At 36.0% G+C, this 115,343-nt stretch carries 110 protein-coding genes (2 of these 110 cut by a window edge); 49 read left to right on the top strand and 61 right to left on the bottom strand.

Features of this window, described 5'->3' with window-relative positions:
* The 3 genes from BBI01_RS22655 to BBI01_RS22645 all read left to right on the top strand — a co-directional run.
* Positions 1-64 carry the final stretch of a bacteriocin-like protein gene (locus BBI01_RS22655; RefSeq protein ID WP_165602203.1) on the top strand. 89 nt of this gene lie to the left of the window's left edge, so the window shows 64 of its 153 coding nt (coding positions 90-153); its start codon lies beyond the left edge, outside the window; its stop codon occupies positions 62-64.
* Between the two features lie 61 nt (positions 65-125).
* Positions 126-287: a bacteriocin-like protein gene (locus tag BBI01_RS22650; RefSeq protein WP_165602202.1), complete on the top strand. Its 162-nt coding sequence runs from the start codon at positions 126-128 to the stop codon at positions 285-287.
* A gap of 47 nt (positions 288-334) precedes the next feature.
* Positions 335-496, top strand: a complete 162-nt coding sequence (locus BBI01_RS22645; protein WP_165602201.1) for a bacteriocin-like protein — start codon at positions 335-337, stop codon at positions 494-496.
* A 189-nt stretch (positions 497-685) separates the two neighbouring features.
* Here BBI01_RS22645 and BBI01_RS01720 read toward each other — a convergent pair whose 3' ends face one another.
* Complete coding sequence (locus tag BBI01_RS01720) at positions 686-1,747, bottom strand: NADH:flavin oxidoreductase (protein ID WP_065392962.1); 1,062 nt, start codon at positions 1,745-1,747, stop codon at positions 686-688.
* A 168-nt stretch (positions 1,748-1,915) separates the two neighbouring features.
* Here BBI01_RS01720 and BBI01_RS01715 point away from each other — a divergent pair, with 168 nt between their 5' ends.
* A complete protein-coding gene (locus tag BBI01_RS01715; RefSeq protein WP_065392961.1) occupies positions 1,916-2,299 on the top strand; it encodes a winged helix-turn-helix transcriptional regulator in 384 nt (127 codons plus the stop codon).
* 100 nt (positions 2,300-2,399) lie between these two features.
* Here the strand turns inward: BBI01_RS01715 and BBI01_RS01710 are convergent, their stop codons facing one another.
* Entirely contained in the window at positions 2,400-3,143 is a 744-nt protein-coding gene (locus BBI01_RS01710) for a methyltransferase domain-containing protein (RefSeq protein WP_065392960.1), read from the bottom strand.
* Between the two features lie 150 nt (positions 3,144-3,293).
* On the opposite strand from BBI01_RS01710, the gene BBI01_RS01705 reads away from it, so the two are divergent.
* Complete coding sequence (locus BBI01_RS01705; RefSeq protein WP_065392959.1) at positions 3,294-3,710, top strand: carboxymuconolactone decarboxylase family protein; 417 nt, start codon at positions 3,294-3,296, stop codon at positions 3,708-3,710.
* A gap of 99 nt (positions 3,711-3,809) precedes the next feature.
* Here the strand turns inward: BBI01_RS01705 and BBI01_RS01700 are convergent, their stop codons facing one another.
* Positions 3,810-6,242 carry an alpha-ketoacid dehydrogenase subunit alpha/beta gene (locus BBI01_RS01700; RefSeq protein WP_065392958.1) on the bottom strand — a complete coding sequence of 811 codons (2,433 nt, stop codon included), beginning with the start codon at positions 6,240-6,242 and terminating at the stop codon, positions 3,810-3,812.
* A 137-nt stretch (positions 6,243-6,379) separates the two neighbouring features.
* On the opposite strand from BBI01_RS01700, the gene BBI01_RS01695 reads away from it, so the two are divergent.
* Entirely contained in the window at positions 6,380-6,673 is a 294-nt protein-coding gene (locus BBI01_RS01695) for a hypothetical protein (RefSeq protein ID WP_065392957.1), read from the top strand.
* A gap of 1 nt (position 6,674) precedes the next feature.
* On the opposite strand, the gene BBI01_RS01690 is transcribed toward BBI01_RS01695, so the two are convergent.
* The 6 genes from BBI01_RS01690 to queA all read right to left on the bottom strand — a co-directional run bounded on the left by BBI01_RS01690 (position 6,675) and on the right by queA (position 13,148).
* The gene (locus BBI01_RS01690; protein ID WP_065392956.1) at positions 6,675-7,652 is read right to left on the bottom strand and encodes a polyprenyl synthetase family protein; all 978 of its coding nucleotides are present in this window, start codon (positions 7,650-7,652) and stop codon (positions 6,675-6,677) included.
* A gap of 73 nt (positions 7,653-7,725) precedes the next feature.
* Complete coding sequence (locus BBI01_RS01685; protein ID WP_065392955.1) at positions 7,726-8,604, bottom strand: hypothetical protein; 879 nt, start codon at positions 8,602-8,604, stop codon at positions 7,726-7,728.
* A 157-nt stretch (positions 8,605-8,761) separates the two neighbouring features.
* Complete coding sequence (locus BBI01_RS01680) at positions 8,762-9,700, bottom strand: phage tail-like protein (RefSeq protein ID WP_065392954.1); 939 nt, start codon at positions 9,698-9,700, stop codon at positions 8,762-8,764.
* Between the two features lie 265 nt (positions 9,701-9,965).
* Positions 9,966-10,916 carry a sterol desaturase family protein gene (locus BBI01_RS01675; protein WP_065392953.1) on the bottom strand — a complete coding sequence of 317 codons (951 nt, stop codon included), beginning with the start codon at positions 10,914-10,916 and terminating at the stop codon, positions 9,966-9,968.
* Positions 10,917-10,991: 75 nt separating this feature from the next.
* A complete protein-coding gene (rlmN, locus tag BBI01_RS01670) occupies positions 10,992-12,026 on the bottom strand; it encodes a dual-specificity RNA methyltransferase RlmN (protein ID WP_065392952.1) in 1,035 nt (344 codons plus the stop codon).
* A 72-nt stretch (positions 12,027-12,098) separates the two neighbouring features.
* On the bottom strand, positions 12,099-13,148 hold the full coding sequence (queA, locus tag BBI01_RS01665) for a tRNA preQ1(34) S-adenosylmethionine ribosyltransferase-isomerase QueA (protein WP_065392951.1): 1,050 nt from the start codon (positions 13,146-13,148) through the stop codon (positions 12,099-12,101).
* 175 nt (positions 13,149-13,323) lie between these two features.
* On the opposite strand from queA, the gene BBI01_RS01660 reads away from it, so the two are divergent.
* The 6 genes from BBI01_RS01660 (at position 13,324) to BBI01_RS01635 (ending at position 19,544) form a co-directional block, all read left to right on the top strand.
* Positions 13,324-14,016: a hypothetical protein gene (locus BBI01_RS01660; protein ID WP_065393328.1), complete on the top strand. Its 693-nt coding sequence runs from the start codon at positions 13,324-13,326 to the stop codon at positions 14,014-14,016.
* Positions 14,017-14,053: 37 nt separating this feature from the next.
* The gene (locus BBI01_RS01655) at positions 14,054-14,746 is read left to right on the top strand and encodes an AIM24 family protein (RefSeq protein ID WP_065392950.1); all 693 of its coding nucleotides are present in this window, start codon (positions 14,054-14,056) and stop codon (positions 14,744-14,746) included.
* 60 nt (positions 14,747-14,806) lie between these two features.
* Positions 14,807-15,880 (top strand): serine hydrolase domain-containing protein, encoded by a 1,074-nt coding sequence (locus BBI01_RS01650; RefSeq protein ID WP_185114337.1) that lies wholly within the window; start codon positions 14,807-14,809, stop codon positions 15,878-15,880.
* A gap of 343 nt (positions 15,881-16,223) precedes the next feature.
* Positions 16,224-17,621: a Gfo/Idh/MocA family protein gene (locus BBI01_RS01645; protein WP_065392949.1), complete on the top strand. Its 1,398-nt coding sequence runs from the start codon at positions 16,224-16,226 to the stop codon at positions 17,619-17,621.
* Entirely contained in the window at positions 17,611-18,519 is a 909-nt protein-coding gene (locus BBI01_RS01640; protein ID WP_065392948.1) for a sugar phosphate nucleotidyltransferase, read from the top strand. Before BBI01_RS01645 ends, BBI01_RS01640 begins: the two co-directional genes overlap by 11 nt.
* Complete coding sequence (locus tag BBI01_RS01635; RefSeq protein WP_065392947.1) at positions 18,510-19,544, top strand: phosphotransferase enzyme family protein; 1,035 nt, start codon at positions 18,510-18,512, stop codon at positions 19,542-19,544. The genes BBI01_RS01640 and BBI01_RS01635 overlap by 10 nt, the downstream gene beginning before the upstream one ends.
* A gap of 172 nt (positions 19,545-19,716) precedes the next feature.
* On the opposite strand, the gene BBI01_RS01630 is transcribed toward BBI01_RS01635, so the two are convergent.
* The 4 genes from BBI01_RS01630 to BBI01_RS01615 all read right to left on the bottom strand — a co-directional run bounded on the left by BBI01_RS01630 (position 19,717) and on the right by BBI01_RS01615 (position 23,636).
* Positions 19,717-20,217: a DNA-deoxyinosine glycosylase gene (locus tag BBI01_RS01630; RefSeq protein WP_065392946.1), complete on the bottom strand. Its 501-nt coding sequence runs from the start codon at positions 20,215-20,217 to the stop codon at positions 19,717-19,719.
* Between the two features lie 242 nt (positions 20,218-20,459).
* Positions 20,460-22,454 (bottom strand): S9 family peptidase, encoded by a 1,995-nt coding sequence (locus BBI01_RS01625; protein ID WP_065392945.1) that lies wholly within the window; start codon positions 22,452-22,454, stop codon positions 20,460-20,462.
* A gap of 306 nt (positions 22,455-22,760) precedes the next feature.
* Positions 22,761-23,105, bottom strand: a complete 345-nt coding sequence (locus tag BBI01_RS01620) for a phage holin family protein (RefSeq protein ID WP_065392944.1) — start codon at positions 23,103-23,105, stop codon at positions 22,761-22,763.
* Positions 23,106-23,213: 108 nt separating this feature from the next.
* Complete coding sequence (locus BBI01_RS01615) at positions 23,214-23,636, bottom strand: PaaI family thioesterase (protein ID WP_065392943.1); 423 nt, start codon at positions 23,634-23,636, stop codon at positions 23,214-23,216.
* A 396-nt stretch (positions 23,637-24,032) separates the two neighbouring features.
* Between BBI01_RS01615 and BBI01_RS01610 the strand changes: the two genes are divergently transcribed.
* On the top strand, positions 24,033-26,642 hold the full coding sequence (locus BBI01_RS01610; RefSeq protein ID WP_065392942.1) for a TonB-dependent receptor: 2,610 nt from the start codon (positions 24,033-24,035) through the stop codon (positions 26,640-26,642).
* Between the two features lie 95 nt (positions 26,643-26,737).
* Here the strand turns inward: BBI01_RS01610 and BBI01_RS01605 are convergent, their stop codons facing one another.
* The 11 genes from BBI01_RS01605 to BBI01_RS01555 all read right to left on the bottom strand — a co-directional run bounded on the left by BBI01_RS01605 (position 26,738) and on the right by BBI01_RS01555 (position 37,199).
* Complete coding sequence (locus BBI01_RS01605) at positions 26,738-28,864, bottom strand: type IA DNA topoisomerase (protein WP_065392941.1); 2,127 nt, start codon at positions 28,862-28,864, stop codon at positions 26,738-26,740.
* Positions 28,865-29,070: 206 nt separating this feature from the next.
* On the bottom strand, positions 29,071-29,775 hold the full coding sequence (locus BBI01_RS01600) for a M17 family peptidase N-terminal domain-containing protein (protein WP_065392940.1): 705 nt from the start codon (positions 29,773-29,775) through the stop codon (positions 29,071-29,073).
* A 12-nt stretch (positions 29,776-29,787) separates the two neighbouring features.
* Positions 29,788-30,663 carry a pirin family protein gene (locus tag BBI01_RS01595; protein WP_065392939.1) on the bottom strand — a complete coding sequence of 292 codons (876 nt, stop codon included), beginning with the start codon at positions 30,661-30,663 and terminating at the stop codon, positions 29,788-29,790.
* A gap of 408 nt (positions 30,664-31,071) precedes the next feature.
* Positions 31,072-31,656 carry a Crp/Fnr family transcriptional regulator gene (locus BBI01_RS01590; RefSeq protein WP_065392938.1) on the bottom strand — a complete coding sequence of 195 codons (585 nt, stop codon included), beginning with the start codon at positions 31,654-31,656 and terminating at the stop codon, positions 31,072-31,074.
* A gap of 10 nt (positions 31,657-31,666) precedes the next feature.
* Positions 31,667-31,978, bottom strand: a complete 312-nt coding sequence (locus BBI01_RS01585; RefSeq protein ID WP_065392937.1) for a hypothetical protein — start codon at positions 31,976-31,978, stop codon at positions 31,667-31,669.
* A 104-nt stretch (positions 31,979-32,082) separates the two neighbouring features.
* On the bottom strand, positions 32,083-33,693 hold the full coding sequence (locus BBI01_RS01580) for a Na+/H+ antiporter (RefSeq protein WP_065392936.1): 1,611 nt from the start codon (positions 33,691-33,693) through the stop codon (positions 32,083-32,085).
* A gap of 50 nt (positions 33,694-33,743) precedes the next feature.
* Positions 33,744-34,097 (bottom strand): cupin domain-containing protein, encoded by a 354-nt coding sequence (locus tag BBI01_RS01575; RefSeq protein WP_065392935.1) that lies wholly within the window; start codon positions 34,095-34,097, stop codon positions 33,744-33,746.
* A gap of 134 nt (positions 34,098-34,231) precedes the next feature.
* Positions 34,232-34,852 (bottom strand): alpha/beta hydrolase, encoded by a 621-nt coding sequence (locus BBI01_RS01570; protein ID WP_065392934.1) that lies wholly within the window; start codon positions 34,850-34,852, stop codon positions 34,232-34,234.
* A 3-nt stretch (positions 34,853-34,855) separates the two neighbouring features.
* Positions 34,856-35,809, bottom strand: a complete 954-nt coding sequence (locus BBI01_RS01565) for a VOC family protein (protein WP_065392933.1) — start codon at positions 35,807-35,809, stop codon at positions 34,856-34,858.
* 118 nt (positions 35,810-35,927) lie between these two features.
* Complete coding sequence (locus BBI01_RS01560; RefSeq protein ID WP_065392932.1) at positions 35,928-36,218, bottom strand: GNAT family N-acetyltransferase; 291 nt, start codon at positions 36,216-36,218, stop codon at positions 35,928-35,930.
* Positions 36,219-36,266: 48 nt separating this feature from the next.
* Complete coding sequence (locus BBI01_RS01555; protein ID WP_065392931.1) at positions 36,267-37,199, bottom strand: ring-cleaving dioxygenase; 933 nt, start codon at positions 37,197-37,199, stop codon at positions 36,267-36,269.
* A gap of 700 nt (positions 37,200-37,899) precedes the next feature.
* Here BBI01_RS01555 and BBI01_RS01550 point away from each other — a divergent pair.
* The 5 genes from BBI01_RS01550 to BBI01_RS01530 all read left to right on the top strand — a co-directional run bounded on the left by BBI01_RS01550 (position 37,900) and on the right by BBI01_RS01530 (position 43,999).
* Entirely contained in the window at positions 37,900-38,898 is a 999-nt protein-coding gene (locus BBI01_RS01550) for an EamA family transporter (protein ID WP_065392930.1), read from the top strand.
* 18 nt (positions 38,899-38,916) lie between these two features.
* A complete protein-coding gene (locus BBI01_RS01545; RefSeq protein WP_065392929.1) occupies positions 38,917-39,945 on the top strand; it encodes a methionine ABC transporter ATP-binding protein in 1,029 nt (342 codons plus the stop codon).
* Entirely contained in the window at positions 39,938-40,594 is a 657-nt protein-coding gene (gene metI, locus BBI01_RS01540) for a methionine ABC transporter permease MetI (protein WP_065392928.1), read from the top strand. The genes BBI01_RS01545 and metI overlap by 8 nt, the downstream gene beginning before the upstream one ends.
* Before the next feature lie 69 nt (positions 40,595-40,663).
* Positions 40,664-41,473 carry a methionine ABC transporter substrate-binding lipoprotein MetQ gene (metQ, locus tag BBI01_RS01535; protein WP_065392927.1) on the top strand — a complete coding sequence of 270 codons (810 nt, stop codon included), beginning with the start codon at positions 40,664-40,666 and terminating at the stop codon, positions 41,471-41,473.
* A gap of 267 nt (positions 41,474-41,740) precedes the next feature.
* Positions 41,741-43,999 (top strand): glycoside hydrolase family 3 C-terminal domain-containing protein, encoded by a 2,259-nt coding sequence (locus BBI01_RS01530; protein ID WP_065392926.1) that lies wholly within the window; start codon positions 41,741-41,743, stop codon positions 43,997-43,999.
* Positions 44,000-44,239: 240 nt separating this feature from the next.
* Here the strand turns inward: BBI01_RS01530 and BBI01_RS01525 are convergent, their stop codons facing one another.
* From BBI01_RS01525 to BBI01_RS01495, 7 genes are all read right to left on the bottom strand, one after another.
* Positions 44,240-46,411, bottom strand: coding sequence for an outer membrane beta-barrel family protein (locus tag BBI01_RS01525; protein ID WP_065392925.1), 2,172 nt, complete (start codon positions 46,409-46,411; stop codon positions 44,240-44,242).
* A gap of 324 nt (positions 46,412-46,735) precedes the next feature.
* Positions 46,736-47,290, bottom strand: a complete 555-nt coding sequence (locus BBI01_RS01520; protein ID WP_065392924.1) for a DUF2652 domain-containing protein — start codon at positions 47,288-47,290, stop codon at positions 46,736-46,738.
* 57 nt (positions 47,291-47,347) lie between these two features.
* Positions 47,348-48,760, bottom strand: coding sequence for an efflux transporter outer membrane subunit (locus BBI01_RS01515; RefSeq protein WP_065392923.1), 1,413 nt, complete (start codon positions 48,758-48,760; stop codon positions 47,348-47,350).
* A 17-nt stretch (positions 48,761-48,777) separates the two neighbouring features.
* The gene (locus BBI01_RS01510; protein WP_065392922.1) at positions 48,778-51,918 is read right to left on the bottom strand and encodes an efflux RND transporter permease subunit; all 3,141 of its coding nucleotides are present in this window, start codon (positions 51,916-51,918) and stop codon (positions 48,778-48,780) included.
* Positions 51,919-51,927: 9 nt separating this feature from the next.
* Complete coding sequence (locus BBI01_RS01505; RefSeq protein ID WP_065392921.1) at positions 51,928-53,073, bottom strand: efflux RND transporter periplasmic adaptor subunit; 1,146 nt, start codon at positions 53,071-53,073, stop codon at positions 51,928-51,930.
* Between the two features lie 216 nt (positions 53,074-53,289).
* The gene (locus BBI01_RS01500) at positions 53,290-54,216 is read right to left on the bottom strand and encodes a helix-turn-helix domain-containing protein (protein ID WP_065392920.1); all 927 of its coding nucleotides are present in this window, start codon (positions 54,214-54,216) and stop codon (positions 53,290-53,292) included.
* Positions 54,217-54,335: 119 nt separating this feature from the next.
* Positions 54,336-55,727 carry an MFS transporter gene (locus tag BBI01_RS01495; protein WP_065392919.1) on the bottom strand — a complete coding sequence of 464 codons (1,392 nt, stop codon included), beginning with the start codon at positions 55,725-55,727 and terminating at the stop codon, positions 54,336-54,338.
* Positions 55,728-55,869: 142 nt separating this feature from the next.
* On the opposite strand from BBI01_RS01495, the gene BBI01_RS01490 reads away from it, so the two are divergent.
* Positions 55,870-56,340: an Lrp/AsnC family transcriptional regulator gene (locus tag BBI01_RS01490; RefSeq protein WP_065392918.1), complete on the top strand. Its 471-nt coding sequence runs from the start codon at positions 55,870-55,872 to the stop codon at positions 56,338-56,340.
* Between the two features lie 639 nt (positions 56,341-56,979).
* Here the strand turns inward: BBI01_RS01490 and BBI01_RS01485 are convergent.
* Entirely contained in the window at positions 56,980-57,495 is a 516-nt protein-coding gene (locus BBI01_RS01485; protein WP_065392917.1) for a phage tail-like protein, read from the bottom strand.
* An 18-nt stretch (positions 57,496-57,513) separates the two neighbouring features.
* Entirely contained in the window at positions 57,514-58,530 is a 1,017-nt protein-coding gene (locus BBI01_RS01480) for a phage tail-like protein (RefSeq protein WP_123862045.1), read from the bottom strand.
* 547 nt (positions 58,531-59,077) lie between these two features.
* Here BBI01_RS01480 and mnmE point away from each other — a divergent pair.
* The 4 genes from mnmE to BBI01_RS01460 all read left to right on the top strand — a co-directional run bounded on the left by mnmE (position 59,078) and on the right by BBI01_RS01460 (position 63,052).
* A complete protein-coding gene (gene mnmE, locus BBI01_RS01475) occupies positions 59,078-60,463 on the top strand; it encodes a tRNA uridine-5-carboxymethylaminomethyl(34) synthesis GTPase MnmE (RefSeq protein WP_065392915.1) in 1,386 nt (461 codons plus the stop codon).
* A gap of 261 nt (positions 60,464-60,724) precedes the next feature.
* Positions 60,725-61,342 (top strand): helix-turn-helix domain-containing protein, encoded by a 618-nt coding sequence (locus tag BBI01_RS01470; RefSeq protein WP_065392914.1) that lies wholly within the window; start codon positions 60,725-60,727, stop codon positions 61,340-61,342.
* A gap of 108 nt (positions 61,343-61,450) precedes the next feature.
* Positions 61,451-62,668, top strand: a complete 1,218-nt coding sequence (locus tag BBI01_RS01465) for a site-specific integrase (RefSeq protein ID WP_083189983.1) — start codon at positions 61,451-61,453, stop codon at positions 62,666-62,668.
* A gap of 42 nt (positions 62,669-62,710) precedes the next feature.
* The gene (locus tag BBI01_RS01460) at positions 62,711-63,052 is read left to right on the top strand and encodes a helix-turn-helix domain-containing protein (protein WP_065392912.1); all 342 of its coding nucleotides are present in this window, start codon (positions 62,711-62,713) and stop codon (positions 63,050-63,052) included.
* 207 nt (positions 63,053-63,259) lie between these two features.
* Here the strand turns inward: BBI01_RS01460 and BBI01_RS01455 are convergent, their stop codons facing one another.
* Positions 63,260-63,940 (bottom strand): hypothetical protein, encoded by a 681-nt coding sequence (locus BBI01_RS01455; protein WP_065392911.1) that lies wholly within the window; start codon positions 63,938-63,940, stop codon positions 63,260-63,262.
* Positions 63,941-64,299: 359 nt separating this feature from the next.
* On the opposite strand from BBI01_RS01455, the gene BBI01_RS01450 reads away from it, so the two are divergent.
* Positions 64,300-64,713: a VOC family protein gene (locus BBI01_RS01450; RefSeq protein ID WP_065392910.1), complete on the top strand. Its 414-nt coding sequence runs from the start codon at positions 64,300-64,302 to the stop codon at positions 64,711-64,713.
* A gap of 729 nt (positions 64,714-65,442) precedes the next feature.
* Here BBI01_RS01450 and BBI01_RS01440 read toward each other — a convergent pair.
* Both BBI01_RS01440 and BBI01_RS01435 read right to left on the bottom strand, forming a co-directional pair.
* Entirely contained in the window at positions 65,443-66,327 is an 885-nt protein-coding gene (locus BBI01_RS01440; protein ID WP_065392908.1) for a hypothetical protein, read from the bottom strand.
* 143 nt (positions 66,328-66,470) lie between these two features.
* Positions 66,471-67,418, bottom strand: a complete 948-nt coding sequence (locus BBI01_RS01435; protein ID WP_065392907.1) for a hypothetical protein — start codon at positions 67,416-67,418, stop codon at positions 66,471-66,473.
* 243 nt (positions 67,419-67,661) lie between these two features.
* Here BBI01_RS01435 and BBI01_RS01430 point away from each other — a divergent pair, with 243 nt between their 5' ends.
* Together BBI01_RS01430 and BBI01_RS01425 are read left to right on the top strand one after the other, a co-directional pair.
* Entirely contained in the window at positions 67,662-68,111 is a 450-nt protein-coding gene (locus tag BBI01_RS01430; RefSeq protein ID WP_065392906.1) for a hypothetical protein, read from the top strand.
* A gap of 621 nt (positions 68,112-68,732) precedes the next feature.
* On the top strand, positions 68,733-69,104 hold the full coding sequence (locus BBI01_RS01425; RefSeq protein ID WP_065392905.1) for a hypothetical protein: 372 nt from the start codon (positions 68,733-68,735) through the stop codon (positions 69,102-69,104).
* A gap of 493 nt (positions 69,105-69,597) precedes the next feature.
* Here the strand turns inward: BBI01_RS01425 and BBI01_RS01420 are convergent, their stop codons facing one another.
* The 6 genes from BBI01_RS01420 to BBI01_RS01395 form a co-directional block, all read right to left on the bottom strand.
* On the bottom strand, positions 69,598-69,795 hold the full coding sequence (locus tag BBI01_RS01420) for a hypothetical protein (RefSeq protein ID WP_065392904.1): 198 nt from the start codon (positions 69,793-69,795) through the stop codon (positions 69,598-69,600).
* A gap of 63 nt (positions 69,796-69,858) precedes the next feature.
* Positions 69,859-70,476, bottom strand: a complete 618-nt coding sequence (locus tag BBI01_RS01415; RefSeq protein WP_065392903.1) for a hypothetical protein — start codon at positions 70,474-70,476, stop codon at positions 69,859-69,861.
* Between the two features lie 13 nt (positions 70,477-70,489).
* A complete protein-coding gene (locus BBI01_RS01410) occupies positions 70,490-71,080 on the bottom strand; it encodes a hypothetical protein (RefSeq protein WP_065392902.1) in 591 nt (196 codons plus the stop codon).
* A 271-nt stretch (positions 71,081-71,351) separates the two neighbouring features.
* Positions 71,352-71,828 (bottom strand): hypothetical protein, encoded by a 477-nt coding sequence (locus tag BBI01_RS01405; protein WP_123862044.1) that lies wholly within the window; start codon positions 71,826-71,828, stop codon positions 71,352-71,354.
* 592 nt (positions 71,829-72,420) lie between these two features.
* The gene (locus BBI01_RS01400; protein ID WP_065392900.1) at positions 72,421-72,900 is read right to left on the bottom strand and encodes a hypothetical protein; all 480 of its coding nucleotides are present in this window, start codon (positions 72,898-72,900) and stop codon (positions 72,421-72,423) included.
* A gap of 5 nt (positions 72,901-72,905) precedes the next feature.
* Positions 72,906-74,414, bottom strand: a complete 1,509-nt coding sequence (locus BBI01_RS01395; RefSeq protein WP_065392899.1) for a hypothetical protein — start codon at positions 74,412-74,414, stop codon at positions 72,906-72,908.
* A 679-nt stretch (positions 74,415-75,093) separates the two neighbouring features.
* On the opposite strand from BBI01_RS01395, the gene BBI01_RS01390 reads away from it, so the two are divergent.
* The 15 genes from BBI01_RS01390 (at position 75,094) to BBI01_RS22635 (ending at position 82,589) form a co-directional block, all read left to right on the top strand.
* The gene (locus BBI01_RS01390) at positions 75,094-75,495 is read left to right on the top strand and encodes a single-stranded DNA-binding protein (protein ID WP_317040715.1); all 402 of its coding nucleotides are present in this window, start codon (positions 75,094-75,096) and stop codon (positions 75,493-75,495) included.
* 33 nt (positions 75,496-75,528) lie between these two features.
* Positions 75,529-76,602: a DUF932 domain-containing protein gene (locus tag BBI01_RS01385; RefSeq protein WP_065392898.1), complete on the top strand. Its 1,074-nt coding sequence runs from the start codon at positions 75,529-75,531 to the stop codon at positions 76,600-76,602.
* Between the two features lie 63 nt (positions 76,603-76,665).
* Complete coding sequence (locus BBI01_RS01380) at positions 76,666-77,121, top strand: hypothetical protein (protein ID WP_065392897.1); 456 nt, start codon at positions 76,666-76,668, stop codon at positions 77,119-77,121.
* A gap of 6 nt (positions 77,122-77,127) precedes the next feature.
* Positions 77,128-77,538, top strand: a complete 411-nt coding sequence (locus BBI01_RS01375; RefSeq protein ID WP_065392896.1) for a hypothetical protein — start codon at positions 77,128-77,130, stop codon at positions 77,536-77,538.
* On the top strand, positions 77,535-77,984 hold the full coding sequence (locus BBI01_RS01370; protein ID WP_065392895.1) for a hypothetical protein: 450 nt from the start codon (positions 77,535-77,537) through the stop codon (positions 77,982-77,984). Before BBI01_RS01375 ends, BBI01_RS01370 begins: the two co-directional genes overlap by 4 nt.
* A 167-nt stretch (positions 77,985-78,151) precedes the next feature.
* Complete coding sequence (locus BBI01_RS23030) at positions 78,152-78,337, top strand: hypothetical protein (protein ID WP_228393916.1); 186 nt, start codon at positions 78,152-78,154, stop codon at positions 78,335-78,337.
* A complete protein-coding gene (locus BBI01_RS01360; protein ID WP_065392893.1) occupies positions 78,318-78,530 on the top strand; it encodes a hypothetical protein in 213 nt (70 codons plus the stop codon). Before BBI01_RS23030 ends, BBI01_RS01360 begins: the two co-directional genes overlap by 20 nt.
* A gap of 3 nt (positions 78,531-78,533) precedes the next feature.
* Positions 78,534-78,899, top strand: a complete 366-nt coding sequence (locus BBI01_RS01355; RefSeq protein WP_065392892.1) for a hypothetical protein — start codon at positions 78,534-78,536, stop codon at positions 78,897-78,899.
* Positions 78,889-79,479: a PRTRC system protein E gene (locus BBI01_RS01350; protein WP_065392891.1), complete on the top strand. Its 591-nt coding sequence runs from the start codon at positions 78,889-78,891 to the stop codon at positions 79,477-79,479. Before BBI01_RS01355 ends, BBI01_RS01350 begins: the two co-directional genes overlap by 11 nt.
* 20 nt (positions 79,480-79,499) lie before the next feature.
* A complete protein-coding gene (locus BBI01_RS01345) occupies positions 79,500-79,715 on the top strand; it encodes a PRTRC system protein C (protein ID WP_065392890.1) in 216 nt (71 codons plus the stop codon).
* Between the two features lie 24 nt (positions 79,716-79,739).
* A complete protein-coding gene (locus tag BBI01_RS22640; protein WP_165602200.1) occupies positions 79,740-79,913 on the top strand; it encodes a hypothetical protein in 174 nt (57 codons plus the stop codon).
* A 224-nt stretch (positions 79,914-80,137) separates the two neighbouring features.
* Complete coding sequence (locus BBI01_RS22435) at positions 80,138-80,878, top strand: hypothetical protein (RefSeq protein WP_123862043.1); 741 nt, start codon at positions 80,138-80,140, stop codon at positions 80,876-80,878.
* Positions 80,879-80,997: 119 nt separating this feature from the next.
* Positions 80,998-81,600: a PRTRC system protein B gene (locus tag BBI01_RS01335; RefSeq protein WP_317040713.1), complete on the top strand. Its 603-nt coding sequence runs from the start codon at positions 80,998-81,000 to the stop codon at positions 81,598-81,600.
* The gene (locus BBI01_RS01330) at positions 81,597-82,409 is read left to right on the top strand and encodes a PRTRC system ThiF family protein (protein WP_065392887.1); all 813 of its coding nucleotides are present in this window, start codon (positions 81,597-81,599) and stop codon (positions 82,407-82,409) included. Before BBI01_RS01335 ends, BBI01_RS01330 begins: the two co-directional genes overlap by 4 nt.
* A gap of 30 nt (positions 82,410-82,439) precedes the next feature.
* Positions 82,440-82,589, top strand: coding sequence for a hypothetical protein (locus tag BBI01_RS22635; RefSeq protein WP_165602199.1), 150 nt, complete (start codon positions 82,440-82,442; stop codon positions 82,587-82,589).
* A gap of 22 nt (positions 82,590-82,611) precedes the next feature.
* On the opposite strand, the gene BBI01_RS01325 is transcribed toward BBI01_RS22635, so the two are convergent.
* The 7 genes from BBI01_RS01325 to BBI01_RS01290 form a co-directional block, all read right to left on the bottom strand.
* A complete protein-coding gene (locus tag BBI01_RS01325; RefSeq protein WP_065392886.1) occupies positions 82,612-82,968 on the bottom strand; it encodes a hypothetical protein in 357 nt (118 codons plus the stop codon).
* A 154-nt stretch (positions 82,969-83,122) separates the two neighbouring features.
* Positions 83,123-83,956 (bottom strand): hypothetical protein, encoded by an 834-nt coding sequence (locus BBI01_RS01320; protein WP_065392885.1) that lies wholly within the window; start codon positions 83,954-83,956, stop codon positions 83,123-83,125.
* Positions 83,957-84,329: 373 nt separating this feature from the next.
* Positions 84,330-84,680: a hypothetical protein gene (locus BBI01_RS01315; protein WP_065392884.1), complete on the bottom strand. Its 351-nt coding sequence runs from the start codon at positions 84,678-84,680 to the stop codon at positions 84,330-84,332.
* Between the two features lie 18 nt (positions 84,681-84,698).
* Complete coding sequence (locus tag BBI01_RS22985) at positions 84,699-86,258, bottom strand: hypothetical protein (RefSeq protein ID WP_065392883.1); 1,560 nt, start codon at positions 86,256-86,258, stop codon at positions 84,699-84,701.
* Positions 86,259-86,482: 224 nt separating this feature from the next.
* On the bottom strand, positions 86,483-87,391 hold the full coding sequence (locus tag BBI01_RS01300; RefSeq protein ID WP_065392881.1) for a hypothetical protein: 909 nt from the start codon (positions 87,389-87,391) through the stop codon (positions 86,483-86,485).
* Between the two features lie 14 nt (positions 87,392-87,405).
* Entirely contained in the window at positions 87,406-89,445 is a 2,040-nt protein-coding gene (locus BBI01_RS01295) for a type VI secretion system Vgr family protein (RefSeq protein ID WP_083189982.1), read from the bottom strand.
* A gap of 547 nt (positions 89,446-89,992) precedes the next feature.
* The gene (locus BBI01_RS01290; RefSeq protein ID WP_228393915.1) at positions 89,993-91,633 is read right to left on the bottom strand and encodes a helix-turn-helix domain-containing protein; all 1,641 of its coding nucleotides are present in this window, start codon (positions 91,631-91,633) and stop codon (positions 89,993-89,995) included.
* Between the two features lie 526 nt (positions 91,634-92,159).
* On the opposite strand from BBI01_RS01290, the gene BBI01_RS22630 reads away from it, so the two are divergent.
* From BBI01_RS22630 to BBI01_RS01275, 3 genes are all read left to right on the top strand, one after another.
* Positions 92,160-92,315, top strand: a complete 156-nt coding sequence (locus tag BBI01_RS22630; RefSeq protein ID WP_165602198.1) for a hypothetical protein — start codon at positions 92,160-92,162, stop codon at positions 92,313-92,315.
* Between the two features lie 164 nt (positions 92,316-92,479).
* Positions 92,480-92,929, top strand: a complete 450-nt coding sequence (locus BBI01_RS01280; protein WP_065392878.1) for a MauE/DoxX family redox-associated membrane protein — start codon at positions 92,480-92,482, stop codon at positions 92,927-92,929.
* A gap of 100 nt (positions 92,930-93,029) precedes the next feature.
* A complete protein-coding gene (locus BBI01_RS01275; RefSeq protein ID WP_065392877.1) occupies positions 93,030-93,293 on the top strand; it encodes a hypothetical protein in 264 nt (87 codons plus the stop codon).
* Positions 93,294-93,345: 52 nt separating this feature from the next.
* On the opposite strand, the gene BBI01_RS01270 is transcribed toward BBI01_RS01275, so the two are convergent.
* The 5 genes from BBI01_RS01270 to BBI01_RS01250 all read right to left on the bottom strand — a co-directional run bounded on the left by BBI01_RS01270 (position 93,346) and on the right by BBI01_RS01250 (position 101,682).
* Positions 93,346-94,785 (bottom strand): peroxiredoxin family protein, encoded by a 1,440-nt coding sequence (locus BBI01_RS01270; protein ID WP_065392876.1) that lies wholly within the window; start codon positions 94,783-94,785, stop codon positions 93,346-93,348.
* A 27-nt stretch (positions 94,786-94,812) separates the two neighbouring features.
* On the bottom strand, positions 94,813-96,168 hold the full coding sequence (locus BBI01_RS01265; RefSeq protein ID WP_165602197.1) for a RagB/SusD family nutrient uptake outer membrane protein: 1,356 nt from the start codon (positions 96,166-96,168) through the stop codon (positions 94,813-94,815).
* 11 nt (positions 96,169-96,179) lie between these two features.
* Positions 96,180-99,626, bottom strand: coding sequence for a SusC/RagA family TonB-linked outer membrane protein (locus tag BBI01_RS01260; RefSeq protein ID WP_165602196.1), 3,447 nt, complete (start codon positions 99,624-99,626; stop codon positions 96,180-96,182).
* 229 nt (positions 99,627-99,855) lie between these two features.
* On the bottom strand, positions 99,856-101,028 hold the full coding sequence (locus tag BBI01_RS01255) for a FecR family protein (RefSeq protein ID WP_065392873.1): 1,173 nt from the start codon (positions 101,026-101,028) through the stop codon (positions 99,856-99,858).
* A gap of 72 nt (positions 101,029-101,100) precedes the next feature.
* Entirely contained in the window at positions 101,101-101,682 is a 582-nt protein-coding gene (locus BBI01_RS01250; RefSeq protein WP_065392872.1) for an RNA polymerase sigma factor, read from the bottom strand.
* A gap of 209 nt (positions 101,683-101,891) precedes the next feature.
* Between BBI01_RS01250 and BBI01_RS01245 the strand changes: the two genes are divergently transcribed.
* The 4 genes from BBI01_RS01245 to BBI01_RS01230 are packed head-to-tail and all read left to right on the top strand — an operon-like array spanning position 101,892 to position 106,467.
* Complete coding sequence (locus tag BBI01_RS01245; protein WP_065392871.1) at positions 101,892-102,989, top strand: ComEC/Rec2 family competence protein; 1,098 nt, start codon at positions 101,892-101,894, stop codon at positions 102,987-102,989.
* Positions 102,982-104,082, top strand: a complete 1,101-nt coding sequence (locus tag BBI01_RS01240) for a trypsin-like serine protease (RefSeq protein ID WP_065392870.1) — start codon at positions 102,982-102,984, stop codon at positions 104,080-104,082. The genes BBI01_RS01245 and BBI01_RS01240 overlap by 8 nt, the downstream gene beginning before the upstream one ends.
* A complete protein-coding gene (locus BBI01_RS01235) occupies positions 104,072-104,575 on the top strand; it encodes a hypothetical protein (protein WP_065392869.1) in 504 nt (167 codons plus the stop codon). Before BBI01_RS01240 ends, BBI01_RS01235 begins: the two co-directional genes overlap by 11 nt.
* Positions 104,563-106,467 (top strand): AAA family ATPase, encoded by a 1,905-nt coding sequence (locus BBI01_RS01230; RefSeq protein ID WP_065392868.1) that lies wholly within the window; start codon positions 104,563-104,565, stop codon positions 106,465-106,467. The genes BBI01_RS01235 and BBI01_RS01230 overlap by 13 nt, the downstream gene beginning before the upstream one ends.
* 57 nt (positions 106,468-106,524) lie before the next feature.
* Here the strand turns inward: BBI01_RS01230 and BBI01_RS01225 are convergent, their stop codons facing one another.
* Positions 106,525-109,572 (bottom strand): DNA polymerase III subunit alpha, encoded by a 3,048-nt coding sequence (locus BBI01_RS01225; RefSeq protein WP_065392867.1) that lies wholly within the window; start codon positions 109,570-109,572, stop codon positions 106,525-106,527.
* 11 nt (positions 109,573-109,583) lie between these two features.
* Entirely contained in the window at positions 109,584-110,732 is a 1,149-nt protein-coding gene (gene dinB / locus BBI01_RS01220) for a DNA polymerase IV (RefSeq protein ID WP_065392866.1), read from the bottom strand.
* A 77-nt stretch (positions 110,733-110,809) separates the two neighbouring features.
* Between dinB and BBI01_RS01215 the strand changes: the two genes are divergently transcribed.
* A complete protein-coding gene (locus BBI01_RS01215) occupies positions 110,810-111,568 on the top strand; it encodes an XRE family transcriptional regulator (protein ID WP_065392865.1) in 759 nt (252 codons plus the stop codon).
* 5 nt (positions 111,569-111,573) lie between these two features.
* Here BBI01_RS01215 and BBI01_RS01210 read toward each other — a convergent pair whose 3' ends face one another.
* The 5 genes from BBI01_RS01210 to BBI01_RS01190 form a co-directional block, all read right to left on the bottom strand.
* Positions 111,574-112,266 (bottom strand): GNAT family N-acetyltransferase, encoded by a 693-nt coding sequence (locus tag BBI01_RS01210; RefSeq protein WP_065392864.1) that lies wholly within the window; start codon positions 112,264-112,266, stop codon positions 111,574-111,576.
* A 9-nt stretch (positions 112,267-112,275) separates the two neighbouring features.
* Positions 112,276-113,289 carry a hypothetical protein gene (locus tag BBI01_RS01205; protein ID WP_123862042.1) on the bottom strand — a complete coding sequence of 338 codons (1,014 nt, stop codon included), beginning with the start codon at positions 113,287-113,289 and terminating at the stop codon, positions 112,276-112,278.
* Positions 113,290-113,337: 48 nt separating this feature from the next.
* Entirely contained in the window at positions 113,338-113,961 is a 624-nt protein-coding gene (locus BBI01_RS01200) for a hypothetical protein (RefSeq protein WP_065392862.1), read from the bottom strand.
* A gap of 250 nt (positions 113,962-114,211) precedes the next feature.
* Positions 114,212-115,189, bottom strand: a complete 978-nt coding sequence (locus BBI01_RS01195) for a hypothetical protein (RefSeq protein ID WP_065392861.1) — start codon at positions 115,187-115,189, stop codon at positions 114,212-114,214.
* Positions 115,190-115,272: 83 nt separating this feature from the next.
* Positions 115,273-115,343, bottom strand: the end of a protein-coding gene (locus BBI01_RS01190) for a hypothetical protein (protein ID WP_123862041.1). 472 nt of this gene lie beyond the right edge of the window; only the last 71 of its 543 coding nucleotides appear in the window; its start codon lies beyond the right edge, outside the window — the gene reads right to left on this strand; its stop codon occupies positions 115,273-115,275.

Here is a 115,343-nt window from a genome sequence, read left to right as displayed (position 1 = left end):
TTTATATTTTTCTGGCGGACGCGCTCGTTGGAGATGTATTCTAACTACTGAAGAATGTTTTTAATGCACTCTGTCATTTCTTAACGACACATTCTTAAAAACAATCAACATTAAAATTCTTCGCTATGAAAAATTTAAAAAAATTAGTAAGAATTGAACTAAAAAAAGTTCATGGAGGAAATGCTCCTGTCTGTGAATATGGAGAAATAGCATGCCGCTATCCTCCTGCAGATGGCAATCCTGCTTACTGGGTATGTGAACCGGTAGAATACGGATGCAGATCTTAAGTTTTAAAAAAACATTTGATTTTAAACCTACAACAAATTATTAAAACATGAAAAATCTAAAAAAATTAGCTAAATCAGAATTAAAGAAAATCAATGGCGGGAATGCTCCACAATGTGGGGAAGGACAAATTGCCTGCCATCATAAAGGTGAAAACGGAGGACCGAGCTACTGGACCTGTGAAATGGCAGAAACCTATTGTAGATTTTAAAAACATAAAACCCGCCTTCAGAAATTCTGAAAGCGGGTTTCTTTAATAAATAGGTGAAAATTAAATATAAAATAAAGTGAATTATGATGATTAATATGAATAGTGAGTCGTAAAACTTTGCCTCGCTAGTGAATAAAATATACTGTTAAAAAATTCACTACAAAACAGATTTGCTTCTCTTTATTCAAATTAAAATAAAACGCTCATACTTTCTGCCGTAAAGTCCGAAATATCTGCTGTATTTCCGTCTTTGATCTTCTTTACCCACTCATAATCCTGCAAAATAGCACGTCCTACCGCTACAAGATCAAATTCTTCATTATCCAGTCTTTTGATCAATTCAGTTAAATCTGTTTTCTCTGTTCCCTGTCCCGCAAAAGCATTCAGAAAATCTCCGTTTAATCCTACAGATCCTACAGTAATGGTTGGCTGCCCTGTAATTTTCTTTGCCCACCCTGCAAAGTTTAAGCTTGAACCTTCAAATTCAGCCTCCCAGAAACGACGTTGTGAACAGTGAAAAATATCTACTCCGGCTTCTTTTAAAGGCAACAGCCAGTCTTCCATTTCGTTTGGGGTAAGAGCCAGTTTTGTTTTATAATCCTGTTGTTTCCATTGTGACAGACGAAGAATTATCGTAAAGTCCTCTCCTACTGCTTCTCTGATTGCTTTTACTACTTCAACGGCAAATCGGCTTCTTTCTTTTAGAGTTTTTCCTCCATATTCATCCGTTCTTGTATTGGTTACTTCCCAGAAAAACTGATCGATGAGATAACCATGAGCTCCATGAATTTCCAGACAGTCGAAACCAAGATCTTTTGCTGATTTTGCAGAAGCGGCAAACTGAGCAATCGTATCCTGAATATCTTCAATAGTCATCGTAGAAGCCTTTTCCATTGCAACCAAAGGATAATCTTCAGACATTCTTGTATCACCAACGTGCCAGATTTGGGGTCCCATTTTACCCCCGTTTTTATGTACAGTATCGATTACATTTTTCCAGCCATTCAAAGCTTCCTTTCCATAAAAATCCGGAATATTCTGTAAGTTTTTTGATCCTGGTCTATTGATAACAGTTCCCTCTGAAAGAATCAATCCTACTTCTGAAGCAGCTCTTCTTCCATAATAGTCTGCGATGTTCTGCGTTGGAACTCCATTATCAGATTGAGCTCTGGTCATAGGAGCCATTACGACTCTATTTTTAAGCTGAAGATTCTTATATTCAAACGGTTTAAATAATGATAATGTACTCATATTTAAATAGGTATTTTATAATTGTTACACAAAGTAACTAATAATAGTTCGTTTTTGTATCTTTTATTAAAAAAATAGTGGTAACTTCGCAGTAACTTACATTAGTAACATCAAAGTAACGTTTGTCATTTCAAATCTACATCACGTTACAAAAACCAGTGTATCTCTATGAAAAAGAATGAATTAATGCAATACAGCTGCCCGCTAGGTAAAGCAATGGCTGCTTTGGGAAGCAAATGGAAGCCAATCATTGTATTGGTAATCAAAGACCGAAAATTACGTTTTGGGGAGCTTGCAGTGCGTATTAATGTGATCTCCAGAAAGGTATTGACGGATCAGCTACGGGAAATGGAAACTGACGGTTTAGTGATTCGTGAGGAATTTAAAGAGCTGCCTCCGAGAGTTGAATATTCGCTTACGGAAAAAGGATTGGCGCTGTTGCCTATTTTATATCTGTTGGAAGAATGGGAGGCGAAATATCAGGTGAAAGGAACCTATTCGGAAGATTGTATTGAATCGATCAAAGAAAAGAAAAAAGCAGTGAATGTATAATGTTTCATAAAACCATGTCCATGTAAATATTTTTACCTCTTATAAAGCTTACTGTTATTATGCCACGAATGCACGGATTTTGAGTATTTTATTTTTAAAATTAATCTGAATGATTTTTTATAATCAAGGTATTTGCAAATAATGTAACCTTTTTATTTTCGATAATTTTCAATCCGGATGGAGCAATAGAACTTTTCCACTGCTTCCAACTTAAAAAATGGAATGCTCCGATATTAAAAAAAATAAAATTGGTAGTATCTCTGAACTGCTCGGAGATAATAATTAGACCTCCTTTCTTTAGAACTCTTTTTGCTTCTTTAAAAAATAAAACTCTTTTATCGTGATCTAAAACTTCATGAAGAGCAGTAACGGCAAGAATAATATCTTGAGAACCATCATCAAAAGGAAGTTTGTCAGGCGATATTCTGATTTCTTTCGGGTTTGGTGGAAACATTTTTTTTGACACCTCAATTCCACTCTCATGTTCATGCCTATTTCCATAAATATCACAAACTGTTAAATTTAATTGAGGATATTTTTCTTCTAAACGTTGAGATAAAGGATCAAAACTTGCGTGAATAAGTACTGCATTTTCAATCTTATCCCAATCAATAATTCCTTTTAAGTCATTCAATTCATAAAGGTCAGATTTATCATACAATATATAAGATGCTACCAATGACGCTATTATATTTAAAATAATAAGAACTGAAAACCCTCTCAAGAAAAACTTCAAATTATCTGAATCAATTTGAAAAGAAAGTATCAAAAGAAGAATGGCAACGACACATCCCAAAAGGATTTTTTTATAATTGAAAAGAAGAACTAACTTGGTAATTTTCATAGCTGTTTCAGGATATTCGTTTTTTCAAATGTACGAATTTCAATACGACTATTTTCATCAACTACTTTCAAAAAGGTAAGTATAACACGAAAAAGTAAGTATATAGTATTACAACTATTTCAGGTTCAAATTTGCAGAAAAATTTTCATTATGAATTACAAAGAAATTGCAAAGGAGACTATTGGTCATCTGTATAAAGCACATTCCAGCATCAGAAAATCCGGGATCGATGAAAAACTGATTGCATTGGCTGAACTTCGAGTGTCTCAAGTCAACGGCTGTGCCTATTGTTGCAGCTATCATGCTAAGGAACTTCTTAATTTTGGTATTGAACAAGATGTCATAAACAGGCTTCCAGGCTGGAAACACACAAATTCTTTCAATGATCAGCAGAAGCTTGTTTTAGACTGGGCAGAAGCTGTCACGTACAATAATACTGATAGTTCTGAAATCAAACAGAAACTGTCCTTATATTTTACAGAAAGAGAAATTGTTGAACTGACTGCCAGTATCACCCTTATGAGTGCTTTAAATAGACTTAGAATTACTTTGGCTGAAGAAGATTAAATAAGTATAGTCTTTTTCTTTTATCTCAGCTTACAATACATACCATAACAAAAAACCGCTTCCTATAAGAAAGCGGTTTGTATATATCTTTAATCCCAATTAGAATATCGCAGGATATTTCTGAGGATTTGTTTCATTAAATAGAGCGTAGATCTTTTCTACCATATCGTCTGTAGACGGCTTACTGAAGTAATCTCCATCACTTGCATAAGCTGGTCTGTGATCATTAGCAGAAATCGTTAACGGATCTGAATCTAAGTATCTGAAAGCTTTTTGTTTCTCTAAGATCTGCTGTAAGATGAATCCTGTTGTTCCTCCTTCCACATCTTCATCAATCACTACTAATCTGTTTGTTTTCTTAACACTTTCAGCAATTTCGTGAGATAAATCGAAAGGAATTAATGACTGGATATCAATCACTTCTGCAGAGATTCCAAGTTTTTCTAACTCGTTAGCTGCTTCCGTAACAATTCTCCATGTAGAACCATAAGTGACTAAAGTAACGTCTTTCCCTTCTTTTGTCACCTCAATTTTACCTACAGGAACAGTAAACTCACCTAAGTTATCAGGTTGTTTTTCTTTTAATCTGTATCCGTTCAGACATTCAACGATAATCGCTGGTTCGTCAGCCTGAAGCATTGTGTTGTAGAATCCTGCCGCCTTTGTAAGGTTTCTAGGTACTAATACCAGGATTCCTTTTGAAAGGTTAAGAATTCCCGCCATTGGAGAACCTGAATGCCAGATTCCTTCTAATCTATGACCTCTTGTTCTGATGATCAATGGAGCTTTCTGACCTCCTTTAGTTCTGTAATGTACAGTTGCTAAATCATCACTCATCCCTTGAAGACAGTAAAGAACATAATCTAAATACTGGATTTCAGCGATTGGTCTAAGACCTCTCATTGCCATACCAATACCCTGCCCAAGAATCGTAGCTTCACGAATTCCTGTATCAGCAATACGTAATGCCCCATATTTTTCCTGCATTCCTTCCAATCCTTGGTTTACGTCACCGATATTTCCGGTATCTTCTCCAAAGATTAATGTTTCAGGATATTTTTCAAAGATTTTATCAAAGTTATTTCTGATCACTACTCTTCCGTCCACATCTTCAGAGCTGTCTGAGTAAACAGGCTTGATCTCTTGAATGTTTTCTGCTTTCCATTCTGATTGAGAATATAAGTGTGATGAGTAATTGTCTTTTTCAATTTCAGCTACTTCATTGTATTTCTGCATCAATTGGCTTCTTTCAGCAGAATTTGTACCTCTTGTTGCCAATAATGTTTTTCTAGTTAAATGGAATACATCCTTCTTAGCTTTTGTAACTAATTTATTGAAATGAGTAAGAGCCGTTTCTACTTCAGTATTCTGACCTTTAAGGTTTTCTACTAAAGGAACAATAGTCTGAATCAATTCTTTAATTGCAGTCTGGTAATTATCCCAAGCTGTCTTTTGTCCTGCTTTAGCTGCTTTTTTCGCATCTTCGTCAATGGCATCCAATTCTTCAGCAGTAGCGATTACCTCTTCTTTACCATCGATTTCGATAGAATAATTAAGAATCCACTCTTTGAATTTTACCAATCCATCGAACTCCGCTTCCCAAGCTAAACGAGCTTCATTTTTATATCTTTCGTGAGACCCTGAAGTAGAGTGTCCCTGAGGCTGTGTAACATCTACTACGTGAACTACTACCGGAACACTCTCTGTTCTTGCAAAGTGTTCTGCCTTAGCATATGCGTCCAATAATGCTGCGTAATCCCAAGCTTTTACCTGGATAATCTCACATCCTTGGTTTTCACCATCCTTTCTTTGGAATCCACTTAACATTTCGCTGATATCAGCCTTTGCTCTTTGGTTTTTAGTAGGAACTGAAATTCCGTATCCATCATCCCAAATTGACACGATCATAGGAACCTGAAGTGCACATGCTGCATTCAATGTTTCCCAGAAGTGACCTTCAGCGGTAGAAGCATCACCAATTGTTCCGAAAGCAATCTCATTTCCTTCTCTTGAAAACTTCTCAGAACCATCAAATTTTACGTTCTTATATATTGTAGATGCTTGAGCCAATCCTAATAATCTTGGCATCTGTCCTGCTGTAGGGGAAATATCAGAAGAAATATTCTTTTGTGCTGTTAAATCTTTCCAGCTTCCATCTTCATTTAAACTTCTTGTTGCAAAGTGTCCGTTCATCTGTCTTCCAGCTGAAGCCGGCTCTCTTTCCACACTTGTATCAGCATACATCTGTGCAAAGAAACTTTCAACTGTTAAAGCATTAATTGCCAATGCAAAAGTCTGGTCTCTATAATACCCGGAACGGAAGTCTCCATTTCTGAAAACCTTCGCCATAGCAAGCTGAGGAAGTTCCTTACCATCCCCAAAAATTCCGAATTTAGCTTTTCCGGTAAGTACTTCTCTCCTTCCGAGATAAGACATTTCACGAGAGATCCTTCCTAACTTGTAATCTTCAAGTATCTGATTTTTAAAATCTTGAAAGGATATTTGCTGTGTTTCAATATAAGTTGTTTGCATAGCTAAGTAAAAATGTTTTTGTTCTTCAAGTATTTTGCTAATATACACTTTTTAAATTAATTTTAATTTTTAATAATCTTTTTTAAAAATTTGATAATAAAAAAAATTGTGCTTTATTTTGAAAAAATTTGTAAAAGATGGAGAAAAAGTCACCTCATATCCTGAATGCATCGAGCAATCTTTTAGGATTTTCATTGATTATTATAACCTCTTTGAAAATCGCCAAAATCAGCCACAACACATATTTGGATGAATTTGCAGGGGTTGCAAGCATTTTATTTGCATGCAGTTGTTTCTTTTCATTTCTGGCTATCAGAACGAAAAGTAAAAGACGGGAATATACGTTTGAAGGTATTGCGGATTATTTATTTTTAATCGCTTTATTTTGTATAGTTCTTGCTGTTGTAATTGTAACTCTGAAAATAATTTAATTTAAAATTTTCGCTCTATTACATAATCCAGCATAATATGTAACGATTTTCTTGCTTCAGAATCCGGGAATTCATTCAGAATATCCTTTGCTTTCTGTTGGAAGTCTTTCATTACTGTAATTGCATATTCTAATCCTCCTGAGCTTTTAACGAATTCTATTAATTCCTTTACTCGTTTTGGATTATTATTATAACGTTTGATGGTATCGAAATAGTATTTTCTCTGTTTTTCGTCAGCTATTTTCAAGGTATGAATCAAAGGTAAGGTCATTTTCTTTTCTTTGATATCAATACCCACCGGTTTACCAATCACATTAGAACTTAAGTAGTCGAAAAGGTCATCTTTGATCTGAAAAGCCATCCCGGTATAAGTACCAAAGTCCTGCATTTTCTTAGCAAGTACTTCATCTGTACTATTAGATAATACCCCAATTTCACAACAAGCTGCAATTAAAGTGGCTGTTTTCTGACGGATAATCTCATAATAAACATCTTCGGTAATATCCAGTTTTCTTGCTTTCTCTAATTGAAGTAGCTCACCTTCGGACATTTCACGGATTGTTCTTGAGATTACTCCTAGTAAGTCATAATCTTTATGATCAGTAGATAATAAAACTGATTTTGACAACAGATAATCTCCTACCAAAACAGCGATTTTATTCTTCCATAAAGCATTTATAGAGAAAAAATTACGGCGTTTAAAACTTTCATCCACTACATCATCATGTACAAGAGTCGCAGTATGGATCAGTTCTATCATGGAAGCTCCACGGTATGTCTTTTCTGTAACATTTCCTACCAGCTTGGCACAAAGAAATACAAACATCGGACGCATCTGTTTCCCTTTGGTGGTAACAATAAAGCGGGTTACTTTATCTAATAAAGCTACTTTACTCTGCATCGATTCATAAAACTTCTGCTCGAAAAGTTTCATTTCCTCATTGATCGGTCGTTTAATCTCTTCTACTGTATTTGCCACAATATGCGAATGCTGGGTGAATAATTATTAATTCTCACAAAGATAATTTTTTTCGCTCAATTTTAAAGGATAATTAATCCTTGAATTGTTCTTTAGGGATAAAATAAAGTGAGGGTTTTGTAGTTCCCAACGGAGATTTAAATTTTTCTCCTGAGATGGAAATTCCAGATTCGTCCACTGCAATTCCTTCAATCTGACCAATTGACAAAGCACTTCCTAAGTAATAATGCCTCGGTTTTTCTTTAAAAAAGATACCTGGTTCTGTTTCTGTAAAGACATCCATAAAAACCTCTGTTTTCTTGCTATATCCTACCAAATAAAGCTTTTTATCAAAATATGCGGCATCTGTTACCATGAAATTTGTTTTATAAACTTCAGCTTTTACAGCATCCTGTTTATCATTTTTTTCCGGATCAATGATATAATGTACTGTAGATTTCGAGACCCATTCTTTGGTAAAAAGATGAATTTTCCCATGAGCAAATACCATTGCCTCGGCATCGAAATCTGTATTAAAATAGCTTGACTTATAATCTGTCTGTTCAGGATAATGAAATTTAATTTCTTTTATATGACTATTTTGTAAACTGTCTCCCTGAAATGGCACTTTATAAATCGTAAGGTGTCTTCTGCTTCCGTCATTGTTTCCGAAATCACCAATATAAAAATGTTCTCCATCATTTGTAAGTGCTTCCCAATCGGTATTTTTAGCATTTACTTTTAATGTCTTTATCACTTCTCCGGTTGCTTTATTGATTTCAAAAAGCTCAGGTGTATTTCCGCTGTCATTGAATGTGTACAGTTTTCCGTTAAAGAAATTCAGCCCAGAAGTTTCCTGTACCTGGTCATTCAAATGACTGACTCTGTATTTTTTGATTTTCAGGAAATCTGTTTGTTGAGAAAATGCAGTTTGAAAGGCAAGAAAAGCCAATAACAGAAATGTTCTTTTCATAAGGCAAAAATAGGACTTTCTATCAAAACAGTAATATTTAGAATAATTCTTTTCTAACAGACTACCTATTTAAACCTTATATAAAATTATTGAACATATTTTCTATTAAGAAGTAATTTTAATAACCTTCAACTTCAGACTTAGATAAAATAAGGGTTTATAATGTAGTTTTTGTAAACACTTGTACAGACATATAACCTTTTCCCCAGTTGAAATTAGGATCAGTAGTAGACCACATATTAAATCGAATGGTGTCTGATCCCACTGTAGGCTCAACATATCCATTTAAAGCGTAGGTAACACTTACAGGGGCAGAAGTATTATTAACAACAGTATCACCTACAGTTGCACTTATAGAAAACATTCTGGAACTAGGGCTAGCTGCAGAAGAACTAGCAAATAAAGTAGACTTTCTTGATCCTATTGGAAGTTCAGTACCATTTTTTAGAAATCGAATTCCATAATATCCACTAAGATTATTGTTGGAAGAAGTTGTTCCCATTGGAACGCTATAAGTAGTTACTAGTTTTGCTTGAGTAAAAGCCGGTACTGTTACAGTAATGCTTAATCCTAAGTTAATATTATTGATTGTTGTTCCTGAGGTTACTGCCTGATCTACAGGGGCAGAAGCAACACTATCGTAAAAATTTTCAAATTTCCATATTGTTTTATCATATTGTTGATAAGTAACCCATAGAGGGGCTGCGGGAGTACCTATATTCGTGTAAAAGCCTTCTACCATACTTGTTGTAGCATTCATATTGTAGACAATAAGTCCTTTTGCAGGAGAAGGAATTGTAGTTCCATCATTAGGAGAGGTAATCATTACCCTGGGAATAAGTAATCCTTTGTTAGTCGTATTGATTTGAAGTTTTGCTGAAGAATCTACTGTAGTTGTACCTATGCTAACATCACCAGCACTTGTCACTACAACATCGTTAGCTTGTTGTGCTACTGTAGGAGAAACTGCATTGTCTTTAGCTCCATCAATATGAAATGCGCCTAACGGGTTAGCTGTATTAACCCCAATCCCAATCTGAGCATTTGCAAAATGAAAAAGTCCTAACAACATTACAGGTAACAATTTAATTTTCATGATTCTATATTTTTAAATTATGTTGAAACAAATATATCACTTTAAAAGGATAAATTTCATGCATTTTGGATTTATTTAAACATTTGTAAAGCAATTTTTCAAAAATGAATAATTTAAAGTTGTAAAAAGAACAAAAATAAGCTGGAAGCTTTTTTAGTGAGATTTAATATAGGGGAAAAACTGAAAGTTTTATAAAATTCATATAATAGAAAAAACGGGCTAAAAACCCGTTTTTTCTTTAAACTTCTATTGATTTAATCAAATATTAAGCTGATTTTTGCTTTGTCTGATTTTGTTGTTGCTCTTTCTTTTTAGCCTGTTTAGCAAAGTATTCTTTCTGATATTGTCTTACTGTTTTTCCGGTTCCGTCATGTCTCCATCCCGGCGAATTGAAAATATAATTGATTCTGTCAGTAAACTTTAATCCAGGTTGCTTCAGATCTTTCCATATTTTCCTCCATTCATAGAAAAGAACGGTATCAGGTCTGTTATCCGGCATTTTTGGATAGATTCCATATTTTACGGGAATATTCGGGTCTTCTTTTTGGAAAGTTCCAAATATTTTGTCCCAAATAATGAGACACATTCCCATGTTTTTATCCAAGTACTTGATGTTACAAGCATGATGTACACGATGGTGAGATGGAGTTACCAGAATATACTCAAGGAATCCCATACTTTTCACAGTCTGTGTATGTACCCATGTTCCATATACTTGTCCAATAGCATAGGCAACCATAATATGCCAAGGATTAAATCCTAAGAAAGCTAATGGTGAAAAGTATAAGTATCTGTAAAGCGGCTGTAATACAGGACTTCTAAATCCTGTAGTAAGGTTAAAGTATTCTGAGCTATGGTGTGTAATATGTACAGCCCAGAAAGCTCTGGAACGATGATCTACGTAATGCAGCACATAGTAAGCAAAATCTGTAATTACAAAACAAGCCAGTAAATACCAGATGCTAAAATCCCATGAAAAAAGTTTGTGGTTGTAAAAGAAAAACATGACCCCCATTGCAAACGCCTTCATGATAAGGTCAAGACCAAAGTTCATCAAAGCAAGATAAACATTCGTTACAAGATCTTTTCCACTATATAACTTCGCCTCGGAAACGTGGCTGTAAATCATTTCAGCTAAAATAACAGTAGCATGCAACGGAATAGACCACGCATAAACATTTTCTAACCCGTCCTCACTCATAAAAAAATCCATCATCACAAAATAATTTTGTGCAAAGGTAGGGCTTTAGGCTATGTCTTAAGAGAATTTTAAGTTTTTTTTAAGGAAATTTTAATCCGTAGATTTGTTTGCCAGCTGTCCGCAAGCAGCGTCTATATCTCCTCCACGGCTTCTTCTTACCATTACTGTAATTCCTGCATTCTCAAGCTGTCTGATATAATTTTCTTCAGCCTGTTTGTTGCACTGATCATACTTTCCGTCCCCGATTGGGTTGTATTGAATAAGATTTACCTTTGAAGGAACCTGTTTGCAGTATTTAATCAAAGCTTTAATATCTTCGTCTCCATCGTTGATTCCTTTCCATACACAGTATTCAAAAGTAATTACTGAACCTGTCTTCTGATACCAATATTGAAGAGACTCCATAATATCTGTTAACGGGAATTTATCTGAAAAAGGCATGATCTCATTACGTTTTGCTTCGATAGCTGAGTGAAGAGAAAGTGCAAGTTTCACACGCAATTCATCATCAGCAAGCATTTTGATCATTTTGGGAATTCCTGAAGTAGAGACAGTAATTCTTCTTGGAGACATTCCTAATCCTTCCGGTTGGGTGATTTTTCTGATAGCTTCCACTACATTTTTGTAGTTCATCATCGGTTCTCCCATTCCCATGAATACGATATTGGAAAGAGGTCTGTCAAAATACATTCTGCTCTGGCTGTCGATAAGAGCAACCTGGTCTACGATCTCAGCTACTTCAAGGTTTCTCATCCTTTTTAGTTTTGCTGTAGCGCAGAATTCGCAGTTCAATGAGCAGCCTACCTGTGAGGATACACAAGCTGTGGTTCTTGTTTCTGTTGGAATAAGAACAGATTCCACCAGCAATCCGTCGTGAAGTTTCACACCGTTTTTAATGGTTCCGTCAGTACTTTTTTGAAGAAGGTCTACGGAAACAGGATTTATAGTATATTCTTCGGAAATTCTTTCACGAAGAGGCTTCGAAAGATTCGTCATTTCATCGATCGAATGGAGATTTTTACTCCATAGCCAGTCATAGACCTGTTTCGCACGAAACGGCTTTTCTCCTAAAGAAACAAAGTATTCTTTAAGCTGATCTAGTGATAATGTACGGATATCTTTCATTGTAAGGTGGTAGATTTTAGGATGCAGGCTGCAGATAACTATTACCTGCAACCTATTACCTAATATCTTTTTTTATAGAATTAACATTGCGTCACCGTAAGAATAGAATTTATACTTTTCTTTTACGGCTTCTTCATAAGCATGCATTACAAAATCTCTTCCTGCAAATGCAGCAATCATCATGATCAATGTAGACTTCGGTGTGTGGAAGTTTGTGATCATAGAGTTCGCAACTCCGAAATCGTGAGGTGGATAAATGAATTTGTTTGTCCATCCATTGAAAGCAGAGATTTTTTTGTTTGAAGAAACAGAAGTTTCCAATGCTCTCATTGTAGTTGTTCCAACTGCACAAACTCTTCTGTGAGATTCTACTGCTTTGTTGATAATAGCTGCATTTCTCTCATCAATAATGATTTCTTCAGATTCCATTTTGTGCTTAGAAAGATCTTCTACCTCAATTGGGTTGAAAGTTCCTAATCCTACGTGAAGTGTTACTTCAGCAAAATTGATTCCTTTGATCTCTAATCTCTTCATCAAATGCTTAGAGAAGTGAAGACCTGCTGTAGGTGCTGCTACCGCTCCTTCTACTTTAGCATAGATGGTCTGGTATCTTTCAGCATCTTCTGGTTCTACTGCTCTTTTGATATATTTAGGAAGTGGAGTTTCTCCTAATTCCTTAAGTTTCGTTCTGAATTCGTCGTAAGAACCGTCGAATAAGAATCTTAGTGTTCTTCCTCTTGAAGTTGTGTTATCGATAACTTCAGCTACCAAAGATTCATCTTCAGTGAAGAATAATTTGTTACCAATTCTGATTTTTCTTGCCGGATCTACCAATACATCCCAAACTCTTGTTTCTTTATCAAGCTCTCTTAATAAGAAAACTTCAATTTTAGCACCTGTTTTCTCTTTATTTCCATAAAGACGTGCAGGGAAAACTTTAGTATTGTTGAAGATGAACAAGTCCTCCTCATCAAAATAATCAACTACATCTTTGAATAATTTGTGCTCGATAGTTTGTGTTTTTCTATCAAGTACCATTAATCTAGCTTCGTCTCTGTGCTCTGATGGGTGTTCTGCCAATAATTCCGCAGGAAGATCAAAATTAAAATCTGATGTTTTCATTTTTTAAATTACGGTTTAAAAATTATTGAAATTACATGGTGTAATTTTCGGAGTGCAAATATACGACATTGAATACCCCTTTGTCAAGTATTATTTTTCAATCAAATATAAAACCGTGATTTTACGGGAATTTTTAAAGGTTAAAAAGAGTATTTTTGGAAAATTGAAATTAAGTATGGAATCTACAAGTAAAATATATTTCATTGATAATCCGTATCCTAACGGTCATAAAATTGAATCGTTCATATGGAGCGGACGGATTGATGAGTATGGATTTATATGGTTTGATTTTCATTTAAAAACTGAAAATTATTATGCAAATGATGATGAAAATGGTGAAGAAGAGGAAGAAGACCTGTCTGATTGGACCTCTAAAATAGTATGGGAAAACTATCACGCCTGCACTTTATCATCAAATTATTGGGGCGAGCACAGAGGAATAAGAATTAATAAACCGGATGAAAAGCTAGATTTTGATGAGGTTATTAAAAATGATTTCTTCAGCAATGATCTTCCTTCTGAACAACATTTTGATGATGATGATCTTGCCTTTAATATTTATTTGCTGGGACATGACAGCTGTGCAGACCATCATATTCGATTTTCAAAAAAAGATAATCACCTCTATGATATTACCTGGACGGGTAAAATAGCGTTGAGCTATTCCGGTGACGATGAGTTTTCACATGAATTCAAAGCACAAATTTTCAATGCTGAATTCGATGGTTTTCATTATCCTAAAGACTGGACAGTAGAAAAAGCAACGGAAATGTTCAAAGCTCAACTTGCCCATTTTGAAGATTATGAATTTGTAGATCTGAATCCTAAAAGTAACAAACGAGAGTATAAACTCGACAAACGAAAGTAATAACAATATAAAAACAACAAATTAAAAAATTATAATTATGAGTAAATATTCAATTGAAGCGTTTATCAACGAGACAAAGGAGAATCCACAACAGAGAGATTATTTTGAGCTGGAAACAAAACACCTTCTGGAAATCAATCTTAATAATCAGGCGGTATGGACAAAGAGAGGGAGTATGGTAAGCTACGTTGGAAACATTAACTTTGAAAGACAGGGAATGTTATCCGGCGGTCTCGGAAACCTTTTGAAGAAGGCTATCAGTGGTGAAGGGAGTAAGCTGATGAAGGCTGAAGGAACGGGGAAATTATATGTTGCTGATTCCGGAAAGAAAGTTCGTATCCTTTACCTGAATAATGAATCTGTCTGTGTGAATGGAAATGATGTTTTAGCTCATGAACAAAGTGTAAAAAGTGATATCACGATGCTTAAAAGTATTGCAGGAATGATGTCCGGCGGTCTTTTTCAGGTAAAGCTTTCAGGAACAGGACATATTGCAATTACTACTCATGGAGATCCTTTAACTTTACTGGTAACACCTGATACTCCGGTTTTCACAGATCCGAATGCTACGGTTGCATGGTCCGGAAATCTAAGTCCAGAACTGAAGACAAATGTTTCTTTTAAAAGTCTTATCGGAAGAGGAAGCGGTGAAGAGTTTCAGATGAAGTTTTCAGGACACGGATGGGTACTTATCCAACCTTATGAAGAGGTATATTATATGGAAAAGTAATTCATAAATAGCTATCTTTGAAGTAAGTATTTCAGTTCATTACACTTACATTACGAACCTATGAAAAATATCCTATCAGGGCTATTCTTGATGATCATCAATACAGCCTACCCACAGATAAAGAAAGTGGAGCAAGTCATCGATTCCTGTGTAAAAAAAGATAATTTCAATGGTTCTGTTTTATTAGCCAAAAATGGAAAAACTGAACTACTTACTTACAAAGGGCTATCCAACAAGCACTATAATATTCCTTTTTCGGATGATACAAGGTTTCATATTTTCTCACTTACAAAGACCTTCACCGCTGCCTTGATCATGCAGCTTTATGAAAAAGGAAAAATTGATTTAGACGCCACCATCGCCACCTATTATCCTGAATACAAAGGAGAGGCAGCCAAAAAAGCAACGATCAGAAATCTGCTTACTTACAGCAGTGGCAGGGAAAATAAAGATATCAGCTCACCGGAACTCATCCATCAGGCTTACGACAATACAATCTGGAATCTTGATGATTTCATCACTACTTATCTTTCCGAGAAATTAATAGATCCACCCGGAACAAAATTCAGTTATAATAATGGAGATTTTATTCTGCTGGGAAAAATTATTGAAAAGATATACAAAAAGTCCTTTGAAGAGGTTCTCAAAGAGCAAATATTAATTCCTCTCAAAATGGAAAATACCGGCTTTCTCCATCACAATGATATTATCAAGAATATAGATGAAGGATATTCAGCAGAACCATCCTATCCGTTTACTCTCTATATGCCGACCAATACTTATATTGATAATTTTTATTCTGCCGGAGCAATGTATTCCACTCCCAAGGATATGTTAATTTTCGATCAGGCAATATTTAATTCTCTGTTATTTAATAAAAAGACTTTGGAAATTATGCTCACTGCTGACAAAAAATTAGAAGATACAGCATTAGGTTTCTGGGTATATCCTAAAAAATTTGGCACCATCAATACAATATTTGCAGAACGACAGGGAGAAGGCTATGGACATAGTGCTAATTGGGTCCATTTGGTAGATAAAAACCTTAGTTTAATCATTCTTTCCAATACAAAAGACATTAAATACCTGAACAAAATGAGGGAAAGGCTGATCAAGGCTTATTATGGGCAGTGATTAATTTTTGATTTAGAGATCAATAGTCAATTTTGCTCCGCAAGTGAATGGTGAATTTTATATAAGTTTAATCCTTTATTAACCACCCCGTCAAAAATTCTTTGAATTTTTGCCACCTCTCCAAAGGATGGGAATGGTCATATAATGAGATGTTTATCTTTTTATAAGTATAATAAGTCATTCAGTAGGTTTCCTTCCTTATTCAAAACATTAATTTTTTCAATCTCAGATTTCATATTTCGTATCTACTGCTCCAAATCTCTCCTACCCTCATAGTCTCAAACTCCCATCTCCCACCTTATCGTGATTTACAAAAGATTTAATATATTTAGAAAAAAAATAGATGGAGAATAACACTTCCCGCAGAAGTTTCATTAAAACAGCTGCACTGGCAAGCTTTGGGGCTTTGGTATTACCCAATTCCATGTTTGCATATTCTAATGATTTTAAAGCAGATAAAAAAGTACGTGTAGGATTTATCGGTGTTGGACTTCGTGGTCAGGAACACGTAAAATTACTGGCAAAACGTAGTGATGTAGAAGTGGTAGCGTTTGCTGATCCGGATAAAAGAATGCTGGCTGCCTCTCAAAAAATACTTAAGGACAATAATAAATCGGCAGCTCAGGAATTCTCTAACGGTGAATATGATTATCGAAATCTTTTAAAATTAAAAACAATAGATGCTGTTGTAATTGCAACTCCATGGGAATGGCACCTTACGCAGGGTGTAGAGGCTATGCGAGCTAAAAAGATTGTGGGAATGGAAGTTTCCGGAGCTATAAAGCTTGAGGATTGCTGGGAATTTGTGAAAGTATATGAGGAAACGAAAGTTCCTATTTTCATGATGGAAAATGTATGCTACCGAAGAGATATTATGGCAATTCTGAATATGGTTCGTAAAGGGATGTTCGGAGAATTGGTACATGGAAGAGGTGGTTATCAGCATGATCTGAGAGGTGTTCTTTTCAATGACGGAGTTACTCCTTACAACTCGGGAGCTGAATTTGGAGAAAAAGGATTCAGTGAAGCAAAATGGAGAACAGAACATTATGTAAAACGTAACGGAGAACTTTATCCTACGCATGGCTTAGGTCCGATTGCTATGATGATGGACATTAACCGTGGAAACCGTTTAACAAGACTTTCTTCTTTCTCCTCAAAGTCTGTAGGATTGCATAAATATATTGTAGAACATGCTAAAGGAGGAGAAAACCATCCGAATGCTAAGGTAAAATTCAATCAGGGAGACATTGTTACTACCCAAATTGCCTGTGCAAACGGAGAAACGATACTTTTAACTCATGATACCAGCTTACAGAGACCTTATGATCTTGGATTCCGTGTTCAGGGAACTGATGGATTGTGGCAGGATTTCGGATGGGGAGATTTTAATCAGGGACATATTTATTTTGAAAAAACAATGAATCACAGCCATCGTTGGGATAATACGGAAAAATGGATGAAAGAATATGATCACCCGATGTGGAAGAAGTTTGAAAACGTAGCTGCAGGAGCCGGACATGGCGGGATGGACTTCTTTGTGATGAATACTTTCATTGAATGTATCAAACGAAATATAGAATTCCCGATGGATGTTTATGATCTTGCCTTATGGTATTCCATTACTCCATTGAGTGAAGAGTCTATTGCTAAGGGAGGTCAAGTAGTTGAAATACCTGACTTTACCAACGGAAAATGGAAAACCCGTAAACCTGTATTCGGAATGACGGATGAGTTCTAAGAAGACATTACTCATATTAGCAGGCGGATTAGGCAGCCGCTATAAAGGATTGAAGCAAGTGGATGGAATACTCGAAAACGGTTCGCCAATTCTGGAGTATTCTATCTATGATGCTTTGGAAGCAGGTTTCTCAAAAGTGGTTATCATTGTCAATACATTAATTCCTCAAAGTTATATTGAAAGACTGAATGTTATTTCACAAGCAAGAAATTTTGAACTGCACTGGGTATATCAGGAAATGAACAGTATTCCTTTGCAGGGTTTTGATTATCCTGAACGTGAAAAACCATGGGGAACTGCGCATGCTGTTTTATGTGCAAAATATGCTATACAAGAGCCTTTCATCATGATCAATGCTGATGATTTTTATGGGAAAGAAGCTTATTTGCTTGCTGCTAATGAAATTGATCACCATCATATTTCCGATTCTGAATTCGGTATGATTGCTTATCCCATAAGCACAACATTAAGTGGTCATGGAACTGTAGCACGAGGAATATGTACTTTAGATGCTGAAAATTATCTGGTTCGGGTAGAGGAACAAACTTCTATTCAAAAACTTAATGGCTCTATTATTTATACAGAAAACGGTCAAAATATAAAACTGGATCCTGATACTTTGGTTTCCATGAATTTCTTCATTTTCAATCCTCATATTTTCTGTTCTTTGGAGGCTTATTTCTATGATTTTATAGAGTCTGATCCCACATCCAAGCAGGAATTTTATATTCCGAGTGTTGTACAGAGAATGATTGATGAAAATAAAGTAAAAGTAAAGGTTAAAGCCTCTCCTTCTCAATGGATGGGAGTAACATATGCTGATGACAAAAAGAATATTAAAGATTTTCTGATCTCAGAAATTAAAAATAACAGATACCCGGAAGATCTATGGAGCTAAATACTATTGTACTTGAATTTATCGGGACGGATCATTACGACCTCACTCCTATTACAGATGGTTTGATCAATACCACCTATCTTTTAGAAGATAGAGATCATGGGAAAAAGTTTATTCTTCAAAAAATCAATACTCATGTTTTCAGACAGCCAGAGGTGATTGTCAAAAATCATTTAATGATTAATGAAATTCTTCAATCCAATAATTATCAGTTTCAAATTATAGAACCCGTTCTTTCTCTAACGAATAAGTTTTTGGTAAAGGATGCCAATGGCGATTCATGGCGTATGTTAAGTTTTATAGAAAACAGCACTACCTTTCTTACGGCTCCATCGTTACAAACGGCTTTTGAAGCGGCTAAAGCCTTCAGTTATTTTCTGAACACCGTAAATACAGAACAGCTGCCAGCAATTGAAGATTCTCTTCCTAATTTCCTTAATTTTGAGAAAAGAGTTTCGGATTATAAAAATGCACTTGAAAACGCCATCCCTTCGTTAAAAGAAAAAGCAAAAACAGAAATAGAGATCACCAACCAGCTTCTGTCCTTGCCAGATCAATGGATCGAAATGGAGAGAAACAATCAGATTCCTAAAAGAATTATCCATGCAGATGTAAAGATCAGCAATATTCTTTTCGATCAACATCATAAACCGTTAGCCGTTATTGATCTGGATACGATGATGATTTCTACTGTTTTATATGATTTTGGAACAATGATTCAATCCTATACGAATACTACTCTGGAAGATGATGGAAGTGCTAAAAACAACTTTAATCCTGAAATGTATAAGGTTGTAAAAGAAGGATTTTTATTCCATTTAAAAGAAAAGCTTACTCCTCTGGAAATTTCGAGTCTTGATTATGCTGCTCAGGTCGCTATTTATATTCAGGAAATCCGTTTTCTAACGGACTATCTGAACGGAAGCACCTATTATTCTACCCAATATCCTGAACATAATCTGGATAGAACAAAAAATCAATTAGAGCTACTGAAAGGTTTAAGGGAATTCTTGGAAAGTGAATGATTTCTGATCTTTATTTACCTTAAGTAAAAAGAAATACAATATTAAGATTCTTACGGAATGACAAGCAGAACGTTTAGAATATTCTCACACTTTGTCATTCCGTAGGAATCTATCTTTTATTAATCATAGTACTATTGAAAAACTAAAGCCCTACTCTAATATTCTACAACACTCAAACTTCTTCACCTAAAAACTCCAAAATCACTTTCCATTCCTCAAACTTTTTCTCAAAAGAAACTGTATGAAGCGGACTTGTAGACGGTAATTGATAAATTGGTAATCTGTAATTTTTTCCTAATAGTTTTTGTAAACTTTTATAGGATTTTCCACCATTGCAAAAGATAGCTTTCACACTCGCATGTTCTTCCAATAACTCAGCAATCTGGTTGGTTTCTTCATTTTTAATTTCGGAATCCAGGCTTCCTTTTCTTTCGCAGGTATCAATAACATCCCAAAGAGCAATGTGATGCTTCTTTAATATCTCCAACCTTTTCATATAATCTTCAGTAAATTCTTCATTCAGGAGTTCAAAGATGATTTTCCAGAATTTGTTTTGCGGATGTGCGTAATACTGTTGCTTTTCCAAAGATTTCACTCCCGGAATTGAACCTAGAATCAGAATTTCAGATTGATCATCAATGAGTGGAGAAAATGAAGAAATACGGTTTTGCATATTCAAATATAGAGATTTTGGTCATTTTAATTTCCGTTGATTAAGAAGATTGAAGCATTTATTTTTGTAGGTTTTGGCTAAAGCCAATGGAATTGTTTATTATAAGTAAAGTGGGCTAAAGCCCACTCCTATTGAATTTCCTGCTATGAATACTATAAAAATCAAAAAATCACCTCACTTGGTGAAATCATTAAACTTTTCCATATAAAAAAAGCGGGCTAAAGCCCGCTTTCATTGATATATTATAATGTTTCTTTTAACCAGTCAAAGAATTCTCTCTGCCATACCAATCCGTTTTGTGGATGAAGTACCCAGTGATTTTCATTCGGGAAGTAAACCAATTTAGATTTTAATCCTCTTAATTTTGCAGCCTGGAAAGCTTCCTGTCCTTGTTCGTAAGGTACACGGAAATCAATTCCACCCTGAACAATCATGATAGGCTTGTTCCATTTTTCTACAAAATTGCTTGGATTAAACTCTGTATAAGCTTTTGGCTGTGGTTTTTCCCATGGAGAACCGATATCCCAGTTTGCAAACCAAAGTTCTTCTGTTGTAAGATACCATGATTTCATATCAAATAATCCATCGTGAGCGATAAATGTTTTGAATCTGTTTTCATGAATTCCCGCTAACATAAATACGCTGTATCCTCCGTAGCTAGCTCCTACAGCCGCTACTCTATCACCGTCTACATATGGTAATGTCTTAGCATAATCTGTTGCTGCAAGATAATCTCTCATTGGTTGTCCGCCCCAGTCTTTTGAAATCTCTTCATTCCATTTTGTTCCCCAACCTGGCATCCCTCTTCTGTTTGGAGCGACTACGATATAATCGTTTGCCGTCATCAAAGCAAAGTTCCATCTGATGCTGAAATATTGCGTCAATGCAGACTGTGGTCCTCCCTGGCAGTATACTAATGTTGGATATTTTTTGTTTGGATCAAAATTCGGTGGATAATGGAACCATACTCCCATTTCTTTTCCGTCTGAAGTTTTTACCATTTTAAGTTCAGATTTACCTTGAGCCAATTTAGCATAAGCATCTTTATTTGCCTCGGTAACCTGTTTCATTTCTCCGTTTTTAAGGTTTACAGAGAATAATTCCGTAGCATGGTTTACGTCTGTTCTTCCTACTAAAACTGAAGTCTTATTGTCTGTGAAAACCTCATTCACATCAAAGTCTCCTTTGGTAATCTGTTGTACTTTTGCAGATTTTGAATCTAAAGAGAACAATTGTTTTGTTCCTCTGTAAGCAGCTGTAAAGTAAATTGTTTTTGAATCTGCACCCCAAAGTACATCTCCGGAAACGCTGTCATCCCAAGCTGCTGTAAGATTAGTTGTCTTTCCAGACTTCCAATCCATGATTTTCACGTCATTTTTATCAGCTTCATACCCATCTCTAGCCATACTTTGCCAGATAAGAGATTTTCCGTCCGGGCTGAATTTTGGGTTTACGTCATATCCTTTATTGGTTTCCGTCAGATTTTTTGTTGTACCTGTCGCCATATCATATGCGAAGATATCCGTGTTGGTACTTGTTGCATATTCTTTACCGCTTTTAGGTTTTGTTACATATAAAAGCTGTGCAGAATCCGGGCTCCAGATAAAATCCTCAGCACCTCCGAAAGGTCTTTGTGGAGAATCCCAGGTTTTACCTTCTAATAAATCTTTAGCAGATTCTACTTTATCAGCAGTATTTACTACAAATACATGGTTGTATTTCCCTTCGTTGAAATAATCCCAATGTCTGTGATTAAGGTCTGTATATACCTGAGCGGTAGTTTTAGGAGTATCGCTGTATTTGTCTTTCCCCATCAATTTTTCTACCAAGACCTGCTTACTGAAAGCAATTCTTTTTCCATCAGGAGAAATTACGATGTTATCTACTTCACCGATAGTATAAAATTCTGCCCACGTTTTTCCTGCATCTTTTGAAAGATAGATTTTATCTCCTTCCTGAGCATAAATTCCGTTTTTATCCCATTGGATCAGAGATTTTTTACCGAAATCGATTTTTGAAGACTGATTATTAAGAACATTAAGAAAATAGTTCTCATTTTTTGTTTTCTCTGTTTTCAGATCTACCTGCCCTACTTTATAGATAAGAGAAGCTTGATCTGGTGAAACTGCCTGTACTCCTACTTTTTTCAAAGTCCAAAGAATCTCAGGCGTCATTAATTGTTGTGCATTCATTAAAAGCGGAGCTGCCAAAGCCAGCAGGCTGTACTTAAGTTTCATATGTTGATATTCATTTTTATCGGACCTTACAAAATCACAATGATCTCATAAAACCCTTTCATTAAATTCAAAGATTGCCAAAGTTAATATTTAAAATAAAAATTACCGAAAGAATTAACAATTAAAATTGACAATACACGATAAAATATCAAAAGAAGAAAGGTTTAAAAGTAAACTAAGAGAAGAAAACAGTTCAATTTATTATTTTTATTAACTGTAACCGTCTCTAATTGGAAAACATTAAGGCATAAAAAAATCCGCTGGCATCTACCAACGGACTTTTTATATTTTATCTTATAAAAGATATTAATCTCCATCTGAGAACATTGAATTCGCCAGTGAAGTAACGATTGATAATAAAATACTGAAGATAAATGCCCACCAGAAGCCGTCTACCACCATACTGTCTATAAAATAATCAGCAATAAGGATAATCCCGGCATTGATTACCAATGCAAAGAACCCTAAAGTAAGAATGGTAAGCGGAAGTCCGAACAGACTTAAAATTGGCTTTACAAATATGTTTAAAACCCCTAGTACTATTGCAAAGATAATAGCAGATGAAAAGCCTTCAAAATGTACTCCCGGTAAAACTTTAGTTAAAAGGTAGGCAACTATTGCCGTAACAAACAATCGGATAATTAAGTTCATATCGTTATTTTTTAATGTTTATTGGTTTTGTTGAGCAAAAGCCATTCCATTTCAGTAAAAAACATTCATCAAACCCTTTGTTTAAAGAACATTTTCGAAATGGATAGGTTATTTTATCTTCATCATTGTTACCAGTGAAGTCGCCACATGACTTTCTGAATCTGAACCTTCATTCTGAACATAGATTTCTGTTCTGATGACACTGATCTTTGCTCCTCCTTTAATCACATAAGATTTTGATACCAAAGCATCTCCCATAGCCGGACGCAGATAATTTACCTTTAATTCAACGGTTACCACATAACAGTCTTCCGGATAATGGCTCACTGCTGCATACCCTGAGGAAACATCTACTAATGAAGCGATCATTGCACCATTGAACATTCCTGCTTTTCTGGTCATCATCTCCATTTTAGGAATTTTAATGGATATAAAATCGGTTTCTGCTTCCAGAAGTTCTGCTTTATAGAATTTCAACGTTTCGGAACGGTTGAAGCTGTCTGTGATGAGTTTCTTTTTTTCTGGGGTCATTGCTTTCAATTTGAATGTAAATTTAAAGATTGATTTGAAAAGGATAATTAAAAGATTAAAAAATTGACAATACAGAGGTTTTTAAACACTTTAGGTATTTTTTAATATTTTGTGTAAATAATGTTAATTTAAATTTAAAAAATAAAGGTTTTTAGGTTCTTAATTCGCTCAATCTGCGGACTATATACAAAAACAACAGATTAAATAATAGTTAAGCCACAATACTTATTTACCAAATTGAAAATAATAAAGTGGAATTAATATGAGATATCCAAAAAAATAAGCAATAATTTGAGATGATATTTTTCATAAAATCACTTCGTGAAGATTTAATACTCTATTCAAAATAAAATATTCATCTTTGCAGCCTTAAAATCAAACACGCTAGTTTATTTCATGAACACTATTTTCAATAAGCGACTTCTTATAGCGCTTGTATTACCAACTGCCGCCTTGTATTATGGGCAGAGTACGAAGGATTCTTTAGAAAAATCTAAATCTATTGATGAGGTGATGTTGGTGGGAAGAAACCTTTCCCAGACAGCCAAAGAAAGAAAAACACCTGTAGCAGTTTCCAACATTAAGGCAGCTGAAATTCAGGAGAAATTAGGAAACAGAGAGTTCCCTGAGATTATGAAGTCTACACCATCTGTATACGTTACCAAAGTAGGTGGTGGATTTGGAGACAGTAGAATCAACATGAGAGGTTTTGATGGTGCCAATATTGCGGTAATCATCAACGGACAGCCTGTGAACGACATGCAGGGAGGTACTGTTTACTGGTCTAACTGGACCGGATTGGCAGATATTGCAAGCTCTATTCAGATTCAGAGAGGTTTAGGGGCTTCTAAATTTGTAGTTCCGTCTGTAGGGGGAACGATCAATATTGTAACTAAAGCTACGGATTCTGAGCAAAAAGGAATGGTAAAAGCAGAGATGGGTAATGACAACTACTCAAGATTATCTGCAATGTATTCTTCGGGATTAAAAAACAAATGGGGAACTACAGTATTACTTTCTCGTTGGCAAGGTGATGGTTACATCAACGGAACTAAAGGTGAAGGATATTCATGGTTTTTCTCTACAGGATTTAAGCCTAATGAAAAGCATGCGTTCAATTTGATTGCAACTGGTGCACCACAGGTACACGACACAAGAAGATCTTCTGCAACGGGAGCGAATGTGGCAACACTTAGACAGTTTGATACTTACGGAAGAAGATTCAACCCTCAAACGGGAATGCTGAACGGTTCTGAATTCAATTTAGCTCCAAACTTCTACCATAAGCCAATTGCTTCTCTTAACTGGGACTGGAATATTAATGATAACCTGAAACTTTCCACAGTTCTTTATGGTTCTTGGGGACGTGGTGGCGGTGGTACCGGACTGAACGGTTCTATCAAAAATGCTAACGGAGATGTAATGAACTTTGCCAACAATGGTCCTGGCGGAGATGGTACCATCAACTGGGATATGATCTACCGTTATAACAGAGGAGGTATGGTGACTGATTACAATGGAAATACTTTCCAAAAATCTACCTTTACCGCTCCTGCAGGTTCTCCTACCGATCATAATGGTCAATACGTAACTACCTTAAACGGAAATACTGGTATTTTTAGAAAGCAGAGTATCAACGCTCACGACTGGTACGGAGTAATTGCCGATTTAAATTATAAAAAGAACAACTGGACTTTCAACGGAGGTATTGATCTTAAAACATACAAAGGAGCTCTTTATGATATTGCTACCGATATGTTAGGATCAGATGCTTTGTTTGTAGGCAGCACAGTGAATTCTCCTAAAGGATATTTTATCGATCGTACGGTAAAACCTGAACCTCTTACCAAGCTTAATAATGCTCAGAAAATTTCTGTTCACAATGAAGGTTTAGTAAAATGGGCTGGTATTTACGGAATGGTGGAATATAGCTCTGAAAAGCTAAGTGCATCTGTTCAGGGATCAGTTTCCGAGCAATATTATAAGAGAAGAGATTATATGCTGTATACTCCGGGGAACCAGGAAACAAAATGGTACCACAAAACGGGATATATCGTAAAAGGAGGTGCTAACTATAATATTGATGATCACCATAATGTATTCTTCAATACGGGAATCATTTCAAGACAGCCGCTATTCAATGCATTATTCCCATCTAATCAGAATATCTACAACGATGCGAAGAATGAAAGAATTTTCTCTGTAGAGTTAGGATATGGTTTCAAATCCCGTTATATCGATGTGAACATCAACGCGTACAGAACGCAATGGGATGACAGATTTATTTCAAGAACATTCAACGCGACTTCTACAGATATCGCTAACTTTCCTCAGTTAAAACTTGGAAATTCTTATTTCTACAATGCACTGAATGTAGGACAGCTTCACCAGGGTGTTGAATTGGAAGCAAAAGCAAGACCTTTCACAAACCTTAGACTGAGAGGGATGGTTTCATTTGGAAACTGGAAGTATAAAGGAAATGCAAGCTTCAACATTATTGATGTTCAGAACAATCAGGAAGTTTCCGGAGCAACAGGAACCATCAATATTAAAGATCTGAAAGTAGGTGACGCTGCACAAACTACTGCAAGCATCGGAGCGGATTATAATATTACAAAGGCATTCAGCATTGATGCAAACTGGGAGTATTATGACAAGCTATATGCACAGTTCAACCCTATCAACTTCCTTACTGAAGCAGCAAGGGAAAAAGGAATCGTAAAATTACCTAGCTACCATTTATTTGATGTGGGTGCCAGCTATAAGTTTACGATTGATTCTAAAAAATCATTAACATTAAGAGCTAACATATACAACTTATTCAACACGTATTATATTTCTGAATTAAGCTCTAATATTCATACAACTGATAAAATTGCCAATGGTCCGGGTGCCGGAAAAACTTACCAGGAAGCTGGAAGAGTTTATCAAGGTGTTGCTGATGGTAATACAGGATTCTTAGGTTTCGGAAGAACGTGGTCTCTGGCTGCAACTTTCAGATTCTAATAGGATATCTTATACATAGAAAACCCACCAATATTGGCGGGTTTTTCTGTATTTATACAATGAATTATTTTTTGTTTGAGATAGATTCAGTTTATTTAAGAAAGCTGAACCTGAAAATCATCTGTTAAAGATAAAACTCCTTCTGACAGACTTTCAGGATGTGTAGTGAAGCCTTTCAGCTTTGAGGTTTTCCCTTTTACAACAAGGTCCATCAATTGTTTATCAGATAGTTTTTTACCGAAGATTTCAAAAGTGATTTTAAACCCGCAGTTTTTAAAGTCCGAACAGCCTACAGCGGTTTTACCTTTGATGAGGTTATGTTCTTTACATTTCGGGCACTTGGTATCTTCCCATGCCTGAAGTTCTTTTTTCTGTGCAGGTTCTCTTTTTTTCTTTTCTTTAGTTTCCTCTTTCTCCTCTTCTTGCAGTGTAATTACTTTTCCTTTTCCGTATACCACTTTGTCTGTAAGTTCCGTCACCATCTGAATCAGCTCTTCTTTGAAAAGATTAGCTTCATACTCCCCTTTCTCTATTTTACGAAGTTTTGATTCCCATTCTCCGGTAAGCTCCGGACTTTTTAAAAGTTCGTCCTCAATAGTATCGATCAGCTGAATTCCGGTTTGGGTAGCAATTAGATTCTTCCTTTTCTTCTCGATGTATTTTCTTTTGAAAAGAGTTTCTATGATGTTTGCACGGGTGGAAGGTCTTCCGATTCCGTTGTTTTTCAATAATTCACGAAGTTCTTCATCTTCTACCTGTCTTCCGGCTGTTTCCATTGCTCTCAGCAATGTTGCTTCGGTATAAGGTTTCGGAGGAGATGTTTTTCCCTGGTGGATCATTGGATCATGAGGTCCTGTTTCTCCCACAGTAAACTCAGGAATAGTTTGTTCTTCTTCCTTTTCTTTTTCTTTATCAGTAGATTCTTCTTTAGGTTCTTTTGCATAAACAGCTCTCCATCCCGGTTCCAGGATTTGTCTTCCACTGGTTTTGAAAGGAATGGTTCCTACTTTTCCTTCTACTAATGTATTTGAAATTTTACATTCAGGATAAAAAACTGCTATAAAACGTTTTGCAATCAGATCATAAATTAGTTTTTCTTCCCTGCTCAGATTTTGAGAAGGTGGAACTTCGGTAGGAATAATCGCATGGTGATCGGTTACCTTTGCATCATCAAAAACTGCTTTGGATTTTGGAATCGGAGCTTCTAATAATGGGGCGATCAGATCCTGATAAAAATGCATTTTCTGAAGAATTCCGCCAATTTTCGGATACAAACTTTCGGATAGATAAGTGGTATCAACACGTGGATAGGTTACGTGTTTCTTTTCATAAAGGCTCTGGATATAATTCAGGGTATTTTCTGCAGAATATCCGTATTTTTTATTGGCTTCCACTTGAAGTCCGGTAAGGTCAAAAAGTCTTGGATTCTTCTCTTTTCCTTCTTTAATTTCAAATGAAACGATCTCAAAAGGGTTTACTTTAAGGTATTCCAATCCTTTTTCTGCACGCTCCAGGGTTTTTAAACGGTCAATCGCAGCATTGAAAATAACGTCACGATATTTCGTTTTAAGTTCCCAGTATTCTTCTGTGGTAAAGGCATCAATTTCTTTCTGGCGCTGCACCAGCATTGCCAATGTAGGGGTCTGAACCCTTCCAATGGAAAGTACAGCTTTATTTCCTCCAAATTTCTTTGTAAAAAGCCTTGTCGCATTGATTCCCAATAACCAATCTCCAATTGCTCTTGCGTTTCCGGCAAGATAAAGGTTTTTATAATCTTCGGCTGGTTTTAAAGTTGCAAAGCCTTCTTTAATTGCTTCTTCCGTCAATGAAGAAATCCATAAACGCTGGATTGGTTTATTACATTTTGCTTTCTGTAATACCCAACGCTGGATCAATTCTCCCTCTTGCCCGGCATCCCCACAGTTAATGACCTCATCACATTCTTCGACTAGCCTTTCAATTACTTTAAACTGATTTTCAACTCCTTTATTCGGAATCAGCTTGATCCCAAAACTACCCGGAATGATGGGTAATGAAAAAAGATTCCAGGATTTAAACTGCGGACCATAATCGTGAGGTTCCTTAAGGGTACAAAGATGTCCGAACGTCCATGTCACGCAATAGCCGTTCCCTTCCATATAGCCTTGTTTAGGCGTTGTAGCACCTAATACTTTGGCGATATCTCTGGCAACACTGGGTTTTTCGGCAATACATAATTTCATGAACTCGGGTTTATTGAAAGACTACAAAAATCGGGATTTTTTTTGACTTTAGCTAATTTAGTTTGAAGCCTGAAAATGGAAGAAGGAAGTTATTGAGCTCATAAATAGTGACTATTTGCTCCTATTTTCATCATTATTAAGGTGTTTATGCAAAAAGCCCCCTTAAAAAAGGAGGCAGGATCAACAATATTAATGAAACAAGTTCATTATTTCTTTTGGGCTTCTGTAATGGCTTCTGAAATTCCACCGCCTGCAGTTTCAAAGAAGGCTGGACCAGCCAACAGATATACTTTTTCTAATTTTTTGGTAGTTGATAGCTTATGCTCTTTTAAATAATTCTCAGAACGACTGGCATTCACAATACCTCTTACTACATTTCCTGCTACTAAAGCCGTGGGAGAGTCTATTCCGGCATCTTTCAGATCACTGGCAAAGGCAAAATTGGAAACACCCAATCTCATTGCTTCACGAGCAGCTACCTCTCCTACTGAGATCATTAAATCCGGCGTAAATTTATTACGATCACCTAAACCTATCAATAATAGTTTTTGTGCAGACATAGATCCGGCAGGAGGTGTAATTAAAATAGTTTCTAAGGAATGTCCCAGAAATTGTCCTGATTTTCTGATATTGGTAAGTTCCCCTTTCAAAGCTTCATCTAAATGTACCAATCCGTTCAGGTTAGCAGGTAAAGCCGAAGCGTTGAAAATATCCCCTTCCGTGTATTCGAAAACACACGCTACCTGAAGTTGAGCATTTGCAGAAGAAGGACCTTGTACTAACCCTATCATGGAAATCCCATCTACTGAACCCCAATTTTTGGATGTTCCTACACTTGTAGTCTGAGCAATTATCAGGTTTGAAAACACTAATACAATAGCTATCAACAGTTTATTTACCGAATTTTTCATGATATTACAATTTTACATTGTCATAGGAACTTCCATTAACAGTATTTCCGAACCTTCTGATGTAGATTTTATATTTAAATCTTTAATATCCCAAACTCCGAAACCATCTCTCTCTTCTACTTTCTGACCTTCGATTTCGGCACTTCCTTTAAGGATAAAGGCATAAACTCCATTTCCTTTTTTTCTGATCTGATAATTTATTTCCTGTCCCTGATCAAAAGTTCCCAGATGAAACCATGCATCCTGATGAATCCATACGCCTTCATCGTCAGCATTTGGAGAAAGAATCTGCTGGAACTGATTGTGACTTTTTGTTTTATCTAAAGTAATCTGATCATATCTTGGCGTTACATTTCTTTTTTTCGGGTATACCCAAATCTGTAGAAATTTCACTAACTGATCGCTATTTTTATTGAATTCACTGTGCATGATTCCTGTTCCGGCACTCATCACCTGAATATCTCCACTTTTGATGATGGCTGTATTTCCCATACTGTCTTTATGCTCAAGGTCACCCTCTAAAGGAATACTAATGATCTCCATATTATCATGTGGATGGGTCCCAAAACCTCGTCCAGCTTCTACTCTGTCATCATTCAAAACTCTAAGTACTCCAAAATGCATTCTTTCCGGATTATGATAATTGGCAAAGCTAAAAGTATGCTGGCTCAGTAACCAACCATGATCTGCTTTCCCTCTTGAATCTGCTTTATGAATGACAGAGTTGTCTTTAATTTTTGATTCTGTATTAGGCAAATGATTATATCCTATGGGCTCTAATGGCTCAATCTCGTCAATTTCGTTTTTCATTGTATTTCCCAGAGAAGCAGATGCTACAAACATTCCTGTTCCGAGTAACCCTTTTTTTAAAAAATCTTTTCTGTCCATATCTCAAGTGTTATTTGTTTGTTTTTGATATGACAAATTTAGAACAACGGAAATGGTTACACATTTAACTAGTTTAATAAATTGCTTTATTTTAAAATAAATGTTTTTTAATGGGGGTTGTTGGAAATCACAAAGACGCAAGATTACTTTACATGCTACTGATGTAAGGCGCAAAAAATTTATCTTCGATAAAATTGTATACTGTTGAGAAAGTCTTTATTCTGACAGTGGCAGACGAATGTTTTTATTTCATGAATCTAATAAATGAATGATGAAATGTTGCTCCCGCAGATTGTGCTGATTGTGCAGATTTTAGTTTGTTTGAATTTTAAAAACCCAAATCATAAGAAATGTTATTGATACTAGTGAATCTTCAATCTCTATAAAAATTCGGCAGCCATCTATTATCTATTTCTCTTTTGAGGCAAGACGTTTTCTGATCGTGCTTACAAATTCTTTTGAAACGCCTAAATAGGAAGCTATATAATATTGCGCAACTCTTTGTGGAATAGAAGGGTATACTTTTATAAATTCTAAGTATCGGTCTGAGGCAGATTTGGATATGGTATCTACCAATCGGCTTTGAAGAGTAGTGAGATTTCTTTGCACCAGCATTCTGAAAACCCTTTCAAACTTGGGAATTTCGTTTAACAGCTTTTCTTTTGTTGTAGGATTCAGCATATAGATTTCTGAGTCTTCAAGGGTTTCAATATAAACTTTAGAAGGTTTCTGATCCTGAAATGATGCAATATCACTGATCCACCAGTCTTCAATGGCAAACAGCAGCGTTACTTCGGTTCCATTATCGTCCAGACAGTACATTCTCACACATCCCTTATGAATATAGCCTTCAAACTGACAAATCTCTCCTTCCCTCAGTAAAACAGTTTTCTTAGGGTATCTCTCACACACCAATAAATCTGTAAATGCTTTCTCTTCCTGTGGTGTAATGGTAATGAATCTTGTAATGTTTCTGATAATATTTTCAAACATGGAGTAAAGTTTACTCCTGCAAATTAGGAAAAAGACTGTAAACTTCATTCTTTAAAAGTCCACTTCCGCCTCCGTAATGATCAATTACTTTCACATCTTTGTTTAAACCGGTACAAAATACTTTAATATCTTTTTCAAACTGTTCTTCCAATCCTGAGCTTAGCAATACAATATCTACATGATTTCTCTTGAGATACTCATAACAGAAGTTCTCGTCACTCTGAATTTTGGCAGTCCAGCCTTCATTATTTTCTATAATTCTTTTTAAGACATCCAGAATTTCCTGATTTTTTCCTATGACTAAAAAATGTAGTGTTTTCATTATGCTCAAAATTAAAGCGTTATATTTAATAGTATATGAGTACAGTTTTCTATTGACCGACTTACATGTAATAAAATACTGGCACTCATATACTTTTACTTTTTCTATAGGTGTTTATTCCCTATTATTTTCAATTCATTCAAATCCAGTTGCGACTCTGCCTTACGGATCTCCTCATCAGTGAAAACCTTTTCACGCTTCATCTTAAATAGTTCTTTTCTTTGCAATGCAAAAATATCAAGCATAACATTCTGATATTCTTCCATATCACTTTGTCTGTTGCTACACATTTCTACAGAATTTAAATGATTTTCATGAAGTGTGATATCATTTTCCAGTGCTTTTTTAAGATTTTCTATCAGGCTATTTGTAGTAATGGAAGTTTCATATTCATGATTGAGTCTATTGACAGCCAGCTTATCAAGTCTTATTTGAATCCCGGCTTGTTGTTCATGAGAAGGAAGAATATGATCAAGCTCTCCAATTTTTATTAATTTAATGATCAAAGGTAATGTAAGTCCCTGAAAAACCAATGTTACAAAAATAACTATAAATGTGATAAAAATAATCAGGTTTCTCATAGGAAACTCAGTCTGTGAATTCATCATAACCGGTATAGAAAGGGCTGTTGCTAAAGAAACTACTCCTCTCATCCCTGCCCATCCGATAATCAATGGATTTTTCCATCCCGGACTAGCATCACGACGAGCCTCAGCACTAATCCATCTTGGAATATGGGCAACAGGATAAATCCACAACAAACGAACTACAATCACAATCAGGCTTATAATCAAACCATATTTAATTCCCTGCATTAATGATGTTTCTCCTAAACCATTAATAATATCAGGAAGTTCAAGACCTATTAAAACAAATACTAAAGCATTCATTACAAATATCAGGGTATTCCAGACTCCTGTCATATTGATTCTTGTGGTTCCCGTTTTAAAAATCTCATGAGCACGGAAAGACATGAACAATCCGCCACTTACCACTGCCATTACTCCTGAAAAGTGGAAATGCTCGGCAGAAAGAAATAAAATGTAAGGTGTCATTACAGTAAGTGCCGCATCAATAGCCGGGGTAGTTGGCAAAAACCTATGAATCACATAGAAAATATGTGCTCCGGCAATTCCCACCACAATGCCCATTCCTGCTACCAGAAAGAACTGTCCTGTTGCTTCATGCATTGAAAAAACACCTGTCATCACAGCTGCTAGAGCAAAACGGAAAACAATTAATGAAGAAGCATCATTGATTAAACTTTCTCCTTCCAATATGGCGATTGTTCGTTTTGGAACTTTCAAACCTTTCAGTACAGTTGTTGCTGCCACAGCATCAGGAGGAGACACAATCCCACCTAATAAAAACCCTAATGCTAAAGTAAAACCTGGGATTAAAGCCTGCGAAACATATGCTACAACTAAAGACGTTAGAAATACCAATCCAAAAGCAAGTAAGCTGATAGGGCGTTTCCATTTCCAGAAATCATTCCAGGAGGTATACCAAGCTGCTTCATATAAAAGTGGAGGTAAAAAGATTAAAAATATAATATCAGGGTCCAGTTTTAAAACCGGAACTCCCGGAATCATACTGATTCCCAATCCTGCCAGGACCAGAAAAATAGGATAAGCAATTTTGATTCGTTGTGCCAGCATGACCAGCATCATGACGATTAATAATAATCCTAAAATTAAAAGTAATTTCTCATGCATGGTTTTAAAGTTGATTATTGAAAAATAGATATTTAGTGTTTTAATAAAATTTAATCTTTTATATAAATAAACAATGATGTTCTTTCCTTTTTCTCCAGATTCTTTGTTTTATGTCCTTTCCCTGTAATGTCTTCTACCAAAAGAATTTCACCTGTTTGGAATTTCTTTTTTATACCCAACGAAGTTTCTATTTCCACTCCGCCATCCAGGAGCACAATATATTGTATCTGAGGAGCACAATGAAAATCATAATTGTAATTTGCAGAGACTTTTCGAAACTGTAGTTTTTGAACATCAAAAGTTTCAGATAAAAATCCGATATCTCCTTGATCTACAAGCGGAATATTAATACTTTCAAAATGTGTATCTCCTTCTTTATCACTGAAAATACGGGTAATATTCATGATCTCTGTTTTTTAATTAATGTATTCTTTAGATTCTACAGAATGACAAACTGTACGATTTATTTATCTGCACACTTTGTCATTTCTTAAGAATTTTATTTTTGTAACATCTTTCCGGATCAAGGCTAGACTATTTATTTAAATATGATTGAGTTGGCAAGTTGTATTTCCTCCTCATTGATAAAGTGCCCAAAATTGGCATATACTTTCTCCGTTACCTCAGCGTTCATCTCTTTTAGAATATTTGCTGTAGCATATACTCTTTCAACAGGAACATGGAAATCAGGATTACTGGTTGCTAACAAAACAGAAGTTCCGGCAAAATCACCTTTATAATTCTCACGGTTGATCTTATCACCGATCACACCACCAATAATAGCTGCTGCCCCACCAAACTTCTGAGCATTTCTTACTAAAAACTCTAAAGTAAGGCATGCTCCTTGAGAAAACCCGAAAAAATAAATATTCTCCGGAGCTATTCCTGCATCTGTAACAACCTGAACCGTCTCACCTATGATTTCAAGAGCTGATGACAGCCATGGTTCGTTCTGATCTACGGGTGCCATAAACGACAATGGATACCAGGTATGATTCAAGGCTTGTGGAGCCAATATCGCATAATCATTTACATTCAAATGTTGGGAAATGCTCAAAATATCCTGAGCACTTCCACCTCGTCCGTGTACCATAATCAAAGCTTTTTTTGCCTGTTTTAATGGTATTCCTGCTGTTTTTATATTTAAAGTATGACTCATTTACTATCTGAATTTTTCTGTTGGATAATTTATTTTTGGAAGAACAGTAATTAAGTGTTCTCTTTGCTCTTCAAACTGTTGAGGCAATTGCAGATCTTCTCCTAAAAATGCAGCTTCCTCATCTACATCGAATCCTGGACCTGAAGTTGCAATCTCAAATAAAATACCTCCTGGTTCTTTAAAATATACTGAAGTAAAATATTTACGATCTTTTACTCCTGTATGCTCCAATCCATAAGCATTTAACCGTTCAATCATTTTAAGCTGAGATTCTGCATCCGGAGTCGCAAAAGCCACATGATGTACGGTACCTCTGCCAGCAAGCCCTTTCAACACATTGGGAGTAGAAAGTAAGTCTACATATTTTCCCGGAAGATTTTCTGTACCTAATCTCAAGCGGTCTGAGCTTTCATTAATAACTTTATGATCCATCTGAGTCATTAAAAGAGCTGCTGTTCTCTCATAAGCATCCTGCCAAATTTCAACATGATGGATTCCTTTTAAAGCATAATCTTTTGGAATATATCTGTTATAGTATCCCTTTCTTTCATCTTTATCATTAAAAACAAGCTCAAGACCCAATCCGTCAAAATCTTCAAGATAGATGAAAACATCTTCAGAAAACCTTTGCTGAGGTTGTTTATAGGGTATATTAAACTTTTCCAGACGGCTCATCCAATAATCCAATGCATCAATAGAAACTGAAAAAGCGGTAGTATTCAACATTCCTTTCCCATGCCTCCCGTTGATCAAATCTTTCCCATACGGAAAAGTTGTCATGATTGTTCCGGGTGTTCCATATTCATCTCCGAAATAAAAGTGATACGCTTCCGAATAATCAAAGTTTACCGTTTTTTTTACTAAACGAAGTCCTAAAACTCCGGTATAAAAGTCTATATTTTCCTGAGCATTGCCAGTGATTGCTGTAACGTGATGCAGTCCTGTTATAAGGTTCATAATGAGGGTTGTTATTAATTGGGTTTGTTATAAAACTAAGATAGCAAAAGGGTGAAAAGGTAAATTTATCAATAAGCGTGTTTACCTTTACACTCCTTAAACTTTTATTTGCTTAGCATTATTCTTTTAACCATACATCGTTATATTCTTCCGGATGATGTTTGAACTGTGCATACACAAAAGGACATAATGGTACTATTTTCAGATCATTTTCTCTTGCATAGGAAACCAGCCTTTCCAATAATATTTTAGCAAACCCTTGTCCTTCATATTCGGGGCTTACTTCAGTATGGTATACTGTCAGTTTTTTTCCAATGACTGAAATATCCATTTTACCGGCTTTCTGATCATCTGAGAAAAGTTGAATTTCTCCTTTTCTTCCTTCTAAAACGATTTCTGTTCTTTCCATCTTTTTATTTTTTCAAAATTAATATCTTTCTAAATCTAGGGTAATGATCTATGATAACTTCGGCAATACACCTTCTATTTTATCTCTCATCCCTTCATACTGAGCCGGTAATTTTAAATTTTCACCTAATTCTGCCAAATCTTCATCCACTGTGAATCCCGGATTATCCGTTGCAATTTCAAACAAAACCCCTCCCGGTTCACGGAAATACAATGAATAGAAATAATCTCTGTTGATCTTCGGAGTAATATTCAATCCTGTGGATAATACTTTTTCACGGTATTCCATTAATATATTATCATCTTTCACTCTGAAGGCAATGTGATGATTGGTTCCTGCGGCATTTCTTCCTGCTGGCATTTTATCATTCTCAATGATATCTATAATATTTGCTGTATCAATAGCATTGGTTGCCAATCTGTATCTGTCGGCTTCTTGTTTTTGAAGATCATAGCCTAAAATATCTGTCAGAACTTTGATAGTAGGCTCTGCCTTTTTCAAAGTAAGAGTTACATTATGAAATCCTTTTAATGCATTTTCATCCTTGATATCATCGGTTGTCCATACTTTTCGGTTGTCATCATTGGAGGACTCTATAAACTGTAACTGAAGTCCGTCAGGATCTTTAAATGAAATCATTTTCTCACCAAAAAGCTCTCCTTCTTCTACATTGACATTGAAACCATTTAATCTGTTTTTCCAGAATTCTAAACTGTTTTTAGGAGCTGAATACCCAATATGAGTAGCCATTCCGCTTCCGTTAGTCCCCTGCCCTATCCCTTCCCAGGGAAAGAAAGTAAGAATAGTTCCCGGTGTTCCATTTTCATTCCCAAAATAGAAATGATAGGTTCCCGGATCGTCAAAATTTACAGTTTTCTTTACCAATCTCACTCCTAAAACCTGAGTGTAAAAATCTAAATTTCTTTTTGCATTGTCTGCAATGGCAGTAATATGATGCAGACCTAATATTCTATTATCCATGTCTTTAATTTTAATGCTAAATTACTACTCATAAACAATGTGCACATTTAACTAGTTTAATAAATAATACTTACCCGATTTTTAGCATTAGAGAAAGATTTATCTAGTGGGATCTTTATTTTTTATGATTGACAATTAATATTCGCTATCATTTTATGCCCTATTATCTCAGATGCCCTATTATCTCTAATTCACAAACAGGTATATTTTCTCAATTAAAACTTCAAAAGACATTAACCTTATTCATCCAATTGAACAATTCCTAAAAATTTCAAATCTTTTTCTTTTTTTCACAAAAGAGCAAAAACTCTTTTTTTATTAAAAAATATACTTAAAAATAAAAGTAACAATTTTAAATTGATTAGAAAAGAAAAAAACAAAACACACAACTTACTGAAAACAAACATATTAAATGATTAACAATAATTTAATCTTTAAAAAGTCTATATTTTTAGTAGACTAATTAAAATTATATTATATATTTGCAATCGTATTCAGAAAATAAAACTAAATGAGCACAGAAACAAAGAATAATATAACAAATAAAAACATCATGAAACATATGATGAAAGCTATTTGTATGCCTGTGCATCAAGAATACTGTGGGTGACCTTACATTTAATATGACATACTTTTCATAAGGCCCTACCAAGTTGTAGAGCCTTTTTTTATTAAAACCAACAACATAAAAAAAATAAAAATGAGCAATTCTAAAAACAAATGGTTAGTTCCATTGGCATTTACAAATATCTATGTAATATGGGGGATGACGTTTTTAGCTATTTCATTTGGCTTAAAAGGTTTTCCACCATTTATACTTTCCGGATTGAGATTTCTGGTAGCAGGAATTCTGATGATGGGATATCTTCTTTCTAAAGGAGAAAAGGCAAATTCTTTGGTAAACTGGAAGAAAAACGCCATCACCGGAATCCTTATCCTTACCGGAGGAACCGGTCTTGTAGCATGGGGAGAACAATATGTAATGGCATCCGAAGCTGCTATCTGTATAGCAACCGGTCCTTTCTGGTTTATCGCAATTGACAGAAAAAACTGGAAGTATTATTTTTCAGATAAATTTATTCCGATAGGGCTAGCCATTGGTTTTACTGGGCTGATATTATTTTTAAAAGGCAGTGTAAATTCACATGCGGCACATGCTGCTGTTGACGGTCATCTCCGTATTACAGCATTTATAGTATTAGGTTTGAGTTCTATTGCATGGGTTTTAGGATCTTTATATTCTAAGAAAAATCCTGCATCACAATCTACCTTCATGAATATTGCACAACAGCTTATTGTAGCAGGATTGGCGTCATTTCTTATCTCTTTATTCAGAAATGAATGGACAGGTTTTTCAGTATCAGCGATCCCATTATCAGCATGGCTGGGTGTTCTGTTTTTGATCTTCTTTGGATCAATAGTCGCGTATTTGTCGTACATTTGGCTGTTGTCCGTGAAACCCGCTGCATTGGTAAGCACCCATACCTATATTAACCCTATTGTTACGGTTATTGCAGGATGGATTGTAGCCAATCAAAGTATCAATGGTAGTCAGCTATATGGTTTGGCAGTTATATTGCTGGGAGTACTTCTTACCAATATTACCAAATACTTTAAACTTTCGAAACGGTCTAAGGTCAAAATCAGAAGAGTGAAAAGATTTTTTAACAAAACAGGCAGACGATATCAGCCTATTTAAATAGTATAAAACATCAGAATGATAGAAATCAGAAACATATCAAAAACATTCCACCAGAAAAAACAAGCTTTTAAAGCATTGGATCAGGTAAGTCTCAATATAGACAAAGGAGATATTGTAGGAATTATAGGATTTTCAGGAGCAGGAAAAAGTACTTTGATCCGCACCGTTAATCTATTGGAAAGACCGGATGAAGGACAGGTAATTATCAATGGAAAAGATTTCACCAAATTAAGTTCCAAGCAACTCGCTGAAGAACGTAAGAAAATAGGTATGATCTTCCAGCACTTCAATCTTCTTTCTTCCCGTACTGTTTTTGATAATATAGCACTTCCTCTGGAACTAGATCATAGCAGCAAGGATCAAATTAATAAAAAGGTCAACGAATTACTGAAAATTGTAGGTCTTGAAGATAAAGCCAATGATTATCCAAGAAGTCTTTCCGGAGGTCAGAAACAGAGGGTAGCGATTGCGAGAGCATTAGCCAACGATCCTCACCTTCTACTTTGTGATGAAGCCACAAGTGCTCTTGACCCGGTTACTACTCAATCTATCTTACAATTGCTGAAGGATATTAACGAAAGACTTGGTATTACCATTCTTCTGATTACCCATGAGATGGAAGTTATCAAAGCCGTCTGCAACCATGTTGCCGTTATAGACAAAGGAAAATTATTAGCAAAAGGAACTTTAAGCGAGATCATTTCGGACAGAGAAAATCCGGTGATCCAACAATTTATAAATTCAGATATCATGACCCTGCCACAGGAACTTAATAAAAGACTACAGAAAGAACCAGAGGATGGTTTATTTCCACTGGTCGAAATAGAACTTAACGAAAACTTAAGCGTTGAACAAATTCTTTCAGCGTTATATAATGAACATAAAATCCCATACAAACTTTTGAAAGCGGATGTAGAATATTTTGGGAATTCTAATTTTGGTAAACTACTTTTGCAACTTCAAGGCGAAGCTGAGGAAAATCAGAAAGCCATCTATTATTTTAATCAAAATAAAATTCAAAATACAGTAAAAGGATATGCTTAGTGATACGGTAATTGCCCTTTTGGCAAAAGGAACCTGGGAAACGGTTTATATGACATTTGTGTCTGGATTTTTTGGATTTGTCCTCGGGCTTCCGGTAGGAATTCTGCTGTTTTTAACAAGAAAAGGACAACTGCTGGAAAATGTAATCTACCACAGAACATTATCTATTATCGTTAATATTTTCCGGGCGATCCCGTTCATCATTTTAATTGTATGGATGATCCCTTTTACAAGAGTTTTAGCAGGAACATCCATTGGAGTAAATGCAGCATTGGTTCCATTAAGTGTAGGAGCTGCTCCTTTTATTGCAAGACTAGTTGAGAACAGCCTTATTGAAGTTCCTCACGGATTAATAGAAACGGCAAGAGCTCTTGGTGCTTCACCTTTCCAGATTATCAGAAAAGTATTGCTTCCGGAGGCACTTCCATCATTAATTAATAATGCAACCATTACATTGATCACCTTAGTAGGATATTCTGCAATGGGAGGTGCTGTAGGTGCCGGTGGATTGGGACAGGTGGGATATCAATACGGATATATCGGTTATGATATTGTGATTATGAACACTGTTTTGATATTGCTTGTTCTTCTGGTATTTATTATACAGTTTATGGGAGACAGGTTGTCTAAAAGATTTGACCATAGGTAAGTTTTAGAGTGAGTGAGATCTGAACGAATGAGTTTTCTACCCTCTACCGATATTATTAAAAAGAATAGAATGAAAAAAATAAAGATTTTAGGTTTGATAACTGCCGGAGTATTGCTTTTCAGTGCTTGTTCAGGGAGAAAGGACGATCCGAATTTCATCAGAGTCGGAATTACGTACGGACCTGAGCAGGAAGTGGCTGAAGTTGCCAAAAAAGTTGCTAAGGAAAAGTATAACCTTGAAGTGGAGCTTATCCCTTTCAATGATTATGTAGTTCCCAATGAAGCTTTGATGAATGGTGATATTGATGCCAATGCTTTCCAGCACGCTCCTTATTTAACCGAACAATCCAAACAAAGAGGTTATCATCTTGCTGTCGTAGGAAATACATTCGTTTATCCTATTGTAGCCTATTCAAAGAAGATTCAGAACATCAGCCAGCTTCAGAATGAAAGCACTATTGTTATTCCTAATGACCCTACCAATGGTGGACGTTCATTACTTCTTTTACAGAAAAATGGTTTATTGAAGCTAAAAGCAGGAGTGGGATTACTTCCAAAAGTGACTGATATAGTTGAAAACCCAAAACAACTGAAAATTATGGAAATTGAAGGAGCTCAGATCCCAAGAGTTTTGGATGACCGTGATGTTGTAGTTGGAATTATCAATAATAATTTTGCAGCACAAGCCGGATTGGATTCTGAAAAACAGGGAATTTTCAAAGAAGACAAAGACTCCCCTTACGTTAACCTTGTTGTATCAAGGCAGGATAATAAGAACAGCCAAAAAGTAAAAAACTTTGTAAAAGCTTATCAGTCCGATGAGGTGGAAAAAAAAGCTCTTGAAGTGTTTAAAGGAGGAGCAGTAAAAGGGTGGGATTAAAGTTTGAGGGTTTCGAGATACGAGATACGGGTTATAATCCCTTCACTTCAAATTGATCATTCACTTGCAAAGCAAAATTGATTATCGACATGTAAAATCTCTTCCTCTATTATCTAAAATATTAAAAATCAAATTTCTACCGAACAATAAACAACAAACTGTCAGCAATTTAGCAGGCAGTTTTTTTATGCTTTAAAATTTATTTTCTCAATTTGAGATAATAAAGAAATTTTCTTACTTTTGCTTTCAATCAAATAAAAAGGCATTATGTTAAAGAAAACCGCCATTGTAAGTTTATTCACCCTTATTTCTGTTTCTTATATGGCTCAGACCAATACTCCCGTTTATTTAGATGAATCAAAACCTGTAGAACAACGTATACAGGATGCTCTTTCCAGAATGACACTGGAAGAGAAAGTAGCAATGCTTCACGCACAGTCGAAATTCAGTTCTCCCGGTGTTCCAAGATTAGGAATCCCCGAATTCTGGACAACGGACGGTCCTCATGGGGTACGTCCTGAAGTAATGTGGGACGAATGGGACCAAGCCGGATGGACCAACGACTCTATCATCGCCTACCCTGCCCTTACCGCCTTATCTGCAACATGGAATAAAAAAATGTCATGGAATTATGGTAAAGCATTAGGAGAAGAAGCACGATACAGAAAAAAAGATATTCTTCTGGGACCTGGTGTAAATATCTACAGAACTCCATTGAACGGAAGAAACTTCGAATACATGGGCGAAGATCCTTACCTGACTTCGAAAATGGTGGTACCTTACATCAAAGGAGTACAATCTAACGGGGTGGCTACTTCAGTTAAACATTTTGCCCTCAATAACCAGGAAATGTTCCGTCATACCAGCAATGTAAATGTGGATGACAGAACGCTTTATGAAATTTACTTTCCACCATTTAAAGCTGCCGTAACAGAAGGCGATTCATGGACCATCATGGGAGCTTACGATCTGTATAAAGGACAATATGCCAGCCAGAATCAATACCTTTTAAATGATATTCTAAAAAAAGAGTGGAACTACAAAGGAGTGGTAGTTTCCGATTGGGGAGCTGTTAATAATACAGAACAGGCGATCCACAACGGATTGGATCTTGAATTCGGATCATGGACCAATGGTCTTTCAGCCGGAACTAAAAATGCCTATGACAATTATTATCTGGCAAAACCTTATCTTGATCTGATCAAAGCAGGAAAAGTAGGAACCAAAGAACTTGATGACAAAGTAACCCGATTACTTCGTCTTGCCTATAAAACGACAATGAACCGAAATAAACCTTTCGGGAATATTGCTTCTGAAGAACATAAAGCTGTAGCAAAGGAAATCGGTGAAGAAGGAATTGTTTTATTGAAAAATCAAGGTAATGTACTTCCGATTGATATTAATAAGGCTAAAAAAATAGCAGTTATTGGAGAGAATGCCATCAAAATTATGACTGTTGGCGGAGGTTCATCTTCATTAAAAGTAAAATACGAAACTCTTCCTTTAGACGGAATAAAGTCCAGATTCGGGAAGCAATCTGATATACAATATGCCAGAGGTTATGTAGGAGACATTGGCGGTGAATACAATGGTGTAAAATCCGGACAGGATTTAAAAGATTCCCGTTCTGAGGCAGAATTATTAAACGAAGCGGTAGAACTGGCAAAAAAATCGGACTATGTTATCTTCGTTGGCGGATTGAATAAAGCAGATTTCCAGGACAGTGAAGGAAACGACAGAAAAAGCTATGGATTACCATATAATCAGGATAAGGTAATCTCTGCTCTTGCGAAAGCTAATAAAAATCTTGCTGTTGTTTTAGTTTCAGGGAATGCTATTGCAATGCCTTGGATCAAAGATGTGCCAACCGTAGTACAGGCATGGTATCTTGGTTCTGAAGCTGGAAATTCCATTGCTTCTGTTTTAGCCGGTGATACCAACCCATCAGGAAAACTTCCGTTTACTTTTCCAGTGAAGCTTGAGGATAATTCCGCTCATCAACTTGGTGAATATCCGGGACAAAAAGATGAATTAGCTGCCGGAAAAGGAAAAGATCAGAAAAACCCGATCAATATTACTTATAATGAAGGAGTATTTGTAGGTTATCGTTGGCATGATACAAAAAACATTAAACCTCTTTTCAGCTTCGGGCATGGATTAAGTTATACAACTTTTGAATTTGGAAAAGCTAAAGCTGATAAAACAACATTATCACAAAACGAGACCATTACTTTCACGGTAACTGTTAAAAATACAGGAAAGAAAGCAGGAGCTGAAGTGGCACAGCTTTACATCAGTGATTTAAAATCATCTGTTCCCCGCCCTGCTAAAGAATTGAAAGGTTTTGAAAAAGTATATTTAAATCCGGGTGAGACAAAAGAAGTGACATTTACTATTGACAAGTCTGCTTTAAGCTTCTTTGATGCTCAGAAACACGACTGGGTAGCAGAGCCAGGAGATTTTGAAGCTCAAATCGGAAATTCTTCTGATGCTATTAAAACAAAGGTGAAGTTCACCCTGAAATAGTAAAGAATGAAATTGGAAGTATGAAGATGCAAATTACTATTTGACAATCAATCAGCTAATCTATCCGTTAATTTTGTAGAATTTATAAGCAGGTTTCTATTCGAAATCTGCTTTTTTATTTGCTTACATAAAAAACAGCACGGATCGATTCTATTTAAAAAATCATCCAATCTTTAGCTCAAAAAACAAAAAAAACAGGCTTCAACCAGAAACCTGTTTTTATATTGATTTAAATTCTTTCTATTTTGCTCCTCCGGCATTTTTCTCAACATCCGTTTTCGTATTCTCTTTCACCTTTTGGTTTCCAAAACGCTTCACGAAAGTAACAGCTACCCCGTACCAATCCCATTTCTGATAATCTCTGAAAGTTCCCACCTGACTGTATGTTGTATTGTCAGCATAAGGTCTTTTAAAGATGTTCATCAGCTGTAAGCTTGCTTCCATCTGTGTTTTAGGGAATAATTTAGTCACAGAAATATTATGAAATACGTTGGTGTTATTAGCGTAAGAGTTTCCATTGTTCTGATTGGCAATTTCCATCCATGCACTGATATTTATATTCTTATTGAACAGATTCGAATAGGAAACATTTGCAGATCCGCCCCAATAATTGATATAGCTTTTTCCTCCAATTTGATTCTTCTCATTAAAATCTTTATTATCGATATAATACCATCCAAATCCAACATTTACATTCAATTTATTTTTCAGGAAATTCTGATTGGTGTTTGCAAAAAGATAGTATTTTTCAACTTTTCCGTTAAAATTCCCCGGTAAAAATACATTTCGTCCGTTTTCTGTAGCAAAAGTGGTCCAATAATCCTGGTTGGTATGCATATATCTTGCAGAGATAAAGTACTTTTTCAGGATTCCGAATTTCAGGTACAATCTGTCGTTAGGATTTGGATTTAAGTCCATATTTCCTCTGGAATACGTTCCGTCAATAGAAGGTGTAACAAAAGGATTAAATTCAGAATACCACGGTCTCCAGATACTTCTGTTGTACGTTAAACTCACATCATATTTATCTGAAAAACTATATTTTATTAATAAATTAGGAAGAAAAGTTCCATAGCCGTCTTTTCTTTCTGTTCCGGCAACATCTTGTCTTACCCTCAGATCTGTATATTCATATCGAAGTCCGATACGGGTTTCCAGTTTTTTGAAAAACGTCTTACTATAGTTAGCATATACGGAAGTAATATTGTCTTCATAATGGAATTTATCATTGGTTGATAACCCTTTGTAATCAAGATCTTGATTGATCACACTATAACCGTATAATGTATTTGGAATCGCATGATTATTGAACTCAGTTTTTGCTCCCACTTCAATTGTGCCTCCAGATTTCCCCAATGGCTGCGTATAATCTACCTTCAGATAATAATTACGCATCTGATTATCACTGGTCACCCCTACTTCTTTAATCCCGTTTTTTAACGTTGTTTTATTGATCAGTTGATCACTGTCATTTCCGGAATAATTCGTACCCAGGTTTACATCCAAGATTCTGTTTTTCTCCTTGTCATAATATTTATAAAAGACATTCGTTCCAAGGTTACGATAAAATCCGTCTTCATTCTGAGTCTGAAGATATGAATCAAAAAAACCTCCGTTCTTATACTCAGTTGAATTCGTTTCAGATAAAGACTTGCTACGGCTTTGGAAATATTCCAGAATAAGCCCAACATTATTTTTATCGTTTAGTTCAAATTCTGAAGTAGAAGAAAGCGATGGATTTTCACTTTTTGTTACTGTTTCATATTCAATATCACTGTCTTTATTAGACTTATCATAAGATCTGATATTTTTAGCACCTTTTTGTACGTAGGTATTATTCCCATAGCTTCCGATAAAAGTCTGGGTAAAGCCTTTCTTATGATAGTTGAGGTTAAAGTTTGTGTATTGTGAGTTCTTGGTACTTTGCCTGTTATTCAGAGAGATACTTCCTTTAATTCCTTCATCATCTCTTTTCTTCAGAACAATATTAATAACTGATCCGGAAGTTTCGTAACGTGAAGACGGACTTGTAATAACTTCTATCTTCAACAAGTTATCGGCTGGGATTGTTTTAAGATATTCTTTTAATTCTTTTCCTGTAAAAACAGATTTTCTATCGTTGATATAAACCGTTACCGTCTGTCCTTCCGCTTTTACAGCATCATTATTATCAATACTTACCAATGGTGTCATTCTCAAAACATCCCAGGTTGTGTTTCCGGCTACGATAGCACTGTTTGCCACATTAAAAACAGTTCTGTCTACCTTAGACTCTACGGTAGGCTTCTTTGCGACAATCGCAACTGCTTCTATCTCTTTTGTATTCCCTTTTACAGTGTCTTTTACAGTCTGAGTCTGTGCCAATGCTAAAGAACCCGTTAATACTGCTATTGGAAATAATATTATTTTCATGAAAGTTATAGTTTATCCAATAAGACCACTGTATTCCGGTTTTTGTTACATGGAAAATGAAAAAAAATTTAATAAACTATTAGGCTTTAACACTTTATAAAAAACAGTTTTAGAGATAATTTAAAAAAATAACAATTATTAAGACAAAATAATCAAACAAATACATTTACAACCAAAACATATACAATAAATCAATTGAAAAAGTTATTTAAAGTTTTCAAATTTTAACATATCAAGATCATCTATTACTCACAAAAAAAGCCCGGATCTCACCCGGGCTGCTAGCAAAAAGCAAATTTACAAGGATTAAAAAATAAAAATATGCTAGTTTAAACTTTCAAAATAATGGATCATACCTACTTCCGACAGACGATGCTGATCCTTATCTGATTCAGTTTCCTGATTATTACTGTTTTCTAAAAAAGAATTGCTGTACAAAGCATAAGAAGGCTGTTCTGCCAACCCATTTTTCAACATCTGATGTGCTTCTACAATAGTTTTCCCGTAAAGCTTCCTGAAATTCCCGATATTATACTGCGAAAATGCTCCATAATGAACGATAAACTTCAGAGATAAATCAATTGTTGTACTTAAACTCTTACTCAATTCTTTTATTTTTCTGTTGAATGCGTTTCTCATTTTCCAAAGCATATCTGAAATACTATCATACGATGGATTTTCATCATAACGATAAAATAAAATAGCGTCACCTTCAATTTCAGAAATTTCAAAATACTGATCATTCACATCAATCAGCGTAGATAGTAGTTGTCTTACAATATATTCTCCTGTATAAAGTTTGGTATTGAACACAAATTCGGTAAATCCGCTGAAATCCGGAATTAAAATGATTCCCTCCTGTATATCTGTATTCTTCATAATGATTTTGGATTAAAAACCTGCTGCATCTAAAGACGAAGCAGGTTTAATTTTACTTTATTGCCATCCGCCACCTACAGAACGGTACAGGGCAGTGATTGCATTCAATCGTTGAGCTTTCAGAGAAGCCAGTTCCAATTCCGCATTAAGCTTATTGGTTTGCGCCATAATAACCTCTACATACGTTGCTGAATTGTATTTGAATAACAGATCCGCCTTTTTCACAGCTTCACCGGATTTCACTACCAATCCTTCAGCAATTTTCTGCTGCTCTTCCAGCTTCTGAATCTGTACCAATGCGTCAGAAACCTCTCCTACCGCTTTTAAAACAGATTGTTTAAAGCTGATTTCAGCCTGATCTGCCAATACTTTGGACTGTTCATACTGAGTTTTAAGTTGTTTTCCATTCAAAATAGGTTGAGCAATAGCTCCTGCCGCCATTCCGAAAAGAGATCCCGGAACACTGAACCATTTACTGATCTGGAAAGCATTCACACCACCCTGAGCTGTAATATTCAATGAAGGATACATGCTCATTTTAGCAACATGAATTGCCGCTGCACTTTTTCTCACTTCTAATTCAGCCGTTTTAATATCAGGTCTGTAGCTCAATAATTCTGATGGAATTCCTGCTGAAATATGATCCGGAGACTGAACATTATTCAGACTTGAACTTCTTTCAATTTTCCCTGGCATAGAACCTGTTAACAGACTTAAAGCGTTCTCCTGTGTAGCAACGGAACTTTCAATAGCCGGAATAGTTTTCAGGATCTGATCTTTCACAATTTCCTGTTGTTGAACCGCTAAAGCTGTTGTCAACCCAAGCTCCTGTTGTTTTACAAGAAACTTCAACGTATTATCAGCATACGTCAGATTCGATTTTGTAATTTCCAGTTGAGTATCCAGCATCAAAAGGTTATAATATCCTTGAACAACAGCTGCCACCACTTGTGTTTTCACTGCTTTTGCAGCTTCCTGAGTTTTAAGATAATCTGCCAGTGCCTGCTCCTTTCTTCCTTTGATCTTTCCCCAGATATCTGCCTCCCATGAAAAATTAAGCGCTGCCGTATAATCTTCCATGTATCTTTTTCCCATAAACTGCCCAGCCATCATTCCATTCATACTGTTATCAGAAGGTCTGCTAATATTACCGTTTGCTGTTGCATTAATAGTAGGAACATTTCCCCACTTACTTTGAGTATAGGCAAGTGATGCAAATTCTATTTGTTTTAAAGCAACCTGTAGATCATTATTCTGCACCATTGCTTTATCAATCAAACTCACCAAAACCGGATCTTTGAAAAAATCTTTATACCCGATTTTCGCAATATTTTCATTCTGCTCTACCACAATACTGTCACTTCTGAAAGCTTCAGGCATCTTCACTTCAGGCTGTTCATATTTTTGAACGCCACACGAAACAGCTGTTCCTGAAATGAATGCGATATATGCTATATTTTTAATTTTCATTGTTAAAATCATTTGAATTAATATTCCCAATCCGCATCCGTTACTACTCTTCCGTTAATTTTTTCATGTAAAGCCTGGAACATTACGAAAAGTACAGGTACCACGAAAATACCTAGGATCGTTCCGAAAAGCATCCCTGAAATCGCTGCATACCCGATGGAATGGTTACCCAAAGCAGAAGGTCCTACTACAAAAATCAATGGAATCAAACCGGTAATGAATGCGAGAGAGGTCATCAAGATTGGGCGTAAACGCGCCTTCGCTCCTTCAACCGCAGAAGCAATAAGGCTTTTTCCTGCTCTACGTCTCTGAATGGCAAATTCCACGATCAAAATACCGTTCTTTGCCAAAAGTCCAATCAACATCACCAAAGCAATCTGAACGTAAATATTATTGGATAATTCCGCAAAAGTAATTCCCACAAAAACGCCTGATAAACCTACCGGAATAGCGATCAATACGGCGAATGGAAGAACATAACTTTCATACTGTGCCGATAACAGGAAGAACACAAACACAATACACAATCCAAAAATCATTACTGACTGTGAGCTTGAACCTGCTTCTTCACGGCTCATTCCTTTATAATCATAAGTATATCCCGGAGGAAGCACCTGTTTACCTACTTCTTCTACCGCAGCCATTGCCTGTCCCGTACTATAACCCGGAGCCGCCATTACTGTAAGATTCGATGAATTGAATAGATTAAAACGGTCTACGACTTCAGCTCCGGTTACCTGTTTTAAGCTTACCAAAGTATTAATCGGAACCATTTGTCCTAAATTATTTTTTACGAAAATACCGTTCAGGGATTCTTTATCCTGTCTTGTTTCTGGGGTAGATTGTACCAAAACTCTGTAATATTTCCCGAATCTGTTGAAATCGGAAGCCTGAATACTTCCATAATACCCCTGCATCACCCCTAATACATCAGAAACATTCACACCAAGCTGTGCAGCTTTCACTTCATCTACAAGCACTTCAAACTGCGGATAAGTCACATCAAATGTTGTAAATGCCACAGCTACTTCAGGTCTCTGCATCAAAGCTCCCATCATTCCATAAGAGATATTTCCAAGATTCTGAAGCTGTCCGTTGGTACGGTCCTGAAGCACCAGTTCCATTCCACTTGTATTCCCGAAACCATCAACGGTTGGTGTATTGATCACAAGGAAATTGGCTCTTTTATCCTGAGAAAGCATTCCTTGGGTCTGCCCGATAATATCATTAATATTGTTAACAGCACCTCTTTCTCCTGAGTTTTTTAATTTAACGAAAATAGAAGCCGCCGAAGATGACATCGAACCACTGAACAGGTTCAGCCCGTCTACTGAAATCACTTTATCTACCGCTGGATTTTTCATTAAAAGATCTTCTGTATCTGAAACTACTTTGGATGTTCTGTCTTTAGAGGCACCCGGAGCCAGATTGGCAGTTACGATAATAAAACTCTGATCTTCGTCAGGAATAAATCCTTTTGGTGTAGTCATAGACATCCAGACAAACAATCCTCCGAAAGCAACAATCATTGCCAATGCGACCCATTTTTTCTTTAAAAGGAATAATACTGCTTTTCCGTATCGGAATGTCAGCTTATTGAAACTTGCATTAAATCCTGCAAAGAAACGGTCTTTGAAATTCATTTTTTCATGAGCTCCGCCATGATGTTGTTTTAAGAACAAAGCACATAAAGCCGGGCTCAATGTCAATGCATTAATTGCCGAAATTACGATCGCAATTGCTAATGTTAATGCAAACTGCTGATAGAACAATCCTGTGGAACCACTCATGAATGCCACCGGAACGAATACCGCAGACATGATTAAAGTAATGGAAACAATTGCTCCCGTAATTTCACTCATTGCCGACATGGTTGCCGCCCTCGGGTTCAATTTCTTATGTTCCATTTTGGCGTGAACCGCTTCTACTACAACAATCGCATCATCCACCACAATACCAATGGTGAGTACGAGGGCAAATAGTGTAAGAATATTAATAGAGAATCCAAAAATCTTCATAAAGAAGAATGTTCCCACGATAGACACCGGAACCGCAATTGCCGGAATCAATGTTGATCTGAAATCCTGTAAGAAAATATACACTACGATGAATACAAGAATAAATGCTTCAATCAATGTATGGATTACCTGTTCAATAGATTGATCCAAAGCTTCTTTTGTTGCATAAGGAATTTCATAATCCATTCCTGCAGGGAAAGATTTTTCCAGTTCTTTCATTCTTTCCTGAAGAGCGATCTGTACTTCATTCGCATTTGATCCAGCCATCTGGAAAATTGCCATCGTTACAGAAGCTTTCTTATTGAAATTGGAAGAAACAGTATAACTGTAAGCACCGAATTCTACTTTTGCTACATCTTTTAGTTTTAAAACAGAACCGTCGTTCAATGCTTTAATCGTGATATTTTCATATTGTTCAGGCTCCGTGAATTTTCCTTTGTAACGAAGAACATATTCCATCACCTCTTTACTTCTTTCTCCCAATCTTCCAGGTGCTGCTTCAAGGTTTTGACTTTGAATTGCCCTGGAAACGTCTGATGGTGTAAGATTATAAGAGGTCAGTTTATTCGGATCAAGCCATATACGCATTGAGTAGTCTTTATTTCCGTATACCATAGCATCTCCTACTCCTTTTACCCTTTTTAACTCCGGAACAATATTGATTTTTGCATAGTTTTCAAGGAAAAGATCATTCATAGAACCATCTTTACTTGTCAGGGAAACCATCGCGATCATACTGTTCTGCCTTTTCACAGTCGTAATTCCGGCTTGAATTACCTCAGCAGGAAGCTGGTTCGTTACCTGTGCTACCCTATTCTGAACGTTAATTGCCGCCTGATCGGGATCTGTTCCCAATTTAAAGATTACCGTGATGCTCAAAGTACCGTCATTACTTGCCGTAGAAGTAATATAGTCCATATTTTCCACCCCATTGATTGCATTTTCCAAAGGTGGCGCCACAGATCTTGCAATGGTTTCAGCATTGGCTCCCGGATAAGCAGCCGTTACCATAACGGTAGGCGGTGCAATGTCCGGGAATTTTGTAATCGGCAGGCTGACCATACCGACGATCCCGAGAATCACCAGCAATACGGAGATAACCGTTGCCAGTACGGGTCTTTTTATAATTTTCTTTAACATGATTTCTTCTTACGATTTTTTCTGTTGAGCATTTTTCTTTTGTGCCACTACAGGAGTTCCCGGCTGCAATCTGTCGAAACCGGAAACGATATACTGATCTCCGGCTTTAAGCCCTTTGGATACAATGAAATTATCACCGGCTTTTCCATTCACCTCTACAGGAAGCATTTCTGCTTTTCCATTTTTGATGGTAAATACGAAAACTTTATCCTGAATAGTTCTGGTAGAGGCAATGGGAAGCAAAACCACATTGCTGTAAAACTGGTTTAATAAAATCTTTCCGGTGTTTCCGCTTCTTAAAGTATTATTCGGGTTGTTGAATCTTGCTCTTAACGTGATGGAACCTGTAGTTTTGTTAAATTGCCCTTCTACGGCATCAATTCTACCTGCTTCAGCATATTTTTCACCTCCTGAAAGTAATAGAGATACCACGGGAGTATTTCTAATCACCTCATCAATACTGCTTCCTGCATATTGTTTCTGAAAATTATTAAAATCATTTTCACTTAAACTGAAATAGGTAAACACCTGGTGAATATCTGACAATAATGTGATTGGCTCCTGATTACCTGGTGTCATTAAGCTTCCCAAACGGTAATTAAACCTACCAATAAATCCACTTACCGGAGCTTTAATTGTTGAGAAATTAAGATTGATCTTTGCTGATTCAATAGAAGATGTTGACTGGCTTACCGCACCTCTCGCTGCATTATAAGCTGCCTCTGCTTCTTTCACCTGAATTTCGGAAACCATTTTATTTCTGAAAAGTTCTTTTTTTCTGTCCAAATCAATTCTTGAACTGGAAAGATTGGCTTGTGCTGTAATCAAAGCTGCCTGAGCACTTTTTAACTGTTCAGCGAATATTCTGTCTTCAATTTTGAATAAAGGCTGTCCTGCTTTCACATAATCTCCTTCATCTACAAAAATTTTGCTTAAATATCCGGTAACCTGCGGTCTTATTTCTACATTGGAAATTCCTTCAATAGATGCTGCATATTCTCTGGAAACAGAAGCGTCTCCCTGTTTTACTATTTCTACAGGAAGCTCTAGTGCCTGCTGCTGATAAGATTGGTTTTGATTGTTTTTCCTACATCCCGCCAAGACGATGAGCGAGAGGAAAAGTATGGTTGATTTCTGAATAAAAAATCTTTGCATAACAATAGTCCTTTTAAATTTTCCGGACAAAATTCGAACGAAAAAAATTCAATCGGATTATTCAAAAAACTCCTTGTTTTGTCAAAAAGACTCCTTATTTTTAAAAACCTGAGAAATATCATTCATAGATAATTTAAATAAGATATTTCTATATTTTAAATCAAAAATAATTGTTAATTTTATCAAAAAGACACCCAAAACACAACCTATTCATTATCAATACAAATCATCTTTCCTGTATTCTAAAGGAGCTCTTCCTGTATGTTTTTTGAAAAATTTACTGAATGATGCCTGATCTGAGAACTTAAGCTGTGATGCCACTTCATTTACATTAAGATTGGGATTTCTCAATAATAATCTTGCTTCTACCGCCAACACCTGATGGATAATATCACGTGGTGTCTTAAACATTGTTTTATTAATCACCTTGGTCAGGTATTTCCGGCTGATAAATAACTTATCTGCATAGAACTGAACATTATGTTCTTCTTTGAAGTGTTCCTGAACCAACTTAAAGAAACTGGTCGTAAGCTCATCTTCACGATGCGTAACTACGTGAGGTTTTTCTATTTTTTTGAAATAATTATCTATCTCATAAATCACCAATGAGAAATGGTGCCAGATCATCTCATTAAAATAATAGTTATCTTTCTCCTTATTATTAAGCTGCTTTAATTCATCGAGGTGAAAATTAAGTTTTCTGAAAAGTTCAGGTTCATCCCTGATAATATGAGTAGGATCCGATGAAAGACTCTTCAGTACATTATTGGATTTATAATTGAACCCAGCCTGGGAAATAAAATCAACAGAAAAGAAAATATAGGTTGCACAATAATCATCAGCAATATTCTCTACCCAAAAGGTCTCTGACATAGGACAGAAAACAGCATCTCCTTTAAACACTTCGTAGCTTTTATCATCCAGCCTGAAACCGACACTTCCAGCCTGTACAAGGAAAATACAGAAATAATCTGAACGATAGGGAATATTCGGTTTTATAATATAGTTTGCTTTATCTATATCCATTACCACAAACTCCTTTATCCTAAGATCAAAATCTACCTGTTGCAAAACTTCATCAAAAGCCAATTGTGAAACAAAATCAGGTTCTGGAAGAGGTTCTTTTCGGATTTTTTTAGCCATGACAAACGGATTATGGTATACGAAGGTAATGAAAAAGTGCAACCAACGAAAGACAAAAAAAGAACCGACACCCTAAGCATCGATTCTTCCTCATATAGTTTGTGTAATTTTAAGGTCGCCTATGATGAAACAGCTACTTTCGTCTGCTCCATTTTTAAGCTTTTCAATATAAAATAGAATAACATTCCCAGTGCCAAAAGAGCGTAACCAATTAAGATTATAATATTAAGGCTTCCTACTGCAAATTCTGAAGGAAAAACCTGACTCATTAGCGTCATAAATGACAATCCGATTCCGGCTCCTAAGAAGTAGCTTGTAGAACTCAAACTTGATGCCAACCCGTAATTTGCAGGTTCTACATCCTGAATTCCAAGCACTGACAATGCTGTAAAACAGAATGTCATTCCAACTCCCGAGATACATGCAGCCCCCAAAAGAACAACAGTAAGCGGATGTCCTGTAAACACTGAAATCAATAATAACACTCCTCCCATCAACATAAAAGACCATCCGAAAACTCCCATTTGAGAAGAATTTAATCGTTTTGAGATATGTGGTAAAACAAACTTCGCTGTTAAAGCTGATAAAATACTGAAAGGAACAAGCATTAATCCTGCGGAGGCAGCACTATGCCCCATATCCTTTTGTAGCATTAATGAAATCAGGAATAAAAATCCGATAAAAAACGCTCCCAGAGTAAAGAAAGCGGCATTAGAAACCACTAACGAACCGTGTTTAAACAGTTTTAAATCAAATAGAGGTTCTGCAACGGATCTTAATCGATAGAATACCATTACTAAAAGTACTATTGCTGCTACCAAGGAACCTATTACCAGGAAAGGCTGTTCTTTAACATGAACCAGCTCATGAGTTCCGTATGTTAAACTTAAAAGCCCAACTACCATTAATATTCCTGAAACGATATCCGTTTTCTGTCTATTTTCGTTTTTCTCATCTGCGGGCAGGTAATAATAAGATAAGATCAGCGTGATCAGAAGAATTGGAACATTAATAAGGAAAACCCAGTGCCAGCTTAAATATGTACTGATAATCCCTCCTACAGAAAGACCACTTCCTGAACCAATTGCAGCGAAAGAACTGAAAACTCCTATCGCACGGTTTCTCTCCTGCTCACCTCTGAAAGTATTGGTAACAATGGATAACGCAGACGGCATCACAAACGCAGCACCCAAACCTTGTAAAGCTCTGAATAATGCTAACATTTCAAAGCTTTGAGACAAGCCTGCTCCCAATGATGTTAACATGAAAATAAGCGCTCCCCAGAGAAACATTTTCTTTCTTCCTACCTGATCGGATAATTTCCCACCAATAATAAGAAAGCCTCCAAAGAATAGCACATAAAGGGTTTGCAACCATTGAACGGTTCCTGCTCCGATGCGAAACTGTTCCTGAATAGAAGGAATTGTTAAATTAATAATGGCAATATCCAAAGCCTCCACAAATGTTCCTACCGACGCTAAAATTAATATTATATTCTTCCTTGTATCCATACGTTCAAATTTCCTGCAAAATTAAAATTAACAGAACATATGTGAAAATTTTATATTAAATTTGGAACAATACGTAAATATAAAACATGTTAAAAGAACAAAATAACTATTTCAATACAATAATATTCATAAAACAGAACAAATGGCAACAGAAAATTATACTCCGGACGAAAAAGATCTTTCTATTTTAAGACTTCTTCAAAGGGATGCTAAAATGAGCGTCCGTGACATTTCTGCAAGGATAAATCTAAGCCCCACTCCTACTCATGAGCGTATAAAACGTATGGAAAAGCTAGGCATCATCAAAGAATACACAGCTGTAGTAGATCGTAAAAAGGTCAATAAAGGAATGATGGTCATCTGTATGATTGCTTTGAATGTTCACAATAAAAAAACTGCAGGAAAGTTCATTGAAGAGGTTAGCAAATTGAAAGAAGTGGTTGAATTTTATAATATCAGCGGTGATTTTGATTTCATGCTAAAAATTCTTGCTCCGAATATGGATGAATTTCATGAATTTTTCATCAATAAATTATCGGAAATCGAAGGAATTGGACAGACCAAAAGTATTTTTGTAATGAACAGCATTAAAGAAAGCTCTCAAATTGTATAAGCCAAAATCACGACAGCAATCGTAAAATTATTTCTAAAATTTTAAAACAATTGACATATTCATGAATCATAATAGGTCTTAAGATTTAAATTATCATTTAGTATTTATTAAAGTAATAGCTGCATATTTAAATTCTCTCCACTTCACAGCATTCAATCTAAAATAATTGTAAATCAGATTATTAAATTGAAAAACACATATATAGTGTACCTGTGTCGTATGTGTTTTTTTGGAGATATTTATGATTATTAAATATGTTTGTCAAGTGAAAAACTTTAGCATCTGAAATTTAATCAAAAGACAATTTATTCCTCTTTTAATTAATAAAAACCAGAAGCATAGATAATGAAAAAAACTCAGAAATGAGATTTCTTTTATAAACTAAACAAATAACACCTGCAAAAACACAAGCGAAAAAAGAGGTCCAAATTAACACAATACTGTACGATGAAACAATATCTTATAAGAGGATATAATCTACGTTACTTGTTTAGCAAAAAGAGATTACAATAAGGCAATTGTAATCTCTTTTTTTGTGCGAATTACTTATAAAAAAACAGTGACATAAATAGATTACGCCACTGTTCAATACACATTATAAACTTATATAAACCGGAATTTCCGGCATTATTTATATTTTTATTTCCAGTAATTCCAAACAGATCCGTCAAATATAGCCAGAGTTTTGCTGGTTATATCATAACACATCATTCCAGGATATGGATTTTTAACATTTATATGAGGTGTTGCTACCTGGGGAAGGATCATTGCTTTATCTGAAGATTCCAATACTAGAACTCCATCTGCTGTACTACTTGCAGCCCCCATTACTACTCCTTTCCCTAGTTCCGCAGAAGTATTCGCAACAACAGCACTAGAATTTCCTGCGTCAGAAAGAGGCTTCCATGTGTCATTCTCATACATTTTAACTTTATTATCAGTTACATCAAAGATAAAAGTTCCATTTACCAGAGTTCCGGTAGGAAGACCTGATGTTGCCGGAAGGATTAATCCTTTTGTATTTCCCGTTACATTATTGAAATCCAAAACCGTGCTATTACCGTCTACCACTTGTTTTCCAATAGCTACCTGAGCAAAAGAAAAGTTAAAAATCACAAGAGCAACTCCTATACTTATATTTTTTATATTTTTCATAATACCTTATCTATTAGATTAATCGTTACAACTTCTTTCTACACATTTCCACTTAGTACCATTATAAAGTTTTACACATTTATCCTGGATATCATATAATAACATTCCTTCTTTTGGATCTGCAATAGCATCTCCTGGTTGTGGAGTCTGACTTACATGCTGAACTCTTGTAATCACAAAACCTTTGTTTTTAGCTTCCATAGCAAGGAAACCATTTGGGACATTTTCAGGCCATGCATTATTTTTCTGTTGTACTGTAATCCCGAATTTTGTGTATCCATCAGGAGTTCCTGTTGTTGCAGCCTTAGTACAGAATGAATCTATTTCATTAATAATCACAGGTGCATTACCACAAACTTGTTTATCATCTGACAATCCACTAGGCCACAAAGATGGACATGTAGCAGATGTAGCATTAGGACCACAGAAACTAGCATTCCCCATACCTAATCCAACAACTGATCCCATAGCAATAGCCACAATCTGACTATCATCACTTATTACAGAGGCGCCACCACCTCCACTTACATCAGCCTTAGCAATACAGTAAGCTCTACCTGTTGGTATTCCCACATATTTAACCGATGGATAGGTTGTGGATTGTTGAGTAAAGGTTCCACATATTTCCACCAAACTGTTTGTTCCCATCTCAATCATAGAAGTACGTCCCGGATAGAACCCAGCAGCACTTGGATCTCCCTGAACCACAGCACCAGTAAGAGAAATATATGATTTTGTTCCCAATTTAACTCTTGAGTCTTTATTACTACCATAAACCCCGATTGTAATTGACCCATTAGATTTCACACTTGCTCCATCACCAATTTCAAGGTTCCCCATAACCTGAATACCTGATACCTGAAACTCTCCGGACTGAACGATAAGAGTAGCCCCATCAGGAATACTCACACCACTTAATGTTGTGTAACCTCCACTGATACAATATGTATTTCCAGTGGTCATAACCTGTCCCGTATAAGGTATACACTGCGCGTTTGCAACGGAGTAAAAGGCAACCATTAATAGAAAAATCATTTTCTTATTAATATTGAAAAAATTTAAATTCCTCATGTTTTTTTATAGTATTTTAACGAATTATTTTCATTTTATTGATAAAAATATGATATTTCCATACCCATGACCGCCTAATAAACAATTAACATACCAAACTCATGACAAACAATAAAATATTGTCTCGAACCTTTTTGTTCATTGAAGAATCATTTTTTATAGCATCAATTTCAAAACAAATACAAACAAACTAAAGAGTAATATTTTTTATAACTTAAAATTAAGATATAATCAAGATATCTTTTTATATTATTTAAAATTTCAATATAATCTTCAATAAAACAGGTTTAATAATCCTAAAAACATAAAGCTCATTTTTATAAATTTCATTAAAAAACAAAACCTTAAATACATTATTCGCATATTATAAAAATCTTACTCTAAAATTTAACTAAAGGAGTTGATAGTTTTAACCTATATATTCATAATCTCAATCATTAAATTCAAAATCAAGATTCTTCAAATTGTTATACATGAATAAGATTTACTTTAAAAACCGTAAATTTGCACCATGAATAACGATACCATTTGTGCACTGGCTACAGCCAATGGAATAGGTGCTCTGGGCATTATCAGAGTATCAGGAGATGATGCTTTACCTATAGTTCAAAAAAGTTTTCCAACCAAAAAGCTGGAAAAACAGAAGTCTCATACTATTCATTACGGATATTTTATGGATGGTGATGAAGCCATTGATGAGGTTATGCTTTCAATTTTTCTGGCTCCCAAAAGTTTTACTACAGAGAATTCTGTAGAGATTGCTTTTCACGGCTCACCGCACATTGGAAAACGTATTCTGGAAACTCTTATTAAAAATGGTGCAAGAATGGCTAAAGCCGGAGAATTTACTCTTCGCGCTTTTATCAACGGAAGAATTGACCTTTCTCAGGCAGAAGCAATTGCAGATGTAATTGCGTCTGAAAATGAAGCTTCGAGAAAAGTTGCCATCAATCAGCTGAAAGGAGGAATCACCAATGAAATTTCATTATTAAGAACTGATCTTCTGAATTTTGTATCTCTTATAGAACTGGAACTTGATTTTGCAGAAGAAGATGTAGAGTTTGCAGACAGAACAGCTTTAAGCGGCTTACTGGATAAAATTGATCATAAACTGATATCTCTTATTGAAAGCTTCCAATACGGGAATGCTATTAAAAATGGTACTGCTGTTGCTATTATTGGAAAACCTAATGCCGGAAAGTCTACTCTACTGAACGCTTTACTAAAAGAAGAAAGAGCCATTGTAAGTAACATTGCAGGAACTACCAGAGATACTATTGAAGAGGTTCTTCATATTAAAGGGCATGCTTTCCGTTTGATTGATACTGCCGGTTTGCGTGAAACAATGGATGAAATTGAAGCTATTGGAGTAAAAAAAGCAAAAGAAAAAGTAGAAAATGCCAATATTTTAGTTTATCTGGCGGATGCGGCTACTGAAGATTTCTCTGAGGATATTGAAATGATTCAGTCTTTGTTAAGAGAAGATCTGAAATTAATTATCTGTGCTACAAAGATAGACGAGGTTAGTCCTGCAAAATATGAAACAGTAGAAGATATTTTCAGAAATGCCATTTCGCATGAGTTTGACTTCATCAAGATTTCTGCCGTTGAAAATCAAAACATGCAGGATCTTAAAAATGAACTCTCTTCTTACGTTGAACAATTAAAATCGGAAGAAAACAATGTCGTGATTACCAACCAACGTCACTTTGAAGCGTTACAAAAATCATTAGATGCTGTAAATAAGGTAAAAGAAGCTATTTCTTTCCAGATTTCTACAGAATTGCTCGCTTATGAGCTTAGAAATGCGTTGGAGCACCTTGGTGAGATTTCCGGGGAAGTGACAAATGATGAGGTGTTAGGGAATATTTTCTCTAAGTTTTGTATCGGCAAATAAACACGATAAATAGAACAATTTACAACAAGCCAACTTACTGATAATTAACCAATTTCACAAAAATACATTTTGTAACGGTTAACGAGTAAGCTGGCTTTTTTTGTACCCTTTTGTCCCCTATTTGTCCCTCAAACTGGTAATATTTTATTTTTTGAAACCAGGGAGAAATAACTTCGCTTAATGTACCTTATTGTACCTTAATGCTACTTAATGTACATTATTGTATCTTAAGCATGTTTGAACTCCCACAAATAAAATATTATGAGTTCAAATATCAAAATCAAGAAAATCTGCCAACATTGCAGTCTTGAATTTATTGCAAGGACTACCGTAACAAAGTACTGTAGTCACAAATGTGCCCAGAGAGCTTACAAAGCTAATGTCAGAGAACTGAAAATACAGCTCTCCGCTGCGGAACCGCAAGTTCCTCCTAAAAAAGCCATATCACTACAAAATCCAGACTCCTACTTCGAGCTTAAAACACTTGACTATTTAACTGTCAAAGAAGCTGCTGTACTTTTAAAATGTGATCGTAGAACTATTTATGACATGGTCAAAAGTGGTAGGCTGCCCTCAGCAAACTTATCTGTCAGGAAAATGCGTATTTTAAAAAAAGATATAGATAAGTTGTTCGAACTGGTGGAAAAGCCACTCTTAGCATCGCCAGATGGCCACAGCCCTATCAACGAAATCCCACTAACAGACTGTTACTCGATCGGCCAGATCCAGAAGCAATTCGCTATTTCTGAAACGAGTCTAAAAAACCTTATCAGGCGACACAACATCCCAAAATTCCAAAAAGGAAAATTCGTATATGTTCCCAAAATGGAAATTGATCCGATTTTAAACAGAATCAGGTCAAACAGTTATTGCGGTTAAAAGCATATTCAATCATTAATGAGCATTTAAAGGACAAACAAAGCCATTGACTACCGTATAAGTATACTGTTAAATGGCTATTCCTATAATACAAATAAAAATCATATTATGTCAACAGTTACATTAAGAAGAAAACCTATTTCAAAAGGTAGACTTTCCCTATATTTAGATATATATCCGCCTATATTTATTCCAGAGACAGGAGTAATGAAACGAAAGCACTATTTAAAGTTATTCGTATACCAACGTCCTAAAACAGAAATAGAAAAAGATTTTAATACAGAAACGCTGGCACTTGCGGAATATGTGAGGGCACAACGTCAGATCGATCTACAGAACTGTCGGTTCGACTTTATATCTGAGTCGAAAATGCAATCTAACTTCATTGAATTTTTTGAAGAAGAGGCTAAAAAACGAAAGGGATGCTATAATTGGACAATGGCTGTCAGATACTTCAAAGCCTTTGTTGGGGAAAAGATTTCCTTTACAGAATTGAGCGAAACTTTGGCAGAGGAATATACCGATTTTCTTCTTTCATCACCTGCAATTGGCAGGGCTAATAGGAAGATCAAAAAAAATACAGCTGTAGCTTATTTTGGTAGATTTAAGCTGGCTCTCAAAGCTGCATTTAAAAAGAGGTTTTTGCCAATTGATCTTGGAGCTATTGTAGAAAGTATTAAACCGCAGGAGACCCACCGTCCATTTCTTTTTATGGAAGAACTACAGCGAATGGCAACTGCGCACTGCGATAATGTTATCGTTAAAAAAGCCGGACTTTTTTCAGCAATGACAGGATTCCGATACTCTGATGTACACACGCTGTTATGGAGAGAAATACAGGGATTCCCCGGAAACTATTACATACTCTACAAGCAGGAAAAAACGGAAAGCGCTGAATATTATCCTGTATCAGATCAGACAATTGAATTATTGGGCTCTTTCGGAGATCCCGAAGCGAAAGTCTTTGAAGGATTAAGGTATGACCATACTGTTACAGAATTAAAGAAATGGCTTGTCAATGCTGGCATAAGCAAGCATTTTACCTTCCACGGATTTAGACATACGTTCGCGACACTCCAGATAGCCGCGGGAACTTCCATCTACACGGTATCAAAACTATTGGGTCACAAAAGTATTAAGACTACCGAAATTTATGTAAAAATCGTTGATGCACTAAAAAAAGAAGCCTCAGAGAAAATCAAACTCGATTTTTTCAATATCAGCCAGATAGCCGTAAATACTGTCATCACACAAAACTCAAAACCTGAACAAACGATGATGATATGTAATCCTGAACAAAATAAGGACACTATAAGACAACAATAAAATGCTGAACCAATTAAAATTTAACCTTGTAAAAAAAAGAATATGAAAAATTACACATTTGAACAATTACCATCTGCACTTGCTAAACTGGAAGAAAAAGTAGATAAGATTTTAGAACTACTAAATGGAAAACGTGCAGCCGATTCTTTGGAAGATGATTACATCGGAGCAAAGGAGGCATGTGCAATTCTCAAACTATCCCTTCCCACGTTATACAGTAAGGTCTGTCACCGTGAAATTCCATCTTATAAAAGAGGAAACCGGCTCCATTTTTCAAGGTCAGAACTTCGACAATGGATAAAAGACGGTAAAAAGAAAACAATGACTGAAATCAGTCTGAATGCCAGGGATATCGCAAATAAAATGGAAAAACGAAAATGGTAGCCTGAATAGAAATTTTATCATAAAATAGATTAAAGCTCCCAAAAAAGTCTCCCTACTTAAAAATCAAAAGTAGGGAGATTTTTAGTATAGCTACAATAATTATTGTATTCGCCCCATAATTCATCAGTTTGGTCATTTTGATAATAGTAAGACGTTTTTTAATAGGCTAAGCATATTTAATCAGAAGATTCTCTGGGGGTTTTCTTGTTAAATCAGCGCTGATAGCGATAATGCTAATGTAGATAGGATCCCAAATACAAAAACAAAGCTTTTTAATGGTTTTTCCTCATTTCCTTTTATGCTGACGCTGAACAGAAACCGTAACACTAGATAAAATATGTAATACGCTCCGCGGGCAACAAAAACGAGCAGCAACATCACCATAATAATAGCAATAGTACCTAGTCCGATGAACACATCCTTAAAGATCGGGTGACCCGGCAATCCCTTGAAAAGAGACTCGAATCCCGCAAAAAGGTTTAAAGGATTATGGACCAAAAGAATGGCAAATATTCCAGATAATGTAAATAACAATACATATCTTAAAAGATCGCTTCTGTTAAAATTTCCCAGTAAAAGAATCATGAGCATAATAGTGCTATAAAGAATTGTTGGATTTTTAAGTGGATTTTTTATCGAATCAGGACCAAATACTTTCGCACTGAAAAGGTTAACAATAGCCAGTCCAATAAAAAGACCGCATACCCAACGCATGGTTTTCTTCCTCGTCTCACTATAAGGTTCAGTAATAATTGATTCCATCTCAACTTTTACCCTGGAATGGAAATGATTGACTTTTGCAATAACTACAGTGTTAGTTATTGCGCTCTCTACACGCGTTAGAATCAGGATTAATACACCTAAAACTGTCAAAATTAATTCTCCCATAATGTAAATATTTTATTGCATAAAAGATAGCACAAAAATTAAAACGACAAAAAAATATCACACAAAAGTGAACACAAACCTGTATAATTTCAAAATACCCCTTTAATAAAAGCCGCTACAATCATATCAAGTTTTACAATTAACTGAAACTTCTACAAAAGGAGTCCAGTCTTATACCGCTATCAAGGATAAGATTTTTTACGGTATATTCACACTTTCCGGCATATGCTTTTGCTCTTTCGGAAAAGGGGGAACATACTATTGAGAAGCTTATCTAATTCAAGAGAAGCTATTCTACCTAACAGTTATAAACAATTGTTATTTTTTACTATATTTAACTATCACTAAAACAAAACATTATGAGCACATCTCTTCGTGGATTATCCACTGTAAGTTTTTATGCCGCTGATATCGAAGCTGCAAAACAATGGTATACTGATTTTTTGAAAATCGAACCATACTTCGCAACCGATGGCTACATTGAATTCCGTATAGGTGATTATCAACATGAATTGGGAATAATAGATAGCAAGTATGCACCAAAAGGAGCTTTTCACCCTGCCAGTGGAGCTATCATATATTGGCATGTTGATGATTTACAGGGAACACTCGACAGCCTTTTATCTGCTGGGGCAAAGGTTCATGAACCAGTCATAGACCGCAGCGCCGGAAAAGGTGAATACGTAACAGCATCAGTCGTTGATCCATTTGGGAATATACTCGGTATAATGACCAATAAACATTATCTGAATATTTTGGATGGTAAAAAATAAGAACTGATAAAAATAATTATAACTAAAATCAAAAAACATGAAAAAAATTCTCACATTCCGTTTTATGTTGGCCTTTGTGCATTCGCATTAATTTTTATGTCAGCAAAGGTTTCCGCTCAAACACTACATACTGATAATCTACCTCAACAGGCTATGGAATCCAAATTAACCGGTATTACAATTGGCATTTCCTTCATAGATCCCGGCAAATATCAAGAAATCTTAAATGAACTTCAGGACCTTTTTTATAAGGAAGCTACTAACGGAGAAATAACTAATGCGCTCTTTGGACTTTTGTTAACAAAAATCCCTATATAGCCACTCACATCGTTATAGCGCTTCAGCTCAATACAGATCAGGGTTGGAACAATCTTCAAAATTCTATCAATAATATATACGGTCAGCTCGGCCCACTATATGATCAAATTATGGATATGAACAATAGATTGAAAAGTCAGCACAATACAGGATAATGATCATAATTCTTTATATATGATATGAGGAATATATCGATGCTATTTTGTTTTAATTGTCCCTTACTAAAGAAAATAAGAAAACTTCTTCTTATAACCCTATGTCTTTACATAAGGTTATATGTAGAGCTCCTGTGGCTGCCGGATAGTAAAACATCATAAAATGAAAATGGCCGGAACAACGATGCTCCAGCCATTTTCATTCTATTACTTTGGATCGAGGAAAGATTGCTCCCTTTCATAATCCCCTCTCTGCTTAAACTCCTTTGTTTTTAAGTTTAGTATACGTGTTTATTGAATTTAGCAACGTATAAAATACCCACTCCAATTGTTCTAGGTGTTTCAGATCTTTTGTTGATTCTTTGTTATGACGAATATCGAAAGTATTTACAAGCTTGAAAAAATCGGAGACATCCCCTGATGTAAAAGCTGAGGATAGATCTCCCCGTAGAGGTTCGAGCACATAACTCAATGTTTCACATGCTGAACGCATTCTATCCATTGTTTGTGGTTCGTCGAAAAACAGCTTCCTGGCATGATTTATCTTTGCATCAATCTCAGCATCTCCTGTTGTTATTTCCTGGTTGACCAGACCGTACATTGGCATTTTTGGAAGCTCCTTCCTTGCTAATTCTTTACCCATGTTGGTTACCTTTACTCCTTGGAACAAGTATCTTTTTTGAGATAGCGTCTGTGTATTTCTAATAGTAATATGATAATCCTGTTTAAGTTGATCCACTATTCTATAAAATTCCTCGGGATCGGCAAACGCAAGAGCAAAGTCCCTGGTTGTGTTAAACTCAAATTCTCTGTTCTCCTTTCCTCCACCCTGATATAGATATTTTAGAAAATGACTACATTTTTCTTCAAACGCTGTCGGTGGATTTAATAATTTATAACCTTCTCTTATAAAATCGCCTGTGATTAGAATTGGTTCCTCCCCCTTCAACGTTCTTTCCTTGCAAATTCCTGCAATAAGATAGTTTTCAAAGTCTCCATTTAAAAGTTCTTCATAAACTGACAGGGATATTTTAACGTGGCCAACAACAACGTTTTCATATTCCACGAATGTCCCGGTCGTAGGGTAAAAATTGTCAGGATACAATGTGTACCCAGTAAGTGCGCATTGATTAAAAGTCATCTTTTTCTTTTTTATATTATTACTCCGATATTTTCAAAATTACCGTTCAAGCTTATTGAACGGTAAGTGACTACAAAGTAAAATGGATTCTACGCAGTCATTTTGCGTAATTTGAAATAACAGCTTTATGGTACTGTCTTATGTCAATTCATGTCCCCATAAAAATTATTATCCACATTGTAAGTATGGTTAATTTTGTCTTTATTACACCTTCCGATAAATGTTCCGGCAGGCGATTTATATAATAGAACATGACCGGTACATCCGGTTCTTATGCATTCCGCTGATCTTTCATTGATGGTAAATTTCCAGACCGAGTTTCTAAAGATAGTGATATGTGAATCTTCATTCAATAAAACCTCATTGCCCACACGGAGCTTATCAGTAAGTAGTAGATACAGGATTTTGTGCGCATATTTGTATTGTTTCAGACTAGTTTTATTAAAATACATATATGTAAACATCCCACCTATTAGTGCTGTAAAGCCGAGACTCCGCGCCCATTCAGATGAAAAATAATAGAAACAGGCACACAAAAGAGAACAACTCACTGCCAATAAGATATAGAAGTGTAATGAATCAATTAATGATCTTGAAAGAGTAAAAGGCCCTACAAATTTGCCGGTTTTAAAATAGATCGTTTTACCCCTTCGATAAGGTAAAGGCTGACCTAGGATATATTCAATATGCTCGGTGGACATTGCTGTCATTTCTACCGCAATTTCTGAATGTCTTACTATACCGATCTCTATTCCGGGATTATCTCTTTTTAACTCATCAAGGACTAAACTATCCTTGGGTCTTATACCGCGGTTGGTGATAAAAGTAAATATACTCACCGGATGCTCGTAAGACATGCAGTTTGTAAAGTCCTCCCGTATTTTCTTATGTACATCTTCTCTCGACGACATGGCAAAATACTCACCAGTGTCATAACAATATCCGTCCCTGCCACCATCTCCTTCGTTTCCATTTGGTGTGATTGGTACAAATTCTTTTCCATATTTAACGATAAGATATCGTTCACATGCGTCCTGAAAATTGAATCCTTCATGCCCCGCAAGAAGATTACGTATGAAATCTTTTTCCATAATAATTTGATTTATTTATAAATGTTAAACTTGGTCTATGTTTAAGTCCGGCAAGCATTAAATTATTTGAAAACCCCGGCATTTATTGTAGTAAAAATTATGCGGCGATTCTATCTATATGCTTCCAAAATTTCTTTAATAATTTACAAAATTTTTCATTAAATGGATAAAAAACAAATTACTTTATCTGGTGTTAAAGGGATATAAAAAAACTATCCCAGGGAACAATTAAATCCAAGTTATATGGAGTGTAAAAAAGAAGAATACGCAATCACTTACTTCCATTTCGATTATGAAAATACACTGGATGGAAGCTTCTTAATGGCTTCAAAAACAAATATGGAACTTACTGGAGTTAGCAGTACTTTAGTCCGTTTTCGCTACAATTGGTCACGTAAAATCTTGAGGACAGATAATAACAAGCCGGTTGTATTCCAGAAATCAAGGACATATCTCGAATTCGGTTTCGAAATAAGTGATGCATTGATTAACGAAATACTTGATTTATTAAAGAAACATGAGGAACAAAATCTGGAATTCATAAGAACTAACAGCTTTGGTGTCTTTGAAACTTTTCCCAATGTCTTTTATTCATCGTTTCTGGATGAAAATGTAATTCCCTACGAGGAAAAGAAAGCTAATCTGACCCTATGGTTAAAAACCAAAATTCAGGATTTATGTTCTGATCATTAGCAGCCTGTAATAGTTATTAATGTCTGGTTTATTTTAGATCGGACGTTATTTTTTTATACAATGCACACCCCAATAAGATTCAGTTTAATATGTCCTAAACGCAAAATCCCCGGACAAGGCCGGAGATAAAAAACACAAATGATGAAAAAAAATTATTTCGAACTGCTAATTAAGTGTTTTTTTCCTCTTTGAAACGTTAATAAATTCATAAAATTTCACAAAAGTACTTCATATGGTATCATCTAAAACACCCGATACTTGGGGGAATCGGGTGCTTAGCCTATTATTAACCTTTATTATGAAAAGTATGCCCGATCGGGCAAATAATTATTTCTATCTAATTTAACTACAATTTCCTATAATGTCAAATCGTTGGTTGTCCAGCATAACGCATTAACCAATTCACCAAGAATGTGTTTGCATTATGGGCGTGCCCATCTCCTCCAGCTCCCCCTTTTTAAGATGGGTCGTGCTATCTGCTATATTTTTTGCCAAGCAAAAGGATGCCGCTCCTATTACTCACGCAGACTGAGATCCTTTTAAAATATATGATCTTGTCGTCAGTATGATTTCCTAACAGATAACAACGATGTCACTCAGAGCGAATCATCCAGAATTGAAATGTTCTTAAAAAATTCGCTCAAAACAGGAGATCAGAGTATCCTTGTAAATAAACTGTTAAAAGGTCGCCCATTTTTAACAGAGGCTACTCTCCTTGACAGTACAGGAAATATTCGTATCATTGTACCGGTACTCAACAACGATGATCTCGTCAAGGGCTATGTGAGCTTTCTTATGGATACCAACCGGACCATTATCGATCATAAAATCGCCGATAGAAGTCGCGTAAAATGTACACCTGAAAATAATGCAGAATTTGTCGGCTTTATGAACACTTTTGAGAAGAATGGCTATAAGATTGTGTCAATTGACCAGAATATTACTGATGAAAAAGGAAATGACCCTCTTGCAGTTAATAAAAAGGACAATTGACAGTATTAATTCACCCAAGAAAAAAGCTGACCAGGCCATTCAGTTATATAATATGGAAATTGGCTTTAGGATCAGTGTAGCCTACGCCACTGTTGAAGTGTGTAATTCGCTAAGCGACTTCCAATCGTTACAGTACAGGCTCAACCCGAAGTTTTTGGACATGTTAAAACGGGTGCTATTTCAGTCCAATAATAATGGCATCGATGCCTATCCTGCTGGCTTACGTTTCTTTTACATATTAAAAGACGTTAGTACAGTAAACAGATACAATGTTGAGATGCAATTTTCTAAATATGAGATCGAAGCTAAGGCACAGGCTAACTTGAGGTCGATATGGAGGGATTTTGTTTGTTTAACGCCAAATGTCAGCGTAATGTCACATGAATACAACGTCTATAACTATTCTACAAGAACAACTATACCGACTATTCCTGTCATTACAACGCCAACTGTCGATGATGTAAAAACACAGATTTTTATGAAGCCATATTCACTAATTCCCAATTTCAATTGTCAGAGTCTCTCGGAATTGGTTAATAAAGCTAGCTTCACCCCCGGCACTGACATTATCAATAAACTGAATACAGCTGTCACTTATCTGCTCCACTTGTTCTATAGCAAGATTAAAATACCTTGCAGGCTCTAAGCTTGCCATTTCATTTCCTTCAGGATGTGCATTATAGATTTTCATGGTTTAAATATGGTAATAAAATCGTTTCCAGTCAACTAGAGGTTCTGATACTTCGCATTTATATTAAAATTCATAGTGCTCCAGATATTTATCCCTGAACATAAATGCCTCTGATGTTTCATCCACAACAAAATTCACTACTCGTTTTTCTACTCCTCCACTATCGCCGCTGTATTTTTGTGCATCAAAGGATGCAGGGAACGGAAATTGATTGATTGCTTTAACGTCCATTTTTAGTTTAATGCTGTCGAGCTCTGACTTGGTTATTTTCTTGGAGCTTTCGACCAAATAGGAACCGAACATATCATATACCAGGTTTGCATATTCAATGGGTGTGATTAGCTCATTAAATGTATTTGAGGAACAAAAGATTGAGATTTCCTTTGTTGCTATTCCTTTATATTTTCTATCCCTAAAAGCAGGGTGAAATTTAGCAGTATCTGTATTATAAACAGAATTGTAAAAATACTTGTGCGTACTTCTTATCGTATCAAAATACAATGTAAATGCATAATTTCCTCTTTGCATCAATTTTTTAGGTGCCAATATGTTTGCATAAATAAAATCGAAAACTAAATATGCAACCTGCCAATCCACTCTTGGTCTTTTTACTAAAATAGAGGCCCTTGACATTCCTTCATCATCCTCAATGCTCCAAAATCTGTTTATTGTTACTTCCATATTTTAGTTGTATTTATAATTGAGCTTTATATTTAAACTTACCGTTCTCTTCTAAAACGTAAGTCTCGTCTTTAAAAATTGGCTTTTCTTCAATCATCCAATTTGAATTGGTTACTACTATTCTGTTTTTCTCTATTTTGCTCGTTTTCCCGAAGGCGGATTCCGCAATTTCATCGTAGGCAATCTCCAGTTTGTCAATTATTTTATCGTTCTTATCTACAGTAAGCAATATTGTGAACAGTTCGTTTTCACCGCCCTGATAGGTAACGACAACAGAGGTAAAGTTTTCGGAGAAAGGTATTTTGTAATTTACCCTGAAATTGGCTGCGTCCTTACGTCTCGGATCAAACTTAATCCTTTTCAGAAAACCATTGTCACGCATCCCGAATTTTTCAAAATTATCAAACGTGGTACTATCTGTTATCGGGAAATTGCGTTCGGGGAGATTTGCCAATAAGTCCGTTTTGGCAATGGAAATTGCTTTATCTGTTTTTGCAGGAATGCTGTCTTTTGCAACGCTTTCCGTTGTTTTCTTTTCTGTTTTGCTGTTGCAGGCAGAGAAAAGATATGTTGTTGCCAAACATATTGTAATAATTTTTTTCATTTTACCTTTTTTAAAATCAGTTGTTGTCCCATCCCTTCTATGCTGTACTTGCTTTCGAGGTGGCGCTGTCCCGAATAATCACTGTAATTGACAATCATCATTCAATTTGATAATTTTGAACATTTGAACATTATGCTGAGAAACTATAATCCCATTTTTATGTAGTTTTTGTGGTTTATGCAAAGCGATCAATTCGCTTAGGAATCGCATGGTCTCAACGATTACAATCTCCAATTGAATAAGAGCATAGTATTAAGCCTAGGAACAAGAATTAATGTATTAAAACATTCTCGCGTTTGTAAAAATAATCTTCATCTGTTACCGACTGATAGACAACTTCAGCACCTTTTGACAGATAAAAATCTTCAAATATTCTCCTGTTTTTATCATTGCTGAAATCTCCGGAATCATCAGTATGGGAATGGAATGTGATAAAAAACCGTCCTGCCCGTAAAGCAGTCTGATAACCCTTCTTCTGGGAAAATTCTATGCATGCGTCTATCTTGTCCACCAGTTCCTGCGCAGAAGATGCCTCATAAATTGTAACCGTCCCCTCGTGTATATTGTCCTTGGGATCGATATAAGATTTAAAATATTGTGATTGTAAAACAATTTGGGTTTCCTGAGCAAAAGCACTGCTGGAAAAACCCTCTTTTATGATACTGCCCTTCAATTCTTTCGGCAGGTACTCCAATTTTATCCCATCAAAATAAAGATCCGCTAATGTAATGGTATCAGATTGCTCCATTGATTGCTGCTCTGGTACAGGATTCTTGCAGCTTATTAAGGATAATAACAGGAAACACAAAATCTTAGATACTGATAGGTATGTATTTTCTCCGTTTTTATGGTCGTACCCTGTTTGGTGTTTGAAATTTGGGTTTAGCCTATTTAACCACGTTATCCTTTGTGAATCAAAATATTTATGTGACATTAGATTGGTATTAATCTTTAAATATAATACATTTCCATATTTACAACAATGTTCACCTCAACAATGTCATTTAGCAGGCACTCAGGTGATGATACAGAATTTCAAAGCAGTTTATTACGGTGTGTCCGCCCTTTCCTGCATTTGCTTACCCTATCTTGAAAGGGCGACCGTGCTATCCGCTATATCTTTTGCCGGGCAAAAGGATGCCGCTTCTATCACTCACACAGAAACCTTAAGCCATCTTAATCAATTTACAAAAAAACGCTCTAAGTAGAAAAACTTAGAGCGCTATACATATTTAATAGCTAATCTTATGGAAAGCATCCAGTGTAGAGCCACTTTTTTAGCCGTTTACAACAGGTGTATATCGCTTTTTTTGTGTGGTAAGATTAAGTTTTAAAAATAACTACCATGAATAACCGACACCAACACCTAACCAAACAGGCATTGTACCATCAGCGGTGTTGAACAGTGGAACATAGCTCGCATGAAAAGCAATTCCTTTCTCATAGGGTCGATAACGATATCCTATTTCGGGAGATATAATAACTGGAGATTCCGATCCATTTCTATGCTTTACTAAAACTATAGAAGTATTAAAACCGACAACCACTGAACTCCTCTTGCTTCCATAGACATAGTTGAGCCCCACTGGAAAAACAACAACATCTTTGACAAGTTCACTATCAAAAACGCCAAAGGTATTGCCTACACCTGCCCTAAAACCTAATCCTTCTCTTGCATCTTTTTTAAATCTCATATCAAAATTTACGGCTGCAAATATGCTACTTCCTCCCGCTTCAACAAAAGCATATTTCTGTCCCTGTGCGATACTCGCGCTAGATACAAATAGTCCTAGCACAAATAGAATAATAACTTTCATCATATTTTTTAATTTTCACTTTTTTCAATAACTGCGCCCATCCATTTGGAATCAAAACGCGCTACACCATAAATTGAAGCAAATTGCATAACAATTTTCGATGCATTTTTTGTTGCCTGAGCGGAGTTTATAGCGGTTCTTGTCCAATTAACCTTTCCGCCGGGACCTATACTGAAAGAAAAAACAACATCAGTAAAACTGGCTAGTTCAATTTTAAGTTCTTCCTTTTTTGTTGCGGAAATCTCATTTGGCCCCGCAATTACCACTGGTGTTTTTAACTCATTATTCAACCAGACAGCGACCGTTGAAACTTCATTTTTTGGTACATTCTTATATAAATATCTTCTTGCCTGATCATAAACCAGTTTTGTAGCCTGTTGAAATCCTCTGCTCAGATCAAGGGTAACACTATTGGGCAACAGGTCAAATTCATATGTTATGGGAGTTGGTCTAACTGTAGGATCCCAATCGGGACTGTAATTAAATTTTGAAGGTCTGTATGGCTCAATTGATTTTCGAAGTGCGTCCCACGGGTTTGCCGGTGTCACTTTATCTTCCATTGTAAATGAAATTCCATCCCATCCAAGTCGGATTTCATCAGCAGCAGTGCCGGACCAGCCGATCCAGTTTTTCTTCTGTGTTTTAACACTAAGTCCGAGTACCTTCCGTACGACATAATTTTTATTGTACAAACTTACTTTTATCCTTCTTTTATCACTAAAATTGGCCGTATAAACCTCATTATTGGCACCGCCGAATATACCGCTCCAAATTTTTCCCAAGAAGGTGTGTTTACCATATTTTATTACAGGCAGACTTGAATATTCACCACTTCCTATTGCAGGGCTGTTTATATTGGATGTTGCAGCTACTTTCACGATATCATTGATCGGAGGAGTTGTACTCGTGGAAACCTCCTCTTTCGTTTTTACGACTTCATAGGTATCATATAAAAATACCTGTTCTCCTTCCAGCGTAAAATAGCCGGTTATGGTAGTTGGGTTCTCGTAAACCTTATGATTGATCTCATCATACATTGTCAGTTCATCCATTGAAAAATCCTCAACAACCTTTTGAAGTACATCATATTTCTCTGTAGGTGTAAATAAAGTTCCATAGGGTGTTATTTTATAAACCATATCGGCAACTTCGACTTCCATATCCTGGTTTACAATTTCGGACATGATCGGATCTTCGATAAGATCTTCTTTGGTAATTAATTCACTTGGGGTTTCAGTAGATGTAGTACTTACACCAGCTTTTGTTTTTACATGAATTGTTGCCTGGTTATCAAAACCCAAAGATCTTAATTTAGCTTTTGCAGCTGCCGGTGACTTCTTATAGTCGTTAAAGAATTTGTCAACATCTGAAACACTTCTAAAAGATAACCGGGAGTTCTTTACCGATAAATCCGATTCTTGGATAGTTGGTTTTTCAGAACCAGCATTTTCATTAAAGCTTTGCTTTTCACATGACAGAAGGAAAGCTGACATTAGGATAATAATTGTTCTTTTCATTTAATTGAAATAATTTGATTTAGTTTTTAATCTTCACATATATAGAATACGATCAACTTATCTAATTGTCCCGAAATATTTTCATTTTTATTTTAACACAAATTGTATCAAGATTTAAACAGGTATAGTTTCATTTAATATTGAAAATATCGCTACAAACTGAATAGTTATTAGATCTAATTTTTATGACGATCATCTCTTTCAAAAATCCGTTGTTCCTTCCTATACACATTAAGCCATAGCACATTTACCACCATTCTTTCGCCAGCGCTGTAAAAGAGCTTTGGCTTCCCACCCATCAATGTAGAAAATTGAAAAACGCAGGCAGCGGCATGGTCAGCACTGCGTCTCTCAATTACCTACGGTCTGAAATCTATGGTCACAGAATTCTTTTGGGATCAATGGGGACTGGGATCAATTTTTCAAAGAAACAGACAAAAAAGGAAAGCAAAGGTACTTCGGACGCTTAACCCAACAGCAAAAGACTACGGCATAAACACTGGCAGCCGCACATGGCCTTCTTTTATTCCGTTTCCTTTTGCGGCCTGTCCTACGTTGCGATTTACTTTCTTTTTTTTCTGTTTTTTTCTTTTAAAAAAATGATCAGGGGCCGAGGCTCAGGCAGGACTGAAAGGAAAGCAAACTTAACAAGAGTGTAAAACCCTTAAAATTAAAAGTTATGATTAACATTTCAGGAACGCTGACAAGAGACGCAATCGTCAGCACAACACCAACAGGTAAAGAGGTAGTGAACTTCTCAATCGCAGTAAACGATCACTACAGAGACAAAGACGGTAACAGAGTGGAACGCACAACCTTCATTGACTGTGCATACTGGGTTACAGCTAAAGCAGCCGAATGGCTTGTCAAAGGGCTATATGTTCAAGTGTTCGGAGACCTTTCAGTAAGAGCATGGCTAGACAAAGACGGAAAAGCTAGAGCGGGAATCAATTTCCATACATGGGCTATCGATCCTGTAGGAAGATTTGGCAAGAAAGAAGCACAAACGGTACAGGCTAGTACAGCGCAGACAAGTAAGGAACCTGTAACGGTTGGAGACGATGACAACCTCCCTTTTTAATCGCTAATCAATTAATCTTAAAATATTAAAGTCATGGGACACAATTTAAATTATAATAAACGTACAGGACGCTACTCATTTTTTAGCGTAAAGGAAAAAGCGTGGCACGGTCTGGGGCAGATCGTAGAAGATTATCCAACAAGTGCCGAAGCGATCAAACACGCAGGACTTGACTATGAGGTGGAGAAATCACCACTATACACAAAAGGATCTGGAATAATACAGGTTTCTGACGGCATTGTCATACAGGATACTGAAATCGAAGTACCTGATTACTTCGCCAATATCCGCACGGATAACAATACCGTACTGGGTGTGGTGGGCAAAGACTACCACATTGTGCAGAATAAAGACGCCTTTTCATTCTTTGATTCTATTGTAGGTGGTGAAAGCGGTATCCTTTACGAAACAGCAGGAGCATTGGGACAGGGGGAACGTATTTTTATCACCGCTAAACTTCCCAATTATATCCGTATCGGAAACTCAGATGATGTGATCGAAAAATACATCTTCCTGACAACATCACACGATGGTAGCGGAAGTATTACGGCAGCCTTCACCCCTATCCGTATCGTTTGTCAAAATACACTTAATGCGTCACTGCGTAATATGAGCAACGTTGTAAGGATCAAACACACCGCAGGGGCTAAACAGCGCCTGAACGATGCGCATAAAGTAATGGGATTAGCCAACAGCATGACCGCACAGATGGATGGCATTTTCAACAGATGGGCAGGTATCAGCGTGAAGGACAGCGAAGTCAGAAAGCTGATACAACTTGCCCTGTGTCCGAATAAGGAGACCTATAACCTATTGAAAAAAGGTGCAGAGGACGAACTTTCTACCATGTTTAAAAATACGGTAGATGACGCATTTGCCTATGCTATGATGAACGACACGCAACAGCTTGAAACCACAAAGGGGACACTGTTCGGTGCTTACAATGCGGTAACAGGCTACTTTCAGAATGTACGGAACTACAAGGATTCCGAAGCAAAGTTAAAAAGTATTGTACTCGGTGGAACAGCACAGGCAAAAGGACAGGAAGCATTTAACCTCTGTACCGCTTTTGAAAAGGCAGGGGCTGATATATTCCTATTGAATTAACCATTAATCAAAGGTGGCAGTCCAGTTCAGCCTGTCACCTTTTACAAAATTAAAATTAGCGTTATGAGACTATCTGACATACCCACAGGCTATATTATACTGAACGCAAGCACCGACAGCGATTGGGATTTCTGTGACTTCGCCATAATCAAAATTGATAAAAATTGGAAGAACGAACAGCGAAAAAAACTGGAACTGATAATGGCACTCGGTGAAGATTATAACTTTCATTCTATTCATTATTGTGATGCATCTTGTCGATTCTACCAAGATGACTGTGATTTCATGACCGATTCAATGGAATTTCTAAAGGAAAGACAGTGGTCATACCTTGAAACAACAGATGCAGAAATAGAAAATCTGACAGCACCCAAAAATGTACTCGACTACTACCGAATTGTACTGAAAAGAGGTGGCTACGGTATGTATACATGTTATGGAAAACAAAGTTCCGAACAATTTAGGACTGCCGATTTTCCGGTACATACAATTGTTCATAATGATCACCCAACAAATTAAACCAAGATGAAAGCAATACAACACATGACAAATACGGACAGAGCCTATCTCTTAGCAAATTTATTCCCTGACAGGTTAAAGGAAATGACTGACTTTATCAAAAAGGAAGCGGAATTTTTCACCGAAAACAAAGCGCTTGTTTATGCACAGTGGAATGAAAAGATAATTAACGCAGACCTTTGGTATAAGCTGATAGCGGATTTTGAGCACAGATATGCCAAAAACGGTACAAGACTGTACAGAAATAAACGGACATTCCGTGACCAACTGTTTGACGGTTATGATGCACTTTTCAGTATTCATGCGCTGATACACTATACTGAACAACCTGAATGCGCTTTAAAGCTGAAACAGGCTATACATCTGCTGTTCGGGGTGCAGAAATTGGTATTGATCGATCTAAAACCGACATCATGAAACCATCAGAGAAAATGACAGATAAAATGATGCTCAAAGCCTATTCTTATGGCAATCGGAAGAATTATGAAATTGCGATCGTCATCCTCAATGAACAATGGTTCCGCTATGCAAGGCGCATATTTGCCATTGCAAGATCCGCAGGTGTAGGGCTTGACCTAAAGGACGGTTATCGGGATGGCTCAGCCAAATTCCTGATATATATCGACGGTGACCGTCCATTTTACGAATGTTTTTTCGGTGACAGAGACATCGTCTTTTTAGAAGCCGATTCCGAAGAAATCGAGCTTCTGTATACAAGCAACGAATACATGGAAAGTCAGACGCTCCTGTTCACCTATGAAGGTATTGCGCATTACAGGACTTCACAGGATATAGGTTATCAGACAGCGGAGTTCGACCTAGAAGTAATATTAGAAATCTTAAACCACAATTTACAAAAATGACACGTTCAAATCTGCATATCACACTCAGTAACGGTAAAAAATTCATCTGTGTACTGGACGGATCAAGCGCACCCGAACAGGGTTATATCGTGGAGGACATTTTATTGCCCCTACTATCCTTTCACAATGGTGACAGGGAATTATCCCTGATAAAAAAGCACTGCACGATGGGTGAAAGAAGGGCTAATGCCTGTTACCGCTATACTGTTGATCTTATCGGTAAGGAAATACGAATGTTCGAGGAGCACTACAGTTACAACAGGGATGTCTTCCGAAAAGGTAAGGAAATAACTGAACGCTATACAGACTACGTACAAAAATTAAACTTACAGGATGATGAAGAAAAAGATTGATACAGAATACAGGGCGCTGACGATTATTGCGGATATGGTAATCCGATTTGGAACACTCCATATTCTCAATATTTCCACAGCGGATACAGAAACATTACAATCAGTGAGGGATAACCTCGAAAAGATCATTAAACAGAATGGCTACCGTATGAACTACGACAGGAATATTAAAAGTCCACTCATTAAATCGTAAACAATGGAAACACCGATAAAATACAAATTCAGCGATTGGTTATACAACCGCTTCGTGGAGAACTTCAGGAAAAAGAAAATCATCGAAGCTTTTATTTTCATGGATGTACTATCCAATTATCAGTTGTTCGTAGAGGAAAATAATAAGGCTTCCGATCAGAAAAGACATACAAGGGAACTTTATGCAAGGATCGTAAAGGCACTGAAAGATCATACCGCAGACAAACTGCTTCTTACAGGCGCTGAACGCATTCAGGAAATTGACAGGGAACTAAAGATCTATGAAGATGATCTACGAAAAATAGGCTGTTCCGAGAATTATATCAAACAATGCAGTAACGAACGTAAAACAACTTATTATGGAAACTAATTTTTTCAGCAGACTAGCGCAAATGGACATCAACAGCAAATTGATGCTCACCATTGCCAAGGCGACACCGACAACAATGGTTGTCTCGATATTCATTGAAAATGACTGCTGTGGCGATAAAGCCAAAAATCTGATTATCCCATTTAATCTCACAGCTACGGCTGAGGAACTGGATGAACAATTTTTCAGGCATATCAAAAAACCGCTCCAAAAAGCTGACGGACTGCTCTCCAATATGGAGAATTTCCTTAAACAGCTTGAAATAGCCGAAGCTAACTCTGCAATGGAAAAGCAGAAAACAGACAAGGAAAAAAAGGAAAATGATGCAAAAAAGAGAAAATATGATGAAGCCTGGCTAAAAGCGGAAACCCTTGAGAAAGAAGGAAAATATAAGGAAGCATGGACTGCCCTTCCAAAAGTATCGGATTATCCCGAAAATGAAAAGGCGATCAGGGCGAAACAGGAAGTTTATGAAAGGCAATTTGCGTCAAACCTCTTTACAGTTGAACCCGAACAGGAAACAGGAACGGAGGTACCTGCATTGGAAGAAGCGGAACACATGAACAACGAAGAAGAATAAACCCTTTAAATCAAAACGATATGATACTGACAACACTACAGCGAGTTTTCATACTCAAGGAAAAAGATCGGGAAATTACGCTTAGCGATCCCGAACCAAAATGGAGCGTACAGGCTGTGCTGAACTTCTATTCAAATAACTATCCTGTATTGACAACGGCAAAAATTTCACAGCCCAAAATTAAGGACGATACAGTTCAGTATTATTTTGAAACTGTGATCGGTACAAAAGGATAACATAAAAATCAAATCAGATGAATCATGCAACGAAAATATCACGCACCGATAAAACAACCCAAGACTACGGAACAGACTACGCTCTTTCGCAATCTGGGCGAGTTTTCCAATTGGATGAAAAGACCAAAAGATCAGGCAGAACTGTTAAAGGACAGGAGAAAACCTGTACCGCCAACAATGCTCCCGATGCCTTTTTAAATAGTCGGTTCTATACAAGACTGCTAGAATCAACTGTGGTGGCAGACTGCAATAAAGATAAAATGGAGAAGGACTTTTACAAGTCCCTCTCCATAATCTCGGAGAAATTTGGCATTAGCCCAATAGCTACCGACGATATACCCTACCCTTCCAATATTTCTGTTTCCTTGGCTGACCTAAAAAAGCAACTAAAAAAAATAACCAATGACTGGAGGGAAATCCGATTGATACACGATAACGGTTCTACCTATTTTGCAAAAGAGAACAGGTTTGATACGGATATGACATTGTTCTATATTCCTGTGATTCCCTTATATACAATCTTGCAGAAAAAGGAAACAGAAAATGTGGGATTATTATTGCTGTCCGTATACGCTTACCTTTATCAGATCCTTAAAATACCTTACTACAGAAACGAAGGCTGTTATCTGAACAGTTTGTACGAAATACTCGAAGAATGGGCAGAGAATGATGGTGCAGAAAAGCGAACTTTGAGACAGCTTAAAGAAGCAAAAGAGATAGGAGATCTTATTAAGGGACTTCTAAGCAATCCTGAACACCTAAAATGCTTTGGAAAACGTGTGCGCACATTCAAGCCGAAATCAGCTTTTGACAGGTCTTCTCTCCTACTTGCGGAACGGTTCTACGCCATTTATCGGAAATATCGCAAAACCTCTATTGATCGAAACTATCACCCCATGATCTACCGTGAAGAAATAGAGGACGGTAGAGCGGTGATGCTCGACGACTATGTTTCCTTCTGTGCTTCTGTGAAAGGAGAACTATTTAACGAACTCTTTCAAACTGCAAATGATGAATTGCAGGAATATTCTTCGATCGATGAACCTGTCATTTTTGTCCCTTTCCACAGCACAGAAGAGACTGCTGAGAGCTTCGATTTTGAAAGAGATGTTTTTGGAAGGTTGAATGACCTTATCATACTATGGCAGGAATCACAATTTTAAAATAGAAAGTCATGAAAGATATTACAAATCAATTTGAAACCTATTATAGCCCCTTTTCCGCACTGGTATTCTATCGATGCAACAGTGCGATGAATGAATCTTATGTGGAATACTATGATATGGACAAAAATGGCGCTCCTATAAATGCACATCCACTCACGGTGCATGAAGCCATAAAATTAGCTGAATCGCTTACGGTGGAAAAGGATAAAGCCAATAAGCTAACATCTGATGGTATTTTACCAGCCAATCTATTGTATTTTGATGCAGAATCTGATAAAATAATGTGGTATACCAAGCCACAGTTCAGGAACTTATATTTCACGAAATCACTTGGTATTCCATCAGGTCGTTGCCATACACCTGCCATGCTCTGGACAGCGGACAGGAAATCCCTCAATGTCTATGCGCTGATCGGTAACAGAAAACCGACCTTAAATAGCCCACTATTTTATGCACCGTTCTTTAATGTCAATGAAAGTGGTAATGTCTGTTTAGGATCTGTGGATGTTCAGACCGAAGAAAAAGGTTCGGTAAAGGAACTGATGAAATTATGGGAAACGTACTTTTTCAACAGCTATTTCAGTCACTTAATGGCTGAACATAATCCTGTCAATGGCAATTGTGTACTCCTGTGGGAAGATCTCAGCGGTTCTGAAAAATGTTTCCCCGAAAATATGCTCATAAAAACAAACCAAAAACTTAAAGATCTATTAAAATGAAAACCATAAAACAAAATATCCATTTTTTGGATGAAGAATTACTGAACGCTGTCAACCCCATCCGTGTCAATGTGATCGGTGCTGGTGGCACTGGCTCGAAATTTATGACCTGTCTGATGGAAATTAATCACAGCCTTATCGAACTTGGTCACCCAGGACTTCAGGTTCACCTGTGGGACGATGATATTATCAGCGGTACCAACATCGGACGACAACGTTTTGCAGAATCTGAAAGAGGATTGAATAAATCAGTAGCTATAATAAACCGTTTAAATAGGTGGTCTGGGACAAACTGGAAAGCGGAAACACAAAAGTTTCAAAGGGATATTGACGGAAAAATACCCGAAAATGCAGGCGCATCAATTTACGTATCCTGTACAGATACGGTCGCATCACGATTTGAAATTGCTGAAATTATTAAGCAACTGAATAAACAGTATTCATACCGAAGGGACAGTGCTAAATATTGGCTTGATCTAGGAAACACTAAATATAGTGGGCAGGCAATTTTAGCTACGGTAGACAAAATTAATCAACCTGATTCTAAAAAATTCAAAACTTTCGATACGCTCCCCTCTATTATTTATGAGTACGGTACTCTAATGACCGAAGCAGAACCCGAAGACGATACCCCATCATGTTCAATGGCTGAATCCCTTCAAAAGCAGGATCTGTTCATCAACGCATCGCTCGCACAAATGGGAGCGTCTTTGCTCTGGAATCTCTTTCTTTTCGGAATGATAGAAAATCGCGGTTTCTTTCATAATCTCAAAAATTTTCAGACGAAGCCTATTGCTGTCGGCAGTTAAAAACTGCCGGCGGGCAAAAGCCTATGGCTTTTGCCCAGAAAAGCGGATGCAACAGCTTCGACTCCAACTTCACCCCTTGCTTCTTCAGCTGTTGCGAGCTTGTCTGTGGGATACAGCGTATCCCAATGTGCTCCGCAAAAATTTCCTCTATACCTTACTTCTTTCTTCGAAAATATCTAAATAATATATTCCTGCTGTGAAATCAATTCAGTTTTGGATCGAAAAAACAGTCCTCAGGTCGTATGGTTACACTTCCTTCCCTTTCAATTATATTGATGAAAACTTCATTCGCTGCACCAACTTCCAACTTTCGCTTTTCAAAATCATATTCTAATACATCACATTCAGCAAATAACTTTAAAGACAGTTCTTCGATTAGATCCACAAAGAGAATATCATGTTCCCTTTCCAATTCTTCTGTATAAACAGTATCCAGGTCCACTGAAAATAGCTCGGTTTGACGATCATAATAATCGTCTGTTAGTCTGTCTTCAATGATAAAACTCTTAGTATTAAGATCTAAAGCTGTGAAAGTTTCTAAAGTATATGTTCTTTTCATATCAATAAATTTTACAAATCGACTTCAACGAATATCCCATCTCTAAACCAGTATCGGATTGTTTGTGATATACTCAGTATACCAAGGACTTCGCATTGATATCTTTTTCCATTAAAAAAATACAATTTAAAAAATTTTATAGAGTCAAAATGAACTAATAATTACCATTTAAGAAAGTTGAATTTCTCCACCCTGCAATCCAATTATCAGCGACCAAATGAAATAGTTCATCATTAGTTTTAGATTTTAGTGTTTCTAAACCTTCAGCAACATCTTTCAGTAGCCAACCTTTACTATTTAATGTAAGCCATGCTTCCTTCAATTGGTTGTTTAATATATAATTTTCAAACAATTGTTTTTTATCAGTCTCCTTTATTAACCATTCTGGTATATCCACCCTATTCTTTATAGTTTCGTATGCAGCAGGTGAAATTTCAAACAAACATGAGTTTATAACCTGTGATTCATTAAGATTATCATATGAAGAAGGAAAATCTCCTTTATAAGTGCTCATATCTTTAATTATATTTAGGGGCAAATTATTTTTGAAATAAACTAATTCATCAAAATAATCTGTATTATCTCCATATTTATTAGAAAAATCATCTAATTCTTGACATTTGTCAAAATCTATTTTGCCAGCGAATTCAATAATTTCCTCAGTAAGACCTTCATAAGACATAATCATCGGCAAAATTAGGTATACGGAAAGTTGTTTAAAATTAAATGCAGTTTCAACTATCGAACCGTATTCTAAATCTAATTCCACAAAAGTATTTTTTCTGTTGATAAAAAAATGATTAATAATACCTTTATATGATGCTCCGTATCCCAAAAATAAAGGAATTAGACATGGAGGATGCTCATACCAATATTGATTAACAGAATTATAATCATCATGATATGGTATGGCAACTCTTTTAAAAATTAAATTTTGGAGATTAATATCTATATTTAGTTTATCTACAATTTTCTTTAGCAATTCCATTGTGACTATTTTGTATTGAATCTACGAAAAGCTTGACAATTTCCCAACGTATTGCCTTTTTTTAAGTATTCTACCTTACCGAGATGAGCGAAGTACACCATATATGAAGAATTTTCAAACTGGTCTTAATTACATGGACGAAAATGTCATCATATAATCTGTATTATTCCTTGATAGAATAATATAATTCAAAACATTACAATTAATAAGCATTTAAAAAAGACAATTAATTACTACTATTTCACAGACAGGTAGAAGTAAAATCTTAAAAAATAAGAATAACGGTCTAAAAACATAATCTTTTCATGTTCAATCACAAAAATGAAAGAATACTTCGCATTCTCTCATTAATTTTCCCAGGGTAATGACTTAATTATAAGTCTTCTTGTCGTCTAATTTCTCGATTATGCATTTCTATGATATTTCTTAAAACTTCGTCATTTATTTCCTGATTTTTAGAATCAATGACATCATATTTCTCCTCATCCTCTAATTCAAAAAGGGAGTATGGCACATCATTTTTCTTAAGTTCATCTATAACTTTAAACAATTTTTCAGAGACTTCATCATGGTCATTGTAAAATAAAACTCCTTCAAAAACTGGTCTTTTGTCCAAAATATTCTCCTTGATTTCGTCAACGCCCGTACCAATCGTTTTTTTAAGTTCAAAAAGTGCTTTTGGAGATACAGTATCACTATTTATTATGATTGCTATTTTTGACATATTTTTTATTTAAAGTTACTAAAATTCTTCCGGATAATGAGGATTATTTGGTGTTCCATAAGTATCATTTCTATAATTACCTCCATGCCATCTATATAAATGCTCCTTATCAGTAGCAGGATAAATGTTATGGGGATTATCTGCTAAATGTGGATGATCTAATGCATTATATCGATGATGCCCTTCAATTGGATCACCATCAAATTTTGGAGTTTTACCATTGAGAATATCCTGCCTTTGCTCAGGAGTCCAGTCCCTTGTCCCAGGTAGCTCATCACGCAATAATTTTCTTTCATTGGCCCAAAATCTACTTACCCCACGGGCTCTCCTATTGGTAAATCTTCTATCCCATTCAAGTCTTTTATATTCCTCTTTTGTGATTGTTCTGTTCTTAAGCTTTTCTTTGAGTACTTTTCTGTCCGCTGCGGAAAGTGGTGAAAAGGGTGTTTCATATTGTCGTGCTCCCTCAAATGGATCTTTCGGAGGCTGTATAGGTGCATCACTACCCTCAGCATAAGCATTACCTTCCCTATTAGCAGTATTGTTAGGTGCATCTGGTGTGTGACTTCTAGGTGCGGTGGCTTCATCCCCATCTCTTCTCCTGTTACCTCCTTCCGAATCAGGATGAGGACGATTTCCATGGGGACCATCAGGATTTGCAATATGACTGGCATGCTGATTATTATTAGTACCTCTACCGCCTTTTGGAGCTGGGGTAAGTAACATCGCTACGGCTACCCAATCCTGCATTTTTCCTCCGGTATTAACGATATTATTTATGGCCTTTGCGTCTCCAAAAGCAGAGTCCCGATAACCATTTTTAAAATCCTCAAAACTCGCTCCACCTGTATCTCCATATTTATTCAGCCAAGCAGTTGCTCCATCTATTGCCTTAAAACCTACACCATTGAGGACTCCTTGACCAAAATTGCTCATAATATTGGAGGGAGCCGATTTTAAGAAGTTTAAACCGGCCTGTCCCAGTCCACGCATACCACCTGAAGTCAATGCAGCACGTCCACCACCTATAACAGCTCCCCCTACGCCAATCAAGGCTCCTGCCATCATTCCCTCCATAATTCCTCCAATAAGATTTGCTCCGCCTTTTGCGATTGCTTGTCCCCAAGTTTTAATTTCGGGAGCGAAAAGAATTTTATCACCAAACAACGGACAGGTCATTTGATGATCTCCTGTTATAGCTGGAATTCCCATAATGACAAGATTTTCTTTTCCCGCATCCCATTTCCTTACCTTTGCAACCATCTGGCCACACAAAAGACTTCCCAAAACGGCACCAAAAGCCGCTCCAGCGGCTCCTGCAATTGCACCAATTGCTATTAGAGCCGCTCCTCCCGTCGCGACCGTTGCTACAGCAACTAATGCTGCCAATATCGCCATAATCAACATTAACTTCCTACAGCTAAAGTCTGCAAAACTTACTGTTGCAGTATCTACTTTTGTGATATACTTTGCACCGTCTTTCCTTTTTGTTGAAGGTTGGGTACTTTGGAATTGAGTTGGCATAAGCCCGCCACTACAAACCCAAAAATCTTTTTCTGTAATAATTTTATTTCCCATACATAGCTACTCTATTCGGGTTTGTATTATTCTTCTATTCAGACATATTACTCTGATTTTATTTTGCATATTTACCAAAGCAATTCCCACTTGTAGGACGTCACGTGTATCACCTATGTTTTTTGCTGATTTAAGAATAAAAGTCTGAGATATAGACCAAATAGTTTTATAATCTTGCGATTGCATAAGTATACCTTTTACGCTCTTTTTCATAATTGCTCTGATTATCCGTTTACACTTTCTTTAAATGGATCAAGCTCATTCTTATCTTCAGTGAACAACTCGTAACTATACTTTGCAAATAATAATTCTGGATCAACAATTTCCTGACGTTTGATACTTGCATGTATAATTTTGCCAAATGAGGTTACTAAATATTCGGCTTTATCTTCAAGAATCGGAACAGTTTTCTTTAGTTGTAGATGAGCAAACGCTGAATAAGCATTCCCCACCCAATTCTTATCGATGATTGTTACCGGTGTCCCTTTTATCCTGACACATTTAACATCATCCATTAAAGTACTGTTGTGAACCGACCTGAAATCATAACGCCATTCTATAGGTGAAGTACTAAATAGGTTAAACTTATTAATATTACTTTTTCCCCCAGGAAGTGATCTTCCCCAGAAATGATTGAAATAAACTTCGAAAAATTCATTTGCTTCAATAGCCATTTGAATTTTTTCACTTGAAGAATAAAGTTCATCATTTGTTAATATCATGTCCTTAAAACCTTCATTTTGTTCCAGCAGAGCCTCCATATCCTTTTTGACCCAACTCCATTTTTTTTTAATGGTGTCAAGATTGTATACTTTCAATATTTTACCAGTTGAATCAACTTGTACTTCTATTTCATTGTACATGGAAGCAAATACATTACTAATCCCCGACATATCACTAATGATCGGAGAATTATTCTCTAGCAACCTATGATGAAGAGTGATAATATTAAGATCAGCTTCACCTTTGTCGTTAATATTTTTAATATCAACCTGCCATCGAATTTCCGCTTTAGAGTTTAACTCAATCCCACCTGATAGTATACTGGTGGTAATATGCAAAGTATATTTCGTAGAAAATGGTTCCTTAAACAATAGCTTAGGGCGATTATCATTTAAATTCCAAGACATCATATTCTTCCTGTTTTTTAGTTAATAAATGCGTTTCCTCCGTCTATCTTTGTGTCACCTCCAGTTATATGATTTTTTCCAGTAATAATATTGGACTTAGCGGTAAAACTATTTTTAGTAGCATCAATTGAAATCCCATTTTCAGTCAAAATAATTGATGACCCACCAACTTTAAATTCAATCTTGGTTTTACCTTCCAATGTAATATTACCTCCGCTATCCATTGTCATCTTTGATTCACCACCTTTTCCCACACTTGTTGAATTCAAAGAAGAGGACTGCGCGGTGATTTTCCCACTACCATCCACATGAATCTTATTCCCTCCTTTATCTTTTACTGTAATTCCTCCACCATCATTTAATTCGATTATATGACCACTTTTACTGCTTAAACTCTTGACATTATTACCTGCTCCTCCACCAACACCAATGGCACCATGATACATGCCTCCCATAACAAAGGGTCTGTCTGGGTGAAGGTGAACAAAATTGACCATAACTTGATCTCCAACTTCTGGGACAGACATAAAACCACGGTTCTTTCCAACTTTCTCGCTACTTCCTGCATCTGGTGACATCACACGAATGAATTCGGTAGTGTCCTGTCCACTTTGCCAGTCGAGCTGAACCTGTACGCGCCCCTGATTTTCTGGATCTGTATTGGAAACCACTTTCCCAAATTGTGGTTCTGCAACAGGAATAGTAAATTCTGGTCTTGGAATATAACCAGTATCTGCAGCTATTGCCTGAAATGAACCGTCATAGTAACCCCTCGCATCCACTTCATGGGTCACTTCAATAAGCATTAACTTGGTAAAATAAGATGTTTCAGAAGAATCTGTCTTCCTCATTTCAATATCAGCTATACAGCCGGGATAAAGAAATGGAACGGTTGTATTTCCAGAAGTAATAAAAACTTCTGATGCTTTACTGCCAGCTGTTCCTTTTTGGGAAGCATCAATATCCATAAAAGAAGATGCCCTTATTGGAGCTACCCTTAAGGATGGCGTTTGAAATATTCTTTCAGAAATCTCGTAAGCCCGTTTTGCTATATCAGAAGTGTGGTTGATTTTTGAATTAGCACCTTTAAATTTCTCATTTTTACTACTGTTATAACCATAAAATGAAGGATTAACATGTTGAGCCTTCATTTTAACCTTAATATCAGTCAGGTTACTACCGTAGGTCAACTTTACAGGCTTCTCCTGTGGAGGTAGTTGACCAAAGTGTAGTACCTCACCATCATAGAAGAATTGTTCGCCATAAGCCTCGGCAATCCTTGCTAAATAATTATAATGAGTTTCTTCATATTGAGAACTGTAAGGAACATTACCCTGTTTTGCATCCACTCTAAAATCAAATTTCCCTTGTCCTAAACCTTGCTGAATCACTTCCTTAACGATGCTATTCAGACTCATAGGCTGAGCCCCGCCAAAACTTTGAATATGGGGTGCTGCATCCAGCAATATTGTTGGGCTTGCGCCCGACAATACAAGATTTCCCAAGCTACCTTTTTCTTGGCTAAATCCAACCTCCGTAATAACTCCCACAAAATTTCTTTCAGGACCTTCTTCAATATCTTTATATTTAAATACGATCGTAATCCTTTTGCCCAGAAGATTCTGCGCTTCTTCAAGATTGTGGTTCTCAGGATTCCCTAGAGTGTCATGAGCGAGAATAAGTTCAAATTCATGATGTTTCATAGCACTCTGAATCAATTTAAAATGCTTGAAATATTTAATTGCTTTTCCTTCAACATGAATATCGAGGCGAACTACACGGTTTATTCCGGCGATCGCACTTTCAGGGATCGCCTGCGCATTGAAAATTTTTGACGTGGGCTGCTCAGACCATACCTTATTTTGCACTACAGTTGGAGCCGTAGGGATCAAAGGCTGGTTCATAAAACTTTGAGCCATACTACCTGCCGTTTTGATGGTTGACAGCGTTTTATTGGAAATTGGAATATTCGTTACTGCTTCCTGGATATTTTTGACTATATCACCTTTTGTTGAATCTACTCCTTTATTGGAAAGATTCTTATCATCTTTAAACATGACATAATTTTTTTCGGTTGTGTTGATTATGTTTTGGAATAGCTTCCAGATAGGATGAGACTATTTAGGTCAAATCGCAGTCAGTAAATGGTAGTCTCCGCAGAATATTTACTTTCGTGACTGGATAGATAAAAGTTCGGATAGTGTTTAGTAGAGAACTAAAACATTTTCTAGCTACTTACAGAAAGTGCTATTTTTGATCGATCGGTTTTTATTTTCATAAGTTTTTTTATTGATTTAGTGATGCAATATATTACCTCTGAATTTCACGTACAAATGAATTAGGCATTATTTTAAAAAGTGTCGTAATTCTACGACTTTTGCATTTCAGTAATGTAAAGATTTATCTTTTACAAACCTTATGGGTTTTCGTAAAACCAGAAAAAAATAACGCCAGACCTAGATTTAGCTAGATATCTGGCGACCACATTCAATGTTGCAATATGAAAATTAACCTAACTTTCTTCCTCTGGTTTTATATTGTAATAAAAATACATTGCCTAAAAATTTGAAGCATTAGGAAAATCCCTATTTTTTATCCGTAATTTTACGATATCTGATGTTTCTCCTGGGGAATCTCCAAAGTTTCTGATCTATTTTTAATAAATGTAGTCGGACGAATTCCATTAATCTCAAAAAACCATTTTGAAAAATTGCTCCGCGAAGGTATTCCACACTCCTTCGATAAAGCTTCCGTAGTATATTTAAGATATTTAGAATCATTTAAAAGCTTCTCTGTGATATAACCTATTTTCAATTCAATCATATAGCGCTTAAAAGGAACTCCTTTATGTTCGTTAATAACCTGTGAAAGATAACTATGACTGATTTCAAACTTACCAGCTAACTCTTTGAGGCTAATTCCCTCTTGAGTAAATTCGTGCTTCTTTTCAAATTCATCCAGCCTTCCTAATATGTGCATTTCAGTTTCCTTATCAATTTCTATCCTATGATTTCCCTTCATATCATTTTCTTCCTTGGAGAAAGTTGAAAGCTTGCTTTTCCTTCGTTTATGGATCGTCCGAAATATGATAAAAATTAGGCCGATCAAGAAAAGGAGAACAGCTATAAAAAGTGTCAGATGTTTATCTCTAATAGATTTTGACTGCTCTTTTAGCAATTTTTTGGCATCATATTCCCGATGTACATTTGAAGATAGATACAAGAAATCTTTATTGATTTTCTTATCAGCTTTTACCAGCTGTTGGGTATAATATATTGCATCATCCTGTTGCCCTTTAGTACGGTAATAATTTATCAAAACTTCATACATACTTCTCAATTCAGGAACCATAAAAGTATGTTTATTAAAAATGGAGTCTACTTTTTTAAAATAATTTATCGCTTTATCAGTATTTCCGATTTTCAGTTCTGCTTTTCCCACATAAGAAAAGATGATTGAGAGCGTGGCAAAGTCATCAACTGCAACTAAAGGTCCGATCGAACCATTCAGCATCGAAACTGCTTTTCTAAAATCATTCTGATAATATCGATTTATTCCCTTTTCTTTCTGAAAATATGCATACTCCTGTCTGTAATCAACGTTTTTATAGGTCTCCATCAGCCCCAGTGTCACAATTGAATCCGCCGCCTTAAAATTCCCTAGATTGCGGTAACATATCGCCATTTGATGTAGACTATTATAATAGCCCCTTTGGTAATTAAACATCAGATTGGGGTGAATATCAAGTTTGGTCTGCCCTTCAAAAAATTGATTTGCAGCCTTGAATTCAGTTAATGCTTCTTTGTAATAACCTATATAACTTTTGACAATACCGATATGGTAGCGTAATCTATTTTTATGGAATAGGTCTTTCCCATTTTCACCTAACTTATATGCGATCAGGTATTGGTCCAATGCTAAATTGTACTGCTTTAGGTTAAAGTAATAAACTACTCCCTTATTCATGTAAGCATTACTGAGCATGGACTCATCCTTGGTCAATCTTGCAACACTAATAACGCTGTCCGCATATTTTAGTTTAATGCTGGGATCAGGTGAAAATAACAGGGCATCTTTGTATCCCAAAAACAGTTTTTCGTAATTCTTTTCTGACTTCGCTTTTTTTATAAAAACATTAACCAGCGGCACTACTGTCGAATCATTTTCCAGACGATTTTCATACTTACGCTGAATCAGATAATAGTCACTAAGATTTTCATTTTGTGCATAAACAAATTCGCACAAAAAAAGTGTTATAATAAGCAAATATAATCTCGGTAGAATTATCATGGTTAATATTCTGTAATAAATTTATAAAAATTTACCAAAATCGAATGATTTGTGAAGAGATATACAAAAAATCATCATAAAAATAACAAAGCATTATCTACCAAATACTTACAAGTGTATATTTTACGTACAAGCACGTATTTATGCGAACAGACACAGAATTATTTTGTTCCTACAATAAAAAAACATCAAAAATAAGACTGAAATGAAAAATGTTTAAATCAATACCTCATAAGAAGAGAAAATACATTTTTACACCTGTGTCTAAACTTATAAAGCACGTATCTGCTCAACTTCCAGCACCACTATAAATTTGAGATTTGAAGAAACAAGAATAATTTGCATTCAGAATTCTAATCAATCTCGGCCGGGATAATCTTAAAAAAATTTAGCAATGAAAAAATCAACGATTATCTCTTTAGTAATGATACTTACAAGTATAGGTACTCTTTCCTCCTGCAGGGAGGACGAAATGGATCAAATGGAAAAAACACAGCCTCCATTAATAGAAAAAAACAATAAAAATATGTCCATGAGAAATATACAGGACACACTAACAGTAAGTACCAATTCAAACGCCAATGACAATGAAACTTCCCAGGAGGACCCACCTCCCAAAGACAGAGGACAATGGTAAAAGCACGGTATCTAAATGAAGAAACACGTATATATGACGAACAAGCACAACAAAAACTTGATTTTCACCAATATACCAATCTAAATTTGGTGAAATCAAAAATGCGATAGTGATCTCCAGTAGATCTTCACAAAACGTATTCAATTAACCAAAAACATAAAACCATGCGAACCAAAAATATTATATCAGAAATAGTAGTATTTATTCTCATTCTCACATGGGTATATACATTTGCTAGTAAAGTTTTCGATTTTGAAACATTTGAAAGGCAGATCAGGGGTGCGTATTTGCTATCCTCAGGTGGTAATCTGCTACCCTATATCTTGCAACTTGTACACGCTGGAATTATTCTTATGCTACTCAACAAGAACTGGAGAAGACTGGGTTTAATTACTTCGATGGTAGTTCTGGTTCTTTACACGGGATACCTAGTATATGTTTTAAAGTTTGCACCTAGTATTCCCTGCTCATGTATCGCATTGTTTAACTGGATAAACTGGAATGATCAGCTGTACTTTAACTTTATCATTCTTGCTATCAATATCATTGGTCTGGTCATGTTTTCTTTAAAGCACCCTCCACACAGCACTAATATCAGACCACTTTCAACTTAAAACTAAAATTTACAAAAACAGGGGAAGCCGAAAACCTGAATCCAAGAGTAGGCAAAAAACTAAAAGTTTATGCTTTTTGATTTATAAAAGCACCATGATTATGAACAAACTAAGATTAACATTAGGAATTGCAGCTATTGCAATTGGAAGTTTCGCAGCATTTTCTTTTGCTCCGGCAAGTAACCTTAATGAAGAAACAACAGGTGAGTTTTATGTGAACCCAAATGGGTCAATGGGACTGCCTGTAGACCCAGCACATCCTTGCGAAGGTTCAGGGCCATTATGCTCACAAGAATACAATATTGAAACAGGAGAAAAAACTGACAATCCAGCATTAATCAAAAATGGCGTAAGACGTCCATAGAAATGAATTATTGACAAAGGTATGGCATCTAATAAAGATGCCGTACTTTTATTTATAGTAATCTTCTTATGTATTGTGCAAATCCCACTTTATCCGAATATATTGATGGTGGAATTCCAACAATATTACCTTTTTTATCTAAGACAATAAAGGTAGGGTATGCAGCTACCATTCCAAACTTTATTATGGGATGGTCGAAACGTTGACCTTCCGTGTAAAGTTGTAGTGAATGTTTACTAGAATATTTCCCTATTCCCAAAAGCCAAGAGCGTTTATCATCTACATTGATGGAAATAAATTGAACACTGTCCTTTATCAAATCTTCTTCAACCTTCTCAAGCAAAGGTACAATAGTTTTACAGCCTGAGCATCCGGTAAACCAAAAATCAAGCACTACTATTTTACCTTTAAAATCCTTCAGGCGATGTACCAATCCGTTTGTATCTGGAAGCGCAAAATCATAAAATGGTTTACCTTCTTTTAAACTATTTTGGATATATGCGTATTCCTTTATTGTTTGATCGTAATATGGATTAACCTTGTCCACATTCTTTATATATAACTTATATAATTTATCAGAAATGGATGAACCCCATCTGTCACGGAATATTTTAATTGCGAGGTCTGAAAGTAAATAGTCTTTGATTATAGGATACCGATTAAACTCTTTTATTACAAAATGTGTGTATTCAATCGGATGGTCATACATAAATCCGTTACTGCTAATTTGCATAGTATTTCCATTTGATAGAATGGAATAGTAAGGTAAAATACGGAACCCTCCATAGTATTCTATTGCACTCTTATCCAAGAGAGGCAAAATGCGATTCTTGGATATAATATATTTCTCAAATAATGTCTTAACACTATCGTTATAAGAGGCCATCGAGGACATAAACAACATCTCCAAAGTCTCGTCAACAAGTTTTGAATGTATGATTTTCAAATCATTCTTTGAAACCTTCTCTGTCTTACGAAGGAAAATGGAATCTATCATAGAAAGTTTTTTATCAACATCCAAATACCTCTCAGCCATAGTCTGATACCTATATGCTTTTTGTGAAGATGTCACCGAAAAAACTTGCTCGATAGATTTTTTGAGAAAAGTTATTTTTTCTGAACCAATACCACTTACGTCCATATTGATCAATCCTAATTTTTTAATATCTGGTATGGTAAAATGAATACTGTCCCCAGGACTTACGATAACATCAAATGTCCCCGGAATAAATGCCAATGTACCATTTATATATAACGTTGCTTTTGATTTCTTCTCCAAGGAAAATTCATAGCTGAATTTTCCATCCTCGGTTTTAGTAATATAATCTTGGGTAGTTCGTGTAGCAAAAGCTCCATCAATTATTCTAAGGGTTACACTTATAGGACGGTCTTTGGTATTACTTATAATTCCTGTAATTAAGGTTCTTTTTTGAGAATAAGTGAGTTGTGCTACAAGTAAATGTAGCATAATTATAATTAATATTTTTTTCATTTAGAGTTCATTTTAATACCAAACAAATTAGTTCTGTTCTATATTATTATAATTTATTATGTATTGGGGAATAGGAAAAATATAACGTCGATCATTCGGAGATAAAGTATACATATCATTTCCAATAACACGATACAAGGTTTTAGCATATCTTGGTTCTTGATTAAATCTCTTAAGATCCTGAAATCTTAATCCCCTTTTCAATAGCTCCTTTCTCCTTTCAACGAGAACAATATCAAGTGCCTCATCATTGGTAGTAGCAATTATTGGTATAAATGTTCCTGTTTTAAATCTCTTTACCAACAAAGTATTCAGCAGTTCCATAGCTTTATCTTTATTATTAAGCCTTGCAAAACATTCCGCTCCTATTAATAAAACCTCATCAGTTGCTGTACCGGTAAGATTGTTAGAGACTGACGCTCCACGCCATATAGGTTTTCCATTTTGAATTTTAAAATACAAAGTCTTTCTTAAATCATCGGATTTGTAGAGTTGATATAATTCAGATGGTATAACCGATCCATATCCTGTACTCGTGTAGGGGGCTGTCATTTCAATTCTGATATGCAGTTCCTTACTTTTATTTAGCAATGGTGAAGAACTGCTGCTGTCGATAGTATTATAATCATCTAATAAAGAATGATATCTCAAAGATTGTTCAACTGACTCCGCAGCATTTTGATAGTCATTCATGTATAAATAGGTTCGCGCTAAAAGCGCATATGCTCCTCCTTTTGTAATGTGAGTAATCGAGATTTGATTTTCAGGTAGTAGAAGCGCTGCTGTCTTAAGATCTTCCACAATTCGAAAGTAGGTATTATTCAATGTACTTCGTTTTACAGGCTCATTTATATCGGCCTCAAGTTTCAGTACAATTCCAAGGTCTTTATCTGCTGTTGAAGGATCATAATATTTACAAAAAGTCATCGCTAGATTCAAAAATTGTCGCGATCTATGATATAATGCACTTCCTTTAATACGATCATAAATCATTCCATTACTTTCAGTTCTAGTAATTTTCTTCAAGGCCTCTAATACAACATTACAGGTCTGTATTTGGGAATATGCAACCTCCCACTCCTCATGCATTAAGGTGCCAAGTTTTGGGAATTCGTCAATATTCCATATAATTAATTTTCGCTCAAAATCATACCATAAAGAGTTGTATTGTTCCTGTGTCATTTCAAAATCGTCACTAGATGCTTCTAACGCTCCGCGTCCATCGTAAGCAAGCATATTGGAGTTCATTAATAAATCCAGATCAGCAATTGTTGTTGGGACTATTAATTTAATATCTTGTTTTTCTTCAAGCCAGTCTTTTGAACATGCAGAAAATAAAATCAGCATGGTACTTATTATTATGATATTTATTTGCGTTTTCATGGCCATTTTTATTAAAGGTTACAGTTCACACCAATAGCAACAGTCCTAATAGGTTTTGCATTTGGAAAATCTGGGTCTAGTTTTACTTTATTAGCTTTCCATAGTATTGCCACATTATTTATATATGCAAAAAACCTTAAGCTTTTGAAATGGAGCTTACCTGTAAACTGTGGATTTAAGGTGTAAGAAATATTTACATCTTGGAGTCTTATATGATCCCCCTTACTAACAAGAACCTCAGAATTTCGGTAATATTGATCTGCTACAGTTACTCCGGGATAAACCATTGCGGGAATGTTAGTAATCAGCTCGTCTCCGGGTTTCTGCCATCTATTATAATAATCTCCATGCGCGTAATAACTGTTATATAGATCTGAATACATAATTGAATATCTTCTGTAATAATAACCAAAACGGTATGTAATATTAAACGACAGATCAATTCCTTTATAGCTAACTGTATTACGTAAGGCTCCAAAATAAGGTGCTAGCGCATTTCCATGATAGATAAGCCTATTTTCAGGGTCTTCTGCTAATTGTTTTGTAATCTGCGTATATTGATTGGATGGTTCACCATTTAGGTAACCTCTTGCCTCGCCTGTTTCTGGATCTAAGCCTGCCCACGGATAACTATATATACTAAATAACGGACGGCCAACAACTGGATTGTACTGTGAAGTTCCCCGAGAAATACTATTATCCGTCACAAAATTTGTTATGGTTGTTGATCTCCTATATTTTAGAATCTCATCTTTTGCATAAGAAAAAATTGACGTGGTTTTCCAACTAAAATTATTCTTCTGTATGTTAACGGAATTCAGTTCGATATCCCACCCCTTCCCTTTCATATCGGCTAAATTCCCCCTAAATGATGTAAAACCTGTTGTGGGGTCAATGTCACCATTTCCAATCAAATCAACCCCTTTACGATTAAAAAACTCAATACTCCCCGTCAATCTGTAATTCTTGGTAGAAAAATCTATTCCAACATTAAACATTCTATTCTTTTCCCAACGTAAATCTTTGTTAGGTGGGCTAACTAATTCTGCGTTCGGTAAGCTGTTATAACTATTTCTGGATAGTCGTGCCGTAGTATATGCTGTTGTAGTACGGTCAATATTGCCGCTATATCCGTAGGTGGAGCGTACACTTAATTCTGGCAACCATTCCAGGTTATAAAATTTTTCTTTACTAACATTCCATTTCAACCCAGTAGACCATAATGGTACAGATTTCTGATTAGTTCTTACCCCAAATAAATTGGATTGATCTATACGGGCACTGGTAGAGAGTACATAACGGAGATCATAATTATAAGCCCCATTCACATAGTATGAACGTATCCGGTCAACTATACCTGAATAGTTATCATTATTTGGAATCAAAGCAGTTCCTCCTTTACCATATTGCGGATAACGGGTAAGGTAATCAACAATAATACTTGACCCCACATTAGGATCAAAGCCATATTGTCGAGAGCTAATGCCATTACTTTTTGTTTCCCTTACCTCAAATCCAGCAATAGCATTTACTTGATGCTTATTCCATTTCTGATCATAATTTAGCTGGAAACGCCCATTTAGTGCACTGAGTTCAGAACTGGTATTATCTAGCCTGCCACCCAATGGTATATTACGGGTCATTACTACTCCATTTGTAAATGTTGTATATCTATTAACTTGGTCACGCATTGTATAACTATCCTGACTATAGTAATTCCGTCGTCTGGTTTGTTGATTCTCATATTGGAAACGAATTTCAGCAGATAAATATGGTAAGAATGTATATTTGGTTGTTGTATTAAATCTTATCTCCGCTTGCTTTAACTTATTATCCTGATAATCCAGTTCATAAAGTGGTACAAAATCCCAGTTGAGCAGTCCAGCACCTAGCGCTTGCTGTTTCAATAATACACTATGATCTTTAATAACTACAGCCGGACTACCATTGTCATCAACAAGCCTTGCATAAGGATACATCATTTCCTGTCCCATATTGGTTAACATGGAAACTACATTGGAGGTAGATCTATTATTTTGGTTATAGGAGAGTCCTGTGGATATTTCTAGTTTTTCAATCGGTCTGAAAACTTGATTACTGTTTAAGCTTACCCGACTAAATCCGTTTCCCTTCTCTGAATCTCTATTTTTATCAAAACCTGCTGAGAAGTAATAGGTATATTTTTTTGTTCCTCCATTCAGATTTAAAGCATATTGTTGTTTGATACTATGTTGATAAAGGTACTTATTAATATCGTTTCGTAGATCGTATTGTCTTAGCGCATCAATCTGGGCTGTAGCCTGTTCTTCTGTCAGCTTTCCGTTTTTTTGGTCATTCAGAATGCTAACAACTGGTGAGTAGGGTCTATTTGAAGCTGTATTGCTGATGATGTTATTATAGAATCCTTTCTCAAAAAGCATCTTTTCAATGTCAATAAAATCTGTGGATGCTATCTTGGGAATATACCAGAGATCGGGCTTCTGTCCTATCGTCACATTGGTGGTAAATCCTACATTCATGAGCTGGTCTGATTGTCCTTTTTTAGTCTTTATGACAATCACACCATTACCGGCACGAACGCCCCAGATGGAAGCAGCTGCTGCATCTTTTAGTATGTCTATATCTTCGATATCGTTCGGATTGATATTGTTGATATCGCCCTCATAAGGGAAATTGTCAACCACAATCAAGGGTTGGTCATTCCCGAAGATCGTAGCCTGACCACGAATGGTAAGTCTGGGAACGCTGGAACGTTCGTCGAATAGTATTGAAGGCGCTATACCTTTTAGTCTACTGATCACATCGGTTGAAACCTGTCTATTGAAAGTAGCATTGTCTACTTTGGAAAATGAACCTGTTGCCCGCTCCTTCGGTATACTCTGGTAACCACTGCTGGCTGTTACAGATACTTCCTCGATCAGGTTTGTATTTGATGTAAGAATAATGTTAGCTGCTGATCTTGTATTGACTTCTCTTTGTCCGAATCCTAAATAGGATACTTGCAATATGGAATCGGTATACTCATCAGGAATTTCAAAATTTCCGTTTACATCTGATTTTGTGGCAAAGTCCTTTCCTTTGACCTGAACAGTGGCACCAACCAAAGGATTGCCGTGTTCATCGACGACCTTGCCTCTGATGATTTCTATTGTTCCCTTTTTTTTTGAATTGGGAACATTCTTCGGATTGGTAGTTTTCCGCTCCTTTAGGATTATGATACCGTCAGCAATTTCAAATGCAATGGGTTTGTTATTGAAGAGTGTTCTTAGGGTCTCCTCCAATGTGGCATTTTTTAAATCGACCGTGATCGGTCCTACCTTTTTTGATAGGTCGTCATTATAAGCGAAATCATACTTCGTCGCTTTACGGATTTCCGCAATAGCAGTTGTCAGCGGTGCTTTTTGCAGCGACAGACTGATACGCTGTGCCTTGACGGCTGTTCCACTGGCGAGTAGCATAAAGAACAGACTGCTCCTTATGCCTATGCGCAGCAGATTTCTCCTCGAAAACATATCCATTGAGATGGGTATGTTTTCCCTGTGGGAAAAATGATCTTTTTTCATAGATTTGTTGTAGGGTTTGTTTGTATTTAGTTGCTCAAAACTTTTGTATATAGACCCGATTGCCGGAGTGCTCGAACACTCCGGCTTCTTTTTTCAGGCCAACATATGAAACAGTAATTCGTTTTTATCTGATAATGGTAAGCCTCCTTCCTTTCTGTACGTCAAATTTTAAGTTGGTAATCTGTTCCAATGTATATAGAACAGAGGATAATTTCTTTTCTCTGCTTATTGTGGCATGTACTGTTATAGTAGGAACCTGACTGTAATCCACATCAATATCATACCAGCGTTCAAGCTGCCTAAAGACTTCCTTTAAAGGAATACCATTAAACTGGAAATCATTTCTTGTCCATGCAGTAAAAGCTTCGGTGTCCACATTATTAACAAGAAATACGGAAGAGAGCGAAAAAAGCTCTCCCTGTTGACCCGGTTTTAGTATAACCGGTGTAGTGTTCTGCGAATTGGTGAGTTCAACTTTGCCGCTGACCAGCGTAGTCTGGATAGAAACTTCGTTTTCGTAGGCATTGATATTGAATTTGGTTCCAAGAACTTTAACCTGCTGTCCATTACTGATCACAATAAATGGTTTCTTACTGTCATGTGCTACCTCAAAATATCCCTCCCCGTTCAATTCCACCATACGGTCTTTTAAGGGAAACCGCGAAGGAAATTTTAGATATGACTCCGCATTGAGCCAGACCTTCGTGCCATCTGGAAGTGTAATCTTGGATTTTCCTTTACGGGGTGTGGAAAGCGTCGCATATTGCATACTGTCTGATGCTATGGCTTTGCCGTCAGCAAAGTAGGTGCCTTTATTATCAATCTCAATAGCTTGGCTATTTAATTGGATCGTTTCGCCTTTATCAAAAATTAATATAGCTTGATCTGTCCCTGGTAGTATATCAGTAGCTATTGTAGGTGACCCTGTACGATCTGGTTTACCATCTGACTGATAATTTATATAGAACATTGAAGAAACCGCAACAGCAAGCACAACAGCAATAGCTGTAAACCAACCTTTTCGCTTTTGGGCAGATCTACGTTCACGTTGATCCAATAGGATGTGCAGCTTCTCCAGACTACTTTCCGTGGTAGAATCTGCCGTTGCAAAATCAGCGAGATTCTCGCCTACCTGTTGTGGATCTTGTAGTTCATCGAACAGCTCCTGATTCGATTTGCTTTTCGCAAGCCATATCTTAATTGCCTGCTGCTCCAGATCTGTAAGATCTTCTCCCCTTGCACGCTTTGCAAGCAATGGTACTATTGTAAGTTCTTCATTAAATCTACGCTCTTCCATTGGTTCCTTTTTTATATAGAAACAGGAAAGTGATCGTGTTTGTCCAAAAGAAATTGAAAAAAAATGAAAATTTTAGAAATAAAGTAATAAAAGTGCGATTCCTGCACCAGGGATGTGTTTTCTCAGGATCGAAATTGCTCTGGCTTTCTGGCTGTTGATGGTACTGACACTAATTGAAAGTTCTTCTGATATTTCCTTGGCAGTTTTGCCTTCGAACAATTGCAGCATGATGATCCGGCACTGTTCAGGTAACAGTTCAAGAGCTTGGTACAGTTCCTGATACACTTCTGTTTGGACAATTTTATTTAGAACATTGTCCTCAGCTTCATCAAAATTATGCAAATAGGTATCTATTCGTTTCAGCCTAACTTTTTCCTTTTCGATTGCATTCAGGCAAATATTCTTTGTCGAAATATATAAAAATGCTTTTATACTCTGTAGAGATTCAAATGATGCTCTTTTTTCGTATAGTTTCATGAAAATATCAAGGACAAGTTCCTGGGAATCTATCTGAGAATAATTTAATAAGATCTTATTACCAAAAAAGGTCAGTGATGGTTTATATAGCCGAAAAATCTGATCAAATGCCAATTTATTACCGCTTTGAAATTGGAGAAGCAGTGCCTTTTCATCGATCTTAAATCTGGATGTCATATCAAGGCTATTGGCGAATGTTATGTAAAGTTAGATATTTTTTACTAAATAAAAAAAGGAAGTGTTCCAGGCAATTTCCAACACGTGTTATAGCAACACTTATATAAAAGGAGTCAATTATTTTATATATTATAGATTAATATTTTGTTCGAATAAAATATTATCATTATTTTACAACGCTGATATAACCATATTAACTCTATTTTTTAGTGGAACACGATTTAAAAAATGAACATAAGACAAAAGTAATAGTTTTACCAGCCCACCATGGCGACTCTATTATTATTAAAACATTCGACAGTCAGAAAAAACCATTTAATATTTTAATTGATGGTGGAACGGCTAAAACTTATGACGAGGTCTTAAGGAAGGAAGTTAGAAAAATTCCTTTCATCGACATTGTTATTCTTACTCATATAGATTCCGATCATATAGCTGGACTGATTAAGCTTATAAAAAGTGAGCATTTTGATCCTAAAAGCATAGGAAAATATTGGTTCAACTCCAAAAACATTAAATTTATATCATCAGGAGAAAACATAAGTGTTGCACAAGCAAAAACATTTGAAGAACTTCTTATCGATAAAGGCGAAGTAACAAATAAATGGGTTAACGAGGTTGTTGTTGGAACTATTCCTCAACTACCGGACGGCGTAGAAATAGAAATTATTTCGCCTTCTTCTGAAATCCTTGAGGAGCTTTATAAGAAATGGCCCTCGCTAAGTGACGAATATAACAAAAAACTGGAAGATTTATCAATTTCGGCAGTAGCACCCTCCCAGATTAGTCGTGGATCACTTCCTGATCTAGCCAAAGAGGATGACACTCCAGAAAAAAAAATAATGACGGATATCTCAAATAGCTCATCCATCGCTTTTATCTTCAAGACTTTTGATATGTCGGTATTGTTCCTGGGGGACGCTCACCCACATTTTATTGTAGAAACGCTTAAATCAAAGGGATACTCTAAAAATAATAGATTATCTGTAGACTACGTGAAGGTCTCACATCATGGAAGTAAAAATAATACAACAAATGAATTGCTTGATCTATTAGATTGTGATAACTATATAATATCTACTAATGGAGGAAATTCCGATCACACACATCCTGATAGAGAAACCATTGCCCGAATAATCCACCATCCTTATAGAGTGGAGAAATGTTATCCTAATCTGCGGAAGATCTACCTTAACCATAAAGAAGAAAAGATTCGGATGAAAGCGGGAGAATTTGTAAATGATGAAGATAGGGCGTTGGGAAATTGGCAAATGATTGAAAATATAAACGTTTTTGAAAATGAGTGAAGAACTTTTAAATAAGCCATGTGTTAGGATCACCATTGTTGTTGATGAAAAGATTGTGAATCACGGTACAGGTGCATTGGTTAAAGGCAAAGGAGGATTCTTCGTTATAACAGCTTACCACTGTATATACGGTGACAATGACCAAGACGTTAAGCTACATGAAATCGTTATTGAACAGCAACCGGCATTCAATAAACCATTTTCAAAAATTGAAATTATAGAGATTGTTGGCTCTTGTAAGCAGGATGATTGGGTAGTCATAAAAGCAAATTTTAGTGATCCTGATAGTACCTTCCCGATTATTTTAGCATCCACTACATTTAAAATAGATAATCCTGTCCATTTTACGGGGTTCCAATCTGTGTCGAAGAATGAATGCAGAACTTTTAAGAGCAGAGTTCTTAATGAAATTTCTAGTAAGGAGTTTCGAATCACTTTAGCGGAGAAAGACACCTTTAAAGCTGGAGCAGATGACGCCAAAGGATTGTCTGGAAGTGGAGCCTTTATTTTGAATGGAACGGGCCTACACCTTATAGGTATTCTCAAAAGTGTCAAAGGAGATGATGCAATTAATGATGATATTAAATGTTGTGAAATGACCGACATAGCTGCGCTCATCGGAATGGAGCTCACCGATATCATTGCAGATTCTCTCGGTGATACTTGGGCGAGCCAGCAATTTGATGAACTTGAAGTAACAGACGAAAGGAATCTGATTGAAAAAATTAAGATCGTAAATAGTGAATATTCTCAGCTAAAAATTAATAGACTATGCCGTCAGCTCGCCCTAGGGAAGTCTGAGCTTTCAAGCATTTTAGACAGAGATATGAGCGCAATAAAATTTAGAATATTTGAAGCTTGTCAGGAAGAATTAGAAGATTTTATCGAAGAAAACCAAGAAGCAATTCTAAGTTCCGACCAGATAAATAAACTTATTGAGAAATTTACCAAAAGAGGTATAAAAATATTGGAAACAAAATCAAAAAAATATTTATACCCTGTTCTTGATGATGAACTAATAAGGCAGATTGTCTTGGATTTGATAAACGAATGTTACCTCTCATTTGATAAAGAAGGTTTATATGCAAAGTAGAAACTCAGCAAAAAAAAGATTGATGTTTATCCAGAAAGAGGATTACAATTATCTAGCTTACAGTACTATTTTATTGCTAAACTCTTTCGATTGTACATCGGAAGCTACAAGATTTAGGGATTTCAGAAAGATTGCCTATTTGGTCGACTTTGTGAATGAGGGTGGTATACCCCAAAATTTTGAACAGCAAAAATTAGCGGACATCTATGTGAAGGCACAAATAAAGAAAAAACTGATGCATCATTTAGTTATTATACTAAAAAATAAAAATTTAATACGTGTATCAATAAATCAATCCTCAAGAACAATCGACTTATGGCTGAATAAAGAGCAAATTCCACCGGAATTTTTAGATCAGCGGATCTTTGAAAAAGAGACGCAAAACGTTAAAGATTTAAGAAGCACTATGACTACCGGTGTCAGAAGTATAACAATTGCGAAGCTCGTAGAAAAAATATTTAAAAATAATAATATATTGACGTGGGAAGTTTAATAGTTAAAAAGGTAATTTATTCAGGGGAAAAGTATTCGTATGAATCTCCTGAATTAAACGAGGGGATTAATATCATTCTTGGCGACAATGGTTCGGGTAAAAGTACATTCAGTTATTTTATCGAATATGCTTTAGGAGGCAAAATTAAACCTTTTGACGACGATAACGATGATGCACGATATTCATTGATTATCGAAGATGAAAATAACTATGTACAGTTGGAGATATTGATTGATCAGAATAAATATTCGATAAAGCGATTTATCAATCAATCTGAAATATTCGTGGATGATGGAATTTCTACGGAAGTATTTCCTGTTAACAGAAATGGAAACGTCATCTTCTCTGACTGGTTGTTGAAAAAGCTTAATATACCTGTCTTTGAGCTATATCTTGGAGCAACTCACTGGTATTTTAATTTTAATGATCTTTTTAGACTCCTAAACTACGATCAGAACACTGAACCGCGTAAGATTTACAAATCACCCGTTGCTGAGAATTTCGTTGCAGACTCTATAGTTGTCAGAAAATCTATTTTTGAGATCCTACTCGGAATTTCTTCCGCTGACTATTTTAAAAAACTTGATCTTGCTAGAGCTGCAATGAAAAAAAGGGATGTCGCTAAGGCATTACTTGAAAATTATAAATCAAATCATGAGATCGTTGAAGATTATGAAAAATTAGACGCACTCAGATTAGAAAAAAACACCGAACTAGAAAGGCTTGAGATTGAACGTAATGATTACCTGAAGGTAAACACAACTGTCGACGATAAAATTGGAGAATTGTCCAACATACAATTACAGCTGATCGACCTAGAATTAAAAAACTCCCAAGATAGAATCTTATTGAGTAAATTGCAAAATGAGAAACTAAAGGTCACTCAACTGCATGAAGGATTATTGCAGGAAATACACCAGATTCAAAAAATTATTTTCACGCATGACAAGCTGGATCTCTTTTCGATGGAAGTCTGTCCGTTCTGTATGAACAAAAAAGAAACAGTGGAAGGCGCTTGTATTTGTGGATCGAAATTTAAAGACGATGACTATGAAAAGTTTGTCTATAACTCTAGTGAGTACAAAGATATTCTTGCCCATAAGCAGAAAAGCATCACAGCAATTGAACTGGCGAAAGAAACTTATGAAAAAGAAGCTCAGCAGATAAGTGAACAAATTAAAACAAACATAAGCCTTATTGATGATTATAAGGAAAAGCTCAAAACTGTTATAGGAACCGCAGAGTTTGCGGGGAATTCAACCGTGGTGGATACTCTAAATGAACAAATAATTAATTCTAAAGAACAGCTCCTTAAAATAATATTCGATCTAAAAAACAGTGTGCAGCTCAAAAAACTGAAAGACGATTTTGATGAAAAGAATAAAGCATTTGGAATTGCACAGGCTAGCCTGAATAGAGCCAAAGCCGATTACGACAAAAACAACACTGAGACCATTGGAATGTTTAATGAAGTTTATAATGATTTGTTAGGTAAATCATCTTACGAAAGCAAAGAGGCATTTATTGATGAAGATTATATGCCATTTATAGACAATAAGGAATACAAAGCTAATAGTAGCGATGTGCCCAAACGTTTAATGTATTATTTTTCCATTCTCTCTTTAGCTCTGAAGCTTCCTTCGGTTAAACATCCTAGATTCCTATTGATTGATACTCCCGAGGACTCAGGAATAGATACTGCGCATCTGAATCAAAATCTTGAACTTCTGGAGGAAGCCATCAAGCTTGGAGAACAGGAAGATGGTACAATCAAGCCATATCAAGTTATTTTAACAACTGGATATGGTAAATTTCCAGAATCATTTGAAAAATACGTTGTTGAACGTTTCTTTAAAGAGGATGGAATATTTATTTTAAAATCCAATTCTTAAATAACATTACTCAATAAACTAATAGAGAGAAATTCAACAAAAAACAATTTCTCTCTATTATTCCATTTTATTTCTCGGTAGACCAATTTCATGTTCTTGTGGATAAGGAGCCCTGAAGGTCATACTGACATCTTCCCTAATCTTCGCCTGCGCCTCGTATTTCTTTTCTTCATCGTGTGAGTAACGCGGATCTGCGATAAAGGGCATTTTTGCCATCTTGGTAATCGTGATTGTTGGAAAGTGAAAGTCCACCTCTACTATCCCTAGTAATAAATAGCATCCCCCACCCTGAAAAGGATATTTTTCAAGGCAGTCAGGAAAGTGTGCCGTATCAAAATAGTTCCCTTCCACATCGATCCAAGTTCCGAAGAACATGGTTCCTTTTTTTGTAGGCACATGTTTTCGTGAGATCAGATAGGCAAGCATCTTCACTTCCTTTTTGTGGTGATCGGTAAGATCTTTTGCCATCACGGTTCCTCTATATTTTGTCTGTAACAGATCAAATGGAGTACAGGAAACCGGAAAACTAAGAATCTCTATTTCATCGAATGCATCCTCAAATCTATTTCTTTTTAGCTCCGGAAATTTAAAATCCTTTATAGGCTCTTCAAATAACGATTGCAAGTTCCGTTCGGGTTTAAAGTCCCCCAATAACACTCTTGCTTTTAAAAGCAGTTCATTTTTCGGAATACCTGTAAAACGGAATGCCCCGATAAAAATCAATATTTGCAGTGTTTCAATTCCAACAGAAATCCGTTTTATAAAATCTTCCAAGGATCTATAATCTCCGTTTCTTCTCCTCTCTTTTGGTATCTCAATGGCCAGTCTTGATTCAACTTTTTCCAATAACATCAATCCCAGATAGATTTCATTCCCATAGATAGTCGTCTCATATTCCCCTTTGTTAACACATGGATTCATTATCTTACCACCGGACATCTTTGCTTCATGCACGTAGACTTCAGTTCGATAGAATCCGCCCATGTTGTTTATTGCAGAAACCATAAACTCCAATGGGTAATATACCTTTAAATATAAGCTTTGGTAGCTCTCCACCGCATAGGAAGCCGAGTGGGCTTTACAGAACGAATAGCCTGCAAATGATTCTATCTGTCTGTAAATTTCCCTGCTCAGCTCCTCTGGGTGTCCTTTCTCCCTGCAAGATGCAAAAAAATGATCCTTCACTTTTTGAAGTGCACTTAATGACCTACCTTTTCCGCTCATTGCTCTTCGCAGGATATCACCGTCTGCCGCTGCTAGGCCACCATAGTGCAGAGCAATCTTTATCACGTCTTCTTGGTAGACCATAATGCCGTATGTCTCCCCCAATTGCTCTTCAAAGACTGGGTGGAAATATTCAAACTTATCTGGATTGTTATGCCTGAAAATATATTCACGCATCATGCCACTCTGCGCAACTCCTGGACGTATGATGGAAGATGCAGCAACAAGTACTTTATAGTTATCGCATTTCAGTCTTCGTAACAGTCCACGCATGGCAGGACTCTCAATATAAAAACAACCTATTGTATGTCCTTGAGCCAAATACTCATTACATCTACTTTCATCTTTGGATAGTGCTGTATCTTTAATATCAACCTTAATACCGCGTTTTTCTTCAATAAGTTTGACTGTATCATTGATTGTACCAAGCCCCCGCTGGGACAAGATATCAAATTTCTCGAATCCGAGGTCCTCAGCGACATGCATATCCCATTGAACAATGGGAAACCCCTTTGGAGGCATTTCCAAAGCAGTAAAATTAGTCAGTGGTTCCTCAGAAATCAGAATACCACAGGCATGCATACTGCGTTGGTTTGGAAATTTTTCCATCAGCTTACCATACTGTTGGACTTTTTGTATAACCTCATCCTGAAATACCCTTTCAGGATTTTTTGACAGTTGATCCAGTTCTTCTTTAGGAAGCCCAAATGCCTTACCTACCTCACGGATAATAGAACGATACTTGAATTCTACATTGGTTCCACAAAATGCCACGAACTCTCTACCGTAACGATTGAAGATGTAGTCCAGAATAATATCCCTTTCCTGCCAGGACCAGTCGATGTCAAAATCCGGCGGGCTTTTTCGATTGAGGTTTAAAAAGCGTTCAAAATAGAGATCCAATTCAATCGGACATATATCGGTTATCCCAAGACAGTATGCAACGATGCTATTGGCTCCGCTCCCACGCCCGACGTGCATAAAGCCCATGCTGTTGCTATAACGGATAATATCCCAGGTAATTAAAAAGTACCCACTGAAATTGAGTTCATCGATCACCTTTAATTCCTTTTCTATCCTTTTGGTCGCCTGCTCATTCGTTCTGCCATATCTTCTTTCCAATCCTGCATAAGCCAACCGTGTCAATAATTTAAGGTCATCCGCTTTACTGCCTGTATAGTGTTTCCTATTTCTAGGTGTCGAAAATTCAAATTCAAAGCTGCATTGTCTCAACAACTCCCTTGTATTCTCAATAATTACAGGGAAATTCCGGTAAGCACCTAGAATTGTCTTCGGTTCCCTGAAATATGCAGTTTTGCTGCAAACTTCATTTTCGGGGAGTTTGGAAAGAAGTACATTGTTGTCGATAGCCCGCAATATCCGGTGTAGGTTATGCTCTTTTTTAGTAGAGAAGGTAATAGGTTCCCATATGATCATTTTTGATATGAGTGCCTTATATTCTCGCCTGAACAATAAATTAAGTTCTTCCTCCCGGATACCAATAAACTCATGATCCTTCAATATATCAGGTCTATTGGATAAGGGATAAATGACAAAATTATGGTAGAGGGTTGGTTGATCCGGAATTTCAGTCCCATTACAATTATAAGCAGTCAGGATCTTATTGACTTCTGCCAGTCCTTCAAAACGTTTAGCAATGGTAATATAGAGCAGTTTTCCTTCTTTTCTAACTTCAATTCCTGCAATTGGGCGTATTCCCTTATCCTCACATTTCTTCTTAAACTCGTAAAGACCCGTAACCGTGTTGATATCAGTGAGAACAAGTTCCTCTATTCCCAAAGCTGATGCCTGGGAAACAAGGTCATCAATGGAAAGAGTTCCATAACGAAGGCTGTGGTAGGAATGGCAGTTGAGATACATACTTGTGCATTTTAGCGTGAAAAATTGAAACCTACTGCCCTGCCAACCGCATCACTTCCAAAACGGTTCTTAATATTGTCCATAGCTTGATAAAGGTTTATCAGTTCTGCTGTATCTTCAAATAAATTCATTTGATAAGTTCCGTGGACTAAATCTGTAAAACGAAGTCCTACCAATCTCAATCTCATTCTTCTTGAATAGACTTTATCAAAAAGTTCCAAAGCAACTCTTGCTAAGGTGTGATCTGCTGAGGTATAGGTTACCCGACATTGTTTGGTTTCCGTATCAAAATTGCTATATCTTATTTTAATCACTACTGTCGATGTCAGCCATTTTTCCTGACGGAGCTGATGCGCCAGATTTTCTGCCATCCCAGAAATTAGACCTTTGACTTCTTTAATATCCATCGTATCGCTACTGAAAGTTCTTTCTTTTCCGATTGATTTCCGCTCCGAATATGGTACTACAGGTGAATCATCATTTCCGTTGGCTTTTCGCCAAAGATCCGTACCATTCTTTCCGATCATCTGCTGGAGTACATCGACGGGCATTTCAGAGAGCGTTCCGATAGTCCTTATACCAACCCGGGAAAGAAGGCGAAACGTGGAATCTCCCACGCCCGGCATTTTTTTTATGGGTAAGGGACTCAAAAAAGAATGTACGCCAACGGGAGGAATTTCCTGATGACCATGAGGCTTGGATTCGCCAGTTCCTATCTTGCTAACTGTTTTATTGATCGATAATGCATAACTGATTGGCAATCCTGTCTCCTTTTCAATTTTGGCACCGAGTTCATTGGTCCATTTGTAGGCACCAAAAAACTTGTCCATGCCCGTAAGGTCAAGATAGAATTCATCGATACTCGACTTTTCCATGACAGGTGCATTTTCCTGTATAATCTCGGTGACAGTATGGGACATCTTCGAATAGAGTTCCATATCGCCTTTGACGACTTTAGCCTGTGGACAGAGGCGCAACGCCATCCCCATAGGCATAGCAGAACGCACCCCGAACTTACGGGCTTCATAACTGCAGGAGGAAACGACGCCCCGAACTCCCCCACCAATTATCAGTGGAATTCCTTTTAGCTGCGAGTTTACCAGCCTTTCGCAGGACACAAAAAAGGTGTCCAGATCCATATGTACAATAGCCCTTTGCATATCCGTCAAGTTTTATTTTACAAAATTGCTACGTTTTTTAGCAAAATAAACTAATTTTGTTGCTATAAATTATAGCAATGTCATTACTGTCTGATAATCTGCGCTTTTTGAGGAATGAATTGAAAGTATCCCAACAAGCTGTTGCTCACCATCTGGTTATTACAAGGGCCCGATATAGCAAGTATGAAGAAGGTGCCAGTGAACCACCTATTGAGATATTATTGAGGATTGCCCGCTACTATAGAGTCAGTATGGATCTATTGGTTACGGTTGACCTGAGGAAGTATAAACTAGAGGAAATCTTAAAATTGCCGGATAACCGGATTTTATTACCTATTAAAACCGACAGCAAAGGAGAAAATAAAATCGAAATTATTCCTTATAAGGCTTCAATGGGTTATTTAGTCGGTTATTCCGATCCTGAATATATTGAAAACTTACAGACAATGTCCTTACCTTTTCTCCATAATGGAAAGTACAGAGCATTTCCTGTGGAGGGTGATTCAATGCCACCCTACCAAGATGGTACATACATTATCGGTCAATACATAGAAGATATAACTGATATGACTGTTGGAAAAACGTATTTATTGGTTACCCGGGATGGGTTTATTTTCAAACGTCTTGAAATTATCAATGGAAATTCGATCACCGTAAAATCTGATAATCCATTCTATGCTAATCTGGAGATCCCATTCCACGATTTAAAAGAAATCTGGTTATATGCCGGAAGCTTTACCAACCGGGAACAGAAAATGTTAGATGCCACAAACGAAGATATCAAAAATCTACTCATAAAGCTAATGCAGCAAATTGATGACCTGAAGAATAAATAAAATAATTATCTGATTGTATCAATATAAAAACATTCATGAACTGAACTCTTTCTGTTATAATCTTTATATCGGTAATACTCACCATTAACTTTGATTTGCCATTTATCATTTCCGAAGAAAATAAAAGGTTTTATCAAACTATTAGTTCCATCCCATACATCAAACTCCACATACCATTTAGCTTTTATGTCTTCATGTGGAAGTTCTCTATCCCAAATTTCGATAACATTAGCAGGAAGGGATTGATTTTCATTCAAGAGTTGAACTTGACAGACATCGCCAAAAACCAGAAACATATAAAGTTCATTTCTGTTTTCTCTAGCTCGCTTAGGATAATATGTAAAACCCATCTTCTCCCATGCAAATTGAGATTCTGCAGGTGCACAACGCAGGTATAGTGCTTTAAATATGCTCTCTCTATATCTTTCTATGATTTTTGATACAATAAATTTACACACACCTTTTCCCTTAAATTCGGGCAACGTTTCAGCAATTGATACATAAATACAAACCGAAGCGTATTTATAAGCAATGAACCCTATAGGTTTTTCTTTATAGTAAGCAACTACAACACAATTATTATTGTAGCATTTCTCTATCTCTGACCAATTGTTCCTTGGGAATGTTGTCCATGTAAAAATTTCATTAAGGTCTTTTTGGCTTGGTTTAAAGTTTATTTTAAGCTGATGTCTATCCATCCTTTTCAATTACTTTTTAAGGTTAATGGTATTTTTGAAGATCTTTAAAAGTCTTTCAGTAGAAGCCTCATTGTTCTTAAATCTTTCAAGATCAATCGTTGACTGTCCTTTATTTAGGATGAAATTTCTTTCAGTCTTTACTAATTCCTTAATTACGTTGGCAATATCTTTTTCTGTCCCATAGTTAATAGCAGACAATAAGCCTGTGCTTTTCAAATCAACATTTGTAAGTTCATTTTGATAGTATTTAATATCATTTAAATTTAACTTATATAATCTTAAAAAGAAAAAAGCAAACACTTCAATAAATAAAATGAAGGAGATTCGGGGGATATAATGGGATAGAATTTTTTCTATTGTCTCTAGACTATTATGCTTTTCATATACAATTGCTCCAAGACAACCTAGGGCAATTATTGTCATAAAAGACCCAACTACCAAATTTATATTGGATTTTAGGTTCAATTTAACTATTTCATTGGTAATACGCTCCTTAATAGATCCAATAGTCAGATAAATCTTTCTTAATTGTTGCTCATTTTCTGAAATAAGCTCTCTACTGATATTTAAATTTAGATTTTCAAAGAAGTCTTTATCTATATTAATTTTAAAAGCTTCCTTAAAATGATTGAAAAGTTCACTTTTCTGCTCTTTGTCGAATTCTAACTGTTTTAATTCTTTTAATATCTTAATATCTTTTTCTACATGTGCTTCAAGTTGTTCTTGATCATATTGTTCGTTTAGGGTTTGGTTAAGTTCATACTCTACTTTATTATGTATTTCCTTCACCTTCTTCATTAAATAAGCACCATCTAAATAGGAATACATTAAAAGTGCAATTGCTAAAAGAAATGAAATAATAGCTAAAATAGTAACGGCTGAATCTGAATTAAGCTCCATATATCCCAGATCCAATAGTCCTGAAAATTTCAGTAATCCCAAAATATAGCTGAGTAATAGTAACAAAAATGCGGTACTAGCTGTTTTGGATTTAAAAATACTCTTTATTATAGTTGAAAACATGCTAGTTTGGTTATAATTACGCCTGTTATTCATTATTAGTTTCTTAGCTTAATGGGATGGTTTAAATGCTAGCCACAGATTGATTATAGTTGTTATTATAGCTATACAAATCGTAATATACATTGTTAGTTGTGCTGTTTTTAATGTTTTATTAGCTACTTTCAGATTTTCTTCAGACAAAGTAATTTCTTTTTCGTTTCGTATGTCATCCACAGTTTGAAAATCATTATTTACATATTCGACTAGCGAAGTATTGATCAATATAGTTTTACTAGAATACTCCAAAATGATCTTGGCTGCTTCAGTATCATTTATTTTATTGGGAATAACAACTCTACCTCTTATTAATCTTCCGAATCTTGATTGTTTTTCAATTGGACTTTCCTGATATAGGAATAACATCTCCATTTTTTGAAAATATTGTAGTAAATGAAAATATCGAATCATCTTCCAAGAGAATGACCTCGCTAATTCAATAAATTGCCCAGGATTGTGATCATATATTTCTTTATCGAAATGATAATAAACTTCATTTTTTTCATAATCTAGAAATACATCAGTATTCGTAAGTTCATTATCTATTATGTTAGACAAAAAAACATTTTGGGAATGAGTAGAAATCCTTACTAGCTCTTTAGTAAACTTCTTTTCCTCGTCAGAAAGTTTTCGCATTTATTAGTTTTAGGTCGCAAATATAGAAAAATTAAGATATACAAACTTCTATCATAGTACCAGATGATTTAAAATCCAAATAACAAATGGTTAAATATTAAATTAACCATATTCTCAAAATACGAAAGACTAGTTCAGGAAATATTGAAGAAAATTAATAAACTGTAAAACAGAACTAAGTTTAATATTGGTTAAGTTAAAAATTTTAAATCTGAGTTTCGGATCGATCCAGTCATCATAATTTTACACTCTAAATAAGCTTTTTAATCCATTCAGCAGATTTTAAAAATCGTTTAGCCACATCGTCACCCCATACCGCACCGTAAGAAAGTTCATAAGTTTTACAATTTTCATTCTTCAAAATAGCTCGTGAAATCTCTAAAAACATTTTGGTATCAATAGTTACTGCTAATTCCTGAAATTTCTTAGTCCAGCTTGAAGAAGGATTAGTACCACGACCCAAATCAAGAAAATTAATTAGCTCAAGTTTTATCTCGAAGTCATCCCATACTTCTTTGGAAAAATCCAAGTTTAGAATTTCATGAATAATCTTGTAACAGCCCTGCCCATTTTCAACTTGATATTTTTTCAGATAATCAATTAAGCCAACATCTTTTTGGGAAACTAATTTTAAAATCTTCTTAAAACAGATGATATCATGATGAAAAGTCTTCTGATAAATCATATGCAGGATATTCTTCAATGTTTCAAACTTGATTTCAACTGAAGCTTGCTTTAAAATACTACGCACACTTTCTATTTTAAGGGTGTCCTCTAGAAGATTGCTGTTAGGAGAAACAAAATAATGGTCCTTTAGGTAAAGGGTAACATGCATAAAATCCTCTGGTGTATAAAGAATCAGTTTGTCATTAACAAGTTTGGGAATGAGGTTATCGCATAGTAATGCACCTAATCTCGCTATATATAAAGATCGCAAATAACTGTCATGAAAAATATTATTGTAAGTCAGTAATCTAGGAAGAATATACCTATAGCTTTTTGTTTCGATTTCCGAAGAAATTAATTCATTAAATTTAGTCTCTAACTCTTTTTCTGCCACTAATTGTGTATCCCGATCGCTGGTCGCTTTCTCATGCTTGAGGAGTAATAAGTCGAACCACTTTTGGATACTAATGAAATCTACTTCAGATATATTTAAATTCCTTCTTAAAATCTCCGATTTTACCAATTCATCGTTGCTAAAAGTCACATATGGGCTATTCTTCATAATTTTCAATTTAAACCATTCTCAATCTATTTTTTTTCTCAATTTAAATATTGTATGGATACGTCATTTGCCGTAGAAACTTATTAAGTTTTCTTCCATTCTAATCCGCCACCAGTTTTAACTGCGTTATTGTTATTTATCCATTCTATAGCAG

This window comes from Chryseobacterium artocarpi (assembly GCF_001684975.1).
GTDB lineage: Bacteria > Bacteroidota > Bacteroidia > Flavobacteriales > Weeksellaceae > Chryseobacterium > Chryseobacterium artocarpi.
This window is presented reverse-complemented; position numbering and strand designations above follow the sequence as displayed.

Excerpts from the sequence above, each read along its gene's own strand:
- BBI01_RS01655 (WP_065392950.1), top strand. The coding sequence starts at position 14,054 with ATGAGTAAATATTCAATTGAAGCGTTTATCAACGAGACAAAGGAGAAT.
- BBI01_RS01335 (WP_317040713.1), top strand. The coding sequence starts at position 80,998 with ATGGACAAAAATGGCGCTCCTATAAATGCACATCCACTCACGGTGCAT.
- BBI01_RS01205 (WP_123862042.1), bottom strand. The coding sequence starts at position 113,289 with ATGTTTTCAACTATAATAAAGAGTATTTTTAAATCCAAAACAGCTAGT.
- BBI01_RS01210 (WP_065392864.1), bottom strand. The coding sequence starts at position 112,266 with ATGGATAGACATCAGCTTAAAATAAACTTTAAACCAAGCCAAAAAGAC.
- BBI01_RS22985 (WP_065392883.1), bottom strand. The coding sequence starts at position 86,258 with ATGGGAAATAAAATTATTACAGAAAAAGATTTTTGGGTTTGTAGTGGC.
- mnmE (WP_065392915.1), top strand. The coding sequence starts at position 59,078 with ATGAATAACGATACCATTTGTGCACTGGCTACAGCCAATGGAATAGGT.
- BBI01_RS01710 (WP_065392960.1), bottom strand. The coding sequence starts at position 3,143 with ATGAAAATTACCAAGTTAGTTCTTCTTTTCAATTATAAAAAAATCCTT.
- BBI01_RS01530 (WP_065392926.1), top strand. The coding sequence starts at position 41,741 with ATGTTAAAGAAAACCGCCATTGTAAGTTTATTCACCCTTATTTCTGTT.
- BBI01_RS01330 (WP_065392887.1), top strand. The coding sequence starts at position 81,597 with ATGAAAACCATAAAACAAAATATCCATTTTTTGGATGAAGAATTACTG.
- BBI01_RS01345 (WP_065392890.1), top strand. The coding sequence starts at position 79,500 with ATGATACTGACAACACTACAGCGAGTTTTCATACTCAAGGAAAAAGAT.
- BBI01_RS01610 (WP_065392942.1), top strand. The coding sequence starts at position 24,033 with ATGAACACTATTTTCAATAAGCGACTTCTTATAGCGCTTGTATTACCA.
- BBI01_RS01465 (WP_083189983.1), top strand. The coding sequence starts at position 61,451 with ATGTCAACAGTTACATTAAGAAGAAAACCTATTTCAAAAGGTAGACTT.
- BBI01_RS01505 (WP_065392921.1), bottom strand. The coding sequence starts at position 53,073 with ATGCAAAGATTTTTTATTCAGAAATCAACCATACTTTTCCTCTCGCTC.
- BBI01_RS01385 (WP_065392898.1), top strand. The coding sequence starts at position 75,529 with ATGGGACACAATTTAAATTATAATAAACGTACAGGACGCTACTCATTT.
- BBI01_RS01695 (WP_065392957.1), top strand. The coding sequence starts at position 6,380 with ATGGAGAAAAAGTCACCTCATATCCTGAATGCATCGAGCAATCTTTTA.
- BBI01_RS01410 (WP_065392902.1), bottom strand. The coding sequence starts at position 71,080 with ATGAAAAAAATTATTACAATATGTTTGGCAACAACATATCTTTTCTCT.
- BBI01_RS01380 (WP_065392897.1), top strand. The coding sequence starts at position 76,666 with ATGAGACTATCTGACATACCCACAGGCTATATTATACTGAACGCAAGC.
- BBI01_RS01370 (WP_065392895.1), top strand. The coding sequence starts at position 77,535 with ATGAAACCATCAGAGAAAATGACAGATAAAATGATGCTCAAAGCCTAT.
- BBI01_RS01595 (WP_065392939.1), bottom strand. The coding sequence starts at position 30,663 with ATGGACAGAAAAGATTTTTTAAAAAAAGGGTTACTCGGAACAGGAATG.
- BBI01_RS01555 (WP_065392931.1), bottom strand. The coding sequence starts at position 37,199 with ATGGATAATAGAATATTAGGTCTGCATCATATTACTGCCATTGCAGAC.
- BBI01_RS01375 (WP_065392896.1), top strand. The coding sequence starts at position 77,128 with ATGAAAGCAATACAACACATGACAAATACGGACAGAGCCTATCTCTTA.
- BBI01_RS01265 (WP_165602197.1), bottom strand. The coding sequence starts at position 96,168 with ATGAAAACGCAAATAAATATCATAATAATAAGTACCATGCTGATTTTA.
- queA (WP_065392951.1), bottom strand. The coding sequence starts at position 13,148 with ATGAAAACATCAGATTTTAATTTTGATCTTCCTGCGGAATTATTGGCA.
- BBI01_RS01235 (WP_065392869.1), top strand. The coding sequence starts at position 104,072 with ATGCAAAGTAGAAACTCAGCAAAAAAAAGATTGATGTTTATCCAGAAA.
- BBI01_RS01560 (WP_065392932.1), bottom strand. The coding sequence starts at position 36,218 with ATGGAAAGAACAGAAATCGTTTTAGAAGGAAGAAAAGGAGAAATTCAA.
- BBI01_RS01425 (WP_065392905.1), top strand. The coding sequence starts at position 68,733 with ATGTTCTTAAAAAATTCGCTCAAAACAGGAGATCAGAGTATCCTTGTA.
- BBI01_RS22630 (WP_165602198.1), top strand. The coding sequence starts at position 92,160 with ATGGAAAAAACACAGCCTCCATTAATAGAAAAAAACAATAAAAATATG.
- BBI01_RS01550 (WP_065392930.1), top strand. The coding sequence starts at position 37,900 with ATGAGCAATTCTAAAAACAAATGGTTAGTTCCATTGGCATTTACAAAT.
- BBI01_RS01430 (WP_065392906.1), top strand. The coding sequence starts at position 67,662 with ATGGAGTGTAAAAAAGAAGAATACGCAATCACTTACTTCCATTTCGAT.
- BBI01_RS01400 (WP_065392900.1), bottom strand. The coding sequence starts at position 72,900 with ATGATGAAAGTTATTATTCTATTTGTGCTAGGACTATTTGTATCTAGC.
- BBI01_RS01200 (WP_065392862.1), bottom strand. The coding sequence starts at position 113,961 with ATGCGAAAACTTTCTGACGAGGAAAAGAAGTTTACTAAAGAGCTAGTA.
- BBI01_RS01495 (WP_065392919.1), bottom strand. The coding sequence starts at position 55,727 with ATGGATACAAGGAAGAATATAATATTAATTTTAGCGTCGGTAGGAACA.
- BBI01_RS01630 (WP_065392946.1), bottom strand. The coding sequence starts at position 20,217 with ATGCAAAACCGTATTTCTTCATTTTCTCCACTCATTGATGATCAATCT.
- BBI01_RS01685 (WP_065392955.1), bottom strand. The coding sequence starts at position 8,604 with ATGAAAAGAACATTTCTGTTATTGGCTTTTCTTGCCTTTCAAACTGCA.
- BBI01_RS01320 (WP_065392885.1), bottom strand. The coding sequence starts at position 83,956 with ATGGAATTGCTAAAGAAAATTGTAGATAAACTAAATATAGATATTAAT.
- BBI01_RS01255 (WP_065392873.1), bottom strand. The coding sequence starts at position 101,028 with ATGGAAGAGCGTAGATTTAATGAAGAACTTACAATAGTACCATTGCTT.
- metQ (WP_065392927.1), top strand. The coding sequence starts at position 40,664 with ATGAAAAAAATAAAGATTTTAGGTTTGATAACTGCCGGAGTATTGCTT.
- BBI01_RS01280 (WP_065392878.1), top strand. The coding sequence starts at position 92,480 with ATGCGAACCAAAAATATTATATCAGAAATAGTAGTATTTATTCTCATT.
- BBI01_RS01615 (WP_065392943.1), bottom strand. The coding sequence starts at position 23,636 with ATGACCCCAGAAAAAAAGAAACTCATCACAGACAGCTTCAACCGTTCC.
- BBI01_RS01515 (WP_065392923.1), bottom strand. The coding sequence starts at position 48,760 with ATGAAAATTAAAAATATAGCATATATCGCATTCATTTCAGGAACAGCT.
- BBI01_RS01485 (WP_065392917.1), bottom strand. The coding sequence starts at position 57,495 with ATGAAAAATATAAAAAATATAAGTATAGGAGTTGCTCTTGTGATTTTT.
- BBI01_RS01720 (WP_065392962.1), bottom strand. The coding sequence starts at position 1,747 with ATGAGTACATTATCATTATTTAAACCGTTTGAATATAAGAATCTTCAG.
- BBI01_RS01275 (WP_065392877.1), top strand. The coding sequence starts at position 93,030 with ATGAACAAACTAAGATTAACATTAGGAATTGCAGCTATTGCAATTGGA.
- BBI01_RS01580 (WP_065392936.1), bottom strand. The coding sequence starts at position 33,693 with ATGCATGAGAAATTACTTTTAATTTTAGGATTATTATTAATCGTCATG.
- BBI01_RS01525 (WP_065392925.1), bottom strand. The coding sequence starts at position 46,411 with ATGAAAATAATATTATTTCCAATAGCAGTATTAACGGGTTCTTTAGCA.
- BBI01_RS01640 (WP_065392948.1), top strand. The coding sequence starts at position 17,611 with ATGAGTTCTAAGAAGACATTACTCATATTAGCAGGCGGATTAGGCAGC.
- BBI01_RS01440 (WP_065392908.1), bottom strand. The coding sequence starts at position 66,327 with ATGACTTTTAATCAATGCGCACTTACTGGGTACACATTGTATCCTGAC.
- BBI01_RS01650 (WP_185114337.1), top strand. The coding sequence starts at position 14,807 with ATGAAAAATATCCTATCAGGGCTATTCTTGATGATCATCAATACAGCC.
- BBI01_RS01295 (WP_083189982.1), bottom strand. The coding sequence starts at position 89,445 with ATGTTTAAAGATGATAAGAATCTTTCCAATAAAGGAGTAGATTCAACA.
- BBI01_RS01195 (WP_065392861.1), bottom strand. The coding sequence starts at position 115,189 with ATGAAGAATAGCCCATATGTGACTTTTAGCAACGATGAATTGGTAAAA.
- BBI01_RS01415 (WP_065392903.1), bottom strand. The coding sequence starts at position 70,476 with ATGGAAGTAACAATAAACAGATTTTGGAGCATTGAGGATGATGAAGGA.
- BBI01_RS01605 (WP_065392941.1), bottom strand. The coding sequence starts at position 28,864 with ATGAAATTATGTATTGCCGAAAAACCCAGTGTTGCCAGAGATATCGCC.
- BBI01_RS01565 (WP_065392933.1), bottom strand. The coding sequence starts at position 35,809 with ATGAACCTTATAACAGGACTGCATCACGTTACAGCAATCACTGGCAAT.
- BBI01_RS01635 (WP_065392947.1), top strand. The coding sequence starts at position 18,510 with ATGGAGCTAAATACTATTGTACTTGAATTTATCGGGACGGATCATTAC.
- BBI01_RS23030 (WP_228393916.1), top strand. The coding sequence starts at position 78,152 with ATGGGTGAAAGAAGGGCTAATGCCTGTTACCGCTATACTGTTGATCTT.
- BBI01_RS01545 (WP_065392929.1), top strand. The coding sequence starts at position 38,917 with ATGATAGAAATCAGAAACATATCAAAAACATTCCACCAGAAAAAACAA.
- BBI01_RS01585 (WP_065392937.1), bottom strand. The coding sequence starts at position 31,978 with ATGAAAACACTACATTTTTTAGTCATAGGAAAAAATCAGGAAATTCTG.
- BBI01_RS01460 (WP_065392912.1), top strand. The coding sequence starts at position 62,711 with ATGAAAAATTACACATTTGAACAATTACCATCTGCACTTGCTAAACTG.
- BBI01_RS01470 (WP_065392914.1), top strand. The coding sequence starts at position 60,725 with ATGAGTTCAAATATCAAAATCAAGAAAATCTGCCAACATTGCAGTCTT.
- BBI01_RS22650 (WP_165602202.1), top strand. The coding sequence starts at position 126 with ATGAAAAATTTAAAAAAATTAGTAAGAATTGAACTAAAAAAAGTTCAT.
- BBI01_RS01705 (WP_065392959.1), top strand. The coding sequence starts at position 3,294 with ATGAATTACAAAGAAATTGCAAAGGAGACTATTGGTCATCTGTATAAA.
- BBI01_RS01435 (WP_065392907.1), bottom strand. The coding sequence starts at position 67,418 with ATGGAAAAAGATTTCATACGTAATCTTCTTGCGGGGCATGAAGGATTC.
- BBI01_RS01355 (WP_065392892.1), top strand. The coding sequence starts at position 78,534 with ATGGAAACACCGATAAAATACAAATTCAGCGATTGGTTATACAACCGC.
- BBI01_RS01625 (WP_065392945.1), bottom strand. The coding sequence starts at position 22,454 with ATGAAACTTAAGTACAGCCTGCTGGCTTTGGCAGCTCCGCTTTTAATG.
- BBI01_RS01405 (WP_123862044.1), bottom strand. The coding sequence starts at position 71,828 with ATGGAGCAATCTGATACCATTACATTAGCGGATCTTTATTTTGATGGG.
- BBI01_RS01480 (WP_123862045.1), bottom strand. The coding sequence starts at position 58,530 with ATGATTTTTCTATTAATGGTTGCCTTTTACTCCGTTGCAAACGCGCAG.
- BBI01_RS01215 (WP_065392865.1), top strand. The coding sequence starts at position 110,810 with ATGTCATTACTGTCTGATAATCTGCGCTTTTTGAGGAATGAATTGAAA.
- BBI01_RS22645 (WP_165602201.1), top strand. The coding sequence starts at position 335 with ATGAAAAATCTAAAAAAATTAGCTAAATCAGAATTAAAGAAAATCAAT.
- BBI01_RS22640 (WP_165602200.1), top strand. The coding sequence starts at position 79,740 with ATGCAACGAAAATATCACGCACCGATAAAACAACCCAAGACTACGGAA.
- BBI01_RS01570 (WP_065392934.1), bottom strand. The coding sequence starts at position 34,852 with ATGAGTCATACTTTAAATATAAAAACAGCAGGAATACCATTAAAACAG.
- BBI01_RS01260 (WP_165602196.1), bottom strand. The coding sequence starts at position 99,626 with ATGCTACTCGCCAGTGGAACAGCCGTCAAGGCACAGCGTATCAGTCTG.
- metI (WP_065392928.1), top strand. The coding sequence starts at position 39,938 with ATGCTTAGTGATACGGTAATTGCCCTTTTGGCAAAAGGAACCTGGGAA.
- BBI01_RS01450 (WP_065392910.1), top strand. The coding sequence starts at position 64,300 with ATGAGCACATCTCTTCGTGGATTATCCACTGTAAGTTTTTATGCCGCT.
- BBI01_RS01315 (WP_065392884.1), bottom strand. The coding sequence starts at position 84,680 with ATGTCAAAAATAGCAATCATAATAAATAGTGATACTGTATCTCCAAAA.
- rlmN (WP_065392952.1), bottom strand. The coding sequence starts at position 12,026 with ATGAAAGATATCCGTACATTATCACTAGATCAGCTTAAAGAATACTTT.
- BBI01_RS01350 (WP_065392891.1), top strand. The coding sequence starts at position 78,889 with ATGGAAACTAATTTTTTCAGCAGACTAGCGCAAATGGACATCAACAGC.
- BBI01_RS01660 (WP_065393328.1), top strand. The coding sequence starts at position 13,324 with ATGGAATCTACAAGTAAAATATATTTCATTGATAATCCGTATCCTAAC.
- BBI01_RS01675 (WP_065392953.1), bottom strand. The coding sequence starts at position 10,916 with ATGATGGATTTTTTTATGAGTGAGGACGGGTTAGAAAATGTTTATGCG.
- BBI01_RS01455 (WP_065392911.1), bottom strand. The coding sequence starts at position 63,940 with ATGGGAGAATTAATTTTGACAGTTTTAGGTGTATTAATCCTGATTCTA.
- BBI01_RS01590 (WP_065392938.1), bottom strand. The coding sequence starts at position 31,656 with ATGTTTGAAAATATTATCAGAAACATTACAAGATTCATTACCATTACA.
- BBI01_RS01300 (WP_065392881.1), bottom strand. The coding sequence starts at position 87,391 with ATGATGTCTTGGAATTTAAATGATAATCGCCCTAAGCTATTGTTTAAG.
- BBI01_RS01270 (WP_065392876.1), bottom strand. The coding sequence starts at position 94,785 with ATGAAAAAAATATTAATTATAATTATGCTACATTTACTTGTAGCACAA.
- BBI01_RS01325 (WP_065392886.1), bottom strand. The coding sequence starts at position 82,968 with ATGAAAAGAACATATACTTTAGAAACTTTCACAGCTTTAGATCTTAAT.
- BBI01_RS01600 (WP_065392940.1), bottom strand. The coding sequence starts at position 29,775 with ATGAAAAATTCGGTAAATAAACTGTTGATAGCTATTGTATTAGTGTTT.
- BBI01_RS01700 (WP_065392958.1), bottom strand. The coding sequence starts at position 6,242 with ATGCAAACAACTTATATTGAAACACAGCAAATATCCTTTCAAGATTTT.
- BBI01_RS01520 (WP_065392924.1), bottom strand. The coding sequence starts at position 47,290 with ATGAAGAATACAGATATACAGGAGGGAATCATTTTAATTCCGGATTTC.
- BBI01_RS01395 (WP_065392899.1), bottom strand. The coding sequence starts at position 74,414 with ATGAAAAGAACAATTATTATCCTAATGTCAGCTTTCCTTCTGTCATGT.
- BBI01_RS01240 (WP_065392870.1), top strand. The coding sequence starts at position 102,982 with ATGAGTGAAGAACTTTTAAATAAGCCATGTGTTAGGATCACCATTGTT.
- BBI01_RS01420 (WP_065392904.1), bottom strand. The coding sequence starts at position 69,795 with ATGAAAATCTATAATGCACATCCTGAAGGAAATGAAATGGCAAGCTTA.
- BBI01_RS01390 (WP_317040715.1), top strand. The coding sequence starts at position 75,094 with ATGATTAACATTTCAGGAACGCTGACAAGAGACGCAATCGTCAGCACA.
- BBI01_RS01250 (WP_065392872.1), bottom strand. The coding sequence starts at position 101,682 with ATGACATCCAGATTTAAGATCGATGAAAAGGCACTGCTTCTCCAATTT.
- BBI01_RS01715 (WP_065392961.1), top strand. The coding sequence starts at position 1,916 with ATGAAAAAGAATGAATTAATGCAATACAGCTGCCCGCTAGGTAAAGCA.
- BBI01_RS01680 (WP_065392954.1), bottom strand. The coding sequence starts at position 9,700 with ATGAAAATTAAATTGTTACCTGTAATGTTGTTAGGACTTTTTCATTTT.
- BBI01_RS01510 (WP_065392922.1), bottom strand. The coding sequence starts at position 51,918 with ATGTTAAAGAAAATTATAAAAAGACCCGTACTGGCAACGGTTATCTCC.
- BBI01_RS01225 (WP_065392867.1), bottom strand. The coding sequence starts at position 109,572 with ATGTATCTCAACTGCCATTCCTACCACAGCCTTCGTTATGGAACTCTT.
- BBI01_RS01360 (WP_065392893.1), top strand. The coding sequence starts at position 78,318 with ATGATGAAGAAAAAGATTGATACAGAATACAGGGCGCTGACGATTATT.
- BBI01_RS01645 (WP_065392949.1), top strand. The coding sequence starts at position 16,224 with ATGGAGAATAACACTTCCCGCAGAAGTTTCATTAAAACAGCTGCACTG.
- BBI01_RS01620 (WP_065392944.1), bottom strand. The coding sequence starts at position 23,105 with ATGAACTTAATTATCCGATTGTTTGTTACGGCAATAGTTGCCTACCTT.
- BBI01_RS01490 (WP_065392918.1), top strand. The coding sequence starts at position 55,870 with ATGGCAACAGAAAATTATACTCCGGACGAAAAAGATCTTTCTATTTTA.
- BBI01_RS01575 (WP_065392935.1), bottom strand. The coding sequence starts at position 34,097 with ATGAATATTACCCGTATTTTCAGTGATAAAGAAGGAGATACACATTTT.
- BBI01_RS01500 (WP_065392920.1), bottom strand. The coding sequence starts at position 54,216 with ATGGCTAAAAAAATCCGAAAAGAACCTCTTCCAGAACCTGATTTTGTT.
- dinB (WP_065392866.1), bottom strand. The coding sequence starts at position 110,732 with ATGCAAAGGGCTATTGTACATATGGATCTGGACACCTTTTTTGTGTCC.